We start from the raw sequence: 114,448 nt of genomic DNA on the forward strand, positions 1-114,448 counted from the left end.
ATCTGGTGACGGAAAATCGGGCCCATGTCTGGGTGGAGGCCCTGGATGAACAGGGTGTCTGGCAGCGCCTGGATCCCAGCCGACTGGCGGTCAATGCCGAGCAATCCTTTGCCCGGCAGCGTGGCCAGGGGCTGTCGAACTGGCAGATTTTTACCGACACCCTGGCGCTGCTCTGGACCAGAAGTGTGCTGAACTATGATCTGCAGGGGCAGCTGGCCTTGCTCAAAGCAGCTGTCGGCAAGGTTCAAAACGCTGGGACCGCTCAGTCCGAGCCAACTGCTTCGCAAGCGCCGTTCCTGGTCGGTTTGTCGTTGTTTCTGGTGCTGTCCTTAGCTGGTGGCTGGTTCCTGCGCCGCTTCAGTGTAGTGATTCTGGTGCGGGATTTTCGTCGCAAAGTTGCCCATCAGCAGGGACTTTCTGAATTAACTCCGTCGATCGGGTTGTATCAGGCTGCCGGGCAATTGAAGGATCCGTTGAGTGATGAATTTGCCGGTATTTTGGGGCGCAGTCTGTATACCGATCAACCTCTGACCTGGCAGCAGCGCTGGCGGCTGCGGCGGATCATTAAACTGATTAAATGGCTCTGACTTCGTATTGCTGTTGCATTGTTACTATCCCTTGAGGATAATAACCACTTGAAACTTATTGTTATCCGTCATTGTTTGAAAGGAATCGACTTATGCCGTATGTTGAAGTGAATATCACCAAGGGGGCGAGTAAGGAACAGAAAGCCGAGCTTGTCGACGGTATCACCGAATTGCTGGTGAAAGTCCTTAACAAGAATCCCGCCTCGACTCATGTCATCATCAAGGAGTTTGAAACCGACAGCTGGGGGATTTCCGGACGGTCGGTCAAAAAGTTGCGGGCTGAAGGAAAAACCAATAATATTTCCAAAAGTTGAGTAAAAGGAATTTTGCTTATGTCCAACCCCGGCGAGTTCCTGCAGGCTTGTGCCGACGGTAAGATCTGGGTCTATTGCCCGGTCTGCGAGGATGCGAAAAATATCAACGATGTTGAAAATATCGATTGCATCGGTCACCAATCCTATTGGGGGGATGAACCCTGGTGGCATGACATCCGGGTATTTAAGTGTCCGGAGTGCGAAACCGTGCAGCAATCGAAAATCGAATACCAGCCCTGAATCTGCTTTCCGGGTTGCCAGAAGGGAGCCGTCTGCGCTCCTTTTTTTGTTGGGCTGAGAGTGGTCGTGAAAAACCCTTTCCCATTTCGACACATTGAACCGATATTTTTTGCCGGTTTGCTGGATGACCCGATCCTGCTGGTCCGCATCCGGCCTTCAGGGCGCCTGCTCATGTTCGATTGTGGTCAGGTGCATCATCTCGCCAAGCGAAATTTTACCCATCTGGACGCAATCTTCATCAGCCATGGTCATATGGATCACTGGATGGGCATCGACAGCGTCATCCGCCATCTGATTGCCGCAAACCGCACCCTTGACCTGTTCGGTCCCATTGGACTCGCTGATAAAATGGCTCACAAGCTGGCCGGCTATGACTGGAATCTGGTTGAAGATTATTGGTGTAGTTTCAGGGTCCACGAGATCTCGCCGGCGCAGATCACGACCTATCTGTTCTCCGGTCCTGCCGGTTTCGAGCGCAGTCCGCTGGAGACCAGGACTCACGACAGCAGCCCCATTTACGAGACAACCCACTGCCGGGTCTATGCCGATTCCTGTAGCCACGGTATCGAGAGTCTCATCTACCGGCTTGATGAACGACCGTCCTTCAGAATCGATGCAGCCCGCCTCAAAGAATTAGGGTTGCGCCCTGGTTCCTGGCTTGGCGAACTCAAGGAGTATTTCTTCACCCGCCGGCCAGGGAATATCCGCTTGACGGTGCCCCTCGACAACGGCGTCGAAAAGCAGATCCATGAAATCGGCCAGTTGGATGAGCTGCTCAAGCAGATCGTGTCGCCGCAAACCGTGTCCTCTCTGGGCTATATCAGCGATATCGGCTTTCACGCAGAAAATATCAGGACCATTGCCGGGTTCATGGTCGGAGTCGAGTTACTGTTCTGCGAATGTACCTATTTAAGCGAAGACAAAGAAAAGGCCAGGGTTGCCGACCATCTTTGCAGCGAGGATGTCAATCAATTGCTCAGGATGCTGCGGCCCGCCTGGTTTGTGCCGATGCATTTATCCAAAACCTATCGAAGACGGACCGACCTGCTGTTTCGGCAGCAGGTCCCCCAGCCGCCGACGCGGCTTGTTGTCATGCCGCCATTCATGACTCCGCGGCCGCTGCGGGCTGATGAGGTTGTCTGGAGCGAAATTAGCGAATGACATTGTGAGTAAAAAAATATATTTTTCATCTCTTTTTAACCTTGGAATGACAGCTTGATATGGCTGTAACGGGAATGCGGGCGGCACTGTTGCTGTTTGCTCCTGTTTGCTAACGAAAAAAGGAACTGGATGACTATGGAAAAGACCAAGCGGATCGCCCTTGTGGCCCATGATAATAGAAAAAAGGACCTGATCGAATGGGTCGAGTGGAATTTTGCCGCTCTTAAACAGCATCAGCTGGTTTCGACCGGGACCACGGGCCGACTGGTCGAAGAGGCGATGAAAGACAAACTGACGGAAAAAGATGCCGATGCCTTTCACATCGTCAAATTGAAGTCGGGCCCGCTCGGAGGGGATCAGCAGTTAGGGGCGATGATCTGCGATGGTGAGATCGATATGGTTATCTTCCTCTGGGACCCCATGCAGCCGCAGCCCCACGATGTTGATGTCAAAGCCCTGTTAAGAATTTCGGCTTTATACAACATTCCGACGGCCTGCAACCGCTCCACCGCAGATTTCCTTATTTCATCGCCACTGCTCCATGAAGCGTACACGCCGACGGTCAAAGATTATTCGAGTTATATCACCCGCACGGTCCCCGGGGACCGCTGACCGGGAGTTATTTACCGTCAGCCAGGTATTCGGCGAGGAAGTCCTTTTTGAACGCCTTGAAATCGTTAGCCTCAATGGCCGCCCGGGCTCCGGCGACCATATTGAGATAGAAGCGGACATTGTGAATCGCCGCCAGGGTCGCGGAAAGGATTTCGTTGGCGTTATACAGGTGATGCAGGTACGCCCGAGTAAAGTTGCGACAGCAGTAGCAATCGCAGGACGGATCAACCGGGAAAAAATCCCGCCTGAAGTTACGATTGGTCAGACGGATTTTTCCCCGTCTGGTGAACAACGTGGCACTACGCGCATAACGGGTCGGGATGACGCAGTCGAACATATCCATGCCGCGTTCGATGGATTCGAGGATGTCTTCGGGCAGACCGACCCCCATCAGGTAGCGGGGTTTGTGCTTGGGCAGGAACGGTTCGGTATAGTCCACCACCTGCTTCAGCAGTTCGAGCCCTTCGCCGACGCTGACCCCGCCGATGGCATAACCGGGAAAATCCATAGCGGTCAGCTCTTCGGCGCAGATACGCCGTAAATCTTCGTAAACACTGCCCTGGACGATACCGAACAGGGCCTGATCCCGGCGCGCGTGATGTGTGAGACAGCTCTGCGCCCAGCGGATGGTCTTTTTGATCGATTTGGCAGCGTAATCATGGCTGGACGGATAGGGGATGCACTCGTCAAAGGCCATGATGATGTCAGCGCCCAGGTCGTTTTCGATCTGCATGGCTTCTTTCGGGCCGAGGAAAATCTCCTCCCCGCTGAACTCATGCCGAAAGTGTACGCCGTCCTCGCCGATTCTTTTTTTCGGCAGGGAAAACACCTGAAACCCGCCGCTGTCTGTCAAAATCGGCTTATCCCAGTTCATGAATTTATGCAGCCCGCCGGCTTTTTTGACCAGCCCTTCTCCAGGTTTCAGATGCAGGTGATAGGTATTGGAGAGAATAATCTGGGCTTCGGTTTCAAGAACCTGGGCCGGGGTCATGGCTTTCAGTGCGCCGTGGGTCCCCACCGGCATGAAAATCGGCGTCTCAATGGTTCCGTGCGGGGTTTCCAGCCGTCCGCGGCGGGCCCGGGTGCTGCTGTCTTCATTGATCAGGGTAAATTGAAACATCCGTTTTCTCTCCGTTTATATCTTTAAGTGACAAGCAATTTCTGAACGGTTAGACTGGCGCGTGCGGTGGCCATCCCGGCAAGGCGCGGTGGTCTTTTTGCAACGGTCACACCGTTGGCTCAGGTTGTAGCAAAAACTTGAGCCGGGCGCAATTAAATCGGAGTCAGCATGGGATATCTCCCGCCATTTCCTGCGCAATTGGAGCGTGTTGAATACATCAAGCTCTTTTTTTTCCTCGAATTCAAGGATTCTTTCGACCTGCCTCCTTCAGGTGCTCTGCAATTGCGGCGAGAGCTATCGCGCGCTCTCGTAAAAATGCAGGGACAGGCTGATGCGTCCGCACTGGCCCGGCTCTCCGCATTGTTACAACCGCCGCTCCCGGCCGACCCATTGCTGAGAAAACAGGTCCAGAAACCATCGCCCGCGCTGGTCCTTGCCCCTGACTGTACTGTTGCCGGTCCCATTGAGGCGGGGCGGACAATGGTGCTGCCGGTTCTCCTGCTGGGCTCTGGAATTCATGCCCTGCAACCGTTCATTGAGCTTATCAGGGAATTAGGCACGCTGGGCTTTTATTGCAACCGCGGCCGCTTCAAACTGGTCCGGCTTGAGGCTGAACAGGCCGCCGGATCAACCGTCCCGCTCCCTTTCGACAGCATTGACCAGGCACCCCTGGCCCCGCCCATCTGTGATCTGGGCTGGTGGCTGGAACGGCAGGTGCAAACCGGAGTTCCGCTACGGATTGATCTGAGCAGCCCGTTACGGCTGCTGCGTCAGGGGAAGCCTCTGTTCAAGGCCAGCTTCGGGGAGATATTCCCCTTTATTCTGCGCCGGGTGACCGGAATGCTCGCCAGTCATGCCGGGGTTGATAATATCTGTTCCCCGACGACGTTGATTGCGGCTGCCGGCCAGGTCAAAGAGCTTGAGAACAGCCTGCGCTGGTTTGATTTGCGCAGCTTGCAACGGGACCGGGGAGAGCAGAAGCTGGGGGGATTGATGGGGCATCTGCTCCTCGAGGGGGATGCCCTCTCCGAATTGCTGTGGGTGCTGCAGATTGGCAGTCTGTTGAATCTGGGGAAGGGGGCATCCTTCGGTCATGGTCAGTATGGCCTTTGTGTTTCTTGAACAGAGGCTTGTCGCAGGTTATCATAATATCTGGGTGCTTCTTCTACTGGTGTTGTTTTCTGTGCTGCGGAGGTGAAAATGTTCGGATTTCTGATTCTGTTACTGGTTCTTGGTGGTGGATTTTACTTCTACCAACGACTGAAAGCGCTTGAAGCCGAGATCAGGGCGGAACAGGCTACCGCGACGCCATCACCATCGCACAGCGATGATGCGTCCCCCAAAGCTGAACCAGCCCGCCCGGCAGGGCAGGTGCATCCTTTGGTTGTTGAACGCGCCGAGCAGACACCTGCGTCTGCGGAAGAGATTGTGCTGGCCGCGGTTCGAAAAAATCCCGGACTCAGGCAGACCGACCTGTACGGACAGGTGGCCACTTTGGGAAATCGGCAATTGCAGGTGTTGTTAAAAGAGATGGCTGAGCAGGGGCGTTTGCAGCGAAAAAAACAGGGCAGCAGCTATTTGCTGTTTCCGGAATAAAGACCAAACAAAAAGGGCGGAAATTGCTTTCCGCCCTTGCTTCGTATCTATTCAGGCTGCTTATTAACGCAGGTTGTAGAAAACGTTTTTGCCGTTGAAAACGGCGGTATCGTCGAGCTCGTCTTCAATACGTAGCAACTGGTTGTATTTGCAGACGCGGTCGGTCCGGCACAGCGAACCGGTTTTGATCTGCCCGGCGTTGGTGGCCACGGCCAGATCGGCAATGGTGGTGTCTTCGGTTTCGCCGCTACGGTGGGAAACCACCGCGGTGTAACCGGCCCGTTTGGCCATTTCAATGGCTTCGAGGGTTTCGGTCAGGGTGCCGATCTGATTGACTTTGATCAGAATGGAGTTGGCAATCCCTTTCTCAATCCCTTCCTTGAGGATCTTGGTGTTGGTGACGAACAGGTCGTCGCCGACGATCTGGATTTTGTCGCCCAGCTTGTCGGTCAGCAATTTCCAGCCCTCCCAGTCGTTCTCGGCCATGCCGTCTTCGATGGAGACGATGGGGTAACGGTCGACCAGGTCGGCATAGAAGGCGACCATGTCGGCAGCGCTTTTTACCGGCTGAGCTTCGTTGGCGAGGGTGTACTTGCCGTCTTCGTAAAGCTCGGAAGCTGCTGTATCAAGGGCCAGCAGGACATCGTCCCCGGCCTTGTAGCCGGCTGCCGCGATTGCTTCCATGATAACCTGCAGAGCCTCTTCATTGCTCTTCAAGTCCGGAGCAAAGCCCCCTTCGTCACCGACGGCGGTGTTGTAACCCTTGCTGGCCAGGACCTTTTTGAGGGCATGGAAGATCTCTGCGCCCATGCGCAACGCTTCTTTGAAGCTGGATGCGCCGGCCGGCATGATCATGAATTCCTGGATGTCGACGTTGTTGTCCGCATGCTCGCCACCGTTAAGGATATTCATCATCGGAACCGGCAGCTCTTTGGCATTGGCGCCGCCAATATACTGATAAAGGGGCAGACCGGCGTCTTCGGCCGCGGCTTTGGCGCAAGCCATGGAGACGCCGAGCAGGGCATTGGCACCCAGCTTGCTCTTGAAGTCGGTACCGTCGAGTTCCAGCAGCTTTTTATCAATGCCGATCTGATCACTGGCTTCCCAACCGATCAGTTCGACAGCGATGACTTCATTGACATGCTCGACTGCCTTGAGAACGCCTTTGCCGAGATAGCGTGCTTTATCGCCGTCACGCAGCTCAAGGGCTTCGCGTTCACCGGTCGATGCGCCGCTGGGGACGGCTGCCCGACCCATGACGCCTGATTCCAAAGATACTTCGACTTCTACCGTTGGATTGCCGCGCGAATCGAGTATCTCGCGAGCGTAGATGTCAATAATTTCACTCATCTCTTACTCCCTTGTGTTCTCTGGTGCAAAAAGTTAATGTCCCGGAATAGTTCCGGGACGGGTTGTGCAGAATTGCAGGGTTACTTATATCATAAGAAAAGCGAAATGAAAGTCAATTTTGTGTGGCAATGGCATGAACGACCAGAATAAGCAACCAGAAATCAGCATAGTTGTTCCAATTGTCAACGAGATCGAAGAACTGTTCGGTTTCCTTGAAAATCTGGCTACACAAAAGGATATTCACTTCCAACTGCTGGTGGTCGATGGCGGGTCGACGGATGGCAGTGTCGAATACCTCCAGCAGCAGCGGGTGATTCCGGATCTGCTGCTGATCCAGGGACTGGTCGGTCGCGGGCGGCAGTTGAACCAGGGAGCCCGGGCGGCTACAGGTGCCCATCTGTTGTTTCTGCATGTCGACAGCCGCTTTGCCGATCCTTTGGCGCTGAGAAAAAGCCTGCTTTATCTGCAGCGAACCGGCAGTTCTCGGGTTGCGGGGCATTTTGCCCTCAGTTTCCGTCGTGCCACCGGTGATCGGTCACTCGGCTACTATTTTTACGAATGGAAAGCACGGACCGGTCGATCGGAAACCATTCATGGCGATCAGGGGTTTCTGCTTTCCCGGCAGCTGTTTAACGGTCTGGGCGGGTTTCGTGAAGACCTTCCGGTCATGGAGGATACCGATCTGGCGGAGCGGCTACGGCAAGACGCTCAGTGGCAGTTGCTGCCGGCGGTGATCAGGACATCCGCGCGCCGTTTTGAGATGGAAGGCTTGTGGCAGCGGCAACTGCTCGGAGCTTTGCTGATGTGTTTTCGCAGCATCGGCTGGAGCGAATTTTTTGCGCAGGCACCTGGTATCTATCGGCAGCAGAGCATGTCCTCTCAGCTCCGGCTGTGCCCATTTTTCAGTTTGGTCCTGGATTTGCTGAATGATTTGCCGCGCCGGGAGCGATGGCGGATCTGGTTGGCCAGTGGCGGCTATGTGCGGGATCACGCCTGGCAAATATTTTTGTTTTTGGATGTGTGGCGAGCGTTCCGACAGGATTGCCCGGTGGGGGGCGGAGCCTTGCGGCAGCTGGCATTTTGGGAGCCGGTTTTTGATTTTTTGACCGCAAATTCCATTGGTCGATTTGCCGCGGCATTGATGTTGCGTGGTTGGTTTGCCGGTTGTTATCACTGGCTGCAACAGCGGGAAAATCGATAAACAGACCTGTCTTCCTGTTGCCGAGGCGGCACTGGCAGGATTTTCCCATCAATATTCAGTTAGTCGTTGTTCGCTCTGGGCCCTGCTTCTGGTGAGTCACCAACTTGTTTCCGGCGCTCGATTTATGGTACATGAATCAGGCGAACCTACACTACAGTCAATTAAATAAGGAGATAAATAATCGTGTCCACTTCCCGTGATTTTAAAGTAAAAGACCTGTCTCTGGCCGCCTGGGGGCGGAAGGAAATTCTGCTCGCTCAGGAAGAAATGCCCGGCCTGATGGCGTTGCGCCAGGAATACGACGGTCAACTTCCATTGCAGGGGGCTCGTATCACCGGGTCTTTACACATGACCATTCAGACCGCAGTGCTGATCGAAACTTTGGTCGCGCTGGGCGCCAAAGTGCGCTGGTGTTCCTGCAATATTTTTTCGACGCAGGATCATGCCGCTGCTGCGGTCGCGGTCGGTCCGAACGGGACTATCGAAGACCCTGCCGGCGTTCCGGTTTTTGCCTGGAAAGGGGAAAGTCTCGCTGAATACTGGTGGTGTACCGAGCAGGCTCTGGTCTGGCCCGACGGTGGCTATCCGAACATGATCCTCGATGACGGGGGGGATGCGACCATGTTCGTCCTGAAAGGGAATGAATGGCAGAAAAACAGTGTGCCCGCCATCAGTGACGATGATCCAGATGACTGGTGCGAACTGGTCAAAACCTTGGAAAAATCGATTGCCGCCAACCCGGGACGCTGGATTCAGACGGCAGAGTCGATCAAAGGGGTGACTGAAGAAACCACCACCGGTGTCCATCGTCTCTACCAGATGGAAAAAGAAGGCAGTCTGTTGTTCCCGGCCATGAACGTCAATGATGCGGTCACAAAGTCCAAATTTGATAATGTTTACGGCTGCCGCCATTCATTGGTCGACGGAATCATGCGGGCCACCGATGTCATGCTGTCCGGCAAGGTTGCCGTGGTTTGCGGCTACGGCGATGTGGGCAAGGGTTGCTGTCAGTCCCTGCGCGGGCAGGGAGCCCGAGTGATCGTGACCGAAATCGATCCGATCTGTGCCCTGCAGGCGCTGATGGAAGGCTATGAAGTGAAGCGGGTCGAAGATGTCCTGGACTACGCCGACCTGTATGTGACGACCACGGGGAATAAAAACGTCATTACCCTGGAACACATGCGGCAGATGAAAAATAATGCCATTGTCGGCAATATCGGCCATTTTGACAATGAAATCGAGATGAGCGCCATGGAGCGCGATCCCGAAGTCAGAAAAGAAAATATCAAGCCCCAGGTCGATCGTTGGGTGTTCGCCGATGGCCATGGCGTCATTATCCTGGCCGAAGGGCGACTGCTCAATTTGGGCTGTGCCACCGGACATCCCAGTTTTGTGATGTCAAACTCTTTTACCAACCAGGTTATGGCCCAGATCGAACTGTTCAAAAACAGCTCTCAGTATGAAAACAAAGTCTATGTCCTGCCCAAGGAACTGGACGAAAAGGTTGCCCGCTTGCATCTTGACAAGCTTGGCGCAAAATTGACGGTTTTGACCGAAGATCAGTCCAAGTACCTGGGGGTCCCCGTGACCGGTCCTTACAAGCCGGATACCTATCGTTATTGAGAATATGGACTGCTGTTGATGTCTGTAGAGCCCCGTGTGGTTGACCATGCGGGGTTTTTTATGATTCGGAGACAGGTTGCGTGGGAAGCGTTATTGCTTGACGTTGAGCAGCAGCCAGATCCCGAATAATAAAAAGATGACGTTTGCGGCCCAGGCGGCGACCAGTGGCGGAATCGCCCCCGCATAGCCAAAGGCGGTGACCAGGGACTGCAGGATGAAATAGCAGACCCCGGTGCCAAGGCTGATCCCTATCCCCAAGGCGATATTGCTTTTGCGGCCACGCTGAAGGGCAAACGGGATGCCGAGAAATCCCATAATCAGGCAGGTGAACGGTTTTGTCAGGCGGTTATGCATATCAACCCGCTGGCGTGTCGCATCATAACCTTCCCGCTCCAGCTTATGGGCGATGGAGCGCAACTTTACAAAGTTCTGCTCGCTGTTGGGGTTTTCCCGCTCAAGAAAATCCACCGGGCTGCGTCCCAGTGGCAAAGCCAACTGCTCCGGGGGCGAGGTCTGGAGCAGGTCGCCACTGGTTGCTGCAAAATTTCTGTCGACCGCCTGATCAGCCAACCAGCGTCCCTGCTCATATTCAACCTTTGGCGCATCGATCCGGCGAACCAGTTTGTGGTCTTTGGAAAAGAAAAAGACTGTCACCCCTTCGAGCCGCTTGTTGTGCGGGTGAGCAACCTTGATATTGATGATCCTGTCGCCGTGGCGGTACCAGATTTCGTTACGGGTCAGCTCGGTCTTCTGCTTCCCTTTCAGTTTGACTTCCAGCAAGTCGTTCAGCTGTTGGGTATTCCAGGGGACGACCATCTCATTGAGGACGAGCACGAGGAGAGACAAGCCCAGAATCAGGGTCATCAGGGGTTGAACGATATGCCAGATGCTGATCCCGCAGGCGCGCATGGCCGTGGTTTCATTGGTTCGGCCCAGGCCGCCGAGGGTCAGCACCATGGCGGTGAGAATGGCCAAGGGCAAAATCTGTACTAAAATAAACGGAATGCTGTTGCCAAGGTAGGACAGATAATCGCCCAGGGTCGCCTGATGGTCGATGAAATCATTGACCTTTTCAAAAAAATCGATGAGCAGGTAAATGCCGATAAAAGAGGCCGTGCATAACACTAAGATGCGGATGAAGTGACTGAGCAAAAAGCGATCGATAATTTTCATTGGCCTGCTCCGCTGCGCTTGAAGAGCCTCAGCAATTTATGCAGGAGCAAAAGCGGACTGGCAAAAAGCTGCAATGGCCTCTCAATCGCAGTGCGGTGCAGAAAGTAGAGTCCACCGACGAAGAAGCAGATGTTCGGCAACCAGAGGATCAGCGCTGCCGGAAGAACCCCTTTCTCTGCGATGGTACCGGCAAAACTGAGCAAAATGTAATAAACCAGAAATACGATCAGGGCCAGGGAAAAACCTGCTCCTTTGCCGGAACGCTGCGACTGCAGGCCTAAAGGAATCCCCACCAGAACCAGTACCAGGGGCGCAAAAGCGATGACCACCCGCTGGTGTTTTTCGACCTCCAGGCGGAGTCGGGTTTTTGGGTCTTGAGTGCTATTCAGGGTCGAGGACAGTTCACCCCAGGACAGTTCGCCGCGAGATCGCCGGCGTTCCTGGTCATTCAACTGGCCGGCGACGTCCAGGTTGATATCATAATTTGAAAAGCGGACGATTTGGTAGGTGGTATGCTGAGAATCACGGGGCTCGCGATGAATGGTGCCATCGGTCAGCCGTAAAGTCATGGCCATTTTTGCGGGGTTGCTGATCAGCCGACCCTGGCGGGCGATAATCGTGGCCGGGACTTCCCCTTCACGTTCATCGGAAATGAAAATATCCTGCATGATACCATTCTTTTCATCCATCCCATGGGTAAACAGGACGATGCCGTCAAAAGCATCGTTAAAAACCCCGGGAGTGATGGCCAGCCCAGCTGATCCGGAAGCGATCTGGAACAGCATGCCCTTAAACGCGGTCTTGCTGGCCGGCTCAATGTAGAGGGTCATCAGCCCGGTCAGCAGGGAAAAGAGCACCGCTAGCGCGACTACCGGCTTAACCAGGTTGTAAAGACTGACTCCGGACGCTTTCAGCGCGATGAACTCGCTGTCGGCCGAGAGCCGTCCGAAAGCAAGCAGGATCGCCAGCAGAAAGGATAGCGGAACGGTAATGCTTAAAAAAGTCGGCAGCAAAAATCCGAACAGCTTGACGATCTGGGTCAGGGGGACCCCTTTGTTGATGACCAGTTCGGTCAGGCGGGGGATCCGGCCCATCAGCAGCACAAAACTGAAAATCAACAGGCTTAACAGCGCTGGCGCCGAAATTTCTCGGAGTATATATCGATGAATTCGCATGGTTGACATAAGGGCGCATACTAATACAGAGGATCTGCGCTGTAAACAAACTATGCGACTCCCCGGAACAGATAAAGTGAGCGCCGCTTTTTGCTGGCTGCAAAGAGACGGACAAGAGGAGGGGGTGGCGACGGTTTGCGGAGCCCGGAAGAAGGGCCTGCCGAGCGGTTTTGATAAGCAGTTTTTCGCTTGCCTGCGGCAGTTAGAAATGGTATAGATCCGCAGTTAACCCATTTCACACGCTTCGGGATTTGCGCAGGATGGTTCCCGGCTGAGCCGGGTCCTGCCGAAACAGAACGAGGCGGAGGAATCAAACCAGACAACAGGAGATGTACAAAATGGCCCAGATTACCATGAAACAAATGCTCGAAGCCGGTGTTCACTTCGGACACCAGACCAAACGCTGGAATCCCAAAATGAAGCCCTATATCTTTGGCGCTCGGAACGGGATTTACATCGTTGACCTGCAGAAAACGGTCCGTTATTTCAAGACGGCTTACCAGTTCATCCAGGATACCGTTGCCAGCGGCGAAAAGGTTCTTTTTGTTGGCACCAAAAAACAGGCCCAGGATGCCATTCGGGAAGAGTCCCTGCGGGCAGATCAGTACTTTGTCAACAATCGTTGGCTGGGCGGGATGCTGACCAACTTTACCACGATCAAAGCCAGCATCGATCGGCTGAAAAAAATCGAAGCCATGGTCGCCGACGGCACCATCGATCAATACACCAAAAAAGAGGCTCTGCAGCTTGAGCGCGAACGTGAGAAGCTGGAGAAAAACCTTGGCGGGATCAAGAATATGGGAAAACTGCCGGGTGCAGTGTTCATTATCGATCCCAAAAAAGAGGCCATTGCCGTCCAGGAAGCCAATAAGCTGGGTATCCCGGTTGTCGCTGTTGTCGATACCAACTGTGACCCGGACAATATCGATTACGTGATCCCCGGCAATGATGATGCCATCCGGGCTATTCGCCTGTTTGCCGCCAAAATTTCCGAGGCATGTATGGAAGGGGCCCAGCAGCGCAAGGATGCCAAGCAGACCGAGGCCGAAGGCCGCGATGAAAAAATCGAAGAGCCGGCAATTGCGGCAGCGGTTGTGGCCGAAGCTCCGGTTGCTGAGGAAGTCAAAGCTGAAGAAGACTGATTTTTTGACGCCTGAAATGGTACACTGGATTTAAAAAGGCCTGCGGCCGGGCTTTTGGTCCGGCCGTTGGTTTAATATCAATAAATCGCGGACCGCGGTCCGTAGCATACAGATTATGGAGGAAATATCGTGAGTATAACTGCAGCAATGGTCTCCGAGTTGCGTAAGAAAACCGGAGCGGGGATGATGGATTGTAAGAAAGCATTGACTGAAACCGCCGGGAATATGGACGAGGCTGTCGATTTCCTGCGTAAAAAAGGCCTCTCCGCCGCCGCGAAAAAATCCGGTCGCGTGGCTGCCGAAGGTGCGGTCGCCGCAATTGCTGACGGAGCCGTCGGGGCGATTGTCGAAGTTAACGCTGAAACTGATTTTGTCGCCAAAAACGATGCCTTCCAATCCTTTGTCGCCAATGTCAGTGAGGTCATCCTGGCCAACGAAGTTGCTGATGTTGAAGCTCTGAAGGCCCTTCCTTACCCGGGCACCGAGCGTAATGTCGGGGATGAACTGACCCATCAGATTGCCACCATCGGCGAAAATATGAGCCTGCGCCGCCTGGCTCGCGTGGATGCCGGAGCCGGCGTTGTTGCCGCCTATGTCCATGGGGCCGGGAAAATCGGTGTTCTGGTTGAATTCAAGACTGATTCCGCTGATGACAAGCTGGCTGAACTTGGCAAACAGATTGCCATGCATGTCGCCGCGGCCGCTCCGCAGTACCTCGATCGGAACGCTGTTCCGGCGGAGGTTGTTGAAAAAGAAAAGGAAATTATGCGGGTTAAGGCACTGGAAAGCGGTAAGCCGGAAAATATCGTCGATAAAATCATTCTTGGCCAGATCAACAAGTTTTACGGTGAAGTCTGCCTGCTTGAGCAAGCTTTTGTGATCGATCCCGATCAGAAGGTCGGTAAGATTGTCGAAGCACTGGGGAAAGAACTCGGCACCACGATTACCCTGAACAGCTTTGTGCGGTTCCAGCTGGGTGAGGGGATCGAGAAAAGAGAAGATGATTTTGCGGCTGAAGTTGCTGCTTTAAGCAAGTAAGTAACCTTTCCCGGAAGGAGCTTTTGTGGCAACGGTCAAATATCGAAGAATATTGTTGAAGCTCAGCGGCGAGGCTCTCGCCGGTGAGCAGGGCTACGGCATTGATCCGCAGGTTATTACCGGAATCGCCACGGAAATCAAAGAAGTGGTTGCGCTCGGGGTCGAGGTTGCATTGGTCATCGGGGGGGGCAATATCTTCAGAGGGCTCGCCGCGTCGTCAAAAGGGATGGATCGGGCCAGCGCCGATTACATGGGGATGCTGGCCACCGTGATGAACAGCTTGGCGATGCAGGACGCGCTGGAAAAACAAGGGGTGAATACCCGGGTCCAGTCGGCTATCGAGATGCAGCAGATTGCCGAACCTTATATCCGTCGTCGAGCCGTCCGCCATCTTGAAAAAGGACGGGTGGTTATTTTCAGTGCCGGCACCGGAAATCCGTATTTCACGACAGATACCGCTGCCAGCTTGCGGGCCATGGAGATCAACGCCGAGGTTATCCTTAAAGCAACCAAGGTTGACGGGGTTTATTCATCCGATCCTAAGAAAAACAGTGATGCCGTCAAATTGCCGGTCCTGACGTACCTTGAGGTCTTGCAGCAAGGGCTGCAGGTTATGGATGCGACGGCAACTTCACTCTGTATGGACAATAATCTGCCGATGATTATTTTCGACATGACCAGCCGAGACAATATTAAAAAAGTCGTTTTGGGAGAAAAGATCGGAACGATTGTCAAGGGAGGCGACGAAAATGGTTGATGAAGTTCTTAACGAGACCCGTTTCGCCATGGATAAGGCGGTTAAATCCCTGAAACGGGATATGACCAAGGTACGTACCGGGCGAGCCAGTGTTTCTTTGCTTGATGATGTCAGGGTCGAGTATTACGGCGTGCCGACCCCACTCAGCCAAGTGGCGACGCTATCGGCACCTGAACCGCGTCTGATCACGGTCCAGCCTTGGGAAAAGAACCTGATCCCGGAAATCGAAAAGGCTCTTTTTAAGGCAGATCTGGGGCTGACCCCTTCTTCGGATGGGCAGTTGATTCGCCTCCCCGTTCCGGCGCTGACTGAAGAGCGGCGGCGGGAAATGGTGAAAATCATTAAGCGGATGGCCGAGGAAGCTAAAATCTCGGTGCGTAATGCACGACGGGATGCCAACGATAACCTTAAGATGCTCGAAAAGGAAAAAGAAATCACGGAAGATGATTTGAAACGCAGCGAAAAGGACGTGCAACAACTGACTGACCAATTCGTTGAACTCATCGACTCCGTGGTCCAGAAAAAAGAGCAGGAGGTTATGGAGGTCTGACGGTTGTTTGCCTATGAAGGAGTGATCAATGGCTCTTAAAATTAATGAAGAGTGCATCGGTTGTGGTACCTGCGTGGATAGCTGCCCGATTGGGGCGATCGTTGAAGCGGGAGAGCTTTATTCCATAACTGACGAATGTACTGAATGTCGGGCTTGTGTTGACAGCTGCCCGGTGAATGCTGTCATTGATTGACAGATTGGTAAAATCGCATAGCAAGGGCGTTGAAAAACGCCCTTTTTTTATTTGCTCAGCGCGCTGGCGGAAAAACAAAGATTTCCAGCTGTTTTGCTGAATTTAGAGGGGGGCTTGGGTTGACGGATCGAACCCTGTGCCGGTATTCGCCTTGCCGAAGCATGAGAAAGCGTGCTATTTTTCCCAGCCGGGAATGTTCCTGGTTCTCTGAACGGTGTAATTAATATAATGTCGGATTGTATAGAATTGATGCATACAGCGCCTCTAAGACACCTTGCTGTTATCATGGATGGTAACGGACGCTGGGCTAAACAACGAGGCCTGCCCAGGATAGCAGGGCATCGGCAAGGGGTGGAAGCGGTTACGGTCATTGTCGACGCCTGTTTGTTGCAGGGGATTGATGTTTTAAGTCTGTATGCTTTTAGCTCGGAAAACTGGGGGCGGCCCCAGGATGAAGTCGATGCGTTAATGGAGTTACTGCTGCAGTTCCTGGCATTGCAGCAAAACAAGATGCTTGCCAAGGGCATCAGTCTGCGGGTTATCGGCGATACCAGTCGGATGTCCCCATCACTCCAAACGGCTTTGAAAGAAGCCGAGGCCAAGACGGCCGGTGGCAAACGGATGACCTTGGTGCTGGCATTATCTTACGGCGGCAGGGATGAAATTCTGCGCGCGGTCAAAAAGGCTTCGCGACAGGTTTGTCAGGGGGAACTTGATCCGGATAAACTGGATTGCTGCACGTTTTCCGGTTTTCTCGACACGGCCGATATTCCGGATCCTGACCTGTTGATCCGTACCAGCGGCGAGATGAGGATCAGCAACTTCCTGCTTTGGCAGCTCGCCTATGCGGAACTCTATTTCACTGATGTGCTTTGGCCCGATTTCGGAGCGGATGACCTGCAGCATGCACTGGACGACTATCGCCAGCGCAAACGTCGCTTCGGGTTGACCGACGAACAGCTTCACGAACCTTGAAATTATGGGAGATTGACGATTAAACAGCGCATTCTGACAGCTCTTGTGCTTCTGCCTCTGCTGATCCTCCTGTTAGGTTTTGCCAGTCCCATGGTTTTCAGCGTTTTTCTGACCTTGGTCCTGTTTGTTAGTTTGTTGGAATATAACAAAATGGGATTGGCCGGGGAACATGGCCTCGAACAATGGCTCAGTGCTGCGGCTGGAGCTGCGGTTGTGCCGGTATTGGCCTTGAACCAGCCGGAGTTGCTGGTGCCGTTGTACACCGGCCTGTATCTGGTTCTGGCGTTGCTGTTCCTGTTTCGTCTGCCACCCATTGAAGAGACTCACCACCGCTTGGGCTGGCTCGTCTCCGGGACGGTTTACCTGCCATTGCTGATCGGTCATCTGGTGCCGCTACACCAGCTTGCTTATGGGAAACAATGGATCTTCTTGCTGCTTATCGCAGTGATGGCCTGTGATTCGATGGCTTATTTCATTGGTCGGAAGTTCGGTAAGCGCAAACTTTACCCGGCTGTAAGTCCAAATAAGAGCATTGAAGGAGCATACGGCGGGATTCTGGGCGCAGTCCTGGGGGTTTTGTTTGCAAAATTGTTTTTCCTGCAGGCCATCGGCTGGTTCGGCGTTCTCGGGATCGGCGTCGCCCTGGGCGTTTTCGGCCAACTGGGCGACCTCTTCGAATCTCTTCTCAAGCGGGCCTGCAGGGTCAAGGATTCCGGTACCATGATTCCGGGACACGGTGGACTGCTGGACCGCCTGGACAGTTTATTGTTTGTTTTTCCCCTCGTTTACTATATTGCCAAATATGGTTACGGAGGCTAGGGGCGTACGTTTGAAGAACATATCGTTGCTCGGATCCACCGGCTCTATCGGAGTCAGTACCCTCGAAATTATCAAGTCCTTTCCCCACCATTATCGGGTGGTCGCCTTGGCGGCCGGCAAAAATGTCGATCTGTTGCTGCAGCAGATCGAGGTCTTTCAACCTGAAGTTGTCGCCGTTGTTGCTGAAGAAGACGCGGATTATTTAGCCTCCAAACTACATGACCATGGGATTGAGGTCGGGTTTGGCGTGGCCGGGATGATTCGCTGTGCAACTCTGGCTGCTGCGGACATGGTGGTTGCGGCGATTGTCGGCGCGGCTGGACTGGAGCCCACTTTAGCCGCAATTCAGGCAGGTAAAGATGTTGCTCTGGCCAATAAGGAAACCCTGGTCATGGCCGGCGGGCTGATCATGGCCGAAGTCCGGCGCCAGGGGATTAAGCTGATCCCTGTCGACAGCGAACATTCGGCTATCTTTCAGTCGCTGAGCGGACAGCGTCACACTGATGTCCGACGCTTGATCCTGACCGCCTCCGGAGGTCCGTTCCGCGATTTGGAACGGGAGAAGTTTGGTGAAATTACCCCGAGCAGCGCTTTGGCCCATCCAAATTGGGCGATGGGGCGGAAAATATCCATCGATTCGGCTACAATGATGAATAAGGGGCTGGAGGTCATCGAGGCGCATTGGCTGTTCGGAATTCCTGCAGAGCAGATTGCCGTGCATATTCATCCGGAAAGTATCGTCCATTCCCTGGTTGAGTATCACGATGGTGCTTTGCTGGCTCAATTGGGAATTCCCGATATGAAGACCCCGATCGCTTATGCCCTGTCCTGGCCTGAGCGGCTGCCTCTGGAACAGCCCCCCCTTGACCTGTGTGCCATGAGCCGCTTAACATTTTCCCATCCGGATCGGGAGCGGTTTCCCTGCCTGAGGCTGGCCTATGAAGCTTTGGCCGAAGGAGGAACCCTGCCAGCGGTTATGAATGCCGCCAATGAGATTGCGGTCGAGGCTTTTCTTGCCAACCGCCTTGATTTTGTCGGCATCCCGGTGCTGATTGAACAGGTTATGAAGCGTCATCAGATTCAGGCGGCTTCCTCGGTCGACAGTGTGCTGCAGGCCGATGACTGGAGTCGTAACGAAGCTAAACGAATGTTAAGTGGAGGACAGGCATGACCACCGTTATTGCCGGAATCCTGATGCTAGGGGTGCTGGTTTTTGTTCATGAACTCGGACACTTTGTCGTTGCCAAACTGTGCGGAGTTAAAGTCCTGAAGTTTTCTCTGGGCTTCGGGCCCAGATTGGTGTCCCGGAAAAAGGGGGAGACGGAGTATCAAATCTGTATTATTCCGTTGGGCGGCTATGTGCAGATGCTTGGCGAAGGGGGCGGCGAGCAGGGTGAGGATGCCGAACTGACGCCAGCTGAGGCGGCCCGTTCCTTTGCCCATAAACCGGTTTCGAAGCGGTTGGCGATTGTTCTTGCCGGTCCGGCGATGAACTTGCTGCTGCCGCTGTTGATTCTGCCGGTGAGCTTTATGGTCGGGGTTCAGGTTCCCAGCTATTTTGATCAGCCCGCCTGTATCGGTTATGTTGTCCCGGATTCTAATGCTGCCACCGCCGGTTTTGTCGGCGGCGATTGTGTGGTGGGTCTGAATGGGCAGGCGATCCACAGCTGGAATGAAGCGAACAAGGCGTTTGTGAGCCAAGCCGGTGATTCTTTGCATTTCCGCATCGAGCGTAACGGCCAGACCCGGACCATTGAAATTCCCGCTGAAAATGACAGCCTGGAGGGAATGCAGGCGCTCGGGCTATTGCCGACTCAGGAAGCGCGGGTCGGAGCCATGGCTGCGGATATGCCTGCGGCACAGGCCGGGTTGCAGCGTGGTGACCTGATTCTGGCGATTGACGGACATAAGGTTTTTTCCTGGTACGATTTAAGAGGGATTATTCAGCAGGTCGGCAAGCAAAAGGTTCCGGTTTTGCTGGAGCGTGGAGGAAAACAGAGTGTTGTCGAGGTGACTCCGCAACAGCGGGCAGGGGAGGGGGAATACCTGCTCGGCATCGCTCCGTTGCAAAGTTTCCAATTGAAGCATTTCGGGTTTGCTGCCTCTATCAAAGAGGGGGCCAAGCGCACCTGGGAACTGATTGACCTGACAGTGGTTTTTGTGCAGAAGCTTTTCACCGGGAATGTCTCCGCCAAGAACATCGGCGGCCCGATCACCGTGGTTCAGATTGCCGGACAGGCTGCGCAGACCGACCTCGCGTCAATTCTGTCGGTGTTGGCTTTTATTTCCATTCAGCTCGGAATTCTTAACCTGTTGCCGATTCCGATTCTGGACGGCGGACATATCCTTTTTTACAGTATTGAGCTGATTTTACGTAGGCCTGTCTCCATCAGAGCACGCGAGATGGCGCAACAGGTCGGAATGGCCATGCTGCTGATGTTGATGGTCTTGGCATTTTATAATGACATTGTACGGCTTTGGGGATGAATAAAGATTTTTCACACACCAGAATCCTGGCTTTGGACACGGCTTCATTGACGGGCAGCGTGGCTTTGTGCCAGGGCGAAACCCTGGTCGCAGAATCCTTACTGAATGTACGCAGCACCCATAGTGAAAAACTGCTTGGGCAAATTGATTTGCTGCTGGGCGAAGCCGGTTGGGATCTTGCTGACCTCGATCTGCTCGCTGCAGTAACCGGACCCGGGTCCTTTACCGGGTTGCGTATCGGTTTGGCAACCCTCAAAGGGTTGGGGCAGGTTCTCGATAAATCGGTTGTTCCGGTTTCGGCATTGCAGGTCGCTGCGTTGGGTGCTCCTTTGGCCACAGTCCCGGTCTGTGCTTTTTTGGATGCCCGCAAAAAAGAAGTTTACACCCAGCTGTTCGATACCCTGACCGGCTCGCCGATTGCCATCGACCAGCCACGGGTCCTCCCGCCGCGCGTCCTGCTGGAAAAATTGCCGGGGCGGGTTGTTCTGGTCGGTGACGGGGTTTCCCTGTACCACGATCTGATTATTGATTGTCTGGGGGAAAGAGCGGTGCTGCCACCTGCTCCCGCTCATCAGCGGCATGCTTTTCAAGCGGCCTGGTTGGCCCTCCAGGCCTTCAAAGACGGCGCCGTAGGCAGTGCTGCCGAATTGCAGCCGACCTATATCCGTCCTTCCGATGCCGAATTAAACCTTCCCGCTAAGCCAGCTTCGGTTGTTTAATCTCCGTCGCCGGTCATGGAGAAGAGGGGGCAGCGGCCGGCACAATCGTGTTCCGTTTCTGGTTAGTAGTTGACAATCTTGAAGCGATTTGGTTATTTTGAGATAGCGATAACAAAGATGGTTTCGACTTAAGTTCTCTGGTCCGAACCACGGGGTTTCTGCTTTGGAGGCCTGCCTTTTTGCAACGTCATTGGGATTGAAAATTTGCACTCGGGGACGTAGCCGTATACGCCGCACCGGCAAACGGAAAGATCGTGAGACATTGTAAAAATCGGAGGGCTTTGAACAGGGACAGGTTTTAACCCAGCTACATGCGCGGAGGTGCCAATGGACATTGACCAAAACCTTTTGCAAGATCTTATCGAGAACAACCCCCGTTTCCGCATGCTTTACGAAGAACACGTCATCTTTGAAAAACAACTCACCGAATATGAAAAAAAAGCGTTTTTAACCCCTCAAGAAGAGCTTGAAAAAAATAAAGTCAAGAAAATGAAACTGGTTGGCAAAGACGAAATGGAAAAGATTGTCCAGTCCGTGACCGTCTGATTCCGTATCCCAGTTGTTGGGTGTTTTGATACAGCAAAGGGTTTAAGCATCGGCTTAAACCCTTTGCTGTATTTGAACCCCTGAGGACGGTGGAAAAGTATGAGTTCTTCGTTCCCGGGTGGCAGTGTTTGTACGTTATGTACATCATTTCCCCTTGACAACTGTGTCCCGGTCATGAAAAGTCTTCTGTTCCCGGGATATCAACGGCAAGACGATGGGGTTTTGGCCTGCCTGATCGGCAACTCGCGGAGAACGGGCGGGAGTAAGAGCTTTATTCGAGATCATAGTACGAGGTTTTTCAGGAGGCACAGATGGAGCTGACCGGGTCACAGATTTTACTTGAATGTTTGAAGCTGGAAGGAATCGATACCGTTTTCGGTTACCCCGGTGGCGCTGTCATCAATATTTACGATGATCTGTATGACTCCACAATCCGGCATATTTTGACCCGCCATGAACAGGCGGCGGTACATGCCGCAGACGGTTATGCACGCTGTACGGGCAAGGTTGGCGTTGTGATCGCCACCAGCGGGCCCGGGGCGACCAATACGGTGACCGGGATTGCCACTGCCTATATGGATTCGGTGCCCATGGTAATTATTACCGGGCAGGTGCCGACGCCGCTGATCGGCAATGACGCTTTTCAGGAAGCCGACATCTGCGGCATGACCAGAACCTGTACCAAGCACAATTTCCTGATCAAGGATATCCGTGATCTGGCCCGCACCATCAAAGAGGCTTTTTATATTGCCCGAACGGGTCGTCCCGGGCCGGTATTGATCGATTTCCCAAAAGACATTCAGGTCACCAAATACAAATTTTCCTATCCCGACCGGGTGAGTCTGCGTGGCTACAAGCCGACCTATAACGGGAACTTCCGGCAGATCGAGAAAGCGGCCAAGCTCATTCTGTCGGCCCGTAAACCGCTGCTCTATATTGGCGGTGGAATCAACCTTTCGGCCGCCAACGATGAGCTGCTCAAACTGGTCGAACAGACCAGGATTCCGGTGGCAACGACCTTGATGGCCATGTCGGCGTTTCCTCAGGGCCATCCGTCGGCTCTCGGTATGCTGGGAATGCATGGGACCTTCTATGCCAATATGTCGGTTGCCGAATGTGATCTGCTGATTGCCGTAGGCGCCAGGTTTGATGATCGCGTCACCGGCCGCATCGACTGTTTTGCCGAAAAAGCCAAAATTATCCATGTCGATATCGACCCGACCTCGATCCACAAGAATGTTGCGGTCGATCTGCCTATAGTCGGCGATCTGAAGGATGTTCTGGGAAAACTTTCCGGCAGTCTGAATCATAAGCAGGAATTGCTGGAAGATATGATCGAGGCGAGCAAGCCCTGGCGGGAGCAGATTGCCGGCTGGAAAGAGCGGCACCCGATGGAGTATCAGGGTTCCGATTCCATCATCAAGCCGCAGTTTGTCATCGAAAAAATCAGGGAGTTGACTGCGGACGATGCCATCATTGCCACCGAAGTTGGTCAGCACCAGATGTGGACAGCTCAGTTTTTTCAATTCAGCAGACCGCGCACCTTCCTGACCTCCGGTGGTCTCGGCACCATGGGCTTCGGGTTGCCGGCGGCTCTTGGCGCCCAAGTCGCTTTTCCCGACCGGCAGGTCATCGATATCTCGGGAGACGGTTCGTTTCAGATGAATTCCCAGGAACTGGCGTCGTTGGTGCAACATCAACTGCCGGTGAAAATTGCCATCTTGAATAACAATTATCTGGGCATGGTTCGGCAGTGGCAGCAGATGTTTTTTAATGAACGTTACAGCCAGACCCCCATGGAACTGCCCATCGATTTTGTCAAATTGGCTGAGGCATACGGTGCGACCGGGCTTGAGGCAAGTCGACCGGAAGAGGTGGCGCCGACCATTAAAAAGGCCCTCGCCACCGCCGGGCCGGTACTGATGAATTTCAAGGTTGCTCGTGACGAAAATGTCCTGCCCATGGTACCTGCGGGTAAGGCAATCCATGAAATGGTTCTGGCTTCCTAAAAAACTTGTTTTGAATTGCACGGTCGGAATGCGGCCGGGAGGATAACACTGATGAAACATACGATTTCAGTTCTGGTGGAAAATGAGTTCGGTGTGTTGTCACGGATTTCGAGCTTGTTTTCCGGGCGTGGCTTTAATATAGAAAGTCTGTCAGTTGCACCGACCCTGGATCCTGACACATCGCGTATGACCATCGTGACCCATGGTGATGACAGGATCATAGAACAGATCACCAAGCAGTTGAATAAGCTGATTTCAACGATTAAAGTGGTCAATTTTACCGGGGCCGATTTTATCGAGCGGGAGCTGGCCCTGATCAAGGTGGCGACCGAAGCGGAAACGCGGGCCGAGGCATTGCGCATCGTCGATATCTTTCGTGCAAAAGTCATTGACGTAACGCCTCGATCCTATACCATTGAAATTACCGGCTCGCCGAAAAAAATCGATGGTATACTGGAGCTGCTCAGGCCGATGGGGATCAAGGAAGTTGTCCGTTCCGGGCCCGTGGTTATCGGTCGTGGAGCCAAGGGTGTGGCGGGCTGAATTTCACTTTTCAAAAAGGTTGTTATCATATGCAAAACCAAAATCAGCCGATCGCGCGTGAAGGCTATCCCTTTATTGCCCTGTTCGGTTTCATTACCCTGATTTTTGCCTTGCTGGGGTGGACGTTCCTGACCCTGTTGCTGCTGGCGCTGACCCTGTTTGTGGTCTATTTTTTCCGAAATCCGGAACGGGTGGTGCCGAGCGGAGAGAAGATTGTCGTTGCTCCGGCCGACGGCAAGGTTATTTTTGTCGGCGAGGTTGATGAAGAGCGCTACTTCAAGGAGCGAGTCATCAAGGTCAGTATTTTCATGTCGGTGTTCAATGTGCATGTCAATCGCGTACCCTTTCCGGGGAAAGTGGTCGATATGTATTATCAAAAGGGTGATTTCATCAATGCCTCCTATGACAAGGCGAGTGATCACAATGAGCAGGCTGGGATTCTGTTGGAAGCCAACAACGGTCAGCGCTTGCTGTTTGTACAAATTGCCGGACTGGTTGCCCGCCGGATCGTGACCTATCCGGTTATCGGCGATCTTTTGCAACGTGGCGCTCGTTACGGTCTGATCCGATTCGGGTCGCGGGTCGATATCTATTTTCCTCAACATAGTGATGTGACCGTTACTTTGGGTGAACGGACCGTCGCCGGTGAGACAATTTTAGGGACTTTACCTTGAGCGAAGACGATACTTTACGGAGTGAAAAGCGCGAAAACTTGCGCAAGGGTGTGTATCTGCTGCCCAACCTGATTACCGCCGGGGGGATTTTTGCCGGTTTCTACGTTATCATTGCCTCCACCAGTGGGAATTATCAGCGTGCGGCTTGGTTTATCATGTTGGCCGCCATTTTTGACGGGCTCGATGGTAAAGTGGCTCGCCTGACCGGTACGGCCAGCAAATTCGGGGTCGAACTGGACTCTCTGGCGGATGTCATCTCCTTCGGGGTGGCTCCCGGGGTTTTGCTGTATGAATGGGCGCTGCGGCCGTTCGGCAAACTCGGCTGGCTGGCCGCGTTTCTGTACGTGATCTGCGGAGCGTTGCGGCTGGCGCGTTTCAATGTCCAGGTTTCCACGGTTGAGTCGCGGCGTTTTATCGGTCTGCCCATCCCGGCCGCAGCCTGCATTGTCGCGACCTGTGTGCTGCTGTTTTATGAGCTGGGAGGAACCGGCACCATTAAAATGGTTTCCATGGTTGTGTTGGTCTTTCTATTGGCGTTTTTAATGGTCAGCAACATCAAGTACCTGTCACTTAAAGACCCGGAGCTGTTCAAGCGTCAGCCCTTTATGATGCTGGTGCTGGCGATTATCCTGCTGATAGTGATTGTGGCCAAACCTGAAGTGATGCTGTTCCTCATCGGCATGGCTTATATGGTGTCCGGTCCCCTGATGCACTACTTCGGACGACGCAAGGGGGCGGTCAAAGAGGCCGTGGTGCCGTCCGACGATTGATCTTTGCTGGCCTGGACCACGAAAGTCCTTGGCCGCGGCGCTGCTGGAAAAGAAATTAGCTTGACTTGGACGTCTGTTTCAGGTTGAATCAGCGTTCAAGATAAAAAGCGATGAAAAGGAGTAGTAGGCTGTTGATCCGTCTAAGAGAGCCGGTGGTTGCTGCAAACCGGTACGGAGAACGCTGAACTCGCCTTGGAGCTGCTGGAGTGAAGCCGGTGGTTGTGGTTAGCTACAGTCGTGAGCCTGCGTAAAGGGATAAAGAAGGTTTGTCGCACCACTGGTGTTGATGAACGAACCAGGGTGGTACCGCGAAGCTGAAGCTCTCGCCCCTGTATTTTTCATACAGGAGCGGGAGCTTTTTTTATTTTTGCAACCGAAAGGGGGTGGTTCTGACGTGGAATCTGACCTGAGTGACCTGCTGACGCATACGCAAACGACACAGACAATCAAACTGAACTGCCCCGGAACAGTGTGACCGGGGAACCAGAACAAGGAGCCCGAAATGAAACAGGACAATATCATTATTTTTGACACCACCTTACGTGACGGTGAACAATCCCCCGGCGCCAGTATGAATATCGAAGAAAAGCTGCGGATTGCCACTCAGCTGGAACGTCTTAACGTCGACGTTATGGAAGCTGGCTTTCCCATCGCTTCGGAAGGTGACTTTGAGGCCGTTAAAAAGATCGCCCAGACGGTTAAAAACTGTCAGGTGGCCGGTTTGTCCCGGGCCAGCAATATGGATATCGATCGGGCTTGGGAAGCTTTGAAATACGCCGGCGAACGCGGGCGGATCCATACCTTCATCGCGACCAGCGATATCCATATGAAATACAAACTGAAGATGAGTGAGCAGGAGGTCCTCGACGCGGCGGTGGCCGCAGTCAAGCGGGCCAAAAGCTACACCCCGAATGTCGAATTTTCACCGGAAGACGCGACCCGCACCAGGTTGCCGTTTCTCGCTCAGGTCGTTCAGGCCGCTATCGAGGCTGGCGCCACGACAGTGAATATCCCGGATACGGTCGGTTATACCATTCCCACCGAATATGCCGAAATCATCCGTTACCTGAAAGCGAATGTCAGTAATATCGACCAGGCGATCATTTCCGTTCATTGCCATAACGACCTCGGGCTTGCCGTCGCCAATTCACTGGCCGCGGTTCAGGCTGGTGCCCGGCAGGTTGAGTGTACCATCAACGGGATCGGCGAGCGGGCCGGCAACTGTTCCCTTGAGGAAGTGGTGATGACCTTGCGGACTCGGCAGGATATCCTGCCTTATGCGACCAGGGCGGTTACGGAACAGATCACTCCGGCCAGCAAGCTGCTTTCAACCATTACTGGTCTGTTGATTCAGCCGAACAAGGCGATTGTCGGTGCCAACGCCTTTGCTCACGAAGCCGGCATCCATCAGCATGGGGTGTTGATGGATAAATCCACTTACGAAATCATGACTCCCGAGTCGGTCGGCCTGAACCAGAACAAGTTGGTTCTCGGTAAGCATTCCGGGCGGCATGCCTTCATCGACCGTCTCAAACATCTCGGTTATGATCTCTCCCGGGAAGAGGTGGATAAAGCATTTACCCGCTTCAAAGCGTTGGCAGACATGAAGAAAGAGATCTTCGATGAGGATCTCGATGCCATTATCGCCGATGAAGTGCTGCGGGTTCCGGAAACTTACAAGTTGCAGCAGATGAACGTCAGTTCCGGTTCTTTTGCCGCACCGACCGCGACGGTATCCATGGAGATCGAAGGGAAAAATAAAAAGACCGCGGTCATTGGCGATGGTCCGGTGGACGCAACCTTTAAAGCGATTAAGAAATTGACCAAAAGCAAGGCGCCGTTGCTGAACTTTTCGGTCGGGGCCATTACCGGCGGCACGGATGCCCAGGGCGAGTGTACCGTTCGCCTGCAATCCGAAGACGGTCGGGAAGTCCTTGGACAGGGGGCCCACCCGGATATCATCGTGGCCAGCGCCAAGGCCTATATCAATGCTTTGAATAAAATTGCCGGCAATCAGAAACGGATCAAGGCCGACCTTTGAACCGTTGCTTTTATGACAATCAACAGGAGCGTACATGGGCAAGACATTAGCAGAGAAGATATTTGACAGTCATTTACGGGATGAACCATTCCCCGGAACCCAGGTGCTCGACCTGGACCGGGTGCTTTGTCATGAAATTACCACCCCGGTCGCCATTGCGGACCTGGTCTGGCGTGGCAAGGACAGGGTTTTTGATAAAAACAAGCTGAAGGTGGTGATTGATCATGTGACCCCTTCCAAGGATTCCAAAACCGCGACCCAGGCCAAAATTCTGCGTGACTGGGCCCGGCGGCACGAGATCCCGGACTTTTTCGACGTTGGTCGCAATGGCGTCTGTCATGCGATTTTCCCTGAAAAGGGGTATATCCGTCCTGGGTTCACAGTGATCATGGGGGACAGCCACACCTGTACGCACGGTGCCTTCGGCGCCTTTGCCGCCGGGGTTGGTACCACCGACCTTGAGGTCGGGATCCTCAAGGGGGTCTGTGCGTTCCGCAAACCGGCCACCATCCGGGTCAACCTGGACGGGAAATTGCCGGTCGGGGTCTATTCCAAGGACGTGATTCTGTATGTCATCGGACAACTCGGGGTCAACGGAGCCACCGATCACGTCATCGAATTTCGTGGTCCGGTCGTTGAAGCAATGAGCATGGAAGCGCGGATGACTCTTTGCAATATGGCGATCGAGGCCGGCGGAACCTCCGGTGTTTGTATGCCTGATATGGTGACCGTCGATTACCTTTGGGAATTTATTCAGGATGAGTTTGCGGATAAGGCCGCAGCCCTGGCCGAGTACCGGCAGTGGGTATCCGATGATGATGCCGTGTATGCCAAAACTCTGGATATCGATGTCTCGGCGCTGGAGCCCCAGGTGACCTTCGACTACAAGCCTGATTGTGTCAAACCGGTCAAGGAATTGGCCGGGGCCGTGGTTGACCAGATTTATATCGGCACCTGTACCAACGGTCGTATCGAGGACCTGCGCCAAGCGGCAGAGGTTCTTAAAGGACGGAAAATTGCCGATTCGGTGCGGGCGATTGTGTCGCCGGCAACACCGAAGATTTTTAACGATGCCCTGGCCGAAGGGCTCATTCAGATCTTTATGGATGCCGGTTTCTGTGTGACCAATCCGACTTGCGGAGCCTGTCTTGGAATGAGTAACGGCGTTCTTGCCGAAGGTGAGGTCTGTGCCTCGACCAGCAACAGAAATTTTAACGGACGCATGGGCAAAGGCGGTATGGTTCATTTGATGAGTCCGGCCACGGCAGCGGCTACGGCTGTGGCCGGTGTCATTACCGATGCCCGCACCCTTGCCTAGAATCAGGAGCAGATGAATGCAGAAGAGCTTTGGGGGGGCGGCCATTTTTCTCGACCGCTCCGATATCAATACCGATGAGATCATCCCGGCGAAGTATCTGACCGAGGTGACCAAGGAAGCCCTGAAACCTTATATTCTTGAAGACCTGACACTGGATGGATTCGATCCGAAAGGTGCAGCTCTACAGAACGCGACGGTTATTGTGACCCGTGAGAATTTCGGTTGCGGTTCGTCACGCGAACATGCTCCCTGGGTTTTCGAGGTTAACGACGTGCATACCATTATCGCGGAAAGTTATGCCCGGATTTTCAGGCAGAACATGTTTAACTGTGGGATGTTGGCCATTGAACTGCCAAAGGCAAATGTCGATGAACTGATGGAATTGCGTCGCGGTGGACCGGTCAGCATCCGCGTTGATCTGGACCAACAACGGGTTATCGCTGAAGGTGGCTCCGGGGAAAAAGAATTTTCTTTTGAGATCAGTCCCTTTGACAAGGCCCTGGTCAATGCCGGCGGGTGGGTTGAATTTGCGGATGCCCGCTATTAATGAGGTTGTTCAGGTGAACTCCACAAAAAAACCGACGTTTCAAACCGTCGGTTTTTTTGTGGAGCCCTTTATGGTCAGCGGCCGGGCGGTTACTTGTCGGCCGGGGTGTTTTCTTTGATCAATGTCATCAGATCCGCCAGGGAGTGGTAGCCGGGAAAGATCAAGCCGTTCGGCATAATCAGGGACGGCGTGCCGCGGATCCCCAATTTTTGAGCCAGGGCCAGGTTTTTGTCTCCGGCATCGGTGTCACAATCCGGTTTGGGGAGGGCTTTTCCGGCAAAGGCCATTTCCAGCTGGTCAATTGATTTGTTGCAGATAATGGTCTTGGTTATTTCTTTGGAACTCTGCTTGAAGGGGACCAGTTTCAATTTGAAGGCCAGTTCCGGGTGTTCCTTAACCGCTTCCAGCAGCACCTGGTGCAGCTGGCTGCAGTACGGACAATGGGGATCGGTAAAGACCAGGATCGGATGCTTCGCGGCTGGGTTTCCAAGCAGCAGGGCATCGTCCAGCGGGATCTGCGACAGGTCGATGGGGTTCAACTGGCGAAATTCTTCTTCGGTCAGGTTGGCCCGGTCGGCAATGCGGATAATATTGCCGCTGAACAGGTAACGCCCTGAGGCGTCCAGGTAGAGAGGGTAGATTTTCCCCTGCATTTTCATGCCGACCCGATAGAGACCAGGAACTTCGGAGGGCGTTACCGAGACAACCTCCCCTTGAATCCCGTTTAAAATGGTGCTGGCGGATTCTATGGTTAATTGCGGCGGGGGGGGCTGAGGTGAAGAATCGGCCGCCAGGACCGGTTGCGCCGCAAAGAGGATCAACATGAGAAAGAAAAAAGCATAACGCATAGAGTTCTCCTGTAAGCCTGTAAGGAAAGTTAAAGATGTCCGGCACCATAGCATAATCTGTATCATTGTGGCCAGTCATTGGCTTAGCGGCGGGCATGGAGCTAAAAAGGGTTTGACAAAAAAATAGCCTCTTCCTATAGTTTTAGCCGTTTTTACCCGGTCTTTGCAGTGTTCCCGAGGCGCTGCTTTCGAGTTTATTCCACCTGCCCCCCCCGGTTGGGAGAGGACATTCTATTTTTATGGGAGTTAATCCAATCATGGTAAAAAGTTTTAAGATTGCAGTGTTACCCGGTGATGGTATTGGTCCGGAGGTTATGGCGGAGGCGTTGAAGGTCCTTGATGCCGTTGAATCGAAATATGCTGTCCGCTTTGAACGAACCTTCGGCAATGTCGGCGGTGCCGGTATCGACCAGGAGGGTAAAGCCTTACCCGATACCACGGTGGCGCTTTGCAAAGCGTCGGATGCGATTCTGTTCGGCAGTGTCGGTGGCCCCAAATGGGAAAAACTGCCCCCGAAAGAGCAGCCTGAACGCGGCGCTTTGCTGCCGTTGCGCAAGATCTTCGGGCTGTTCTGTAATTTGCGTCCGGCCATTGTTTTTCCGGCCCTGACCGGTGCCTCAAGCCTGAAACAGGAGGTCGTCGAAGGTGGGTTTGATCTGCTGGTCGTTCGTGAGTTGACCGGCGATATTTATTTTGCCGAACCCAAGGGGATTGAAGGCGAAGGGCAGGAGCGAACCGGTTTTGACACCATGAAGTATTCGGCCGCCGAAGTCGAACGGATTGCCCATATCGCTTTCCAGACTGCGCGCAAGCGGAGCTGCCGGGTTTGTTCCGTCGACAAAGCCAATGTCTTATCGACGTCGATTGTCTGGCGGGAAACGGTGGAGCGGGTCGCTACCGAATACCCGGATGTCTCCCTCACCCATATGTATGTTGATAATGCGGCCATGCAGCTGGTTCGCTGGCCCAAGCAGTTTGATGTCATGCTGTGCGGCAACATGTTCGGTGATATCATTTCCGATGAAGCTGCCATGCTGACCGGTTCTCTCGGCATGCTGCCGTCTGCTTCTCTTGCTGAAAGCAGTTTTGGCATGTACGAACCATCCGGTGGAAGCGCCCCCGATATCGCCGGCCAGGGCATTGCCAACCCCATTGCCCAGATCCTTTCCGCCGCCATGATGCTGCGCTATTCCTTTAACCTGACGGATGCCGCGGACGCTGTTGAAGCTGCGGTTGAAAAGGTCCTTAATGACGGTTACCGCACCGCGGATATTTATCAGGGTACGGCCGTCGAACAGAAAGTCGACACCGCCGCCATGGGTGATGCGATTGTTGCTAGACTGGGCTGATCCCGCCCGGCCGATTTTTGGAATGACCGCTGATAAAGGGGGGCTTGTGGCCCCCTTTTGTTGCCATGGAAAACGTATGACCCAAGGCATCTACCGCTCTGGAAACAGCTTTTTGCATCGTCTTGATGCGCGAGTCAAGCTGGTTCTGTTGTTTGTTGTTATCATCTGTTTGTTTACGAGTTTTGATCTGCACGTTCTGGGCGGTCTGATCGGATTGGCGGGCCTGGCTGCGGCTTTGGCTAAAGTGTCCCTCGGGGCGGTTTGGCGGCTGCTGAAAATGATGAAGTGGCTGTTGCTGTGCACGTTGCTGCTGCACCTGTTGTTGACCCCTGGACGGACCTTGTTCGGCACCGGTTGGTTGTCCTACGATGGGCTGATAAATGGCCTCTGCGTCGATAGTCAACTGCTTCTGGCGGTTCTTTTTTCTCTGCTGTTATCCTGGACGACACCGCCGCTAGAACTGGCCAGGGCGCTCGGCTGGTTGCTGGCACCACTGCGGCTGGTGCGGGTGCCGGTTGCAGAGATCACCGGGATGGTGTTGCTGGTCATGCAGTTTCTACCGCTGATCCGGCAGGAGATTGCCCAGGTCGATTCCATACAGAAAGGGCAGGGCAGAGGGCCATTAAGCAGGCTCAGATGCTGGGCCGAGCAGTTGGAACCGCTGCTGCTGAGATTGTTTGATCGGGCTGATGAGCTGGCCCGGGATATCGCAACCGCCCGGGTTGTGCCGGAACCTGCAGACACCAAGGAATGTCAGCCCCTGGGACTGTCGGTTTGGGCAACACTCTGTGCCGGAGTGCTCTGTGTTGTTCTCTTCTGGCGATGGTGACATGCGAAAAATCTGCCTGGTTATTGCTTATGAAGGAACTGACTATGTCGGCTGGCAATATCAGCCCAACGGTCTGTCGGTCCAGCAGTGTGTTGAAGAGGCCTTGCAGAAGTTGACCGGGCACAATTGTACGGTCTATTCGGCCGGGCGAACCGATGCCGGGGTCCATGCTCTGGGCATGGTCTGCCATTTTTCGACGGCACGAGACCTGCCCTTGTCGGCCTGGCGAGAGGGGATGAATTCTTTTCTTCCGGCGGCCATCGCCGTGCGCAGTGCCCGCGAGGTCGATGAATCATTTCATGCCCGTTTTTCGGCCACCGGCAAGCATTATCGTTATACGCTGCTTTGTGACCCGGTTCGCTCACCACTGGAGCGCAGGACCTCCTGGCAGCTCAAAAGTGATATCGATCTGATCCGGATGCGGGTTGCTGCCGCGGCTTTTATCGGCTGCCATGATTTTCGCGCCTTCCGAACGACCGGTTGCTCAGCCGAGACCACTGTCCGGGAAATTTTTTCGGTCACGCTGACGCAGCAGGGGGCGCTCGTGTATATTGATATAGAAGGCAGCGGTTTTCTGAAAAATATGATCCGGATGATGGTCGGAACCCTGGTTGATATCGGTCGCGGGAAAAGACCTGTTGACGATATCGTCAAGATGTTGCATTCTCCAGGCTCCGTCGGGCCGGCATTGACCGCTCCGGCACATGGTCTGTGTCTGATGCAGGTGTATTATTGAAGCAAATTGGTGAAGATGTAAGTCTGCTGGCAGAAAGCTGTTTTTCCTTGACGAATTCACTTGACAGCATGGTTTGAGTCGGATAGATTTACCGCTTTGTGAGCCCCACAACCCTTTTAGATAGATGTTTGGAGAGGAATGCGATGAGTACTCAGGTCGCTAAAGAACAAGACGTTAAAAGAGATTGGTTTGTTGTCGATCTGGAGGATGTTGTCCTGGGTCGTGCAGCGACTGAAATTGCCCGTGTGTTGCGTGGCAAGCATAAAGCGATTTTTACCCCGAGTGTGGACACCGGTGATTTCGTCATCGTGTTGAATGCCGATAAGATCAAGTTGACCGGAAACAAACTGGCCGACAAGAAGTATTATCGACACACTGGTTTCCCGGGTGGTATTCGCGAAATCAATGCTGAAAAGCTGCTTGCCCAAAAACCGGAAATGCTTGTCCAGGCGGCTGTCAAAGGCATGCTGCCGCGCAACAAGCTGGGGCGTAAAATGTTCCGTAAACTGAAGGTATATGCCGGTGGCGACCATCCTCATGCCGCCCAGCAACCTAAAGAATTGAAGATCTGATCCAGGGAGATAGCTAGATGGCTGAGCAGAAGTTTTATGCAACCGGCAAAAGAAAAACCTCAATCGCCCGTGTCTGGATGAAACCAGGGACCGGTGAAATCGTTGTCAATAAACGTCCTCTGGATGTTTTCTTCGGTCGTGAAACCTCCAAGATGGTTGTTCGTCAACCCTTGGAACTGACTGAAAATGCAGATAAATTTGACGTTTTTGTCAATGTCTGTGGCGGTGGTGCTTCGGGTCAGGCCGGTGCGATTAAGCATGGCATTACCAAAGCACTGCTGGAAGCCGATCCGGAATTGCGGGCTGTGCTGAAAAAAGCCGGGTTCATCACCCGTGACAGTCGCGTTAAAGAACGTAAGAAATACGGCCGTGCAGCTGCCCGCCGGAGTTTCCAGTTCTCCAAACGTTAATTGTTTCGGCAATTACTGTTGGCAAGCAAAATCGAAGAAGGGAAATCCGCAAGGGTTTCCCTTTTTTTGTCGAGCATGCCCGGTTATGATTTGGTTGCGATACGGCATTAGCCGGTTGTTGGAAAAGTCCATCCCTGGTCTTTTTCAAGCCCGGTGGAGAAAAGTGCGATTTCCTCCACCTTACAAAATCAATGAGTTGGAAAGGCATTATTGATTTTGATCGCCCGCTGATGGGCTCGGCAGGCTGTTATTCAACAGCTTGTTGGTGTTGGCAGATGTTTTTTTCGGATTTGTTTATGGAGAGTTCTATGTTGAATGTCGCCGTCATTGGAGCTAGTGGATATACCGGTGTTGAACTGTTACGGATCTTGGCCAGGCATCCCCGGGTCAATATCTGCTGTGTCACGTCCAGGCAGCATGAAGGAGTGCCGATCAATCAAGTTTTTCCTTCTTTAAGTGGTTCCTGCGAGCTGGTTTGTGAACCCCTTAACGTGGCCGCCATTGCCCCCCGGGTTGATCTGGTCTTTACCGCACTGCCGCACAAATCGGCCATGGAGGTCATTCCCGATTTTCTCGCAGCTGGCTGCAAGGTGGTGGACCTGTCGGCCGATTACCGGTTGAAAGATAAAGCTGTTTACGAATTCTGGTATCAACAGCACAGCAGTCCGGAGCTGTTGGCTGAGGCTGTTTATGGTCTGCCGGAGTTGTATCGCGATGAGATCAAGGCCGCACGGCTGGTCGCCAATCCGGGCTGCTATCCGACCAGTATTATTCTGGCTCTGGCACCGCTGCTGGAACAGCGGCTGATCGATCCGGCAACACTGATCCTCGACAGTAAATCCGGTACCAGCGGGGCCGGGCGGGGAACCAAACAGGGCAGCCTTTTCTGTGAGGTCAATGAGGGCTTTAAGGCTTATGGTGTTGCCCAGCACCGGCATACCCCCGAGATTGAGCAGGAGCTGAGCCGGGTTTGTGGACAAGAGCTTCAGGTCAGTTTTACTCCCCACCTGTTACCTTTGACTCGCGGCATGCTCTCGACCTGTTATGCAACAGCCACCGGCGTCAGTTCGGGTGGAGACCTGATCGATCTGTACCGGCAGCGCTATGCTCATGACCCCTGCGTGCGGGTGATGCCCGGCGGAGAGTTGCCCAATATCGCCTATGTGCGGGGAACAAATTTCTGCGATGTCGGGCTTGTGTATGATCCGCGGACCAACCGGGTCGTGGCTATCGGTGTGATCGACAACCTGGTCAAGGGGGCGTCCGGGCAGGCCGTACAGAATATGAATATAATGTGCGGCTTCGAGGAATTGCTCGGGTTGGATATCGTGCCGATTTTTCCCTAGCAATTGCGCGAGGCTCTTAGTATTTTTGTAAGCTAATGTTCTGCTAAGGATAACGCTCATGCCCGAACCAAATCAGACTTTTTTCGACTCTGAACTTATCGAAAAACGGGTCGAAAATGATTCTTTTATCACCTACCTGGCGGATAGCGCTGAGTTCGGCAAGGTTGAACTGCTGGTGGTTAAGGCTGAAGCACGCCTGAGCGGAAAGAAACATGCTGATTTTCTCCTCCGAGCCAATCAGCTGGCCGAAAAGGGGTATGCCAATATCGGTCTTCCCCTGAAGGCCGGCGAGTTTGGCGGACAGCTGGCCTGTCTTTACCCACTGCCGCAAGGGCGTCCCCTGGCCGCTTCACTGGCAGAGCCATCGACGGTACGCGAGGTTCTGAGGCTGATCAGCCAGCTTGCCGGTGCCATGGTGACTCCGCACGCTGAAGGGGAACACCATGGGCACCTTTCTCCGGGGACGGTTTTTATCCGTTCTGACGGAACCCCCTGGCTGAATGAATTTTCGCTGGGGCAGCTTCTTCTGCTCGATTTCCATAGCGGGATCGATCCTGCCTATTGCAGCCCTGAGCAGGTTCGCGGGGAGGGGACCGGACCCGAATCAGATATCTATAGCCTGGGTTGTCTGCTGTTCTGTCTTTTGACTGGCCAGCCGCCATTTTCAGGGGCCGATGACTTCGCTATCGCGACACAACATCTGGCAGGGGACTTCCCGGAGTTGCCGCCGGAGTTCTCCAGCTGCCAGCCTTTGCTTGCGGCATTGGTGCCGATTATTCCAGGACAACGGCTTAGCGCTGCGGAGGTTGTTGATAGTTGTTCGGCACTGCTGGCAGACCCCGGGACCGAAGCTCTCAAGTGCTTCAGGACGAAGAAAGACTCTGCCGTGCCGCCAGTCTCCCCCAGTGCTTCCGCTGTCGATCGGCAGGAGGTGGAGGTCAGTGACATTGCCGCACGGGTGGCTGCCAGGTTGCAAGAACATACGCTGGAAACTCGTGAGGCAGAGGAGTTGGCTGTTGATCCGCCGTTTGAGAATGCCGAGCCGCATCCTCAAAGCAAAGGGAGCTACAGCAAGTTGCGTATGGTTGGCGCGTTGATTATGGGTATCCTGCTTGGTTCGCTGTCGTTCCAGTTGCTTTCCGATCCGGTGCCCCAGCTGGAAGAACGTTCTGCGCAGCCGCACGCCCCGGTGTTGAACGATTCCCTGTTCAACGAACCCTTGTCGAAATGGCAAAAGAGCGATTTCAGTACTGCCCGCGAAGAACTTGATGCGTTGCTGCAAAGTTACCCCGATGATCCGCGGCCGTATAATAACCTGGCGGCCATGGCCGCATTCCTTGGCGATTATGATCAGGCTCGGCAATACCTTGAAAAGGCTCTGGCCACCAGCCCGGTCTATTTGACCGTGCACCGAAACCTGGCCGCAATTTACACAGAAATGGCTCGGGATTCTTACGGGAAAGCCCTGCAATTGAAAGAACAGAAGCGTCCCCTGCCATTGCAGGTTTTTTCCGGCCAGGGCATTATTTTCCTGAACACCGATCAAGCGGCCACGGCCCTTGTTGCGGAAAAATCCCAACCGGGGTCGGTGACTGAAGGCGCCGAAGGTCAGCAAGCGGCCGGGAATGATGTGGTTGCTGCCGCTCCTGCACCGGCTGAGCCCGGCCCGTCTGCACCGGCGCAAAGCAGCACTGCAGAAACTGCTGCCCCCACAACGGCCGAGGAACAGCCGGCCGAGGCGCCCTCTTTTCCGGTTGGCGCTGTTGCCGGGACTGCTGATATCAAGACAGCCCAGGCTGCAACAGCTCAGGAAGCAGAGCCAGGAACTGCAGCGCTAGCGGAATCGGCCGAGCAGTTTTTGCGGCGCTGGGCCGCGGCCTGGTCACAGCAGGATGTTGAGAGCTATCTCGCATTTTATTCAGCCGATTTCCAGCCGGCCGGTCATCGTACGCGGGAGGACTGGGAAAGGCAGCGTCGCAACCGATTGCGGAATCCCGAAACAATTCAGGTCGATCTGGACGCGTTCAAGGTTGTCAGGGAGCAGGGATCGATCATCGTCCTGGAGGCGGTACAGCATTATCAGAGTAATCGCTATTCCGACGTGAGTCGCAAGCAGTTTGAGCTGAAGCAAAACCCTTCCGGATGGAGCATTCTCCGGGAGCGCTCTGTGGAGAGGATTCGTTGACCTTCTTTCGTGTGCTGACAGTATTGGCCTTATTGGCCGCCATCGGTCTGACCGGGGCCAAGGTGAGTGCGTTGTGGACTCAGCAGGAGATGACTGCGCCTGCTTTCATCCCCAGCGTACCGGCTCCTCCGGCCGTGGCCGACGCTGTTGTGAAACAACCGCCAGCCGATCCGGTTCTTGAGCGGCTGAATCAGCGGCTGACCGACAATCCGAATGATTTCGAAGCCAACCTGCTGAAAGGACTGTTATTGTTCCAGGATGGGGAGTTGTCTGAAGCAATTGCCGTGTTGGAGGACCTGACCGCGCGAGCGCCAAAATTTCAACTTGCCCACCTGATCCTCGGCGATCTGTTGTCCGCGCGTTATGGACTGGTGACTCCTTTTGCTGCTGACGCCATTAATGGAGTGGGGGAACACCATCAGCAAGTCGCGCAGTTGAAAAATGAGGCCCGTGCCAGGCTGGAAGGGTATCTGTCCGCTTTGGATCAGGCGACTGTCCCCGCTGTCCTACTGACCCTGGGAGAGAGTATCGGGCATGCTCTGGTGGTCGATAAGAGCCGGCATCGCTTGTATGTTTTTCGCAATGCCGGGACCGGGCTGCCGCCGAAGCTGATTGACGATTTCTATATTGTGCTCGGGAAAGTGCCAGGGGATAAACGCCGTGAAGGGGATTTGAAAACGCCCGACGGAGTCTACTTCGTCACCAGCTACCTGCCTGATGAAAAATTACCGCCACTGTACGGACAAGGGGCTTTCCCCGTTAATTACCCGAATGAATACGACCGCCGATTGCACAAAACCGGCCAGGGTATTTGGCTGCATGGGACCGATAAATCTTTGTACAGCAGACCACCGCTGGATAGTGAAGGCTGCGTGGTCCTGACCAATGAAGAGTTTGCACGCATCGCAACTTATGTCGAAGTCGGGCGCACCCCGGTGGTTATCAGCGAGCAGGTGCAATGGTTGAGCACCAGGGAATGGCTTGATCGCAATATCGAGATCCAGGCCGCCCTTGAAAGCTGGCGACAGAGTTGGGAGAAAGCGGATCTGCAAAGCTATCTGGATTTCTATTCCGCTGATTTCTGGAGTAGCGGCTATGATGAACAGAGTTGGGGCGAATATAAGAAAAGGGTCTTTGCCGGAAAAACCTTTCAAAAGGTCGGCCTGGCGGATATTGCCCTGTTTGAATATCCGCGTTCTGCGCAACAGCCGCCGATGGTGGTGGCCAATTTCGAACAGCGCTACCGGTCCAACAATTTTAACGGTGATATGCGCAAACGGCTTTACCTGGTGAAGGAATCCCAGCGCTGGAAAATTCTTTATGAGGGCGGCCAGTAACCCGTCTTCAGGTGGCTGCCGCCAATGCGCGAAGGCGGGTGATCAGTTCGTTCCGATCCAGGTTGTATTTTTCAACAATCTCAGCCAGGGTTGCAAACAACATCTCACAACACAGGCAGACTCCCGCAGCCTCATCGTATTCTTTAATGATCCCTACTGCCGCCGGATATTCGGTCAGGATATCCAGCAATACGCTTTGGGCTGAGATGTTGGCCATTGGTTGATATTCTCCTTAGCGGACGCTGCTCTTTCATTTCAACGTAATTTTTCAATCGCACTGTTGCCGAATCCGGACGGCGGCCTGCCCCTCTCTTCGGGCCTTGAAAGAAAAGAGTAAATTCATACATACCAAGTGACCAGAAAATGTTCAATCCACTCTTTTAAAAAGATCATCAGCAAGGCTCTTTTCAAGGCTGATCTCTGTTTCTCCAAAAGAGCCCTGATAAAGCTCGGAGCCTGCTTGGTGAAGCCTTTTGCCCGAGCAAAAGCGATTGACATTGGCTGCTTACTGTGATCTTCTAGGGCGCTGTTCGAGACAAGGTAGGCATGGTTCAATGCAGTTAAATGATTTTGATTATTCGCTCCCGGAAGAGCTGATTGCGCAGGCTCCGGCGGAGCGGCGGGACGGGGCACGGCTGATGTGTCTGAACCGCCGGACCGGGCTCGTCGAAACCACCGATTTTGACCGGATTGCCCGCTATTTTAAACCGGGCGATGTGCTGGTTCTGAATGATACCAAGGTGATTCCGGCGCGGTTGCTGGGGCATAAAAAAACCGGCGGCAAGATTGAAATTCTGCTGGTGCGGCGGCATCCCGATCCGCTCGGCGAGGACTGGTTGTGCCTGACCAAAAGTTCCCATCCGCTCAAGCCGGGCGTTCTGGTTGAACTGGATGGCGGCCTGGTTGCTGAAATCCTGGAGGAGGCGCAGGCTCCTTACCGACGGGTGCGGTTTTCCTGTGCCGGCAACTTTCTGGATCTGGTGGACAGGGTCGGGCATCTGCCGTTGCCACCTTATATCAGAAGAGCCGACAGCGACGCGGACCGGGATCGCTATCAAACGGTTTTTGCCCGCGAACAGGGTGCGGTCGCTGCGCCGACCGCAGGCTTGCACTTTACCGCGGAAATCCTGGCAGAGCTGAAAAATATCGGCGTCGAGATTGCCCCGGTGACCCTGCATGTGGGGCTGGGAACTTTCCTGCCGGTGCGGGTTGACAATATTCGCGAGCATAAGATGCACTCCGAACAGTATTCGATACCGGAGAGCACCGCGGCGCTTGTCAATCGGGCCAAACAAGAGAAGCGAAGGGTTTTTGCCCTCGGAACAACCAGTGCCAGGGCCTTGGAAACTGCGACGACGGAGGATGGTCTGCTGCAGGCCGGGCGTGGGGACAGCGAGATTTTCATTTATCCGGGCTACCGGTTTAAATCGATTGATGCCCTGGTCACCAATTTTCACTTGCCGAAATCGACGTTACTGATGTTGATTTCGGCCTTTGCTGGACGGGAACAGGTCCTGTCCGCCTATCGTCAGGCCGTTGCCCAGCGGTTTCGCTTTTTTAGCTATGGCGATTGCATGTTGATTCTTTGATCAGGTAAGACCATTGTCTGGATTCAAATACGTTCTTTTGCACCAAGATCAATCGACTCAGGCGCGCCGCGGGCGGCTTGAGCTGTCCCGTGGCGTTGTTGAGACCCCGGCTTTTATGCCGGTTGGAACTCAGGGGACGGTTAAAGGGGTTTTACCCGAAGCGCTCAAGGAGATCGGTGCACAGATTATCCTGGCGAATACCTACCATCTTTACCTGCGTCCGGGACATGAGCTGGTGCGGCAGATGGGTGGCTTACACCGCTTTATCAACTGGGATCGGCCGATTCTGACCGACAGCGGCGGATTTCAGGTTTTCAGCCTTGGTGAGTTGCGTAAGATTTCCGAGCAGGGAGCCTCATTTCAATCCCATCTGGATGGCAGCTATCATCTGCTCACTCCGGAGCTGTCGATGGAAATCCAACTGGCCCTCGGTTCGGATATCGTGATGGTCTTTGATGAGTGTATCCCGCATCCAGCCGAACGTTCCTATATTGCCGATTCCACCAACCGTTCCATGCGCTGGGCACGGCGTTGTCGCGAGGTGATCCCACCGGGGTCTGCGGCGGCACTGTTCGGTATTGTTCAAGGCGGAATGGAACTGGACCTGCGCAAACAAAGCGCGGAGCAGCTTCAGGACATCGGTTTTGAAGGTTATGCTCTTGGCGGACTTTCCGTCGGCGAACAGACCGAATTGATGTACGACATCATGGAATACAGCCTGCCGCTGCTGCCTGCGGATCGGCCGCGTTATGTCATGGGGGTCGGCACACCCGAGAATCTGGTTGAAGGGGTCGCTCGAGGCTGTGATATGTTCGACTGTGTCATGCCCACCAGGAATGCTCGCAACGGGGTGTTGTTTACCAGCTTCGGCAAAATCAGTATCAAGCAGGCCCGTTATCGTGATGATCAGGAACCGATTGATCCCGAGTGTGATTGTTATGTCTGCCGTCATTACAGCAGAGCGTATTTGCGCCATTTATATGTCAGTGGAGAAATACTTGCTTCAGTACTTAACACGCAGCACAATCTCTATTACTATCAGCATTTGATGTCGATGATCAGGGCTTCACTGGAAGCCGGACAATTCGACAGGTTCAGAAAAGATTTTTATCGGAAGAGAAATATTCAGGTTTTTTGAAAAAACTTTTCATCATCAGTCCATAACCAAGGAGGATACGACATGGCAACGGAAGCATTTGCAATGGCAGGAACCGGCGCAGCCCAAGGGCAAGGGGGCTATGAAGGCATTATTATGCTGGTGGCGATGTTCGCCATTTTTTATTTTTTGCTGATCCGGCCGCAGCAGAAGCGAGCTAAGCAACATAAAGAACTGATCGGCAACCTCAAGCCTGGTGATAGCGTTGTTACTGCTGGTGGTATTCATGGCAAGATCGCCAGTGTCGACGAAGGGACCATCTCCCTGGAAGTAGCGACCGGGGTTAAAATGAAGATGAATCGGTCTTCGATCACCGAGGTCAAACAATAAAAGCTTTGTCTTGTTGGTTATTCGACCTGCCGATGTTGTTCATGCAAAAAGGGAGATACAACGCAGATGTCCAAGAGTCTTAAATTCAGGAGTGTACTGGTTCTACTGTGCCTGCTGCTGTCTGTTTTCGCCATTGCACCGACGCTGTTGCGGAACAGTTTGCCGCAGTGGTGGCTTGATGCCTTCGATCCGATCCATCTCGGTCTTGACCTTCAGGGAGGGATGCATCTGGTCCTGGGTGTCGATGTCGATAAAGCCGTAGAGAGCCGCGTCGATACCATCATCGATCAGGTCGAGGCCCAGTTACGCGAAAAAGATATCGTTTTCAAACGGGTTGAGCGCCGCCAAGGCGATCGCCTGGTGGTTGTGGTTTACGACAAGGCAGAAGGTGCCAAAGTCGATGCTTTGATGGCGGACGAGTTCCCGTCCATGGAAGGCGAAACCTTTACCGATAGCGGTGGCTACATCGAGAAGAATTATCGTTTGAGCGATAACGAAATCGAGAATATTAAGGATTACGCCGTTCGCCAGGCCCTGGAAACATTGCGTAACCGGGTTGACCAGTTCGGGGTCAGTGAACCGACTCTGCAGCGGCAAAGCGACAACCGTATTCTGATTCAATTGCCTGGGGTTGAAGATCCCGAACGGGCGATCTCCCTGCTTGGAAAGACGGCTCGCCTGGAATTCAAAATCGTTGATGAGAATGCCAACATCCAGGATGCCCTGGCCGGTAAACTGCCGCCCGGCACCCAACTTCTTTATGAACGAAACGTCAATCGGAAAACCGGTGCTGAAAGCGAAACGCCCCTGGTGGTCAAGGACAAGACCGTCTTGACCGGTGACCTGTTGGCCGACGCCAACGTCCGCATTGATACCCGTTTTAACGAGCCTTATGTCGCCATCGAATTCAATTCGGTCGGAGCCAAGCGTTTTGACCAGATTACCGCCGCTAATGTCGGCAAGCGGATGGCCATCGTGCTGGATGACACGGTCTATTCGGCGCCGGTTATCAGGGAGCGGATCTCCGGTGGCAGCGCCCAGATCTCTGGAGCCTTTACCTCCCAAGAAGCAACCGACCTGGCGATTGTGCTGCGGGCCGGATCTCTGCCTGCACCGGTCAAAATCCTTGAAAATCGGACTGTCGGACCCTCTTTGGGGCAGGACTCCATTGATCGCGGGATCCGCTCAATCTGGGTCGGCGCGGTGCTGGTTATTCTGGCCATGATCATCTATTATCAGATGTCGGGCGTTGTTGCCGTTATCGCCCTGAGCCTGAATCTGGTGTTTATCGCTGCAATGCTGGCTATGTTCGGCGCGACCCTGACTTTGCCCGGCCTGGCCGGGATTGTCCTGACTATCGGGATGGCGGTTGATGCCAACGTGCTGATTTTTGAACGGGTTCGTGAGGAAATCCGCCTTGGCCGGGCACCAAAACTGGCCCTTGATTCGGGTTACAGCAAGGCCTTTTTGACGATTATCGATGCTAACCTGACCACCCTGCTGGCGGCGCTGGTGCTGTTCCAGTTCGGAACCGGTCCGGTGCGTGGCTTTGCCGTCACTTTGTCGATCGGGATCATAGCCTCTCTGTTCACGGCCATCTTTGTGTCCAGATTAATTTTTGATTTCTACCTGAAAGGCCGCGATATCAAGCGGCTAAGTATATAAAGGAGGCTGGCGGCATGCAGCTGATCAAGCCGAATACGAATATTGATTTTGTTGGCAAGCGCAAACTGGCATTTTTTGTTTCCATTGCCCTGATTCTGATCGGGATAGTCTCCCTGATCGTTAAAGGCGGTCCCAACTACGGGATCGACTTTGCCGGCGGCACACTGGTTCAGGTCAAATTTACCGAACCGACCGACGCTGCGACCATTAAAGGGGCGCTGAAGGATCTTGATCTGGGGAACCCGGTGGTGCAGAGCTTTGGCGAGGATCAGAATGAGTTTCTGATTCGCGTTGAGCGGACAACTGGTGAACTGCAGGGGCTCTCGGCGCAGATTCAGAGTACTCTTGAAAAAACCTTCAAAAAGGGACAGGTTGACATCCGGCGGGTTGAAATGGTCGGGCCTCAGGTCGGGAAAGATCTGCGCAGCAAGGGCCTGAAAGCCATCTTTTACGCCATGCTCGGCATTCTGGTCTATGTCTCCTGGCGGTTTGAGTTCCGCTTTGCCGTCGGGGCGATCGTGGCCCTGATGCACGATGTGATTATCACCCTCGGGGCGTTCAGTGTCTTTAATAAAGAGATTGACCTGCCGATTATCGCCGCCTTCCTGGCCATTATCGGTTATTCGCTCAATGACACTATTATCGTTTATGACCGGATCAGGGAAAACCTTGGCAAACACAACAAAGAAGATTTTTCCTTTATTGTGAACCGCAGTGTCAATGAGACTCTTTCTCGGACTTTGCTGACCTCAGGTACCACCTTGCTGGTTATCCTGGCATTGTTTATCCTGGGGGGAGGGGTTATTCACAACTTTGCCTTTGCCATGCTGGTCGGGGTGGTCATCGGAACCTATTCGTCCATTTTCGTTGCCAGCCCGATCCTGATCCTCTGGCAGAAAAAGAGTAAGGTCCGGACCAGTTGAACAGCTGAAAAGGAGCGTCGAACATGAAAAAGCAATCGCTTGTTCTGGCAGTCATCGCTCTTGTGATCGGGATTTTAGTTGGAGTGATTTACTCGAACTGGAAAAAGGATACCGGCGGGGCTGCCCCGCCGACATCCTCGGCACCACCGGTGGTCAATCATCAGCAGCAGATTTCTATGCTGGAAGGGATCGTCGCCAAAGAGCCGAACAACCGTAATGCCTGGGTGCAGCTCGGTCATAATTTTTTCGACTCCGATCAGCCGATGAAGGCGATCGATGCTTATGGCAAAGCTCTGGAACTGGATGGCAATGATCCGGATACCTTGACCGACCAGGGCGTTATGTTTCGTCGGGTCGGTTGGTTTGACAAGGCCATTGCCAATTTTAAAAAAGCCAATGAGCTGAACCCCAACCATATTCAGAGTCTTTATAATCTGGGTATTGTTTATCGCTACGACTTGAAGGATCTCCCGAAAGCTGCACAGGCCTGGCAGCGGTTGCTGGAGATCAATCCGGCCGCCCCGGGGGCAGATCAGATTCGGGCAGAACTTGAATTTATCAAGAATCACCCACAGATCCCTCAACAGCCAAAATAAAATAACTGTCGTTTGTTCAGGCCGGGTTGTTCGTTAACCCGGCCTGCTCGTTTTAATCCCACAGTTTGAGAACCTATGAAACCAGTTACTTCCCGCTCTTGGCAGCTGCGTTCGCCGTTGCCGGAACTCTCGGTCATGTCTGACCTGGCGAGTCGGCTCGGTATCAATGTGTTGACGGCCCGGATTCTTTGCCTACGCGGCATCACCGACCCTGCCCAGGGGCTCAATTTCCTGAACGGGAAGTTGGCAAACCTGCCTGACCCTGACCTGTTGCCGGACATGGAGAGCGCCTGCACCCGTATTGCCCAAGCGTTGGTGCGCGGGGAAAAGATTTCTATCCATGGCGATTATGATGTCGACGGAATCAGCGGCTGCAGTTTGCTGGTTGAGGCGCTTACGGCCTTCGGCGGTGAGGTCGAATACCATATCCCGATGCGACTCAAAGACGGCTATGGCTTATCCGCTGAGGCGATCCGGCGCGCTGTTGCCGCCGGCAGTCGGTTGCTGATTTCGGTTGACTGTGGGGTCTCCGCCCACCAGGAAGCCCGCCTTGCAGAAGAACTTGGCATCGACCTGATCATTACCGACCATCACCAACCCTCGACGGAACTTCCGGTCTGTTATGCTTTGATCAATCCGCATCTGCCTGGGAATCGGTTCCCCTGGACCGACCTGGCCGGGGTTGGAGTGGCCTTTTTCTTGATGCTCGGTTTGCGTCGGAAGCTGCGCCAGGACAATTATTTTCAGGGGAGAACGGAGCCTGACCCGCGTTATCTTCTTGACCTGGTTGCGCTGGGAACGATTGCCGACATTGTTCCCCTTGGCGGGGTGAATCGGATTTTGGTCAAAAACGGTTTGCCTCTGCTTGAGCAGGGGCTGCGTTGCGGGGTTGCGGCATTGAAAGAAGTGGCGCAGGTTAAACAGGTGACCAGTGGAGTGGTCGGTTTTCGCCTGGCGCCCCGCCTCAATGCGGCCGGGCGCCTGGAAGATGCCGCATTGGGGGTTCAGTTGCTGCTGGGGAAAGATCCGCGTACTTGTCAGGAATTGGCGCGTCGACTGGACGGTTTTAACCGGGAGCGGCAGACCATTGAAGAGCAGACCCTGAACGAGGCTATCGCCATGGTTGAAGAAGACCACCGATCGGACCGGCACAGCATTGTCCTGGCCGCCGATCATTGGCACTCTGGGGTGATCGGTATTGTCGCCAGCCGATTGGTGGAGCGCTATCATCGGCCCACGGTGCTGCTTGCCCTGGACCAGGGAGCAGGCAAAGGTTCTGCCCGATCCATCAACGGTTTCCATCTCTACCAGGCCCTCTGCTCCTGTGCTGAACCACTGCTGGGGTTCGGTGGTCACGCCATGGCGGCCGGGCTATCGATTGAAGCCGCCAGAGTTGGCGAGTTTGCCGAGCTCTTTGAACAGGCGGCCCGCGCTGCCCTGACCCCTGAAACCCTGCAGCCGGTTGCCTGGCATGATGGCCGGATCACCCTGGCGGAGCTGACGTCTGAGCTGGTACGGGAACTGGAAGACCTCAATCCTTTCGGCGCGGGCAATCCACAGCCGGCGTTTGTCAGCAGCGGCTGCCGGGTGACCGGCTTGCGGGTGCTGGGGGAGAAACATTTGAAGTTTTACGTCGAGCAGGGCCCTTGCCAGCTCTCCGCCATCGCTTTCGGAATGGCGGACCGATATGATCAGCTAACGGGACCGGTCGATCTGCTCTTTCGTCCTGGAATCAACCGCTGGCGGGGGACTGAGTCCCTGCAACTGCAAGTCATCGACTTCAAAAGCCATAGTGAACATGCCGATGAATAACCTCGCTATTGCCATAGCCGAGCTGACGGTCGCCAACCTTGGATCGGTGCTTAAGAATGAGCCGTTGTCCAGACATAATACCTGGCGCATCGGCGGTCCGGCCGCGGTCTTTGTCGAACCGGTGAATGCCGCTCAGATCTGCCGAGTGGTGGAAATTGCCGGCGCTTACGCTGTTCCGCTGGTGGTGATCGGGCAGGGGAGCAACCTGTTATTCGACGATCAAGGGGTCGCTGGTATCGTCATGAAGATCGGCGCGAAAATGGCAGCGGTACAAGTCATCGGGGAACGGATTGTCGCCGAGGGGGGCGTCTGGGTGCCGCAGCTTGCGCTGGTTTCGATGCGGAGCGGATTAAGCGGTCTGGAACATTGCATCGGGATCCCCGGCACTCTGGGCGGGCTGGTGATGATGAACGGCGGCAGTCATCGGCGCGGGATCGGGGAAAATATTGTGACGGTAGATATTGTGACCAGCGCGGGGCAGCAGCAAACCTTATCACGAAAGGCCTGCGAATTCTCTTACCGGCACAGTGCCCTGCAGGGCAGCGGTTGCATTGTGACCGGGGCGGAACTGCTCTGTACACCAGCCCAACGGAGCAGCATTCGCCGGGAGATGCTGAACGATCTGAGGGAGCGACGGCGGAAGTTTCCGCGGAAGCAACCGAACTGTGGGTCGGTCTTTTTAAGTACCGCAGAGATGCATGCCAGTGTCGGTCCCCCGGGGAAGATTATCGAAGAGGCTAACCTGAAAAGCCGGCGTGTCGGCCAGGCCATGGTTTCGGCACAGCATGCCAATTTTATCGTCAATCTGGGCAGTGCCACTGCCGCAGATGTCCTTGCTCTGATTGCCCAAATCCGCACCGTCGTCCGGCACAGCATCGGTTTTGACCTGTGCTGCGAGGTTCGCTACGTCTCTCCGCAAGGCGAAATCCTGCCGGCCCATCTCCGGGCCGCTGAACTGGCCGGGTGAGCCTGGTCAGGAAAACAAGGCGTCCAGTTCGGCAAAATTAATCCGCAGTTCGGCCAACTCTCTGATCATGGCAATCTTTTCCTGATCCTCCGCCTGAATTTTATGCACATCGGCGGAAATAATCTGATACAGCTTGCCGGTGGTGTGGCAGGTGGTTCTTAAATAAGGAACGTCGCAGCGATCCAGGATCTGCTGGGTGATATCGCTGATGTTCTGGATTCCGGGGATGAGCAGGCCGGCGATTTTTTTTCGGTAGGCCGGGATCTGGTACATGTTGGCAGCCGTGACCAACAGTTCGTCACGGCTGCTGGTCACGATCAGCAGGGTATCGTCGCGCAGCAGCTCCATCACTCGTTGCGTCGAAGGGGCACCGATCTGGACATGGTGGATAATCCGGTTGCTCCCCTGAGGGTCGCCATTCATGCTCAGATCCAGAATTTTGGCGATCCGGCTGAGGGTCGGGTTGGCCAGGACCGGTTGATAATTGAATCCTCCCAGCACCTCAAAGGGTTCTTCGGCAAACGCTTTGCGCAGGTAGGCCAGAGTGCTGTCGCGTTTTTCCGGGAGCAGTTTGTTGGCGAGCAGGGCGCGGATTTCCACACCTTCTTTTTCAAACAGGACTTTGTTCATGGCAACGGCGTCGATCACACTACCGACGCCGCCGCCGGTGATCAGCAGGACTTTTGCGCCCAGCAGCCTGGCGACCCGGGCGTTTGACAGGTTGATGACCGAACCGACCCCCGGATGCCCGGACCCTTCGATAATCAAAAAATCACAGCGCTGGTCAAGCCAGGCAAAGGCCCGCAGCATGGTCTCTTTCATGGCGGCAGGATCGAGTTCGCCATTGAGAACCTTGCGGGTCGAATCCGGATGGATCACCACCGGCGACATGTAGGGAAGGTCTTCCTCCATGCCGAAAACCTGGCACATCAATGCGGCATCTTTGTCGACGACGATGCCGTTCAGGGAGGCAACTTTCGGCCCGAGGGGTTTCATAAATCCCACCCGGCGATATTTTTGCCTGGCCAGGTGGAGCAGGGAGAGGCTGACAGTGGTTTTACCGCAGTTCTGTTCGGTTGCCGCAATAAAGAGTTTCTTTGCCATCAACGCCCCTTTTATAAGGTTGTTAAAACGCTGTCTGCCGGCAATTTTTCGAGCAGGGTCGGGAGCCGGTCATGGTCCCGACCTTTGCCTATCGATGTTTGAAAAGAGCTTCTTTGCCTCTGCAGGCGCTGACCTGGTCCAGCCGGTCTATTTTGCGGTCATGCCGACTTCTGCCGCCAGTTTTTCCCAGTGAGGAAGGCTGCGTTCAATGACGTCATCGTCGATGCAATAGGCAATGCGGAAATAACCGGGGCCGCCGAAACCTGAACCGGGAACCAGCAGGATCTTGTATTCCTGGGCCTTGCGAATGAATTCCATTTCATCGGCCAGCGGGGATTTGGGAAACAGGTAAAAACCGCCTCCGGGTTTGACGACTTCGAAGCCGAGTTCGACCAGCTTGTTGTACAGAAGATCACGTTTATAGCGATATTTTTCAATATCCACACGGCAATGCTGCAGGTTGGTGACCAGCCGTTGCATCAAGGCCGGGGCATTGACAAAGCCGAGTACGCGGTTGGCAAAAATGGCTCCCTGCATGAACATTCCGACCGCGGTCAGGTTCGGACTTGCGGCCAGATAGCCGATGCGCTCGCCGGGTAACGCGAGGTCCTTGGAGTGAGAGGTGACGATCAGCGAATTTTTAATGCAGTCAAAGATGCAGGGCACCTCTTCACCAAAACTGATGTGAGCGTAGGGTTCGTCGGAAATGGCCAGAATCGTCGTACCGAGTTCCTGCTCCTTGCGGGCCAGCAATTCACCCAGTTGTTTCAGTAGCGCCGCGGGATAGATGACCCCGGTCGGATTGTTGGGCGAATTGATGATGATGGCTCTGGTCCGGTTGGTGATGGCCGAGGCGATGGCATCGAGGTCCGGTTGAAAGTGCGCATCGGTCATGACTTCGACCGGGACCCCGCCATGGTTGTCGATGTAAAAATTGTATTCGACAAAATAAGGGGCCAGGATGAGCACTTCATCACCGGGATTGAGGATCGTTTTCAGCACCACATTCAGGGCGGCCCCGGCGCCGCAGGTCATGACCAGGTGGTTGGCGGTGAGGGTCGCCGAGCAGCGCTCCATTATGGCTTCGGCAATGGCCGCCCTGGTCTCTTCATAGCCGGCGTTGTTCATGTAGCGATGCATGCCGGGAATCGGGTGCTCGGCGATTCTCCGCAGTTCGGTATGCAGTTCCTCGGGTGGTTCCATGGTGGGGTTGCCAAGGGTGAAATCGAAGACATTCTCGGCCCCATATTGTTGCTTGAGGAGCAGTCCCTCTTCAAACATTTTGCGGATCCATGAGGAGTGTTCTATAAAATCTTTAATTTTGTGGGCTATGGGCATTCCGGTTATCCTTTTGCTGGGTTGGGAAAATAAGTGGAAAATGAAGTTTAGCCTTGCTGAATTCAGCGGTCAAGCAGGTTTGTTGACAGGAAGAAAGCTCTCTGTCAAATTGATTTTTTACACCGATTAGGCTACATTCCTGCCTTTCAATTGCTTGGAGAAAGAAAGAGACCTATGGCAGAAGAACAACTGAAACAATTGCGGGAACGCATCGATCTGATTGACAATCAGATCCTTGACCTGTTGAATCAGCGCGCCGAGGTCGTTTTGGCGGTCGGCAAAGCAAAACAGGGTGACGAGCGGGGGTTTTACGTTCCCAGCCGGGAAAAAGCAATTTACGAACGTCTGACCGGGAATAATCCGGGTCCCTTCCCCAATGATGCGGTCTGTAAGGTTTTTCGGGAGATCATTTCCGCATCACTGAATATGGAACTGCCGCTGCAGGTCGCTTTCTTTGGCCCGCAAGCAACCTTTACCCATATGGCGGCAATGCAGCAGTTCGGTCTTTCGGCCCAGCTGGTCCCATTGAAAAGCATCCCCGCGGTTTTTGAGGAGGTGGAACGGGGCAGGGCGCATTACGGTGTCGTACCGGTGGAAAATTCCACCGAGGGGGTGGTGAATCACACCCTGGACATGTTTATCGGCTCGGAATTGAAGGTGATCGCCGAGATCATGCTGGAGATTTCCCATAACCTGTTATCTAAAACCGGCCGGGTTGAGATGATCAGCAAAATTGTCTCGCATCCCCAACCGCTTGCCCAGTGCCGACACTGGCTGGAAACCAATATGGCTGATACGCCGTTGCTTGACGTGGCCAGCACAGCTGCCGCGGCCCAGCTCGCGGCGGAGGACGAAACCGTTGCCGCGATTGCCAGCCAGGCCGCGGCCATCCAATACGGCCTGCAGGTGGTGAAAGCGAAGATCGAAGATAATCCGCATAATTTTACCCGCTTCCTGGTGATCGGCCGGAAGTCTCCCGAACAGAGCGGCGATGATAAAACGTCGATCATGTTCAGTATCAAAGACGAGCCCGGAATCCTCTATCGGATGCTTGAGCCGTTCAGCCGGCGCCAGATCAACCTGGCCAAGATTGAAAGCCGGCCGATGAAACAGAAAGCCTGGGAGTATATCTTCTTCCTGGATCTGATCGGCCATGTCGCTGACCGGGATATTGCCGACGCCATTGAAGAGTTGCGCACCCATTGCCATTTTTTGAAAGTGCTCGGTTCTTATCCGCTGGCGCGCAGCGGCAGTCAGAGCGGGGATCACCAAGCATGAGCGAGCAGGTCTTTATTCCCAGGCTGGCAATTATCGGCGTCGGCCTGATCGGGGGGTCCCTGGCGCTGGCCTTGAAAGAGCGGGGCGTGGTCGGTGAAGTGGTCGGTTGCGGGCGCGGCCGACCGAATCTGGAAAAGGCCCTGGAAATGGGGATTGTCGATCGTTACAGCCGCGACCCGGTGGCTGCGGTCAAAGACGCGGACGTGGTTTTTCTGGCCACCCCGGTCAAATCCTTTGCCGCAGTGACCCGGCAGTTGCTGCCCGGCCTGAAGCCCGGGGCGGTGTTGACAGATGGCGGTAGTGTCAAGGCAGCGGTCGTTGCCGAAGTTGAACCGCTGTTGCCTGACCAGATCCAGTTCGTCCCCGGTCATCCTATTGCCGGTACCGAAAAAAGTGGCGCCGAAGCGGCTTTTCCCACCCTGTATCAAGGCAAACGCTGCATTTTAACCCCGACCGCGAGAACTGCGGAAGGGGCCCTTGATCTGGTGCGACGGATGTGGCAAGCGGTCGGTAGCGATGTGGTCACCATGTCTTTGGAAAAGCATGACCGAGTCCTGGCCGCCATCAGCCATCTGCCACATATGGTGGCCTACTCGCTGGTGAATGCGGTCGGTTCCTATGATCATTATGAAGAGAATATTCTGGAATATTCGGCCGGCGGGTTTCGGGATTTTACCCGGATTGCGTCATCCGATCCGACCATGTGGCGGGATATCGCCGAAACCAACCGGGATGCCCTGCTGGAAATGATGGCTCAGTTTGAAATTTTTTTTGCCGAGCTCAAGGCGGATATCGAGGCTGGAAACGGCGATCGGATGTTTGAGTTTTTTCTTAAATCAAAGCAGCTTCGCGATGCGATTCTCTGATTGCGGGGCTGGGTTGGTCAGCGGACTGAATTGAAATGACAAACCTTGGCCGGGACACTTCTGTGGCGAAGGCGGAGGAGATAAAAAGGCGGATGGAATGAATCATATTGAAACCAGGATTGTTGGCCCGGGGAAGGTTCTGCGTGGCGAATTCGTTGTGCCGGGAGACAAATCGATCTCCCACAGGTCGATCATGTTTGCCTCTCTGGCCGAAGGCAAATCGCGGATATCAGGGCTGTTGCGCGGCGAAGACTGCCTGTCGACGCTGCAAGCTTTTCAGTCCCTGGGGATTGAGGTCGAAGACCGGGCCGCTGATGAGTTGATAATTCATGGCCGCGGCCTTGACGGGCTGTGCGAGGCCGGCGATGTCATCGACTGTGGGAACTCCGGGACGACCATGCGGCTGATGAGCGGAATTCTGGCCGGGCAGCCGTTGTTCTCCGTATTGACCGGTGACCGTTATTTGAGAAACCGGCCGATGGCCAGGGTGATCGAACCCCTGACCAGTATGGGTGCGACAATTCACGGGCGCAGCAATCACTCCAAGGCCCCCTTTGCAATTTGCGGCGGTGGCCTGCAGCCGATTCAGTATCATTCCCCCATTGCCAGTGCCCAGGTCAAATCCGCACTGCTGCTGGCCGGGATGCAGATCGAAGGGACGACCACGGTTTTTGAACCACACCTGTCCCGCGACCATAGCGAGCGGATGCTGCGCTACTTCGGTGCCGATATCAATTCCTTCAAAGGGGGCGCCAGCGTCACCGGGCGGGTACGCCTGACCGGACGGGACGTGGTGGTCCCGGGGGATATCTCCTCCGCGGCCTTTTTCCTGGTGGCCGGACTGATCGTACCCGGCTCCGAATTGTTGCTGCAGAATGTCGGGGTTAACCCGACCCGCAGCGGGGTGATCGATATCCTTCAACAGATGGGAGGTTCCATCAAACTGCTCAACGAGCGTGAAGTCTGCGGAGAACCGGTTGCCGATCTGCTGGTCAAAAGCAGCGATCTGCATGGTATTGCGATTGGTGGCGAGGTTATCCCCAGGGCCATCGATGAGTTTCCGGTCATCAGTGTTGCTGCGGCCTTTGCCGATGGGGAAACAACGATCAACGATGCCAAAGAGTTGCGGGTTAAGGAAACCGACCGGATTGCGGCGATCTGCGATTGCCTGGGCGGACTGGGGGCTGCCATTGAACCGCGTGCGGACGGGATGAAGATTGTCGGCGGGCGGCCACTGGCCGGCGGGCAGGTCAAGTCGTTCGGTGACCATCGGATTGCGATGAGTATGGCCGTTGCCGGGCTGGTTGCCCAAGAGAGTGTTGAGATCCTCGATACCTCCTGCACGGAAACCTCCTTCCCGGGATTCTGGGACCTCTTGAACATGATCCAGGCCGGGTGATCCGGGTCGAGTGAGAACTGCTATGAACAAATTGATTGTTGCCATCGATGGTCCGTCCGGAGCCGGTAAAAGCACTTTGAGTAAATTGCTGGCCAAGCATTTGGACTATCTCAATATCGACACCGGAGCCATGTATCGCTCCGTCGCCTGGGCGGCCCGCCAGCAAGGAGTTGATCCTGACGATGAAGAGGCGTTGGCCGCCTTGTGCAGTCAGTTGGAGATTGAATTTATCCGGATGGCCGATGGAGAGCGGGTGATGGTCAATGGTCATGACGTTTCCAGCGCAATCAGAACGCCGGAGATCAGCCTGCTAACGGCCCGCGTGTCGGCCTGCCCCGCAGTCCGTGCCGCTATGGTCGAACAGCAACGGCGGCTGGGACGTGCCGGAGGAGTGGTTCTCGAGGGGCGGGATATCGGCAGCGTGGTTTTTCCTCATGCCGAAGTTAAATTTTATCTTTCCGCAACGGCTGCCGCACGGGGGCGTCGACGTTTTGAAGAACTCCGTCAAAAAGGCGCCCAAGTCGATCTCGAACAGACCATTCGCGAAGTCGAAGCCAGGGACGCCGCCGATATGCAGCGGACCCATGCCCCTTTAGTCCAGACCGCGGACGCGATTGCCATCGATTCGACCAAAATGACCATCGACGAGGTTCTGGAGCAGATGCTGAGAACCATCAGGCAAAAAGAAGTGAACAATTAAAATATGATTAACTGCCTGAAAAATATTGATTTGTTTTTTCTCAAGGGCTGTGTTATCTTGCCCAGTCTCAATTTGAGTCCGTCGTCGCGAGGCGCCGGAAAATTCGTAAGGGGGTAACATCTCCAATGGTAGAAGAAAAAGACATGCAGGACGAAAACGAAATGGAAACAATGGACGGCGAAGAAAGTTTTGAAGAGCTGCTCAAAGACTATGAGCAGGGTGGCTTCGAGCTGAAACGGAACGACGTCGTTCAAGGCACAATTGTTCAGGTGAATCCTGATTCGGTTGTTGTCGATGTTGGTTACAAATCGGAAGGCGTCATCCCGATTCGTGAGTTTGCCGACGAAAAAGGTGAAATCAACGTCAATGTCGGGGATGTCTATGATGTCCTGTTCGGTGGCGGAGAGAGTGACAGCGGCCTGATCGTTCTGTCCAAGGAAAAAGCGGATCGGCAGAAGATCTGGAATTCCCTGGAAGAAGGTGCGGTTGTTGAAGGACGCATTGTCAGCCGGATTAAAGGCGGTCTCTCGGTCGATATCGGAGTCAACGCATTCTTGCCGGGCTCTCAGGTCGATCTCCGTCCGGTCCGTAACCTGGATAAGGTTATCGGACAATCTTATGAATTCAAGATCATCAAGCTGAACAAACGGCGTGGCAATATCGTTCTGTCACGGCGTGTTCTTCTCGAGTCCGAACGTGAGTCCCAGCGCGGTGAAACGCTCAAGACTCTTGAGGAGAACCAGGTTGTTGAAGGGATTGTTAAAAACCTGACCGATTACGGTGCGTTCATCGACCTCGGCGGGATTGACGGTCTTCTGCATATTACTGACATGTCCTGGGGTCGGGTCAAACATCCGTCCGATATCCTGGCTGTCGGCGACAAAATCAACGTTAAGGTGCTCAAGTTCGACAAAGACAAAGAGCGGGTTTCCCTTGGCCTCAAACAGATTGCCCCCGATCCGTGGCTCGATGTCGACAGCAAATACCCGATCGGTGCCAAAGTCACCGGCAAGGTTGTCAGCCTGACCGATTACGGCGCATTTGTCGAGCTTGAAGAAGGTGTTGAAGGCCTCATTCACGTGTCCGAAATGAGCTGGACCAAACGGGTCAAGCATCCGAACAAAGTTCTCAATATCGGTGACGATGTCGAGTCCGTTGTCCTGGCCCTTGATACGGATAATCGGCGTATTTCCCTTGGCCTGAAGCAGGTTGAACCGAACCCCTGGGATGTTATCGGTGAGAAATTCCCCATCGGTACCATTATTGAGGGACAGGTCAAGAATATTACCGATTTCGGCATCTTTGTCGGTGTTGATGAAGGGATTGACGGCCTGGTCCACATTTCCGACCTGTCTTGGACCAAACGCATCAAGCATCCTTCCGAAGCTTACAAAAAGGGCGATCTGGTCAAGGCGGTTGTGCTGAATATCGACCGTGAAAACGAGCGTTTCTCCCTCGGCCTCAAGCAATTGAGTTCCGATCCGTGGGAAACCGTTCCGACCCGCTACGCACGTGGCACCATCGTGAAGGGCAAAGTCACTTCGGTGACCGATTTCGGTATCTTCATTGAGCTTGAAGAAGGGATCGAGGGGTTGATTCATGTCTCCGAGCTGAGCAAAGAGAAGATCGACAGCCCGAAAGAATTCGCCCATGTCGGTGACGATCTCGAAGCTGCGGTACTCCAGGTCGATACCGTTGATCGCAAGATTGCCCTGTCCATCAAGAATCTTGACGAGCAAAAAGAAAAAGCTGAAGTCAACGAATTCATGGGTGCACAGAAAAATGCAACCTCGAATCTCGGAGCGTTGCTGCAAGGCGCTCTGGATCGTAAATCTGACGATTAACTCGTTAGCGAATCAGGATGAGGACTCCAGGCCTGCCTGGAGTCCTTTTTTGTTGGAAATATGAAAAAGCGTCCATTTTTATTGGCTACTCTCACTGTCGGAGGAATATTTTTATTTTTCCTGCTGGTCGTATTCACGGCCGGTTACTTCCATTCCGGGTCGATGGCGGTCTCTGTTGGCGATAAAATCGGTGTTCTTGAAGTTGAGGGGCCGATTGATGACGCCAAGCGTCTGATCGAACAGATCAGAGATTTTTGCGAGCGCGGTTCGATTAAAGCTGTCGTCTTGAGAATCAATTCTCCTGGCGGCGGGGTCGGCCCGTCCCAGGAAATTTATGCGGAATTGAAGAAATTGGCGGCGAAGAAGCCCCTGATTGTTTCCATGGGCTCTGTTGCTGCTTCCGGTGGCTACTATCTGGCCATTGCCGGGGAGAGAATTTTTGCCAATCCGGGAACCATTACCGGGAGTATCGGCGTCATTATGTCTTTTCCCAATTATCAGGAATTGATGGGCAAGGTCGGCGTGGCAACGGAAACCATTAAAAGTGGACAGTATAAGGATGTCGGTTCTGCGACCAAACCGTTTACGGATGCAGATCGCGATCTTCTGCAGAATTTGATTGATGATGTTTACCAACAGTTTATCGAGGCTGTCAGCAAGGGGAGAAATATCCCGGTCGATAGACTGCAACCCTATGCCGACGGACGCATCCTAAGCGGTCGTCAGGCAAAAGAAATCGGTTTGGTTGATGAACTCGGTACTTTCTACGATGCCATCGACTACGCAGCGGATCTTACCGGTCTCGGTGCCGATCCGGATCTCGTCTATCCGGAACCGATCCAAAAAAATTTGCTTGATCGTTACCTTGATACCATGATGAGTCGCTATCTTGGCGTGGATATGTTTCCCGTCAAAATGCATGGCCCGTTGTATCTCTGGAGCGGTTATTGACAGCTTGTGAAATTTTTATTGAGGCAGGAAGGTTAAAATGACTAAAAGTGAATTAATTGAGCGTCTTTCGGACGAACATGAACTATTGAACAAAAAGGATGCTGAAGCAGTTATCAATTTGATTTTCGGCGGTATCGGCGATGCTCTTGCTCAGGGTGATCGCGTTGAAATCCGCGGGTTTGGCTCCTTTTCGGTCAGGGAACGCGATGCTCGTGAAGCCAGAAATCCCAAAAGTGGGCAGCTGGTCAAAATCCCCTCACGTAAAACCCCCTTTTTTAAGACCGGTAAAGAACTGCGTGAAAGAGTTGACGAGTAAGACTGTACGCGATGTGTTAAAAAAGGCCCTGACATGATTCTCAGGGCCTTTTTTATTGAACTCTCCGGGATGCCGGTATCGCTCTGTACGAATGACCTGGGTATAAACTTTTGTCTTCGGAAAAGATTTCAGGCGTCCCGCTTGAGCGCGGGCTTGCTCACCATCTTTTCACGGATCGACAGGTCACAATCAACGTTGGTCAAAAGACCAGAACTCATGCCATGCACCCCAGAAATTCTGAGTCAAACTTTGTTTCGATATTATCAAAACAGTATTTTGTGTCAAGTGCTAAATAGCTTCGTGCCGCGGTTCTGTTGCCCGACGGCCGAGGGGATGGTTCTCTCATGAAGTGGCAGATTCACAAATTTGAAGCAGCCGCAGCATTGCTGCAAAAACGCCTTGATCAGGCGCTGGCTGAGGCGATACCGGATCTGTCCCGGTCGCGGGCCAAAAAGATTATTGATCTCGGCGGTGTGCATATTAACGGCAGGCGTGTGCGGAGTTGTTCAACGGAGCTTAAATCAGGCGATTCGGTTGAGCTTTACCTTGATCACCTGCCCCTTGACCCTTATCGTATTGCGTCCGAGGAGATTCTTTTTCAAGATCGTTATCTGATTGTTTTGAACAAGCCGGGACTGGTGGAAACCCAGCCGACTCATGCGCGCTTCAAGGGAACGGTCTATGAGGCGTTGCAATGGCATTTGCGCGATCCCTTTCACCCTCAACGTAACATTGAAATCGGCATGGTGCAGCGGCTCGACCGGGGGACTTCCGGGCTGATGGTGTTTTCTCTCCATCCCAGATCTCACAAGGAAATGACCCGGATCTTTCAGGAACATGAGGTGGAAAAAGACTATCTGGCATTGCTGCAGGGGCGGCCGGAACCTTTAAGCGGAGAAATTCGCAGTTTTCTGGCCCGCTCCCGACAGGCAAATCGGGTAAAATCCGTCGCCTGCGGTGGCAAAGAGGCGTTGACCTGCTATCGTGTTGTTGATGATTTCGGGGCCATGGTGCTTGCCTCGGTCAGGATCATGACCGGACGTTCCCACCAGATCCGGGTCCATATGTCTGAAATGGGTTGCCCACTGTTGGGCGATACCCTTTATGGTGGTCCCGAACGGGTTCTCGGCCGCGTTCTGGAGCGCCCTTTGCTGCATGCTGCCAGGCTGGCCTTTAAGCACCCGGTGACCAAGGAAGCCCTTGAATTCAACTGCCCGCCGCCGGCGGATATGCACAGCATCATTGCGCGACTGAAAGAGGCAGATAATGACCTATCCACAGATTGATCCGATTATTTTCCAGGTCGGCCCCTTGGCGGTTCGTTGGTATGGCATGATGTATTTGCTCGGTTTCCTCGGCGGTTTTCTGGTCATGTGTCATGTGGCCCGGCTACGCAATTATCCGCTGGATCGCGAACGAATTTCCGATCTGCTCTTCTATGCGGTGCTCGGGGTGGTCTTAGGAGGGCGGCTCGGTTATGTGCTGTTTTACAACCCCGCTTATTATCTGCGTCACCCTTTGGAAATTTTGTCGGTCTGGGAAGGGGGGATGAGTTTTCACGGCGGGGTGTTGGGGGTGTTGACTGCCACTTTACTGTTTTGTCGTCACAAGCAATTGCCATTTCTGGTGGTGACTGATCTGGCGGTTGCCGCTGTCCCGGTCGGCCTCGGTCTTGGCCGGATCGGAAATTTTATCAACGGCGAGCTGTGGGGCAGGGTTACTGATGTCCCCTGGGGGATGGTTTTCCCGGGGGCGGGCAGCAGCCCGCGACATCCGAGTCAGCTGTACGAAGCCGGCCTCGAGGGGGTGGTCCTGTTTGTGCTGATCTACTGTCTGCATCGCCTCAAGGTTCGTCGTGGCGTTCCTTCCTTCTGTTTCCTCCTTTTTTATGGCCTGTTTCGGTTTGCGGTGGAATTTTTTCGCCAGCCGGACCGGCAACTCGGTTTTCTTTGGGGTGGCGCCACCATGGGGCAATTGCTGTCGTTGCCCATGATCATTATCGGCGCGGGAGCATTACTGCTGATCTATCGTAGGCCTGCTGATGAAGAATCTTAAAGCGGTTATTTTTGATTGCGACGGCGTCATGTTTGAGAGCCGTTCGGCAAACCTGGCTTTTTACAATAAAATCCTGGCCCGGTTCGCGTATCCGCCAGTCACTTTAGATGATCAGGAGCGCGCTCATTTCTGTCATACGGCGAGTTCCCCAGTGGTGCTCAAGGGATTGTTGCATCCGGAGCACCTGGAGGGAGCACTCGCCTATGCTGCACAGTTGGACTACCGGGAGTTTATCCCCTGGATGACGCCGGAATCCGGTTTGAGGACGTTACTGGCCGGCCTGAAAGATGTTTATCCGCTGGCCGTGGCCACCAACCGGGGCGGGAGTATCGAGACTATCCTGAGTCATTTTCAGCTGTTGGAATACTTTTCCACAATTGTCACCAGTGCCGATGTCGCCCGTCCCAAACCGGCTCCGGATATGCTGTTGCTGGCGGCTGAAAAATTGGCTGTGGCACCTGAGGACTGTCTGTTTATCGGCGATTCGGAACTGGATATGGCAGCAGCGCACGCAGCAAATATGAACTTTGCGGGATACGGCCCCTTGGCCGGTGGCGAAGTGCGGATCGGCAGTCACCAGGAACTGCTCGAACTGCTGCTGACTAAGTCAGGTGTTTGATCATCTTCAGGACATTGCCTTTTTTTTCCTGAATGTAATCAACTTCGTCCATCAGGTTGAGAATGATCTGGATGCCGCGGCCGCCTTCCGCCCATTCTTCAACCCCGGCTTCGATCAGACTGTTGATATCAAAACCCTGCCCCTGATCATAGACCTTGATTTCAAGATCCTGATCAGAGGCGGATATGATGATTTTGACATCCTTCTCCGGATCGCAGTCATTGCCGTGGCAAATTGCATTCGCCAGGGCTTCCGTCAGAACCAGATTGAGATGATAGGCCAATTCACGGCGGTTGCCCTGATATCCCCGCAGGGAGTGGGCAACGCTTTCGCCGATTCGGCCGATCATCCCGAGATACTTGGTGTCGTTCGGGATGGTAATATTGACTTCAACCCTTTTTTCCATCAATTTCTTTCTGTGGTAACGGCTGGTTACGACGGATCAAAAACTTTCCTGGGCTTCTTCTACAGAGGCAAAAATTTCAAACACGCGGTGCAGACGAGTCAGCTCGAACATTGACCTGACCTGAGGTTGCAGGCAGCAAAGCTTCAGGCTTCCTTCCCGGGCACTGGCATTCTTAAACCCTGAGACAAGTGCGCCCAGGCCGGAAGAGTCAATAAATCTGACCGCTCCCAGATCGATGATCAGATTGCATTTTCCTTCATCGAAAAGCTGCAGCATCTGTTCCTTGAGGTCCCCGCTATTGTGGGCATCCATCCGTTCTTCCTCGACATTGATGCGGACGAGGTTACCCTGTTCGGTGATATTCAATTGCATGTTGGCTCCCTTCATTGTTGCACTTGACTAAATAGAGGCGATTCAAAGCTAGGCGATTATACCCTATTTTGGGGGCGACTGGGTTGTGAAAATACCCCCTAACATGGATTTGTTCGAACCACTCGGTCAGACTGAACCTGTTGTCCCGAAACGGCTTTCCTGTGGGCCCTTTTCCCAAATTTTACCGTTCATTATCCGCAGCCGGATTTAAACCTGCAAGGCCGGATGTTCGGCCAGTGCAAAATCTCAACTCAGGACCTTCATGACAAACATGGTGATGTCGTCGTTAAAATGACGCATGCCGGTAAACATACGGACCTGGTTCATGATCCGGTCAATAATTTCCTGGGGCTCCTGCCCTTCGGATTCGCGCAGGAGTTTTTCGAGCCGCTCCATGCCGAAAAATTCATGGTTGCTGTTTTCGGCTTCGACGATTCCGTCGGTATACAGCAAGAGCAGGTCGCCCGGCTCCAGCTGAGTCACCTTCTGTTCAAAAGAGACATCTTTTTTGATGCCGAAAATCAACCCTTCGGCATCAAGCTTGGTCATCTTCTGTTGATACTGCTTCCAAAGAATGGGGGAGTTATGACCGGCATTGCTGAAGGTCAAGGTTTGTCTGTCCGCATGATACTGAAGATAGAACATGGTGACAAACAATTCCGAACGATCAAGGTCTTTCAGGAAATAATCGTTCAAGGCCTGGAGCATTGCCGCCGGTTGTTTGATTCCATCCAGGCGGGCGTGAATAAAGGTTCGCGTTTCCGCCATGATCAGGGCCGAGCCGATATTGTGACCGGAAACATCGGCAATAACCAGATCGTAAATACAGCGCCCCCGCTTGATAAAGTCGTAGTAGTCCCCGCCGACCTGATGGGCCGGCACGCAGAGCCCGGCGACCTGGAAGTTTTCAGACTTTGGCAGGGTTGCGGGTAGCAGGCCGATTTGAATCTCTTTGGCGATCTGCATCTCCCGTTCCTGTTCGCGCACGTGCAGAACCTCCTGCAACTGCTGGTCGTTGCGCCAGGCAATGGCGACCTGCCGGGCCATGTTTTCGAACAAGGCAATAAATTCTTTGGTGAAAATTCCTTTTACGGTTCGAGAAAACGCGGACAGGACACCGATCGGCTGACCGTCGAGAACCACCGGGGTGTGAGCAAAGCAGGTGATATTCTCCCGTTTGATAATTCTGGCCGAAGTCGGTTTGTCCAGGTATTCAGTGTCGTTGATGACAATGGTCTGGTTGGAAAGAAAGGCCTGCCCGATATAGGTTTCCATATTCAGGTTGCGTTCGGACTCGCCGAAATGATCCGAGGACTGGCCGACCAGGCTTTTAACCAGCAGGGTTTCCGTTTCCGGCTCGAGCAGTCGAATGACGCAAAGATCAAAACGGAACTGCTGGGCGAGAAGCGCCAGAATATTGTCGAGGGTTTTCTGAAGATCTTCGCCTCGGGAAACGATCTGGGCGGCATCGTAAAGAACGCTGAGCTGTTCCCGGCTGGCGGCATGGCTGATGGTGACGGTGCCGAAGATATCGAACACATCCTCCATTTCACTGCCGCGCGCGGAGAGATAATTTTCCAGGATGATTCTGGCGGGCGCGGCACCGACGTGACCGGCGAGGGTGCGTTCGGTAAAGCTTTTCAGGTGGGGAATCTCAAGATCGGAAAGACTCCCGCGCGCATCGATTTCCTGCTGGTTGATAAATTCACTGATCGCGGCCTGGGCCGGTTTTTCACCGATGAATTTGGACATCAGCTCGACGAATTCGACCACTGTGGGGGCTTTGCTGATTCTTTTCAGTCGGCCCGGGAGAGCCTGAATTTCAGTGGTGGTGTCCACAAATTTATGGGCCTGCATGGTTTCGGATTCTTTTTGTTTGACAAAAAAGGAGATGGTCAGAAAAGCGCCAAGATTGAACAGCATGCTCCAGAACAGGCAATGCGTATAAATATCGAAACCTCGCAACCCGAAGAGCTCAAGAGGCTTGAGCAGACCGATGCCGAACAGGCCGTTCTGCAGGATATCGGAATCCAGCCAGCCAGAGCGGACGAAAGAGGGGACCAGCAAGGTATAAAACCAGATCAGGGCGCCGCAGGATATCCCGGCGATGGCCCCTTTGCAGTTGGCTCTTTTCCAATAAAGACCGCCAATCACTGCGGGGGCGAACTGGGTCGCCGCCATAAAGGAGATCAGGCCGATGTTAACCAGGGCATAAGAATCGCCAATGACCCGGAAATAAAAGTAGCCAAGGAAAATGACCCCGAGGATGTTGACCCGCTTCAAGTTAATCAGCAGGCCCGACATGTCCTGGACATGCATGTTCAATTTCAAAATGATCGGCATGACCAGGTGGTTGAGGATCATTGTCGCAATCGCGACAGCAGAGACCATCACCATGCCCGCTGAAGCAGAGAGGCCACCGACAAAGACCAGCAGCGCCAGCCAGGTATGTCCAGAGGCCAAGGGGAGGGTGAGGACAAAATAATCGGCCTGAGAGGTATCGCCGCCGTTCATGATCAAGCCGCCCAAGGCAATGGGCAGGACAAACAGATTGATCAGAAACATGTAGGCAGGGAAGCGCCACATCGCCTGTTTGATGTGCTGTGGATCGGAGTTTTCCGTGACCATGATGTGAAACTGGCGGGGCAGGAACATAACCGCCATCATGGACAGAACGATCAAACTGAACCACTTGGTGTAGGGAGTCTGTTCAGTGCCAAGGTTGAACAACCTGGCCCGGTCGGGAAATGTTTCAAAGAATTTTTGAAAAATATCTCCGAACCCATCAAATAAGCCGTAAGTCACAAAAATACCGACGGCCAGAAAAGCCACCAGCTTGATCAGGGACTCAAAGGCCACTGCCACGACCAGCCCTTCATGCCGTTCCGAGGTATCAAGATGACGGGCACCGAACAGAATTCCGAACAGAGCCAGCAGCAGGGTCACAAAAAAAGCGGTATCGGTTCCCGGGGGAAGGTTGCCGGCATAATCCTGAATGGCTGGATAGGCGGCGCCGATGGGCAATGACAGCAGACCGAGGGTATGGGCGACAGCCTTGAGCTGCAGGGCAATGTAGGGAGTGATTCCGAAAACCGTAAAGATGGTGACGATGGCTCCCAGAACGGCCGAGCGGTCGTAGCGGCTGGAGATAAAGTCGGCTATGCTGGTGATGTTCTGCTGCTTGCTGACATAAACCATTTTCCGAAGCAGAAACCACCAGGTAAAGGCGATCAGTGTCGGTCCCAGGTAAATGGGGAGGAATTCCAGACCACTGGTTGCCGCGCGGCCAACGCTGCCGTAAAAGGTCCAGCTGGTGCAATAGACGGCAATGGAAAGGGTGTAAATATGGGATTTCTGCAGCAGACTGCGGCCCTGCCTTTTTCGGTGATCTGCGTAATATGCAACCAGAAACAGCAGGACAAAATAACTGAGGGAGACCAGGAAAACCGTTTTTGGGGAAACCATGGCTGACAAAAGGTTGGAGTCCTCCGGAGTCATAACTCTTTCCTGTTCTCCGGGGTGGAGTGGTTACGGGGTTTTTTTTCCATTTGATGGACAAAGATCCAGATTACCAGAATCGATAGCGGCCAACCGATAAAAAAATACAGAACCAGCCCGGGGATTCCAAAGACAGGGGTCGTTGTATTAAAAATATGGATAAAGGGGAAGTTGATCATGATAAGGCCCAGGATCAGGCATAGAATCCAGGCTTCTTTGATTGGATTTTCTTGTGGTTCACGCATCCGTCACCCCTATGGAATGCCTTGGAATTGATCGCCGAGAACTTAAAGACAGGGTAAACTCGGACGGGTAGAATTTCAATGATAATCAGCCCTGTTGGGAATCTCGCGCTATCACCGCGGGTGTTATAACGGAAAGGTGGTTTTTTTCGCAAGGATAAAAGTTTCCGCTGGCTCAGGTCCGCCCCGGTTTATGAACAGGCAGGTACGCAACCGAAGGTTTTCTGTCCGGGCTCCGGCGTTTATTAAGATGGGTCGGCGAAGATCCTGAATTCTTAGCTTTACTGACGAGAAGCCGCGGAGTTCTTCTTGTCTTAAGGGTTTGACGCTTGGGAAATGAGTGTGCTACTTATCGCTATTAACAGGATGTTGAAAAAGGGGCTCCTGCAAATGTCCGCCACCTTGCGCCGGCCACATTTGTTGCGCATCTTTTTTCAGCACCGTCATGCTGGTAGGTCTCCGGTAAACATTGCTTTCACGGTGCTTTTCAGTGCCTGAGAATAGATAATTTGATGCGTCAGTTATGGATAATTTTTGTGCTTCCGGGACTGTTTGCAGTCAGCGGCTGTTCTACGGGGAACTGGGCCTGGCAGCAGACGTCACAAGAACAGGTTGCCCAGCCTTATGCCTCCGAGATTGCCGATCCTGCGGCAAAGGCCCTCTACGCTTTTGTTGAATTTCGCCTGAAAGCTGCCGAAAACCGCTGGGGCGAGGCCCTTCCTGCTTTGGAACGCGCGGTATTTTTTGATCCGCAGTCCGATTACCTGAAAGTCCTGCTGGCGAAAACCTATCTGCATACCCAAAAACAAGCTCAAGCCGTCACGGTGCTAACCGAGCTGATCGAGCGTTCCCCGGAAAATGTCGAGGCGCGTGAACTGCTGGGAGATATTTACAGCCTGGAGAAGAATTATCCGGCCGCGGTTGAACAATACCGGAAGGTTTTGGAACTGGCTGCGGATAACCAGAATGTCCGGCTGAGGCTGGCCATGGTCCTGTCGCGGCTGGATCGTCCCGAAGAGGCGATAGCGACCCTCGAGACTCTGCTCGAACAACAGCCCGATGCCAATATCGCTCGGCTGGCCCTGGCCCGCTTTTACCTGAACCAGGGGAAGGTTGAGCAGGCGCGGGAAACCTATCGGCAGGTTCTTGAATTAGATCCCGGTCAGCAGCAGGCCATCGTCGAGTACGGCAAACTGCTCGAGAAAGATGATCCCGCCGGAGCTCTCCAGCTGTATTTAGACGCAATAGCGACTAATCCTCGGGCCGCCGCTGTGCGCCAACAACTCTCTCAATATTATCTGGATCATGGTCAGATTGAAGAGGCCTTGGCTCAATTGCAGGAGTTGCGCTGGCAGTTTCCGGACAACCTGCAGCTCCTCGGGCAGATCGGCCTGCTGCAATTGGATCTGCAGAATTGGCAATCAGCAGAAAAAGAATTTCGCAATCTGCTGCAGAGCACCACGGATCAGGACCGTTATCGTTATTACCTGGCGATGGCCTTGATCGGGCAGAAGCGTATTGATGAGGCCAGCAAAGAGCTGCTTCAGGTTCCACGCCGGTCTGCTGTTTATGTTCAGGCCCGGCTTCAGTTGGCCTATCTCTATAATGATTCCGAGCGGCGGCAACAGGCGGTAGCGACATTGGAAGATTTGCTCGCAGGAGGAGCGGATGACCCCGAGGCCTATTATTACCTGGTCGCTTTTCTCGGTGAGGGGGAGGATTTCTCCAAGGCTGTCGATTACGCACGGCAGGGGATAACGAAACACCCCCATGATACCCGGCTGCTCTATCAACTGGGCGTCCTTTATGAAAAGCTCGATCGCCGGTCGGATGCCGTAAAAACCATGGAACAGATTCTTACCCTTGATGCGGAGCATCCCGACGCCCTGAATTTTCTGGCTTATGACCAGGCCGAAACGGGGACCGATTTGCCCCTGGCCCTTGAACGAGCCCAAAAGGCGTTTGCCAAAAAGCCCAGCGGCTATATCGTCGATACCCTTGGCTGGGTTTACTATAAAATGGGACGTTATGCCGAGAGCCGCAAACAGTTGGAGGAAGCCACCCGTCAGCATCCGGATGATCCGGTGATCAACGAACATCTCGGCGACCTGTATCGGGCCATGAAGTTATGGGAGCAGGCCGCTACGGTTTATCGCCGGGTTCTTGAACTCGACCCCTCAACGACCGGTGTGGCAGATAAACTCCGGGCGGTTGAACAGGAGGCCGGACAATGAGACTGGCCTGGCTGTTGCTGTTGCTGGTGCTGTCTGCTTGCACCAAGCCCCTGCCGCCGGTTTGGACTGAACAACCTCAAGCCGATCAGCTTTTGGCCCGGCTGGCTGAACAAACCAGTCGTTATCAGGCGTTTGACGCGACGGCGCGGGTCGGCTTGACCGTACAGGGAAAGTTTATGTCCTCCCAGCAGTTTTTGACCGTTGAGCGGCCGGCCAGATTAAGGGCGGACGTGTTGACCGGTTTCGGCCAGCTGATTCTCCAGCTGGCGACCGACGGCAATACCATGACGGTATTGCTGAATAATACCGTTCCCGGCCGTTACCTGTATGGCCCCGCAACTTACGAGAACCTGTCCCGGTTTGTCAGAATACCGCTGCGGCTGAGTGATCTGGTGTCCTTTCTGCTCTACTCTCCGCCGGTGAACTCGTTCAGCTCCGCTGTCGTCAAGGCAGAAGAGAATCAGTTGCTGCTGGTTTTGAGCAATGGCACGGGGAAGCAGGAAGTGATCTTTGATTCCCAGCTGCGGGTGACGGAGGTCCATTATTTCAAGGGCGAAACGCTGGAACTGACCGTCGCTTACCTGGAGTTCTCGGATGTTGATGATTTTCCGAGGCAGATGAAAATTGCTGTGCCGGGGCAGGAGACGACGGTTTCGGTGACCCTGAAGGAGGTCGCCTTGAACCCGGTTATCGAACCGAGTCGTTTTCAGCTGGAAAAACCGGCTAATATTCCGGCAGAGGAATTACGGTGAAGAACAGATATCGTCTTTTGATCATGCTCTGCGGCAAGTCGCCCCAACTGGTCGGTATTTTCCTGGTCACAGGGTTTTGTCTATTGCTCAGTGGTTGTCAGAAGGATCAGGGTGTCGAGCATCCAGGGCTTGATCAAAACGCGACCCCGGTCTATGGCGATACCTTTATCGAAGCTTCCATCGGCGATGCCAATACGCTGTTGCCTGTGCTTGCGTCTGACTCAGCTTCCAGCGAGATCAACGGCCTCCTTTATAACGGCCTGGTCCGATATGATAAAGACCTGAAGTTGGAAGGGGAGCTGGCGGAAAACTGGGAAATTTCGCCGGATAACCTGACCATTACTTTCCATCTGCGTAAAAATGTACTCTGGCACGATGGCGCACCGTTTACTTCGGCTGATGTTAAATTCAACTATGAGTTGTATGTGGATCCACACACCCCGACCGCCTATGCTGAATCTTTCCGCCAGGTCGAAAGTGTCGAAACCCCCGATCCCTATACTTTCATCGCACATTATTCGAAACCCTATGCTCCGGCACTGTTGAGCTGGGGCATGCCGATCCATCCGCAACATCTGCTGGCCGGTGAAGATGTCACCAAAAGCCCGCTGGCTCGGCGACCGGTCGGCACCGGACCTTATAAGTTCAATGAATGGCAGAGCGGGGAGAAGATCGTTCTGGACGCCAACCCCGATTATTTCGAGGGGCGCCCCTATATCAAGCGGGTGCTCTACAGGGTGATTCCTGATCTGTCCACCCAGTTTCTGGAACTGCAGACCGGCGGGCTCGATTTTATGGGCTTAACCCCGCTGCAATATGATCGCCAGACCGATACGCCCGCCTTCAGGCGCTTGTTTAACAAGTATCGTTACCTCAATTTCGGCTATGCCTATCTTGGCTACAATCTCCGCCGGCCCATGTTTCAGGATAAGCGGGTCCGCCAGGCTTTGTCTTACGCCATCAACAAGCAGGAAATCATCGACGGAGTGCTGCTCGGTTACGGCGCCATAGCCACCGGACCTTATAAGCCGGATACCTGGGTTTATAATCCACATGTCCACCGTTATCCGTATGACCCGCAGAAAGCTCGTGCCCTGCTGGCGGAGGCCGGCTGGACCGACAGTGACGGTGACGGAATCCTCGACCGTAAAGGGCAGAAGTTCGTCTTCACCATTGTGACCAATCAGGGGAACGACCTGCGGTCGAAAACCGGTGAGATCATTCAGCGGCGCTTTAAGGAGATTGGCATCGATGTCAAATTGCGCGTTATCGAGTGGGCAACGTTTTTGAAGGAATTCATCAATCCTGGGAATTTCGATGCGACGATCCTCGGCTGGAGCGGTGGTCCCGAACCGGATCAGTATAGTGTCTGGCACTCCAGCAAAACCGCACCCGGCCAGCTCAATTTTATCGGGTTTAAAAATGCTGAGGTCGATGAGCTGTTGGAAAAAGGGCGGCGGGTTTTCGATCAGGCCGAGCGAAAGGTCTATTATGACCGGTTTCAGGAGATTCTGGCAGAGGAACAGCCCTATACTTTTCTGTATGTTCCGGAAGCCTTGCCGGCAGTCTCTAAGCGTTTTCGCGGGATCAAACCTGCTCCGGCGGGAATTCGCTATAATTTTATCAAATGGTATGTTCCCAAATCGGAACAGAAATATACCAGGTAGCAGACTATGCTGAGTTTTATTGCCAAGCGCCTGTTGTTGCTGTTACCCCTGCTGGTGGGGATCACCTTGATCTCGTTTGCGGTGATTCACCTTGCGCCAGGGGAGCCCACCGATATTCAGACCCAGCTGAATCCGCAAGCCAGTACTGAACTCCAGGAGCGGCTGCGGGTGCAGTACGGTCTGGACCAGCCTTTGTATGTCCAGTACGGACGCTGGCTCGGTCGTCTGGTCCAACTCGATTTCGGCGATTCCTTCGCCAGTGATCGGCGGCCGGTGCTGGACAAAATCATCGAGCGGTTGCCGGTGACGATTATGCTTAACCTGCTCTCGATTTTTTTGATTTTGGCGGTCTCCATCCCCCTTGGGGTGGTGTCCGCTATTCGCAGGAATTCCGGGTTTGACCGGGCCACGACCATTTTCGTGTTTACCGGGTTTGCCATGCCCTCGTTCTGGCTGGCCCTGCTGCTGATGGACTGGCTGGGCGTCCGCGTCGGCTGGTTGCCGGTGTCGGGACTGAAATCCCTTGGTTATGAATACCTGAGTTGGGGTAATCAAATTCTCGATCGACTCAGTCACCTGATCCTGCCGGTCTTTATTTCCGCCATCGGCGGACTGGCCGGGTTCTCCCGCTACATGCGTTCGAATATGCTGGAAGTCATTCGCCAGGACTATATCCTGACCGCTCGTGCCAAAGGCCTGTCGGAGCGGACGGTTATTTATAAGCATGCCCTGCGCAACGCCTTGTTGCCGGTTATTACCATCCTCGGGTTGGCGGTTCCCGGACTGATCGGCGGGAGCGTTATTTTCGAGACCATTTTTGCCATCCCCGGCATGGGGAAGCTGTTTTATGATGGGGTCATGATGCGTGATTATCCTTTGATCATGGGGATTCTGGTCATGGGCGCGGTTCTGACCTTGCTTGGAAATCTGCTTGCGGATGTCTGCTATGCTTTGGCTGACCCACGGATTCGGCATGGTCAGCAGCAACGTGGGCCGTCCTGACCACAGCCGGTGCGGAAAAAGGGGAACAATATGGAATTGAATGCAAATCGTCTCGGTGAAATGTTACTGGAAGCAGGCCTGATCGATCAGTTCCAACTGGAATCTGCTTTGTCCATGCAGCGTAACCTGGGGGGGCGGATCGGCAGTGCGTTGGTGAAACTCGGCTATCTCCCGGAGGAAACGATCCTGGAGTTTCTGGAGACCCAGGCCAAATATGCGCGTATCTCCCTGCGCGATCTGGAATTGTCCGCGGAGTTAATGAGGATTCTTCCTCCGGAACGGATGTTGGAACGCGTGGTGGTCCCGGTGGAATTGCGAAAAATCGGCAATGAAAAGGCTTTGCGGGTGGCCATGACCGACCCGACCAATCTGCCATTGATTGAAGAACTCCAGTTCAGTACCGGCTGTCGTATCCTGCCGGTTGTGGCCGGCGAAGAAGAAATCATTGCGGCCATCAACAGCAATCTGCCTGCAGCTGACGAAGACCTGGCCGGACCCGTCACTGAGGATGATGATTTCGTAACCCATAATATGATCGATCTGGGCGATCTTTCAACCGATGACCCCAGGCTGGATCGGCTGCTCGATATTTTGCAGAAAAAGGGGATTCTGAGTGCGATCGACGTTGAAAGGGTGAAGTTCAATTGAGTCAAACTGTCGGGAAAAGTTCGTTTGTCAGGGATGTGGTCTGGCAGCGTTTGCGGCATAACCGGATGGCATTGTGCGGCGGGGGGATTGTCCTGCTGATGTTTGTAATGGCCGGGGCGGCTTCTTTGACCAGCAGTGACCCGGCGGCCATCAACATCAGCCAGAGTTTGTTGCCACCGAGTTTTGCACATCCATTGGGGACTGATGACCTGGGTCGGAGTGTGTTTGTGCGCATGCTTTACGGAGCGCGGATTTCGCTGCTGGTTGGTTTTGTGGCGGTCGGCATTTCAACCTTGATCGGGATCTTTTTCGGCGCCCTGGCTGGGTATTATGGCAGCTGGGTCGATACGGTCATCATGCGGTTTGTCGATATCATGCTCTGCTTTCCAACCTTTTTTCTGATTCTGGCGGTCATTGCGTTTCTCGATCCCTCAATCTGGAACATCATGATCGTTATCGGTCTGACCAGCTGGATGGGGGTGGCACGCCTGATTCGGGCGGAGTTTTTAAGCTTGCGGCAACGCGATTTCGTCCTTGCAGCGCGGGCCCTGGGCTGCTCTGATATGCGCTTGATCTTCCGGCATATTCTGCCTAATGCCATGTCGCCGGTGCTGGTCTCGGCGACCCTCGGCGTGGCGGGGGCTATTCTCACTGAAAGTGCATTATCGTTTCTTGGTATCGGTGTCCAGCCACCGACCCCGTCCTGGGGCAACATGCTGATTGTCGGCAAACAGACCCTGGGCAGTGCCTGGTGGCTGTCTGTTTTTCCAGGGCTGGCTATCCTGCTAACGGTCCTTGGCTATAATCTGCTCGGGGAGGGGATTCGCGATGCGCTGGACCCCCGGTTAAAAGAATGAAAATTGAAGATTTTTTGCACCAGCGTTTCCAGGCATTGATGACCGCAGATTATGCCGCCGTTTTTGCCAGTTACCATGAACAGGCCCCGTTTCGACAACAATTCGCCAGCTGCGAAGATTACCTGGATTTTGCCCGTCGTCAACTCGCCCAGGTCAAAGTGCTGAATTGGCAATTTTTAGGGCAGCGCGAGGCTGCGGTCGGGCAGGTGGAGTGTCTGCTCAGCATGGAACTGGAAGTTGGAACAGTGAGACAGCCCTACTATGAATTGGCGTTGCTGATCCAAGACCACTCCGGGTGGCACTATCATTCCGCTCAAAAACTGACGGCCGAAGATTTTAGCGGCTCTCCCGAGCAGATCGATTTCAGGCATTTCGATGACGCCAGCCCGAAGATAAGGTTTTAGCATGCCCGAATTACCCGAAGTCGAAACCACCCTGCGGGGGATTTCTCCGCATGTGACCGGAAAAACCATTCTTGAACTGATCCTCAGAACGTCTCGTTTACGCTTCCCGCTGGATCACAAGCTGCCGCTGCTGCTAACCGGGCAGCGGGTTTTGCGGGTTACGCGACGAGCGAAATACCTGTTGTTGCATTGTGATCTTGGCACGCTGATCATTCACCTCGGTATGTCCGGGTCGTTGCGCATTGTTCCGGCCGGGACAACGGAACGTAAACACGATCATGTCGATCTTATTTTCAGCGACGGTAACTGCCTGCGGTTCAGCGACCCGCGTAAATTCGGGGCGTTTCTGTTTACCACCGAACCACCCGAACAGCATCGCCTGTTGCAGGGCCTGGGTCCTGAACCGTTGGAGGCTCAGTTTGACGGGAACTATTTGTTCGACCAGTCCCGCCAACGTAAGCTGGCGATCAAACCGTTCATCATGGATCAGCATGTTGTCGTCGGAGTCGGGAATATCTATGCCAATGAAGCGCTGTTTCGCAGCGGTATCCATCCGGCGCGCAGTGCCGGGAAAATCAGCCGGCAACGTTTTCTGACCTTGGCCGAAGAGATCAAGCTGGTGTTGCAGCAATCGATAGCGGCAGGCGGCACAACCATCAGCGATTTTCAACAGAGTGATGGTAAACCCGGGTATTTCAAGCAGGAACTGACGATCTATGGTCGGGAAGGGGACGCCTGCATCCTTTGCGGTGGGCCCATAAAATGTACCCGCCTGGCCCAGCGCTCAACTTATTTCTGTCCACACTGTCAGAGATGATCGACCTATGCAGAATTTTCGCTTTCAATTTGCCCGGCAGGTCGGCGTTGCCGATGTCAATTACGGCGGGCATGTGTCCAATGCCGCGGTGCTCAACTTTTTCCAGGATGCGCGGATTGCTTACCTGACCAAGCTTGGACCGTTTTCCGAATTGGATTTGGGCGGCTGCGGAATCATCATGCCGGAAGCCCACGTTTATTATCATCGGGAGATGTTTCTTGGCGACCTGCTGACGGTTGCGCTTCGCGCCGAGCCGGTTAAGCGCACTCGCATACGGATGTTTTATCGGGTGACTCGACAGGAGCAGCTGACCGTCGAAGGCGAAACCCTGCTGGGCTGTTTTGACTACAACAAGCGTAAACCCTGTCCGATTCCAGCCGATTTTTTAGCGGCGCTGGTGAATTTCGAGCAGCTTTAACCTTGAGCGACGGTTGAACTTCTGGCCGAGCTGGCGGGCAGAGGCTGTTCTTGGCCTCGCAACGGCTTTCTGCCTTGACGAATGCGGCTGTCAGGGGTTATCGTGCCTCTCCAAATCAAGCGTAAGGATCAAGACCAATGGAAGAGCTTAACGAATTATTGCAACAGCGGCGCAGCAAGATCAAAAGTTTTGAAGAGGCCGGTGTTAACCCTTTTGCCAATGACTTCAAGATAACCGCCACGGCGGGGCAGGTTTTGGAACTGCACGCCGCAGATGATAAGGACGCCCTTGAGGACCTTGATAAGAGTTATCGCATCGGCGGACGGATCATGGCCCGCCGCGATTTCGGCAAGGCCGCTTTTTTACAGGTTCAGGATGGCAGTGGGCGGATCCAGGTTTATGTCGCTCGCAACCAGGTCGGTGACGACGTTTTTGAAAATTTCAAAAAATTCGATATCGGCGATATCATCGGCGTTGCCGGAGCCCCTTTCCGGACCAAGACCGATGAGCTTTCTCTGCGGGCCAGTGAAATTCGCCTGCTCACCAAATCTCTGTTGCCATTGCCGGAAAAATGGCATGGCCTGACCGATGTCGAAACGCGCTACCGGCAACGCTATCTGGACCTGATTGTCAACCCGGATGTGCGCGAGGTGTTCCGCAAGCGCGGCCGCATCGTGAATCTGATTCGTGATTATATGGTTGCGAATGATTTTCTTGAGGTGGAAACCCCGATGATGCATCCTGTTGCGGGGGGCGCGACGGCGAAACCTTTTGTTACCCATCACAATACGCTCAAGATGGACCTGTTCCTGCGGATTGCTCCTGAGCTTTACCTGAAAAGGCTGGTTGTCGGCGGGTTTGATCGGGTGTTCGAAATCAATCGCAATTTCCGCAATGAAGGGATCTCCATCCAGCACAACCCTGAATTCACCATGATGGAATTTTACCGGGCCTATGCCACCTACCATGATCTCATGGATTATACGGAGCAATTGATCTGTCATGTGGCCGAGCAGGTTTGCGGCGGTCTGGTGATCCCCTATGGCGACCGAGAAGTCGACCTGACTCCGCCCTGGGATCGACTGACCCTGAGAGAGGCGATCGTCAAATACGGTCGGGTCGAAATGGAGGTATTGAACGATCATGAACAGGCGCTCAACTATGCCAATTCCATCGGCCTTGAACTGGACAAACAGATCGGTCACGGTAAACTGTTGACGGAAATTTTCGATGAAGTGGTTGAGCCGCAACTCTGGCAGCCGACTTTTATCACCGAATACCCGACTGAAATATCGCCCCTCAGTCGTAAAAACGACCAGAACCCGGATGTTGTCGATCGGTTTGAGTTGTTTGTTGTCGGGCGCGAACTGGCCAATGCCTTTTCCGAGCTCAACAATCCCATTGATCAGAAAGAACGCTTCCTGAAACAGCTGGAAGAAAAAGCCAAAGGCGACGAAGAAGCGCATGAAATGGATGAAGACTACATTCGTGCTCTTGAGTATGGTTTGCCGCCGACGGCGGGTGAGGGGATCGGGATTGATCGTCTGGTCATGCTGCTGACCAATTCGGCCTCGATTCGTGATGTCATTCTGTTCCCGCAGATGCGTCCCGAATCTCTCTGATTATAAAATCAGTAAACTGAAACGGATAACGATGTCCTACGAGTGGTTTATCAGCCTCCGTTACCTGCGTGCCAAGCGGAAGCAAACCTTCATTTCGGTTATCTCCTTCATATCCATTGCCGGAGTGACTCTGGGGGTCGGCGCTCTGATTCTGGTCCTTGCCGTTATGACAGGGTTTACCGACGGGGTGCGGCAACAGATTCTCGGTAATGTTCCCCATGTTCTGGTGCAGCGCTATGGTGAGGGGATCTCCAACCCGGATCAGGTTGTTGCCGCCGCTCTGCAGGTCCCTCATGTTGTTTCCGCTGCGCCGTTCGTCTCTAAGGAGGCGATGCTGCTGTCCAAGGGAAATGTCGCAGCGGTCAATGTCAAGGGCGTTGGGGTTGAGCATAAAATTTTCAAGCAAAAGCTGCTGACCGCGGCCGGTCAATCCGCCGTTGAGGCTTTTTCCGCTGTTAATCCGTCTCAGCCGGGTATTGTTATCGGTCTGGACACTGCCTCAAATCTGGGGGTCAGTGTCGGAGATACCATCAATGTTATCCCCCCGCTATTTACTATCACTCCTTTTGGAATGATCCCCAAAATGAAGCCGTTCAAGGTGGTTGCTATTTTTGAAAAACAGAGCAGCCTGGTGGACAGCTTTTATGCTTATATTCCGCTGTCGATCGCCCAGAGTTTCTTCGATTCCGAAGGGCTGGTCAGTGGTATTGAGATTGAAGTAGATCTTTTCGCAAGAGCTCCGGAAGTGGCCCGGGTTTTAAGTAAGGAATTCGGTTTTCCATATATCATCAGACCCTGGCAGACCATGTACGGCTCCTTTCTTTCCGCTTTGAAGCTTGAAAAACTGGGCTTGTTTATCGTCCTGGGGATCATTGTTCTGGTCGCTGCCTTCAATATTGCCACTACTCTGATTATGGTGGTTATGGAGAAGAGCCGGGATATTGCAATCCTCCGGGCCATGGGGGCCAATGCCCGCAGTATTATGAAAATTTTCCTGCTCGAAGGTCTGATCATCGGCACCCTCGGCACCGGTCTGGGGACCATCCTTGGTGTCTTTCTTGCCGATAACGCGGACAGCATTATCAAATATCTTGAGCGTACCTTCGGCATCCGGATCTTTGATCAAGCGGTCTATGGCATGGATCATTTCCCGGCACAAATTATTTACAGTGATGTAATCGCGGTGATGAGCATGGCTATGATCATCTGTTTGCTGGCCACCGTTTACCCTGCCTGGCGAGCCTCCAGAATGGATCCGGCGGAGGCGTTGCGCTATGAATAATGTGCCGGTGCTGATTGAGACCCGCTGCCTGGAGAAGGAGTTCAAAACTCCGGTTCGTGATATCAAGGTGCTGCGAGGAATAAATCTGTCGATTCGCCAGGGCGAACGGGTGGCCATTGTTGGTACGTCCGGGGCTGGTAAGACGACCCTGATGCATATCCTGGGGGGGCTTGATCACCCCAGCGAAGGGGATGTGCTGTTCGAAGGCAGCGACATCTATGCTCTGCGCGGCGCAGCTCTGGATGGGTTTCGTAATAAGACGGTCGGTTTCGTTTTTCAGTTTCATCAGCTGTTGCCTGAATTCAGTGCCTTGGAAAATGTCATGATGCCGCTGCTGATTGGGGGTGTCAGGCGTTCTGTTGCCTTGAAACAGGCAGCAGAGGTGCTGAGTGAGGTCGGTCTGGAAGAGCGCCTGACCCATAAGCCCGGGGCTCTCTCCGGTGGAGAACAGCAGCGGGTGGCCATTGCCAGAGCATTGGTACGGCAGCCACGGTTGCTGCTCGCGGATGAGCCGACCGGCAACCTGGACAGTTTGACCTCTGATGAAATTCTGGCGCTGCTGAATCAGATCCATCGCTCGCGCGGGCTCACCATGATAATTGTAACTCATAATCAAGATTTGGCGACCAGCCTTGACCGGGTGTTACAGATTGAGGACGGAATCCTGGCCGGGGATATTTTAAATTGAAGTTAATAGGCTGATTTCCTATAATGCACAGTTCCGTTTATTGTTCCGTCGGCATTTCAACGCCAGTCATGGCAAACAGTCGGTTTGGGGGGCGGACCCGGTTTGTTGGGGCTCAGGCGGCGCTGGTCTGTCGCAAGGATATCGTCTCTCCAATTGAAGCAGACTGGTGGGCGATGAAGAAGCATTTTAACTTGATTGAATTTGCCAGCGTATTGAGGGCTGCCGATGCTTAAACGCTTTATATTGACATGTTTGTTCCTGATAATTGCAGTTGCGGCGATGGCCCAGTCCTTCAAGGTGTCCGAAATCCGGGTGGAAGGGAATAACCGGATTGCCACCGCAACCATTTTGGCGGTGTTGTCAATGGAAGCGGGTGACGAGGTCAGCCTGGAACAGGTTGATGAGGCGGTTCATAAAATTTTTGCGCTGGGCAGTTTTGCCGATATCTCTGCGGATTTGACCGAAGTGCAGGGTGCAAAGATTATCACTTTTGTGGTCAAGGAGCTGCCTCTGGTGAGGCGTTTTGAGCTCTCCGGCAACGACGAATTGTCCAAAGACACTCTCCGCCCTCTGATCAAGTTGAAAACCCCTTCCATATACAACCGGGATAAGGTCGATGAAAGCGTTGCCGAACTGAAAAAAAAGTATATTGAAGAGGGGTACCATGCGGTCAAAATTGAGCCTCAACTGCAAACCGATATCAACAATGAAGCAACTTTGATTTTTGATATCAAAGAAGGCGAAAAAGTCCTGATTAAAAATATCACCTTTATCGGTAATACGGTTTTTGACAAGGACCAACTCCTGAAGCATATCGAAACCCAGGAAAAGTGGTGGTTGTCCTGGTTAACCGGTCGTGGGGCCTATCAGGAAGACACCATGGATATGGATATTGAGCGGATCAAAGCTGCCTACCACGATGTCGGTTATCAGGACGTGAAGGTCAAACCCGCCCAGGTGAAGCTGGTTGATGACGACCATCTTGATATCCTCATCGAAATTGATGAGGGTCCGCTGTATCATGTTGGGAAAGTTCAGGTGAGCGGAGATATGATGCGCAGCCAGGACGAGCTGCTGGACCTGGTCAAACTGAAGCAGGGGGATGTTTTCAGCCGGGAGAAACTGCGTCAGAGTATTCTGGCCCTCACCGACCTGTATGCTGATAACGGCTATGCTTACGCCAATGTTGCGCCGCTGACCAACAAGGACACCGAGAAAAAAATAATCGATCTGAATCTGGAGATTGATCAGGGCACCCAGGTTTACATTGAAAAAATAAGAATTCGCGGGAATGATAAAACCCGGGACAAGGTTATTCGGCGGGAAATTCCCATTGTTGAAGGGGATCTGTACAACGCCAAACAAATTAAGGCGGCCAATCGTAACATCAGGAACCTCGGTTTCTTCGAGGAGGTCAATATTACCGACAAACCGGGTTCGGAAGCGGACAAGACCATTCTTGACGTTGACGTCACCGAACAGGCGACCGGAACGTTTTCTATCGGGGTGGGTTTTTCGTCTGTTGACAAGCTCATCATGCAAGGTTCGATAACCCAGGACAATCTTTTTGGGTATGGCGTGAAGCTCAGCCTGAGCGGATCACGGAGCAATTCTTCGTTCACTTATTCTCTTGGGGTAACCGATCCGCATTTTCTGGATACCGATTGGACTCTGGGGTTCGAAGTCTATAAGTCGGAGCGGGAGTATGATAGTTATGATGATCACCGGACTGGCGCGGCTATCAAAGCGGGACACCCGGTTTCTGAGAACTCCAAACTCTTTCTGACTTATCGCTACGAAATACAGGAAATTCTCAACGTCGATGATGATGTCACCAGTCCGATTATTCTTGATGCTGAGGGCAAAGAGACTTTATCTTCTATTACTGCGGAGTGGGTTCGCAACACCACTGATTACTATCAGGATCCGAGCCGTGGGGGGATCACCAAGCTCAGTGTGGAATTTGCAGGAATCGGTGGAACCCAGAATTTCATCAAACCGATTGCCGAACATCGTCACTTTTTTCCCATGTTCTGGAGTACTGTTTTCTCCGTACACGGAGCCGTCGGCTATATCGCATCGACTAATGGCGATGATGTACCGTTAGGGGAGAAATTCTTTCTTGGCGGGATTCGCACAATCCGAGGATTTAAGACGCGGGAAGTCGGTCCTGAGGATGGCGGGGAGTACATCGGCGGTGAAAAAATGGCCTATGCCAACTTTGAATACCTGTTCCCCATTGATAAAGACCTCGGATTGAAAGGGGTATTGTTTTACGACGTCGGCAATGCCTGGAGAGATAATGAAAGTTATTTTTCTGATTTACGCTCCAGTGTCGGTGCCGGAATTCGCTGGCTCAGCCCGCTGGGCCCATTGCGGTTTGAATGGGGTTACAACCTTGATCAGCGCGATGGCGAAAAACCTTCGGTTTTTGAATTCTCAATCGGAAAAGCTTTTTAAAAAGCGTAACTTCATAGGAGAGAAGAATGAAGAAATGTATTCTTGTTTTACTTGCTGTTTTGTGCCTGACCGGAACCGCGTTTGCCGATGCTAAAATTGGCTATGTCGATTTGCAGAAAGCTCTGAATCAATCCAAAGCAGGAGTGTCGGCAAAAAGTGAAATCAGTGGATTGGTCAAGAAATACGAAGACCAGTTCAAGCAGATGCAGGAGGATTTGAAAACGCAAAAGACCAACCTGGAAAAACAGGCTGGAATCCTCTCTGAAAGTGCACGCGCGGACAAGGAACGGGAATATCAGCAGAGCGTTAAGGAACTGCAGCGGTTTCAAAAAGACGTCAAAGACGAATTGCAGGCAAAGGATGCCGATCATACCAAGCGGATCATTAATGAGCTTTTCGATATTTTGAAAAAAATTGGCAAGGATGGTGGGTACACGGTTATTTTGGAGAAAAACGAGGGCGCTGTCATCTATGCCGATGAAAGTATTGATCTGACGGATCAACTCATCAAGCGCTATGACGCGGCTCAAAAATAAGCGAGATTTAACATGACTACGCTACAGCAGTTAGCGGATTTGGTTGGTGGCAAGGTTCAGGGTGATCCAGATCTGGAAATCAGGCGCGTCACCTCCATTGATGTTGCGGCAAAAGGGGATATTACTTTTGTTGCCAATCGCAAGTATTTTGCCAAGCTGAAAGATTGCCAGGCTTCTGCTGTCATTCTGCCGCCGGGAGTAGATGCTCCGGGGCGGGATCTGTTGATCTGTCCCAATCCGTATCTGGCATTTGCCAAAATCCTGACATTTCTGCAGGCTCCTCAGTTGCCGGTCAGGGGCGTTTTGCCAGGGACCTGGGTCGCCGAGACGGCTGACGTTGCTGATTCTGTGACCATCCACCCAGGTTGTGTGGTTGGAGAGAACGTGTGCATCGGGGCGGGGACAACTCTCTATCCAGGTGTGGTGGTGTATGATAACGCCGTCATCGGTGAGAACTGTGTTCTGCATGCCAATGCCGTGGTCCGCGAGGGATGTCAGCTCGGTAACCGGGTCATTCTTCAGCCTGCTGCAGTGATCGGTTCGGACGGGTTCGGGTTTGCCCCGGACGGCAGTAGCTACTATAAAATTCCCCAGGTCGGGATCGTTGTGCTGGAGAATGATGTCGAAATCGGCGCCTGCAGCTGCATTGATCGCGCTGCTCTCGGGGTGACCCGGGTTGGCCGTGGTACAAAACTGGATAACCTGGTCCAGATCGGTCATAATGTCGAACTTGGCGAAGACTGTATCATCGTTTCCCAAACCGGTATCGCCGGAAGTTCCAAGGTTGGTGATCACTGTACCTTTGGTGGTCAGTCAGCCGTTGCCGGACACCTTCAGATCGGCAATAACGTCATGATTGGAGCTCGCGGCGGGGCGACCAATAATGTCGCTTCGGATCAGCTTTTATCAGGTGTCCCATTGATGCCGCATAAGGAGTGGCTTAAAGCCACTATGACGCTGCCGAAACTGCCTGAAATGCGCAAGGAAATGGCGCACATGAAAAAGCGCCTGGAGAAACTTGAGGCGTTACTCAAGGAGGATTGATATGATCGTTTTGAATATTCAGAAAATAATGGAGATTCTGCCCCACCGTTACCCTTTCTTACTGGTTGACCGGATTGAAGAGCTGGAAGAAGGGAAAAAGGTGAACGGGTTCAAAAATGTTACCGTCAACGAACCTTTTTTTCAAGGGCATTTCCCAGGTCATCCGATTATGCCAGGAGTGTTGATCGTTGAAGCCATGGCACAGGTTGGCGGAGCCTATGTTTCAGTCATTGACGGTATTAAAGATGACAAGGTGACCTACTTTGTCGGTATCGACAAGGCACGTTTCCGTAAACCTGTGTTGCCGGGGGATGTGCTGCGCATGGAACTTGAACTGCTGTCCAAGCGGCGTGGCATTTACCAGTTTGCCGGTAAGGCTTATGTCGGTAGCACACTGGTTGCTGAAGCTGAATTAAAAGCGACCTTTGCGGATAAATAATTGATTGGAGAGAAGATGATTCATCCGACCGCAATTATAACACCTGGTGCAGATTTGGATTCCGGCGTAACTGTCGGTGCCTATGCCGTTATTGGTGAGCATGTCAAAATCGGCGCCGGGACCGTTGTCGGCCCGCATGCGGTTATTGAAGGGCGCACCGAAATCGGTCGAGATAACCAGATATTTCAGTTTGCCTCGGTCGGTGCAATCCCGCAGGATTTGAAATTTCACGGGGAAGAGACGACTCTGAAAATAGGAGATCGGAACCGGATCCGCGAGTTTGTCACCATTCATCTCGGGACCGAAGATGGTGGCGGAGAAACCATTGTCGGTAACGATAATTTGTTTATGGCTTACGCGCATGTCGCCCACGATTGCAAGGTGGGCAATCATGTCATTCTCGCCAATGCGGCTACGCTGGCAGGGCATGTCGAGATCCATGACTTTGCCATTATGGGGGGGCTGAGCGCTGTCCATCAATTTGCCCGCATCGGTTGTCACGTTATGGCCAGTGGCGGTTCCATGATAGCACAGGACATTGCTCCCTATTCCCTGGTACAGGGCGATCGGGCCAAAACGGTTGGGGTCAACCTGACCGGATTGAAGCGTCGTGGTTTCGATGAACAGGCGCTGAGCAATATAAAAAAGATGTATAAACTGGTATTTCGCTCCAATCTGAAACTTGAGGAAGCGGTGAGCAGAATCGAGACCGAATTTGACCCTTCTGCCGACGAAGTGAAAACCTATCTTGAATTTTTAAAAGGAAGCACGCGCGGATTGGCGCGGTAAATGGAAAAATTGTAAATATTCATACAAAAGCTGCGAGACCCAGCCCGGTCTCGCCTTTTGTGTTTTTAGAGCCTTGGCAAATGCGACCGGAAATATCAGAAAATAACAGCAAAAGGATTATGATTATTACCGGCGAGTCTTCGGGGGATTTGCACGGCAGTCATCTTATTCGGGCCGCCGCTGAACAATACCCGGAGATGAGTTTTTTTGGGGTTGGCGGAAAGCGTATGGCTGCAGCCGGGTGCCAGTTGATTTTTTCTTCCGATGAACTGGCGGTCATGGGTGTCTGGGAAGTGGCTGCCCAGTTTTACGGGATTTTTCGTCGTTTCAAACAACTGAAAAGAATCCTTCAGGGGCCGGCAGCTCCTGACGCTTTGGTCTTGATCGATTTCCCCGATTTTAATCTGCGGCTGGCTAAAATCGCCAAAAAACTAGGGATAGCGGTTCTTTATTACATAACGCCAAAAGTTTGGGCGTGGCGAAAAAAAAGAGCCAAAGTGATTGCCGAGAATACTGATCAACTCGCTTTGATTTTTCCTTTTGAACCCGATATTTTTCGACCCTTCGGCGTGGCTGCCGAATATGTTGGCAATCCGCTGCTTGATGAATATGTGAATAACCGGCCCAAAGGAGACTTGCGTGCGCGCTTGGGGATCGGTGGGGAAGAACAGGTCGTGGGAATTTTCCCCGGAAGTCGCAAGTCAGAGATAACCTATATCCTCGATTCGTTGGTTGAGACTGCTAAATTGATTCATCGGGACAAACCTGGGGCCAAGTTTCTATTGCCTGTTGCCCCCTCTCTGGATGCTGATATTTTTCACACCCGGTTAAATGGCTGCGGTATTCCTATTTTCATCTTAGAGGAAAACATTTATGAAGTAGCTCATGCCTGCAATGCCGTTTTGTGTGTTTCCGGAACTGTAACATTGCAGCTTGCATTAACCGGGACCCCGATGGCAATCCTCTATAAGATCGCCCCGCTCAGTTATGCTATCGGCAAGCACCTGGTAAAAGTCGAGCATGTTGGTTTGACGAATATCATCGCCGGCCGCGAGATAGTTCGGGAGTTTATTCAGGATGCCGCATCGCCTGATGCCATGCAGGATGAGATAATTCGGTTGCTCGATGATGATGTTTATACAAATCAAATGCGCAACAATTTGCAGGAGGTCAAGCTTTTGCTTGGAGAACCGGGGTGTTCCGGAAAAGTTGCCAAACTTGTTCATGAACTTGTAACCAAATAGACCAGAGCAGGTGTATTAAATTTTATGCTGTTAAGTATCGAAAAAAAAGAGGCCTACCTCCGGCTCATTCGCTATGCATATCCATTTAAATGGCTTTTGCTGATTTCTGTGGTGGCGTCTCTGGTCGTTTCGGGCAGCGATGTCCTGATTGCTTATCTGACCAAACCTTTTGTTGATAAGTTGATTAAAGAGGGCGACCAAGTTCTCATGCGTCTGCTGCCTCTTGGCGTGATCATTCTGTATACTGTTAAAGGTGCGGCGCGTTATGTCCAAGAGTTTTACATCAAAAATGCCGGGCAGTTAGCTATCCAGGATATTCGTAACGATGCGTTTGAACACACCATCAAATTATCGATGCGATATTTTTCAAAGCAGAAGACCGGCGTCCTGATGTCGCGAATTCTTAATGATATCAGTGTTGTTCAGTCGGCTATTTCCGATAATATCATCAGCCTGCTGCGGGAAGGGCTGACCATGGTTGGCCTGATTATTTATGCCTTTATCACCGACTGGAAAATGGCTCTGGTCACCTTTGTGGTGGTTCCCGCTGCCGTGGGTCCCGCCTCCGCCATTGGACGGAAAATCAAAAAGTATTCAAGACGCAGTCAGGCCGCGATGGGAACCTTGACCTCACGGCTTCAGCAGAGCTTTTCCGGGATAAAAGTCGTTAAGGCCTTTGGTACTGAAACCGATGAGGTTGATAAGTTTAAGGACGAAAACTGGTCCCTATACCTATTGTTCCGCAAATCCTTTCGCTACAGTGCCGCCACGTCTCCTTTAATGGAAGTTTTGACTTCGCTGGGCGTTGCCGGCGCTCTCTGGTTTGGTTTTAACAGGGTCATGGGCGGTGAGATCACCCAGGGTGAGCTGTTTTCCATTATGGTTGCCGCAGTATTGATGTATGGACCATTGAAAAAATTGGTTAAAGTTAATAACGGGTTTCAGAAGGCGCTGGGGGCAGCAGAGCGAATTTTTGAATTACTGGATACGCCCAATGACATACAGGACCGTGCCGGCGCTATCGAACTGTCTGGGGTTAAAGGAGAGGTCGTTTTTTCCGAGGTCAGTTTTGCTTATGACGACGATCCGGTTTTAAAAGATTTTTCCGTGCAGGCCAAACCAGGGGAAATTGTCGCTATAGTAGGGGCCAGCGGGGCTGGAAAGAGCACTTTTATCGGCCTGTTAAATCGGTTTTATGAACCACAAGCGGGCCGCATTCTGATTGATGGGCAAGATATCAATATGGTGACGCAGGCCAGCCTGCATGCCAATCTTGCTTTGGTTGACCAGGAAACTTTTCTATTTAATGACAGTATCACCAACAATATTCGTTACGGTTGTGACGATGCCGGAATGGAGGCTGTTACGGCTGCGGCCCGGCTGGCCTATGCTGACGATTTCATCTGCGCTATGCCCGAAGGGTACGACACGATCATTGGTGACCGAGGAGTCCGCCTGTCCGGCGGTCAGCGGCAGCGGATCTGTATCGCCCGCGCCATCCTGCGTGACGCACCGATACTCTTGTTGGATGAGGCGACCAGCGCGCTTGATACCGAAAGTGAAGCGATGGTGCAAAAAGCCCTCAGTAACTTGATGCAGAATCGGACGACGTTTATCATCGCCCATCGACTTTCAACCATCATGCATGCCGACCGGATTCTGGTCTTGGACAATGGGCAGATTGTTGAATCCGGCACTCATCAGCAATTGCTCGATGGTAACGGCGCTTATCGGCGTCTGTATGATGCTCAATTCAGTGAGTGACGGTCATGTCCTGGAAAGAGAAACTGCTGTTTGCCACGGTCCCATGGCTGGGAGCTCAGTTGATTCGTGGCCTCTATTATTCGATGCGGGTCGAATTCCTCGGTGAGGAGGGTGTCAGGGAGCTTTGGGAGCGAGGGGAAAATGTGATTCTGGCTTTCTGGCATGAACAGACTTTGATGATGGCCAAGAGTTACCGTGGGCCTGGTGCGAAGCTGTTGATCAGTCAGTCCAAAGATGGTGAGCTGTTAGCCAAGGCAATGACTCATTTCGGTTATGAAGCGATTCGTGGCTCTTCTTCCCGGGGCGGACGGAGTGCCTTCAAGGAGATGCTCAGTATCAGTAAAGAACCTTTTGATCTGGCCTTGACTCCGGATGGTCCCCGAGGGCCACGGCGGGAACTTAAAGATGGGGTTGTGCAACTGGCCAGACTTGGCGGTCGAGCGGTTGTGCCTCTGGCGTTCTGTTGCAATCGGGGGCATCGTTTTTCATCCTGGGATCGGTTTCTACTGCCTTACCCTTTCGCGCGTGCGGTTTATCGCTACGGAGAGCCGGTATATTTTGATAAGGACGCTGGAGTTGCCGATTTCCGTGACCGTCTGGCCAAGGCAATGATGACGAACTTACGCGCTGCTGAAAAGCATCTGGAAGCTTATGGTTTACCTGCTGTATAATTTCATTCTGCTGTTGTCCTCATTGTTTCTGGTCCCTTATTACCTGGTGCATGGCTTGCGTTACGGGAAAAGCCGGCGGGGTATTCGCGAACGACTGGGATATTTTACTGCGGAATTTCAGAGCAAGGTCCAAGGCCGGCGGATTATCTGGCTTCATGCGGTATCGGTTGGAGAAACCCGCGCAGCTATCCCCCTGATAAGAGAGCTGCGGAAGGATTATCCCGATTTTCTGATTCTGGTCAGCAATGTGACGGAGACCGGTCATTCCATAGCTTGTGAAGTGCCGGGGATTGATCATTGTATTTTTTTCCCGTTCGATTTCTCTTGGACTGTCCGCAAGGTTTTTCAGCTGATTGCTCCTGAGCTGGTTATCATTGTCGAGACGGAGATCTGGCCGAATTTTACCCGCCAGGCAAAAAGACTTGGTATCCCGCTGATCCTGGTTAACGGTCGGCTCTCAGATCGTTCTTATCCGCGCTATCGGTTTGCCCGCTTCCTGTTGAGACCGGTTCTTGATTGTTTTGCAGCATTCTGTATGCAGTCACAGACCGATGCGGAGCGAATTGTCTCCCTCGGGGTTGAGTGTGCAAAGGTCGAAAATACCGGGAATATGAAGTTTGATCACGAGCTGAAAAATCATTCAGACGATGTGGTTGCCCAAAGAAAGGATTCCTATCGGATTCCCGAGCAGGCGGCTGTTATCGTCGCCGGAAGTACGCATGACGGAGAAGAACAGCTTTTGCTGGAGTCCTTCCAGCGGATTTCTCAACGAGTCAGCAGAGAGCTTCGCCTGGTGATTATCCCTCGTCATCCCGAACGGAAAAAAGAGGTCTTGAATCTATTCCGCGGTACGGGGTTGCAAGGACGTCTACGGACTGAATTGAAGACCGATGATGCGTTGCTGAATGGCGACGAGGTCCTGGTGGTCGATACTCTTGGAGAGGTGCTCGATTTTTACAGCATTGCTGACATTGTCTTTGTCGGGGGCAGTTTCGTCCCTATCGGCGGGCATAATCTATTGGAAGCCTCGTTGCTGGCCAAGCCGGTTTTGTTTGGCCAGCATGTGCATAACTTTAAAGAAATCTCCAAAAAATTGGTGCGGGCCGGGGCCGGGGTCAAAGTTAACGGGCTGCAGGAATTTGAAGATCAGTGTGTCCTGATGCTGAATGACCCAGCTCGTTGCCAGGCGATGGGTGAGGCCGGTCGCGCGCTGATTGTTGAAAATTCAGGGGCGACTGCGAGGACCATGCGCCACATCCGTGCGGCAATAGGTTGAGCGTGTCCCGGTTGGCAGAGCTACACAAGCGCCTGGTCCTGAACGGACCGAAAACAACAGGAGAAGCCCTGTTGTTTTTTATGCTGATTCCGGTGTCTATCCTCTATGGCGGGGTCAGCCGGATTAGGAATATCTGTTATGATTGTGGTCTGCTTCCTGTTTATCGAGGGCGGATACCGGTCGTTTCAGTCGGTAATCTTGCAGCGGGAGGAACCGGCAAAACGCCGGCGGTCGACTGGCTGGTCAAACAGTTTGCAAAGCAAGGGAAAAAAGCTGCAATTCTCAGCCGGGGTTATGGCGGGTCGCTGACCGCAGCCGCAGGAATTGTTGCCCGCGGAGACGGACGGCTCGAACTGGATGCGGAGACTGCAGGGGATGAACCCTGCCTGTTGGCGAAGAGAAATCCACATAACCCGGTGGTGGTGGCCAGAAAACGGAAAAACGGTATCCGGTTGATCGAAAAATCATTCGATGTCGATGTCATCGTTCTTGACGACGGGTTTCAACATCGCGCTGTGGCGCGTGACTTTGATCTGGTCCTGCTTGATGATGCGAATCCCCTTGGGAACGGCTTCCCTTTGCCCGCTGGAAACCTGCGGGAATTCCCACGCGGACTCAAGCGGGCCGATTATCTTCTGCTGACTCGGTCTGCTGCAACGGGGAAGGCGAGTTTTTGTGGCATTCCAGCAGTTCGAGCCCGTTATCGGTTGGCTGAGAATGCTCTGACTTTAAACGGAGAATTTAAAAGCCTGACTGAACTGAGTGGCCTCAAGCTGGTTGCCTTTGCCGGCATCGCCCATCCGGAAAGTTTTTTCTCCGCTTTGGAATCAGTGAGCCAATTGTCCTTAGTGGGCAAGGTTGATTTGCCCGACCATGCCCACTATGACCAGAATTTTATACGGCGGATTCATGAAGCTGGCCGGGATGCCGATGCGTTCATCACCACTGAAAAGGATGCCGTCAAGCTGGCTCCGGACATGTTTGAACGTCCCTGTTATCAAGTTCCGCTGGTGTTGGACATGGAGCAGGAAAATGACTTGGTTGACCTGATATGCTCACGGATATGGAGATGACCTATGCCGATAAATGATGCTCTTCTGGAAATCCTTGCCTGTCCTAAATGCAAGGGATCGCTAACCCAAGATCTCAATAAGGTCGGGCTTGTTTGCGAGAACTGTCAATTACGCTACCCGATACGTGATGATATCCCGGTGATGTTGATTGATGAAGCAGAGCAGCTTTAACCCCGCTGAGTTAGCAGGGAGCAGGGTCCTGATCCTCAGCGACGGGAAACCTGGACATTTTAACCAGACGGTAGCTTTTGCCCGACATCTCGGCTGCAGCTATGATGTGGTTTCGGTGGCCTTGAGATCAAGGGCCTTGAAATGGCTGAGTTATCTTTTGGACAATTGTGGGATACATCGGTCCTGGCTGTTTTCTGCGACGGTGCCTGAACAGCAATATTCTGCCGTGGTGTCGGCTGGCTCCGGAACTTACTATGCCAACAAGACAATAGCCCGGCAGCTCGGCTGTCCGGCGGTTGCCATCATGTATCCACGGGGGTATCGGTTGGATTTTGATTTGATCGTTGCCCAGGAGCACGATCGGCCGCCAGAGAAAGCCAATATCTTGAGCATACCGGTCAATCTTTCCTACGCTGAGCCGAAAGGGGTGGTTACTCCTGCTCCGGGGGAACGCTATATTGCGTTTATCATCGGCGGCGACAGTTCCCGGGGACGGCTGGAGGCAAGGCCTCTCGAACAACAGATCAAATGTATTCTCGAGCTGTTCCCGGAACATAGGGTCTGGCTCACCACCTCAAGGCGAACGCCAGCGGCCGTCGATAAAATGTTGCGACAATTCGATTATACCAGAGCGGTGTTTTACTCGGAAGAGCAGGTGAATCCGATTGCCGATTTCCTGGCTTACAGTGAGTATGTGTTTTTAACCGCCGACTCCAGTTCAATGATCAGTGAGGCGGTTTGTTCTGGAGCGGCTGCGGTGGAAATTCTGCCTTTGCTGGCAGGACGTCGGGAAAGAGGGAAGTTGAGTTTTCTTATTGAAAGATTAGAGCAATTGGGAAGTCTGCATGTCTTTGATGGCCGGGTCGGTGCAGCTGATCGAAAAATTCACCAGGCGGATATCCTGAACGGCATTGCCAAATGAAAATAATGCAGTTGTTACCTGAACTCAACGAAGGCGGGGTCGAGCGCGGCGTGGTCGAGCTCAACCGCGAACTGGTCAAGCGGGGAATTGACAGCGTCGTCATGAGTGCAGGAGGAAAGCTGGCAGGAACAATTGAAAAAGATGGCGGTCGGCATATCATCTTTGATCTGTGCAGCAAAAATCCACTGACCGCAATGACTCGAGTGCGGCGACTGCGCGAAATCCTGAACTCTGTTCAGCCCGATATCCTCCATGCCCGCAGTCGCGTACCGGCCTGGCTAACGGTCTTTGCCAACCGCAAGCTGCAGATTCCTTTTGTTACGACAGTCCATGGTTACAACAGCGTCAATGCCTATAGCCGGGTCATGACTTACGGGGATATGGTAATCTGCGTCAGTACCGGAATAAAAGCCTATATTCAGCAACACTATTCAATTTCCGATGACAAAATGACAGTGATTCATCGCGGCGTTGATCCGGAGCTATTCAATCCTTCCAGGGTGAACATGTCGTGGTTGGAATTGTTTCAGAAAGAGCATTGTCTTAGCAACAAGTATATCGTAACCTCGGTCGGCCGAATCACGGAGCTAAAGGATTACGAAACCTTTATCCACGCGGTAAAAGATGCTGCTGAGGCAATCCCCAATATTTGCGGGTTGATTGTCGGTGGGGTTCGGCACGACAAACAAGCCTATTTCGAGCGGCTAAAGAAACTAGTTGCCGAGCTGGGTGCTGAGGAGCAGATTGTTTTTGCCGGCAGCCAGAGCGAGATAGCGGCTATTTATGCGCTGAGTAATGCGCTGGTTTCGTGCTCCAAAAAGCCAGAAAGCTTCGGGCGCACCCTGATTGAAGCCATGGCTATGAACACTCCGGTTATTGCTACCCGGCACGGCGGTGCGCTGGATATCATCGAAGAAGGAAAAAATGGTTTCCTGTTCGAACCGGGCAATGTGGCCGAGTTGGCCGAAGCGCTGAAGCGACAGAAAGAGTTGCCCAGCGATGGTTTACGGGAATATGTCCTCAGCCGTTTTTCGCTGGCACAGATGGTTGAGAAAACGGTCGCAGTCTATGTCCAGTTGTTAAAAAAAATATCTTCGGAGCGGTAAGCCCAGAAAGATTTATCAGGTATCAAATATGGCTGAGCAATCTGTCAAAAATGTCATCTGCATGAAATGGGGATCCCTGTATGGTGCGGATTACGTCAATCTTTTATATGCAATGGTGCGCAGGAACCTCGCTGGGCCACTGAGGTTTGTTTGCCTGACGGATAATTCAGCCGGTATTCGGCCCGAAGTTGAGTGCTTTTCCTGTCCTGAAGTCGATATCCCCGCCCCCTATAATTTGAAAGGATGGCGCAAACTGAGTACCTATGCGCCTTCGTCTGACCTGTTCGGTTTGGAAGGTGACTGGCTGTTTCTGGACCTTGATGTTGTGATCACCGGCCGCCTGGATGAGTTTTTCAGTTATCAGCCGGAGAAAACCTTTGTGGTTATGCAGAATTGGAGCCAGCCGGGTCGCGGCATAGGGAATACCTCAGTCTACCGTTTCCGGGTTGGAGAACATCATTACCTGCTTGACAACCTGATTCGGAATCATCAGGAGATCCTGACGTCTTATCCCAATTCCCAAACCTATATCAGTCGCTCGGTAAAAGAACTCAGTTTCTGGCCGGATGACTGGTGTGTACTGTTCAAGGTGCAATGTGTCCCTGCCTGGCCGCAACGGTTCTGGAAGGAGCCGGTACTGCCGCCCCATGCCCGCGTGGTTGCGTTTCCCGGTGTGCCCAATCCGCATCAAGCGGTCAATGGTGAATGGCCGGTCAAAAAGGCGTATAAGCGTCTTTATAAAACTATTCGGCCGGTGCGTTGGATTAAGCATTACCGGAAGGATACATAAATAAAATTTTTATGTTTTAGCTACAAAGAGTATCTTGCCTATGCCGCATGCAGGATAGGAATAGATAAGTCTGAATCCTCAACGAAATGATCGAAGAAGTCTCTGTCGTTGTGGAAAGTGGGTATATGAATGAACTCATCAAAAAAGAACACCCCCAAACTGAATATCCTCTGTTATCGCTGGGGAACAAAATATGGTGTTGAGTATGTGAATACGCTTTTTGCGATGGTGCGGAGGCATCTCTCTATAGAGCATACTTTTCATTGCATTACTGACTGTACTGAGGGGCTTCAGGATGGGATTGTCGCTCATCTTCTGCCTGTCACCGGAGTTACCGGAATATGGCAAAAGCTCATGACCTTTCAAGACAATTTTCTTGGTTTACAAGGTCAATGGGTTGTCAGTCTGGATCTAGATATTGTTGTTGTGGGGAGCCTGGATTTCCTTGTCGAGCAGCCAGAACACGATTTTTTGATAGCACGGAACTGGAGTAAAGATGCCAAAGCAGGAACCGGAGCCAGAGGGAGTGGCTCGGTATATCGATTAAAAGTCGGCTCACATGCCTTCATCTGGGAAAAACTGATCAAGAATTTTGACGGTGCGGTTAATCGTTATCACGGTAAAAATAGAGACGTTGGTGAACAGAATTGGTTGAATGCCCACATTGAAAAATTTCACTATTTTAGCGAAGGAAAGGTCGTTTCTTTTAAACGCCACTGCCACGCTAAAGGTCATAAGTTTTTGGGGATCAATACTGCTAAAATAGGCAAAGCGGTCCCTCCGGTTGAGGCTGCAGTGGTGTCGTTTCATGGAGATCCGTTGCCGCCAGATGTCATGTACTCACACTATGGGGTTTGGCGACATGCTCCATTTGTCAAACAGAACTGGCGCCCCTCCAGGAATGAGTTGTTGCATTTTGGCATTGTCATTCCAACATATAACCGTCCGGATGACCTCAGGGAGGCTCTGGAGTCATTGTTGGCACAAAGTTATCCTCATTGGGTTGCGGTCATTGTCAATGATGCATCAACGGCTGATTATTCTGGTATTGAAAAAAGCTATACAGATGACCGATTCATCTTTATCAGTAAAGATCACAATGGGGGAATTAATGCTGCCAGAAATGTCGGTATTGACTACCTGACGGGACGAGGAATCGATTTTGTATCTTTTTTGGATGACGATGATATCTTTGCTCCTGACTTTTTGGAAAATTCAATTTCGGTCATCAGGCAACATCCTGAATACGACTGGTTTATGTCCAATAATTACGGGGAGCGAAAGACATCACAACGCGACATTGAAAGTATAAAAGTGATCGATTGGATTGATGATTACATTTACGGGAAATTGCGAGGCGATAAGGCTCACTTGTTCGCTATGCCACTGCTAAGCGGCATTCGTCTGGATGAGCGTTTTCGCGCATCCAATAGATGGCGTTTTTTTATCGATTTGAATGAGAGAACTCCGATACTGGCATACCCCAATGCTTCTATTCGCAAGCGTTATCAGGACGGTGGAATTACCAAAGGAGTAAAGGGCAAGTACAAGGGCCCAAAAACAATGCTTGAAATTCGATCCCGCTTTGAGAAACATGCTTATGTTATTAGTCGTCGGCCATTTACTTTTTCCGCGTATAAATATCTCTTACTGGAGTTGCTGAAAACTCCTAAGCGCTTGGTGATGCTTTTTATGCAATAGAAAGGCCGTTATCTTTCTTCGGTAATAGCCGGTATTTTTGGGATGAATCATTATGAAAAATAAAATTAAAGTAGTGCAGGCTTTATTAACTTTAGGTGAGGGGGGAGCTCAAACTTATTTTGAAAAAATGGTTTACGCTTTCCAGGACGATCCCGAAATAGATCAGCGTGTAATAACTGTATCATTATCAAACCGTTTGAAACGATTTGATAATGCGGGAATCAACTATCTCGCGACAGGAAACTTCCGTTCAGATAAAGCGCCTCATCGTTTTGTCCAGTCACTGTTTGCCAAATATAATGATCGGCGGAGAATTAAACGCTATCTTGATGATTTCCAGCCAGAGGTTATTGTGAGTTATCACAATACTGCACCAGAAATTATTCACTATCCTTCAGCAGTCCATATCGCAAGGATGGGGCACGGAAACTCGAAGAGAACCTATGCGAATTGTGATTTTATTGTTGTGAATCAGCCAACACTGCGGCATCAGATTCTAGCCAAGGGCTGGTCCAAACAACGTATTGAGGTGATTTCAAATTTTGCGGAATTTCCGGAGGCATTACAATCTTCAGGGGATATGCCCGAGTTACCATCTGGAGCCAGAGTCTTGCTGACTCTTGGCCGTCTTCATCCCGCCAAAGCGCAGGATACTCTGATCGAGGCGATGGCGCTCTTACCGGAAAATACCTGCTTGTTGATTGCCGGGGCCGGGCGGTTGGAAAAACAACTTAAATTGTTGGTGGAATCTCTGAATCTGTCGCAAAGAGTATTTTTTCTCGGATTGCGGCGTGACGTACCTGCTTTGCTACAAATGGCCGATGTCGTATTACTACCTAGCCGTTACGAGCCCTTGGGCAATGTGATTTTAGAAGCATGGCAAGCCCGTAAACCGATAATCGCCGCCAATAGCGATGGTCCACGTTGGTTGATAGAGAATGGAAAAAACGGACTTTTATTCAATATAGATGAAGTGAAGTCCTGTGCAGATCAGATTAAGTATCTACTGGATATGCCTAACTCTCAGTTGCAGGAGATGCTGGACGCTGGTTCAGAAAAGTTGCAGGAGTATTTCTCTAAAGAAGTGATTGTTGGGCAATACAAAGCTCTTTTTAGAAAACTTATAAATTCTCGTCTTAAATAAAAAAATGATTGGAAAATTATGAATATTCTTCTATTGCGGCCTCTGATTACAATTCGTAATCACAATAGTTTTAAAGAACGCCTGAATGGAAAGAAGAAGCCTGAGAGTCTAAAAAAGATTTTTTTAAAGTCAATAAAAAATATTTCTCTTATAGAAATAAATACTAGAGCTGTAGTATTTTCTGGAAAGGGTAATGGTCCTGCGTTTAAACGAGAAAGAGAATATCTTCATTCAATCCTTCCCGAGGTAGTTTTTTGCTCTACTCAATCTAAGAAAAATTTTTTTAAACGAAGCCTGCTAACCCTATCATTACTTGTCTACATTCTTCCTCTCTTACCAAGATTACTTCGGTTGTTAAAATCTTTTCGTAATAATAAAAGGATAACTGATTTAGATCGAGGGAAGTTTTTTTTATTTCTTATCGATTTCCTTGCCTATCAGTATTTTTTTACGATAAAAGGGGTAAAGCCAAAAGGAGTTATAGCGCATGCCCTGCTTTCTCCTAGAGGGTTATCTCTTATTACTGCTGCCATAAAGGAGCGCATTCCCAGTATATTTATTCTTCATGGCGCATGTACTCCCTTTACCCCCGATATTTCCTATCCGACATTTCCTGTTGATCTGCATCTGTTGAAAAGCCAGGCTAGTTATGATCGTATCGGTATTGAAGCCGATTTAGCAAAACGCATTGTTTTTTATGGTTTGCCTGGGAATGAGGCCCCACTTCGCTCACCGCCTAAGACTATTAATAGATTTGGGATCTGTCTGCCCTATGCAGTTGTTTTGCGGGATTTGAATAGCCTGTTGGATCATGTCTGGGAGACATTCTCTCCAGGAAACATTGTGATCCGTTTTCATCCACGTGATCCACTCGGTAAAACATATCGGAGAGAGAATGTTCAGATCTCCCCAAAGGGTGAGACAATTCAGGGCTTTGCTGAGTCTTGTGATTTGATCATTGCTGGAAATACCTCTGCTATTCTCGATATTTTGAAGATAGGTTGTCCGGTTATTTATGTCGCAAATCTTGATTCCTTTGGCTGGGATGTCTATGGTTTTGTGAAGGTCGGGCTCGTTCCTGGCTTTTCTGCATTTGAAAATATAACTTTAAGAGAACTGGGCATAGTATATCTTGATAATGAATGGCAGAACAAAATGATTTATTTTGATTCGAGTTATGGGAAAAGTAGGCAGGCTATAAATGATGGAGTTAAATCTGAAATTCTTTCGCTAATTGCTAAACAACCTTGCGATTGATTTTTTGCCCTGTTTAGATTTTTTCTGAAAAATACCCTAGATACAAAAGTGATGCCCCTTGTTCTCTTCCAGCCAAGCTTTGACGAGCTTACTGTGATGAACCCACAGGTTGTCCAGAATCAGAAACACTTTGCGTTCAATGGCCTTGATCCTTGACCAGCCGGGATATAAATTTGATCAGCACCTTGGCGGTCATACAGCATGAGCCGTACCTTGCTACGATTGGTGGTTGACGAGATCATATTGATTCGGCTCTTGGCGGTCTTGGTTCGCAGCGCCGGGGTTTTCCTTTGGGAGCAAAGCCTCTGCATGGTAAGTATCGTTCTGGATTTCGATTTCCTAATCACCATGGTGGCGGCCGCACTGCCCTGGCTTGATGGCCTCAAGGCCTTCCCGTTCGTACTTTTTGCAGATGGTAGTGATATGGCTTTGGCTGAGATCGACGATTTCGGAAATGGACTTGCTGTCCAGACTTTATTCGCGTAAACGAACGACCTGCTTATGAAGTTTGTGCTGCGCCTGTTGGCTGAGTTTTCTGGCGTTGAAGTTATTCGACGTCTTAGTAACACATTATAAAGAAAAATCGATTATTCATTCAGCAGGGCAATCTGCTAGAAATCACAGGATATTCACGTAATCCAAATTTGTTATAGAGAAATAGCTCAAGGAATGGCTAAGGGAAATTTTCATATATGAAATTTTATAAAAAATTAAACAAGAAAGTCAAAAAGGTTTCTTGTCAGGTTTTCACTTTGAGGGGACAATTGATAGATTGTTTTTTTATAGAATTTCAAAAATTTTTAAATATTTTTAAAAAAAAGAGGCCAAATTATTTTATTGTTTGTGGGTTTTCAGAAAGAGATAAGCTTCATCTTGTAAAGATGATGAAAGAAATTTTTAAAGATGATAAAGATTATCTTTTTTTCTCTGGATCCTCTGCGTTAGAAACAAAGAGGATTTTAAATAAAAATATAATATCAAATTCTGAAATCGATATTATTGAGTTTGAAAAAATTTCAACTTTATTTGGTTCATCTCGTTGTCTTAAAATTATTTGTTTGGTCAGAGATCCTCGCGATTTAATATCCTCATTTCATCCATCAACACCTGGACAATTTTTCCAAGGATATGACTATCGGTTTTTTTTAAAGGATAATATTAAAAGCTATACTGATCCAGGGATATCGACTATTTATAATTGCATAAAATCAATTGAAAATAACAATGAAGCTATTATTAAAATTAAAAATGAAAATTTAAACGAATCCCTGGAAAAAGAAATAACGAAGTTAGCTAATTTTATAGATTTTGATTTTTCTGGTGGTAGGGAGAAATTTGATGAAATATTTTCTGGTTTAGATATCCCTGAAGAGAAGTTTAAAAAACAGAAAATAGTCTCTGATGCACCGTCATGGGTACAAGATGAAAGGCTTATTCGTGTTGTTAGACAAATTAAATTATGCGGTGCTATTGAAGCAATAGCTTGTTCTCTTGGTTATCTCTCTTTGGATGAGATTCTAGATGAATATGGGATAACTGTTCCTTCCTTAACTATTAACTATGGCACGATCGTTTTATTTTATACTGATGATGATTTATATAAAAATGAAGCAGAGCGATGTATAAAATATATAGAAAAACTAGGTTTGAAATATGATGCAACAGTGATTCCTAAGAAGAGTCAGTGGGTCGAAAATTGTGCTATGAAATCCAAGATCCTTTTAGATGCGAGAAAACGTTTAAGAGGGCCGATTCTCTACGTTGATGTAGATGCTGTGATCCATAAGGATCCGTGGCCGTATTTGTCCCAATATGAGGGTGATTTAGCTGTCTATTTTCATTCAAATGGGGAGCTGATGTCCGGAACGATTCTTATTAATGATACGCAAAAAGCAATGTGCCTGCTCGAAGAGTGGGTGGCCTCGCAGGATAGCAGTCCTTTGGAGTGGGACCAGAGAGTTTTGGAAGAATTAATATCTTCCTATGAAAAAAATGATAATTCAGGGACAAGGAAGATCAATATCCAAAGGCTTCCTCCTAGTTTTTGTTATGTTTTTGATAAATTGTACTCATCTTTTTATGGAGAAATATTTATTGAGCATCTTCAGGCAAGTAGACAGGTTAAACGTCCGCTAGGTTCCGGGTCTGTTCGTAGGGAAAACAGAATTTTGGAGATCCATGAGAATGCCGGTAGTGATGGGAGTTGATGCAAGAGGGGGGGCAATTTTCCTGAAATTACATCGTTCCTATTTAAGAGTTGATTTTATGGCTCCGGAAGGATCTGCTTATTAAAAGCACTTTTTTTAAACTTCATTTGGAGCTAGAGCTGGTGGCCGCGGAAATATTTGTTTAAAGGCCATTAGAGACGCTCCAAGGGAGCCTGCTTAATAATTGTTTGGAGATACTATTCAATTCGAGCTGGTCCAAAAGGGCATATTGATTCACGCCTAATTCTAACGCCCCCAAATTGTAAGATTGGGTCTGTGTAATTCGTTTATTTCTTTCAAGTCGTTCAAAATACATAACGGAGAAGTCCTCTGGCTGTGCATGAATCCGCTTTGGTTGAATCGCTACAACCGGTTTGCCTGATGAAACTGCTTCCGTTACCATTGTTACACTGTCCTGGGTTACAAAGAGCAACTCTGCGCGAGCCATAAAAATATAAAGTTCTCTGCGTGGTTGCTCTGCCCACCAGATGGCATCCTCGAGAATTTCCGGTTTGATGTGTTTTTTTAATAATTTTTCTGTTTCTGCACCAGTCCGGCGAGAAGTTGTCAGCAGCCAGCGGATATTTTTTTTAATTGCGAGCTCGTTCATGCCTTGCGCAATTGCGACCCAGTCATTTTCACTAAAACGCCGGCTGCGTGATGCCCCACCTATAATCATACACCAAAGCCCTTTTTCCGTGGTCCCCTTCTGGGCGATCAGGTCCGGTGTGACAGGAGTGGGGATAAGTTCTATCTCGATAGAATTATCGCAGGCTTCTTTTGGAGCGGGGCTTATAACAGTATGAAACCAACTAGCCGGATAGGGTTTACGCTCTCCAATAAAAATATACGGCACCTTATAGCGTTCTGCCAACGTCTTACCGACAAACACACTTTTACCACCACTTGACACGATTAAGTCTGGCAGCGGGGCATCTGAAGGGATTTTTATATCAGCAATTCGGTGTAGGAGAAAATCGTTAAGCGGCCGACCATGCGGTCCCATAAGCCAGCGTATGATCGGACGGACCCAGCCGCGTAGCGTAGCTCTGCCTGTTATGGTTATGGTTTGCAGTGGTACGAGGATATCAAGGGCACAAGCTAAACCAATGGATTGACTGACATGCCCAGGGCTACCTTCACTAACGATCCAGACTGTTTTCATAATGACAAATGCATATCCGTAAAGTCTCTCAGATAATATCTATGGGCGCCAATGTTTTTCCACCCATGAACAGCGCTGTAAATAGCGGTGTAAATGTTTGCTGCGTTGCTTCCTGGTCGGTTGCGAAAGCGCCCATTTGAAATGATCCAACGGTTGACGATGCTCTTCGCGTTCGCTCCAGCGGCCGGCAATGGCATCCGGTGGTTTAGGGCTGCCCGGGAAGGTGACTATTTTACAGCCCTTTGGTTTCCGAGGGGGGCGAAAATAGCGCACCGGCCAGGGGCCCATGCAATGGCGGCGAAAGTGTTTGGTCCAACCGGCTGGCCAAAATTTGACACCACCTTTAAGATGATGGGTGACATAATTCTGCTCAAATTGATATTTAACACAAAGTTCGGGGTTTTTTTGCAGGTCTTCCAGCATGTACGAGTGTGCCCCGATAGGAAAGCGGAACACTGAGGTTTGTGCTCCGCGCTGCCAGGGCTTGATCCAGTTTCTGGCGGTAATGACATCCTGAGGATTTCCGTATTCAAAATAACCATCAATGGAATCGACGATAACCGAGTCCAGGTCCAGAAACAGGGCTGTTCCGGTCAAGCCGAACAGGTCCTGGTTCCAAAGGGCCTGCTTCGGCCATTTTCCTGGAGCTCCAGGCGGAACTTCGAAACCCAATTGTGGCAAAGGAAGGCACTCAACAGTCGATCTGATTCCGCTGGAATCATCCGTCATGCAGAACAGTTTAAACGCACCGCTGGTATTGCGCTCAACCATTCCGTATAGACAATTGACATACTCAGGGCCATACATTTTGCCCCATTTTATGCATAAGATTTGTTTACAGCTGCCCATTGAGGTCTCGTTTTCGGGATTGACTAACCCGGCCAAGATTAAAATGTCTCGTCTTTTTCTAATTGATAAATTTTGCTCTGGGTTACTCCAAAATGCTGTGTATCTTAATCGTTCGTCTGCGCCCTGTCCAGAAGAAGAGCACTTTACCACAGGCTTTGCATGCGAATTGGATAATTTGCTAGGCTCCCTTGGAAAAAAAATGCTAAGTTACCGGCACAAATGAAGATTGGACTTTCCTAGGCAATCAAATGGTTCCGACAGCTGTCCCGCTAGCGATATTCTGCATTATTATTTCATGTTTTAAGCAATTTCTTATGCGATTTGTACAGTTGATGATCTGTTATTCTGATTGCCGTCTGTTTGGTGAACATGGTTTTTCGCGTAATCCATGCTGACCGGTTTCTTTTGTCTTTTGTCCGTTGCTCCGAACTGACCCAAAATGGCTGTCGGAGTTGATTGGGCTGAATTGGTTCGGAATATAAATGTCAGTATCTTTTAAATATTATTCTGAATATTTAGGACTGCGGATAGTCGCCGGAGTGGTTCGTTTTTTGCCGCGTTCTGCAGCGCTTGTTTTGGGGCGGTTGCTGGGACAGTTGGCGATGAAATTGCTGGCCGGCAGATATCGTCTGGCCTATGACAATATGAGCAAGGCCATGCCTGAGTTGACGGATCGGGAAATCAGACGAAATCTGCGCCAATGTTTTGTGCATTTTGGTATGAGCGGGATCGATCTGCTTCGCCTTGATCTGTTCAGCCCTGACGAGCTGGATCAATTCTTTAAGATTGAAGGGTTTGATCATCTCCGCCAGGCACTGGAGCTTGGTCGCGGGGTGATCCTGTTGACTGGCCATCTGGGTTTTTGGGAGGCGGGGGCATTTGTCCTGCCGGCCAGCGGAGTTGAGTGTGACATGGTCGGGCGACCGATGAAAAATCCTCTGACTGATGCTTATCTAACCGGGATTCGGACTCATTTTGGAGCGCGGTTATTGAATAGCCGGAAGGGCGGTCGAAGGATTTTTAAATCATTAGGAGCCGGGCATGCGGTTGCGGTGTTGCTTGACCAGCACATTTCACCTCCCGGATCAACGGAGACTGTTTTCTTTGGCCGTAAGGCCATGACATCGACGGTCATGACCCATATGGCGATGAAACATCAGATCCCGGTGGTGCCGATGTTCTGTTTGCGTAGCCCGGATCATCGTTATAAGGCATGGACGGAGCCGATGCTGCTTCTGCAAGGTGAAGGGGAGGCTGCCGTTGCTCAAAATACCCAGCTACTGACCGAGATTGTTGAGGCGGCTATCCGGAGGGATGTGACCCAGTGGTTCTGGATGCATAAACGCTGGCGGGTTAAAAAGGTCAGGAAGAGAAAATAAGATTGCAAAGCCGTACCGTCATGGAAAAAAGACTTTAATTCTTTTGATTGGATATGTTAGGATTTGTTATTGTTTATTGTCTGCTGTAGAGGGGGCCTGTCTCAAGAACTTTTCTCTGTACAAATCTACAAAGTGGAGGGGATCCATGCACATTTTCAGAAGAATGTTTGTCGGACTGCTGTTTGTTTTGCTGCTGAGCTTTGCCAGTCAGCCATCTTTTGCTCTTGAAAAAATCAATATCAACACCGCAACCATTGAGCAACTTGTAACCCTGAAAGGGGTTGGAGAAAAAACAGCACAGAGTATCATCGATTATCGTACGTCCAAGCCTTTCGCTTCGGTCGATGAACTGACCAATGTTAAAGGAATCGGGCCAAAAACTTTGGCAAAATTTCGTGATCAGTTGACGATTAGCGATTAGCATAATTAATTGTTGGCCTATGGGCCGCCTTTACAGATATATTGATAGGGAGAGGGAAGCCTCTCCCGTTTTTTTTGTTTTTTCAGGGCAAGCGAAAAAAGGAATCCTCTATGAAAGTACTTGTTACCGGAGCTGCCGGATTTATCGGTTTTCATCTCTCCCAGAAACTGCTTGGTCGCGGCGATCAGGTGATCGGCCTGGATAACCTGAATGACTATTATGATGTCACTTTGAAGCATGCTCGCTTGCAGCAGCTTGATGCAGATGTCAATTTTCGCTTTGTGCACATGGATCTTGCCGATCGTGATGCTATGGCCGATTTGTTTGTGCAGGAGAAGTTTGATCGTGTGGTGAATCTGGCAGCCCAGGCCGGAGTCCGTTATTCTCTGATTAACCCTTATGCCTACATTGATAGTAATATCCAAGGGTTTATGAATATTTTGGAGGGTTGCCGGCATAATGGTGTTGAGCATCTTGTGTATGCTTCATCTTCCTCGGTCTATGGTGCCAATACCGCAATGCCTTTCTCTGTCCATGATAACGTTGATCATCCGGTGTCCTTGTATGCGGCCAGCAAAAAATCGAATGAGCTGATGGCGCACACCTACAGTCATCTTTATGGACTACCAACGACCGGCTTGCGTTTCTTTACGGTGTATGGTCCCTGGGGGCGCCCGGATATGGCATTGTTTCTTTTTACCAAGGCGATTCTGGCGGATCAGCCTATCGATGTGTTTAATTTCGGTAAAATGAGACGTGACTTTACCTATATCGATGATATTGTCGAGGGGGTGGTCAGAACTCTTGATCGGGTGGCAACGGCCAACCCCGTCTGGGCTGGCGATCATCCTGATCCTGGCACCAGTGCGGCACCCTATCGGTTGTATAATATCGGCAACAACAATCCCGTTGAGCTGATGGATTTGATTCACGCGCTGGAATCCGAACTCGGCAAAGAGGCTCGTAAGAACATGCTGCCAATTCAGCCGGGGGATGTTCCCGCAACCTATGCTGATGTCGATGCGTTGATAGCGGATGTCGGCTTTAAGCCAAGCACATCCATAGAAGAGGGCATTGCCCGTTTTGTGCATTGGTACCGCGATTATTACGCGGTGTAACAATTGCCACCCCGGTCCGGTTTTCTTGTGCACCGATAAAGGTAAGGCTCCGGCTTTTCTGAGTTGACAGGAGCAAATGTTTTTCTTGTTTGTCTTTTGTAAAATCGCTAAGATGCAAAACTTTGTTGAAAATGCTTGGTGGAGAGCTGATTTGCACACAGATTTTTGATTATGCTGCAAATAGTGTCCGGACTGGGCCATAAATAAAGGTTGATTATGATAAAGAGTATGACCGGCTATGGCCGTGGTCAGGCCGAAGCGGAAGGATTGTCGTTTGCCGTTGAAATTAAGGCTGTAAACCATCGTTATGGTGATATTACGGTCAAGGCCCCTCGATTGCTGGCTCCCTATGAAAGCGAGATAAAAAAAAGGGTTGCCGCGGTTTTAAAGCGAGGGAAAGTTGACGTCTATATCAACCAGGAGAACAGCTCCCGGGTAACAATGACGCCGGTGATTGATGAACAGTTGGCGGCAGCCTATCTGGCCGCCTACAAGCATTTGAAATCGGTGACGGGCCTGGCCGGGGAGATCGGACTTGAATTTTTGGCTGCACAGAAAGATGTCCTGACCTTGAAAGAAACCGAATTGGTTGCTGACGACTTGCTGGATTGTCTCTATCAATCTTTGGATCTGGCATTGGCGGCCATGCTTGAAACGCGGCGCTGCGAAGGTGCTGCCACGGCGCAGGATATTTCCCAGCGGCTTGAGGTGCTGGCAACCATTCTCGGGAAAATTGAAGAATGTGCCCCTCTGGTCCCCATTGAGTGGCAGCAGAAGCTCAAGGAGCGCCTGACCCGTTTGCAGGATAACGGCGGGGATCCGCAGCGCATAGCCCAGGAAATTGCGATTTTTGCAGATCGTTGCGATATCAGCGAAGAAATCAGCCGCTTCAATAGTCATTTGGCACAGTTTCACGCTCTGATGGCGGAACAGGAGCCGGTCGGTCGGCAAATGGATTTTTTGGTTCAGGAGTTGAATCGCGAAGCAAACACCATGGGATCCAAGTCCAACGATGCCAACCTGACCAAGCATGTTGTTGCCTTAAAGTCTGAGCTTGAAAAAATCCGTGAACAGGTGCAGAACATTGAATAAGCAGGCGGATCCCAGCAGGAAAGGAATTCTTTTTGTGGTTTCAGCCCCTTCCGGCGCTGGGAAAACCTCGTTGTGTCGGGAATTGATTGACAGCGTTACTGATCTGGAGCAATCTATATCGTTTGCGACACGCCCCAGGCGGGACGGGGAACGGGACGGGGTCGATTATCATTTTGTTCCTTCCGACACCTTCAGGCAGATGATTGAGAGACATCAGCTTGCCGAGTGGGCCGAGGTGCACGGAAACCTTTATGGAACTTCCCTCGCGACTATTGAGGATGCTTCGCTGAAGGGGATCGACCTGCTGCTTGATATCGATTGTCAGGGCGCGGCGCAATTGCGGAAAAGTTATCGGCGCGGAGTGTTTATTTTTATTCTGCCACCGGATTATGATGAGTTGGAAAGACGGCTGCGTGAGCGCGGTACCGACAGTGAAGAGGTCATTCTGCGGCGGCTGAGAAATGCTCAGCAGGAGATTGCCCAGGCCGAGCAATATGACTACCTGGTTGTGAATGATGATTTTTCTGCCGCCAAAGCCAAGCTGATTTCGATTATTCATGCAGAAAGAAGCCGGGCGAATCGTTGCCGGTATTTATTACAAAAATTTACCTCATAAGGAGACAAAAATATGGCACGTGTTACAGTTGAAGATTGTTTGGATGTCATTCCCAATCGGTTTCTGCTTGCTATGGTTGCAGCAAAGCGGTCGAAGCAACTTTACAAAGGCGCTGAACCACTGATTGAAAACAAGTCCGGCAATAAGAAAGTCGTTGTTGCCTTACGTGAAATTGCTGCCAACGAAATCGACTTTGAAATACCGATGCGCAAGCGGTGAAGAAACAAGCCTGTTTTTTCCGGCCCTGAAACCGGATTCAGGGCCCTGAGTTGAATATACTATTGTAGTCATTCAGAGCGTTGAGCCGGATACTTCCCGGTGATAGCTATGATAACTATTGAAGACATTACCGAACAGCTGAGGACGTATTATCCTCAGGTGGATTCAGACCTCTTGGCCCGCGCCGGGGAATTCTGTGCGCGGGCTCATCAGGGGCAGAAAACACCTGATGGGCGTGCTTATCTTCAGCACCCTTTCGAAGTTGCATCCATTCTCGCTCGCTTGAAGGTCGATGTGACAACCATCGTTGTCGGGCTCCTTCATGACTCCCTTGGCACAGGTCAAATCAGCAAAGAAGAACTCTCTGCCGAATTCGGCGAAGAAGTTGTCTCCCTGATTGAAATCGGCAATAAAATCAGCAGCATTCCATATCGGCAAAGTAATCAGCAGCAGGTTGAGAGCTTCCGTAAGATGTTTATTGCCATGGCGCGGGATCTGCGGGTGGTGCTGGTCTATCTGGCGGATCGGCTCAGTGATATGCGGACGATCCTGTTTCGGGATGAACAAGCACAACTCGATTATTCGCGGGAAACCCTGGAAATTTATGCCCCCTTGGCCAATCGGCTGGGGATAAGCTGGTTGAAAGGGGAATTGGAAGATCTTGCGTTGCGGGTCCTTGAGCCTGAGATCTATGCTGACCTCAAACGCAGGATTTCTGCCCACAAAAAAGAGCGTAGCGGCTATGTTACGGAGGTCAAGCAAAAGATCTGTGACCTGCTGGCTGAAAACGGTTTGGCTGGCGAGGTCTCCGGACGTTCCAAGCATTTTTATTCTGTCTATCGGAAAATGGAGCGCACCGGGGTTGATCTTGATCAAATCTACGACTTGATCGCCTTCCGCGTTCTGGTTTCGAGCGTACGGGAATGCTACGAGGTCCTCGGGCTGATCCATTCGGCCTGGAAACCGATTGCCGGTCGGTTTAAAGACTACATCGCCATGCCCAAGTCCAATATGTACCAATCCTTGCATACGACGGTCATTGGTCCGTTTGGCGAACGGATGGAAGTGCAGATCCGGACCCATGAAATGCACCGGATTGCAGAAGAAGGGGTCGCTGCCCACTGGAAATACAAAGAAGGGGGTGTGGTTCCGGTCACCGGGCGGGATGATCATCGTTTTAACTGGCTGCGTCAGGTTTTGGAATGGCAGCGAGACGTCAGCTCCGGTTGGGACGGCAGTGGTCCGGCATCGATAAACCTGTTTCCTGAAGAGGTCTATGTGTTCACCCCGAACGGGGATGTCAAGGAGCTGCCGGCCGGGTCCTCGCCCATAGATTTTGCCTTTGCCGTACATACCGACGTGGGCAGGCGTTGTGTTGGCGCCCGCATCAACGGCAAACTGTGCCCGTTAAAAACAGAGTTGAAAAATGGCGATATCATAGAGGTTCTGACCTCCGCCAACCAGACTCCAAGCAAAGACTGGCTGTCCATTGCCAAAACCTCCAAGGCGCGCAATAAAATCCGCCAATGGATTAAGGAAGAACAACGCGAAAAAAGTATCGAAATGGGCAGGGACTTGCTCGAAAAGGAGCTGCGTAAGCATCAATATAGTTTGAAACGAGCCATGGCGCTGAAATCATTTGATGACACTGTGCGGGGGCTGGGTTTTAAGCTGTCTGTCGACCTGTTTGCGGCCGTTGGTTACGGCAAGCTCTCCGCCGGCCAGGTGTTGTCTCATGTTTTGCCGAAGGAAGAGCTGAAAAGTACTACAACCAAGCCCGGCCCGTTCGGGAAGGTGCTGGAAAAATTCAGCCGCCGGAAATCACAGAGCGCAATTCTGATCGGCGGTGTTGACAACGTGATGGTACGTTTTGCAAATTGCTGCAACCCGCTCCCCGGAGAACCGGTTGCCGGTTTTATCACCCGGGGCCGCGGTTTGACGGTTCACACCAAAGATTGTCCCCAGGTTCTGGCCAGTGATCCGGAAAGACGTATCGATGTCGAATGGGATATGCAGAAAAAAACTTCCCGGCCGGTTAAAATCAAGATTGTCTGTGCCGATCAAAAAGGCATGCTGGTAGGGATTTCCAGTGCCATTAGCGAAGCTGACGCCAATATTGTGAATGCCACAGTACACACCCGTGGTGATCATAAAGGTATGAACCTGTTTGAGATTGATGTTGAGAACCTGGAGCATTTGAACCGGGTCATTCGGGAGATCAAAAAAGTCAAGGGCGTGCAGCGGGTCGAACGGGTGCGCAACTGATGACTGATGGTTGATGGCGCAGCAAGTAGGTCGATGCTGCCCGCAAAAGAAGAGATACGAAGGAGTTCTTATGAATTTGATGAAAGTGCAGACTGATGAAGCGCCGGCGGCCATCGGGCCTTATTCTCAGGCGATCAGGGTTGGCGAATTCCTGTTTTGTTCCGGTCAGATTCCCCTGGATCCGATCAGCGGCGAAATCGTCCCGGGCGGAATCAAGGAACAGACCACCCAAGTCATGAACAACCTGGAAGGGGTATTGGCTGCTGCCGGGACCGGATTTCAGGCTGTTGTGAAAACGACTATTTTTATGGTCGATCTGGCTGATTTTGCGTTGGTTAATGAAGTCTATGGACGCTTTTTCAACGATCCGGCTCCAGCCAGGGCAACAGTTCAGGTCGCCGCATTGCCGAAAGGGGCCTTGGTTGAGATCGAGTTGGTAGCCTATCTGGACGGCCACTGAACGGGGTAGTAAAAAAATAAAGGGGCTGCTTGGAAAAGCAGTCCCTTTACCTGATAACTATCGATGGTCTGAAAATCTCAGACGATTTTTTGCACTTTCCCAGAACGAATACAACGGGTACAGGCCTTGATGGTCCGGATTGATCCATTGTGCTGGGCGCGAACTTTTTGGAGGTTCGGGCTCCAGACAGTCCGGGTTTTATTGTGGGCATGGCTGACATTATTTCCGGTAACGGGCTTTTTCCCGCAGATCTCACATTGTTTTGACATCTCTTCAATCCTCCTGAAAGTTTCGAACGCGCATTACTAGCATATTTTTTTTTGTGATGCAAATTTTTTCAGAAATTTTCTTCATCAAAATCTTCATCACTGCAAATAACCACATTGTGCTGTTTCAATAGGGCTGCGGTCACTCCTTGACCATCAACCTTTTCCTGGCCCAGATAGACCTGATGCGAGCCACAAGAAGGGCTGCGCTCCTTGAGGATGGCCCGGTTGGCCCTGACCAGTTGGGCGATTGTCAGGCATTGCCTGGCGCCGTCCAGAAAAAAACTGCTGACATCCTCACCATTTTCATTCTCGAGTCGGCCGGTTCCGGATAGCAGCGTGGCTCCGTCCCCGTTGGCAAACCAGCAGCGCGGCCGAGGGGTCGGCAGGCCAGCCAACTGTTCCGGGCAGACGGGAATCGCAATCGCCTGATTCCGGCGCAGATAGGCAAGCACCTTTTCGTTTGCTGCAGCTTTTCCGTCATAGCGGGTCGTTAACCCCAACAGGCAAGCACTGACCAAGATTGTTTCTGCCATCGGTCACTCTGCCATTTCCAGGGCCGGGCTGATTTGTGCACCGCTTGCTGGAACAATCCCCCGAACCTTGACCCTGCGCTCCTCGATACTGATTCGCCCTTCAGCAAACCACTGGATCGCCTGTGGATAGATTTTATGTTCCTGCTCAAGAATTCTGGCCGCCAGGGAGTCTTCCGTATCAGCTTCCAGAATCGGTACTGCGGCCTGGATGATGATGGGCCCGGTATCTACGCCGCCATCGACAAAATGTACCGTACAGCCGGAAAAACGTGCCCCGTAATCAAGCGCTTTACGATGGACGTGCAGCCCCGGAAAAGCCGGCAGCAAAGCCGGATGAATATTGATAATGCGGTCCGGGAAGGCTGCCAGAAAAATATCGGAAATAATCCGCATAAATCCGGCCAGAACAATAAGTTCCGCACCTGCGGCCTGTAATTCCGCAACGACGGCCCGGTCGAACTCGCTCCGCGAAGCGAACTGCCGATGATCGATGCACATCTGTCTGATGCCGGCCTGTTTCGCTCTGGTCAAGGCTCCCGCATCAGGATTATTGCTGATGACCAGAACGATTTCAGCGTCCAGTCCGCCTGCGACGGAACGGTCAATAATGGCTTGCAGGTTCGAGCCACTCCCGGAGGCAAGCACGGCGATACGAAGTTTAGGCATGTCGGCTTCCTTTTTTGGAGCGTCAGATAAGTTCGACAACCGGTTCTTCGGCAGGGACAATTTCGCCGATGACCTGGGCCTGATCGCCGAGACCGGCCAAGCGGCCGATGATATCTTCGCAATCCTTACCTGGAACCACCAGAATCATGCCGATGCCGTAGTTGAACGTCCGGTACATTTCATGCTCTGGAATATTGCCCCCTTCACGAAGCATCTCAAAAATGGCCGGTTTGCTCCAGCTGTCTTTCTCAATGACTGCTTTGCAATGTTTGGGAAGGATGCGGGGAATGTTTTCCAGTAAGCCACCGCCGGTTATATGGGCAATTCCTTTGATATTGAAATCGCGCAACAGATTCAGAATGCTTTTGACGTAAATCCTGGTCGGTTCCAGTAGGATGTCCCCGAGGGGTTTGTCCAGGCCTGCCGGGGTTGCCGTCAGGTCCAACTTGAGGGTTTCGAGGAAGATTTTACGGGCCAGGGAAAAGCCATTCGAATGCAGGCCGCTGGAGGCAATGCCAATAATCTGGTCGCCTTTGGTAATGGTCGATCCGTCGATGATTTTGTCGTTGTCGACAACACCGACCGAAAAGCCGGCCAGATCATATTCTTCGCCGGCGTACATGCCTGGCATTTCTGCAGTTTCGCCGCCAAGCAGGGCACAATTGGCTTGTTTGCAGCCTTCGGCGATGCCTTTCAGGATCTCAACCGCTTTTTCCGGTTCAAGCTTTGCCGTGGCCAGATAGTCCAGAAAAAATAAGGGTTCTGCCCCTTGCACGATGATATCGTTGACACACATGGCCACCAGGTCGATGCCGACGGTGTCATGTTTCTCCAGCAAAAAAGCCAGTTTGAGTTTGGTCCCGACTCCATCGGTAGCGGCAACCAGGACTGGCCGTTGGTATTTATTGCTGTTCAGCGAGAACAGGCCGCCGAACCCGCCGATGTCGGTCAATACTTCCGGGCGGGAGGTTTTTTTGACCAGCGGTTTGATCAGGTTGACGAAATGGTTGCCGGCGGCAATGTCGACCCCCGCATCCTTGTAAGTTATCGGATTTTTACTACTCACTTCTGACTCTCCTTGCCAAATAAAAATAGCCCGACATTAGATCATTGCCAGCCGCCCTTTGTCAATGCAAGATGATTAATCCATGCATCCAGTTCATCCCTTAACTGGGCAGGCAATTTACCTGAGCTGGGCAATGCTCGGTGTTATCCTTGAAGTAATCGTTTATATTGCGGGCCATTTGTTGCGGTCAATGGCTTGAATTCGATCATTGTTTGCGGGTTGTTGAAAACGATCCTCCCGGGTTTTTTAAGTAAGGGCGAAGGATTGGTTTTTTTGGACCCAACAAAAGTGATGACTTTACAATCTGTCAACGGCTTTTAGCTCCCGCCAAGGTTCCGCTGGCTGGTGACCCACAACCTGTCAGGGGCCGCTTGAGCGGGTTCGCCACATTGCCGTGCAGGGTTTCATTCGGTGTATCTCTATGCTGTTATTTATGATATTTTCCTGCAAGATTTCCAGCATCGTTCATTAACTGTATTATATAGCACGAAAACAAATAAAGTTGCGCAATCCATTACAGGAAAAAAACATACTCATTCGGGAGGCGACCACTGCTGATCTTGACGCTATCGTAGCTATCGAGCAAGATTGTTACGCTCAGCCCTGGACCGAGCAGATGCTGTATCAGGAGCTTCTCAATCCTGTTGCAACCTTTCTCTGTCTCGCGATCTGTGGTCGTATTTGTGCATATTTATGTTATTGGTTGGTTGCGGGTGAAGTGCAGATTCTCAATCTTGCGACCGCTACTGCCTGGCAGCGCCGCGGATTTGCCGGTCGCCTGTTGAGCGCGGCTTTCAAACGGTGTGCCGCGTCCGCGACAACCGCCTGGCTGGAAGTGAGGGCCGGCAATCAGCCGGCAATCAATCTCTATCAAGGTTGCGGATTCGCTTCTGCCGGGGTACGGCGCGGGTATTATCGTGACGGCGAGGATGCCGTCATCATGGTAAAAGAATTGTCGGTCCAAGAAAAAAATCTGGAGAAATGAATGAAAAACCATAAAACAATTATCCTCTCCAATCAGGAGATATCGCCGGGGTACTACCGGATGCGGATTCTGGCGCCGGATTATACCAAATTGGCCAGACCGGGGCAGTTTGTCATGTTTCGGGTTCAGCGTTCGCTGCCGCCGCTGCTGCGGCGCCCGTTCGGCATTTTCAGGACCGGATTCATGCCTGCTGACTGTGAAGCGATGCCGCCGAAAGAATTTATCGAGATTATTTACAAGGTCGTCGGCGGTGGAACCGAAATCATGCAGGGTTTGCATCAGGGAGATGCCGTTGAACTGCTGGGACCCCTGGGTAAAGGGTTTGATCCCGGACCGCCGGAAGAAGAAAAGATACTGGTCGGTGGCGGTATCGGCCTGGTCCCTCTTTATATGCTCGCCGAGGAACTGGTTGCCAAGTCCAAAGTCCGCTTATTGATGGGCGGGCGAACCCGGGATGACATCATTACTGTCACTGAGTTTGAACGGCTCGGCGTTGAAACCTATGTTTCCACTGAAGACGGCAGTCTTGGTGAGCGTGGCCTGGTGACTCAGGTTCTGGAAAGTAAATTGGCCGGGGCGGGCAAGAATTCGGTGTTTGCCTGTGGTCCGATGCCCATGATCAAGGCGGTGCAGAAAATTTGTCAGCAATATGAAACCTCACTGCAGGTTTCACTGGAGGCCCTTATGGCCTGCGGGGTCGGAGCTTGTTTGGGGTGCGTCGTCAAAGGAGCCGGACACAGCGAAGAGACCCCCAGTTATTTGTGTACCTGCAAAACCGGGCCGGTTTTCAAATCTGCTCAGCTTGACTGGAGCGAGGACGCTGAAGTTGAGGAGGGTCACCATGATCAAGCGTAAAGAGCGGCTTGAGCGGCCGAACCTGGCGGTTGATGTTGCCGGAATCCGGTTGAAGAACCCGATCATGCCTGCGTCCGGGACTTTCGGGTATGGCGAGGAATATGCTCCCTATCTCGATTTGAACGAACTGGGGGCGATCGTGACCAAAGGGCTGTCTCTGCAGCCCAAGGCCGGCAACAAGACTCCCCGTATCTGTGAGACGGTCAGCGGCATGCTTAACGCCATCGGTTTGCAGAATGTCGGTGTCGATGTCTTTATCAAACATAAAATGCCCTTCCTGGAGCAATTCAATACGCCGGTGATCGTCAATTTCTTCGGCAACACCCAGGAAGAATACGGCGAAGTGGCTGCCCGTCTTGATGATCTGCCGGGTGTGGCCGGGTTGGAAATGAATATTTCCTGTCCCAATGTCAAACACGGCGGAATCGTCTTCGGGACCGAAGCGCAGGCCGCTTATGATGTTATTTCGGTGGTACGGAAACGGACCAGCAAGCCGCTGATTGTAAAGCTGACGCCGAACGTGACGGATATCCGGGTTACGGCCAAAGCCGCCGAAGATGCCGGCGCCGATGCCTTGAGCCTGATCAATACCCTGACCGGCATGGCTGTGGATGTCAAAAAACGCCGGCCGGCCCTGGCCAATACGATCGGTGGGCTCTCCGGGCCAGCTATCCGGCCGATTGCAGTGCGGTTGGTTCATCAGGTGGTGCAGGCCGTCGACCTGCCGGTCATCGGGGTTGGGGGGGTTTCCCGGGCGGTCGATGCCCTGGAGTTTTTGATTGTTGGTGCCACGGCGGTGCAGGTCGGGACCGCGAATTTTGTGGATCCGAATGTGATGGCGACCATCATCCGGGACCTTGAGGATTTTTGTCTGCAGGAAGGGGTTGAGGATATCAATGAACTTATCGGGACATTACAGGTCGAATAGGAGTCATTTGCCGGGCAACACGGTCACTGTCAGCCTTCTGCTGCGGGTTTTTTAAGCGAACTCATGGACGTTATAGCGACTCATGTCAATGCTGATTTTGATTGCCTCGGTTCCATGATTGCCGCCAAAAGACTCTATCCTGATGCGGTGCTGGTGTTTCCCGGTGGGCAGGAGCAGGGGCTGCGCAATTTTTTGCTGCAGAGTACACTCTATGCCTACAATATTAAGCGGAGCAAGGATATCGACCTGGCGGAGGTGACCCGGCTGATTTTGGTTGACGTCCGCAGTACGACTCGGATCGGCCTGTTTGCAGATATCGTTGATAGACCCGGTCTTGACATTCACATCTACGATCACCATCCGGTTGACAAACACGCTCTGCGCGGTTCACTGGAAGAGATTCATGATGTCGGCGCCACGACCACTATCCTCACCCGCATATTTAAAGAACGCGGGATCGTCCCCGATTCTGATGAAGCAACCATGATGATGCTCGGTATTTTTGAGGATACCGGGCATCTATTGTTTTCCGGAACCACGCCGGCCGATTTTGAGGCGGCCGCTTTTCTGCTTGAGCACGGTGCAAATCTGAACACTGTCGCTGATTTCCTGGTCCGGGAAATGACCCCGGAACAGGTCGCGTTACTGAACGAACTCTTGAATTCCTGTCGAACGGTGATTGTCAACGGTGTTGAAATTGCGATTTCTCATGCCTCAGTCGATTATTATGTCGGCGATATTTCCAGCCTGGTTCATAAACTGAAAGATATTGAAAACCTGGATGTGCTGATCGTGGCGGTGCGCATGGAAGACAGGATCTTTACGGTCGGCCGGTCGCGTTTGCCCGAAGTGCACGTCGGCGAGGTTTTTCAGGAGCTTGGCGGTGGTGGCCATGCTTTTGCCGCTTCGGCGACGGTACGGGATATGCCGCTGGCGCAGCTGTTGGATCACCTGCAGGCGTTATTGCAAAAGCATGTCCAGCCATCCGGAACTGCCGGGGAGCTGATGTCGAGCCCGGTCAAGACCTTGCCGGAAGTTGCCAGTATCGACAAGGCCCGGCAGTTGATGGCGCGCTTTAATTTTAATGCTGTGCCGATTGTTGATGACCGGCACCATGTTGTCGGCATTATCACCAGGCAGATTGTTGAAAAAGCGGCTCATCACAAATTGGCCAGAATGACTGTTGGCGATGTCATGAACAGCGACTTTAAAGCCGTCAGTTCTTCAGCCTCTCTGGCCGAATTGCAGCAGGGGATCATTGAGCACAATCAGCGCTGTGTCCCGGTGGTGGATGGCGAAATGTTGGTCGGTGTGGTGACTCGAACGGATCTGTTGCGCCATATGTTGGGGGACCAGCAGGAGCGACTGGAGGGTCCGACCGGAATCCTGACTCAGCGCAGCCTGCAGTTGAAACGGAAAAACCTGAAACGCCTTCTTGAGGCACAGCTGCCGAATTATATTAAGAACATCCTTCACCAGCTCGGAGAGGTTGCCGATCGGCAGCAGGTTAAGGTGTTTTTGGTCGGCGGCTGTGTGCGGGATCTGCTGCTGCGGCAGGAAAATCTGGATATCGATGTCGTTGTCGAGGGCAACGGGATCGGTTTTGCCCGCCAGTTTGCCGCAACGGTCGGCTGTCGGATCCGGGAACATGAAAAATTC

114 protein-coding genes, 1 other RNA gene and 1 other annotated feature (2 of these 116 only partly in view) are annotated in these 114,448 nt (G+C 52.2%); of the genes, 96 read left to right on the top strand and 19 right to left on the bottom strand.

Translation table 11 applies throughout. The features are described 5' to 3' along the window. The 5 genes from N909_RS0118475 to N909_RS0118495 form a co-directional block, all read left to right on the top strand. A protein-coding gene (locus tag N909_RS0118475; RefSeq protein WP_029917617.1) for a transglutaminase TgpA family protein crosses the window boundary here: on the top strand, window positions 1-587 show its 3' end. The gene continues 1,321 nt to the left of window position 1, outside the view; the window shows 587 of its 1,908 coding nt (coding positions 1,322-1,908); the start codon falls outside the window, past its left edge; its stop codon occupies window positions 585-587. A 92-nt stretch (window positions 588-679) separates the two neighbouring features. Beyond that, window positions 680-901: a tautomerase family protein gene (locus N909_RS0118480; protein ID WP_029917618.1), complete on the top strand. Its 222-nt coding sequence runs from the start codon at window positions 680-682 to the stop codon at window positions 899-901. Window positions 902-919: 18 nt separating this feature from the next. Beyond that, the gene (locus N909_RS0118485; protein WP_029917619.1) at window positions 920-1,141 is read left to right on the top strand and encodes a hypothetical protein; all 222 of its coding nucleotides are present in this window, start codon (window positions 920-922) and stop codon (window positions 1,139-1,141) included. 66 nt (window positions 1,142-1,207) lie between these two features. Continuing rightward, the gene (locus N909_RS0118490; protein WP_029917620.1) at window positions 1,208-2,302 is read left to right on the top strand and encodes a ribonuclease Z; all 1,095 of its coding nucleotides are present in this window, start codon (window positions 1,208-1,210) and stop codon (window positions 2,300-2,302) included. A 135-nt stretch (window positions 2,303-2,437) separates the two neighbouring features. Next, entirely contained in the window at window positions 2,438-2,914 is a 477-nt protein-coding gene (locus N909_RS0118495) for a methylglyoxal synthase (protein ID WP_029917621.1), read from the top strand. Window positions 2,915-2,921: 7 nt separating this feature from the next. Here the strand turns inward: N909_RS0118495 and tgt (N909_RS0118500) are convergent, their stop codons facing one another. Beyond that, entirely contained in the window at window positions 2,922-4,034 is a 1,113-nt protein-coding gene (gene tgt / locus N909_RS0118500; RefSeq protein ID WP_029917622.1) for a tRNA guanosine(34) transglycosylase Tgt, read from the bottom strand. Window positions 4,035-4,202: 168 nt separating this feature from the next. Between tgt (N909_RS0118500) and cas6 the strand changes: the two genes are divergently transcribed. Both cas6 and N909_RS0118510 read left to right on the top strand, forming a co-directional pair. Then, complete coding sequence (gene cas6 / locus N909_RS0118505) at window positions 4,203-5,156, top strand: CRISPR system precrRNA processing endoribonuclease RAMP protein Cas6 (protein ID WP_029917623.1); 954 nt, start codon at window positions 4,203-4,205, stop codon at window positions 5,154-5,156. Window positions 5,157-5,234: 78 nt separating this feature from the next. Then, window positions 5,235-5,630 carry a hypothetical protein gene (locus N909_RS0118510; protein WP_029917624.1) on the top strand — a complete coding sequence of 132 codons (396 nt, stop codon included), beginning with the start codon at window positions 5,235-5,237 and terminating at the stop codon, window positions 5,628-5,630. Between the two features lie 63 nt (window positions 5,631-5,693). Here the strand turns inward: N909_RS0118510 and eno are convergent, their stop codons facing one another. After that, complete coding sequence (gene eno, locus N909_RS0118515; protein ID WP_029917625.1) at window positions 5,694-6,980, bottom strand: phosphopyruvate hydratase; 1,287 nt, start codon at window positions 6,978-6,980, stop codon at window positions 5,694-5,696. Between the two features lie 133 nt (window positions 6,981-7,113). On the opposite strand from eno, the gene N909_RS0118520 reads away from it, so the two are divergent. Next, window positions 7,114-8,181: a TIGR04283 family arsenosugar biosynthesis glycosyltransferase gene (locus tag N909_RS0118520; RefSeq protein WP_029917626.1), complete on the top strand. Its 1,068-nt coding sequence runs from the start codon at window positions 7,114-7,116 to the stop codon at window positions 8,179-8,181. Window positions 8,182-8,364: 183 nt separating this feature from the next. Then, window positions 8,365-9,804 (top strand): adenosylhomocysteinase, encoded by a 1,440-nt coding sequence (ahcY, locus tag N909_RS0118525; protein WP_029917627.1) that lies wholly within the window; start codon window positions 8,365-8,367, stop codon window positions 9,802-9,804. A 90-nt stretch (window positions 9,805-9,894) separates the two neighbouring features. On the opposite strand, the gene lptG is transcribed toward ahcY, so the two are convergent. Both lptG and lptF read right to left on the bottom strand, forming a co-directional pair. Beyond that, a complete protein-coding gene (gene lptG / locus N909_RS0118530; RefSeq protein WP_029917628.1) occupies window positions 9,895-10,977 on the bottom strand; it encodes an LPS export ABC transporter permease LptG in 1,083 nt (360 codons plus the stop codon). Continuing rightward, complete coding sequence (gene lptF, locus N909_RS0118535) at window positions 10,974-12,161, bottom strand: LPS export ABC transporter permease LptF (RefSeq protein ID WP_084167817.1); 1,188 nt, start codon at window positions 12,159-12,161, stop codon at window positions 10,974-10,976. The genes lptG and lptF overlap by 4 nt, the downstream gene beginning before the upstream one ends. 329 nt (window positions 12,162-12,490) lie before the next feature. Between lptF and rpsB the strand changes: the two genes are divergently transcribed. The 18 genes from rpsB (at window position 12,491) to N909_RS0118625 (ending at window position 29,280) form a co-directional block, all read left to right on the top strand. Then, window positions 12,491-13,294 (top strand): 30S ribosomal protein S2, encoded by an 804-nt coding sequence (gene rpsB, locus N909_RS0118545; protein WP_029917631.1) that lies wholly within the window; start codon window positions 12,491-12,493, stop codon window positions 13,292-13,294. Between the two features lie 126 nt (window positions 13,295-13,420). Next, window positions 13,421-14,332: a translation elongation factor Ts gene (gene tsf, locus N909_RS0118550; RefSeq protein ID WP_155006010.1), complete on the top strand. Its 912-nt coding sequence runs from the start codon at window positions 13,421-13,423 to the stop codon at window positions 14,330-14,332. A gap of 25 nt (window positions 14,333-14,357) precedes the next feature. Then, window positions 14,358-15,089: a UMP kinase gene (pyrH, locus tag N909_RS0118555; protein ID WP_029917633.1), complete on the top strand. Its 732-nt coding sequence runs from the start codon at window positions 14,358-14,360 to the stop codon at window positions 15,087-15,089. Next, window positions 15,082-15,639 (top strand): ribosome recycling factor, encoded by a 558-nt coding sequence (gene frr / locus N909_RS0118560; RefSeq protein ID WP_029917634.1) that lies wholly within the window; start codon window positions 15,082-15,084, stop codon window positions 15,637-15,639. The genes pyrH and frr overlap by 8 nt, the downstream gene beginning before the upstream one ends. Window positions 15,640-15,667: 28 nt before the next feature. After that, entirely contained in the window at window positions 15,668-15,832 is a 165-nt protein-coding gene (locus N909_RS25380; RefSeq protein WP_084167819.1) for a 4Fe-4S binding protein, read from the top strand. Between the two features lie 228 nt (window positions 15,833-16,060). After that, window positions 16,061-16,807, top strand: a complete 747-nt coding sequence (locus tag N909_RS0118565; protein ID WP_245613636.1) for an undecaprenyl pyrophosphate synthase — start codon at window positions 16,061-16,063, stop codon at window positions 16,805-16,807. Window positions 16,808-16,819: 12 nt separating this feature from the next. Continuing rightward, on the top strand, window positions 16,820-17,626 hold the full coding sequence (locus tag N909_RS0118570; RefSeq protein WP_051689957.1) for a phosphatidate cytidylyltransferase: 807 nt from the start codon (window positions 16,820-16,822) through the stop codon (window positions 17,624-17,626). Between the two features lie 10 nt (window positions 17,627-17,636). Next, entirely contained in the window at window positions 17,637-18,797 is a 1,161-nt protein-coding gene (locus tag N909_RS0118575; RefSeq protein ID WP_029917637.1) for a 1-deoxy-D-xylulose-5-phosphate reductoisomerase, read from the top strand. Then, window positions 18,794-20,113 (top strand): RIP metalloprotease RseP, encoded by a 1,320-nt coding sequence (gene rseP, locus N909_RS0118580; RefSeq protein ID WP_029917638.1) that lies wholly within the window; start codon window positions 18,794-18,796, stop codon window positions 20,111-20,113. The genes N909_RS0118575 and rseP overlap by 4 nt, the downstream gene beginning before the upstream one ends. Then, window positions 20,110-20,832, top strand: a complete 723-nt coding sequence (gene tsaB / locus N909_RS0118585; RefSeq protein ID WP_029917639.1) for a tRNA (adenosine(37)-N6)-threonylcarbamoyltransferase complex dimerization subunit type 1 TsaB — start codon at window positions 20,110-20,112, stop codon at window positions 20,830-20,832. Before rseP ends, tsaB begins: the two co-directional genes overlap by 4 nt. A gap of 327 nt (window positions 20,833-21,159) precedes the next feature. Beyond that, entirely contained in the window at window positions 21,160-21,378 is a 219-nt protein-coding gene (locus N909_RS0118590; RefSeq protein WP_029917640.1) for a hypothetical protein, read from the top strand. A 311-nt stretch (window positions 21,379-21,689) separates the two neighbouring features. Further along, complete coding sequence (gene ilvB / locus N909_RS0118595) at window positions 21,690-23,387, top strand: biosynthetic-type acetolactate synthase large subunit (protein WP_029917641.1); 1,698 nt, start codon at window positions 21,690-21,692, stop codon at window positions 23,385-23,387. A 51-nt stretch (window positions 23,388-23,438) separates the two neighbouring features. After that, window positions 23,439-23,930 carry an acetolactate synthase small subunit gene (gene ilvN / locus N909_RS0118600; RefSeq protein ID WP_029917642.1) on the top strand — a complete coding sequence of 164 codons (492 nt, stop codon included), beginning with the start codon at window positions 23,439-23,441 and terminating at the stop codon, window positions 23,928-23,930. Between the two features lie 29 nt (window positions 23,931-23,959). Next, a complete protein-coding gene (locus N909_RS0118605) occupies window positions 23,960-24,604 on the top strand; it encodes a phosphatidylserine decarboxylase family protein (protein WP_029917643.1) in 645 nt (214 codons plus the stop codon). Then, on the top strand, window positions 24,601-25,374 hold the full coding sequence (pssA, locus tag N909_RS0118610; RefSeq protein ID WP_245613637.1) for a CDP-diacylglycerol--serine O-phosphatidyltransferase: 774 nt from the start codon (window positions 24,601-24,603) through the stop codon (window positions 25,372-25,374). The genes N909_RS0118605 and pssA overlap by 4 nt, the downstream gene beginning before the upstream one ends. 101 nt (window positions 25,375-25,475) lie before the next feature. After that, window positions 25,476-25,708 (top strand) — a binding site (T-box leader). 168 nt (window positions 25,709-25,876) lie between these two features. Further along, entirely contained in the window at window positions 25,877-27,415 is a 1,539-nt protein-coding gene (locus tag N909_RS0118615; protein WP_029917645.1) for a 2-isopropylmalate synthase, read from the top strand. A gap of 34 nt (window positions 27,416-27,449) precedes the next feature. After that, the gene (locus N909_RS0118620; protein ID WP_029917646.1) at window positions 27,450-28,733 is read left to right on the top strand and encodes a 3-isopropylmalate dehydratase large subunit; all 1,284 of its coding nucleotides are present in this window, start codon (window positions 27,450-27,452) and stop codon (window positions 28,731-28,733) included. Between the two features lie 16 nt (window positions 28,734-28,749). Next, entirely contained in the window at window positions 28,750-29,280 is a 531-nt protein-coding gene (locus N909_RS0118625) for a 3-isopropylmalate dehydratase small subunit (protein ID WP_029917647.1), read from the top strand. A gap of 89 nt (window positions 29,281-29,369) precedes the next feature. Here N909_RS0118625 and N909_RS0118630 read toward each other — a convergent pair whose 3' ends face one another. After that, window positions 29,370-30,128, bottom strand: coding sequence for a DsbC family protein (locus N909_RS0118630; protein WP_029917648.1), 759 nt, complete (start codon window positions 30,126-30,128; stop codon window positions 29,370-29,372). Between the two features lie 257 nt (window positions 30,129-30,385). On the opposite strand from N909_RS0118630, the gene leuB reads away from it, so the two are divergent. From leuB to N909_RS0118670, 8 genes are all read left to right on the top strand, one after another. Beyond that, window positions 30,386-31,477: a 3-isopropylmalate dehydrogenase gene (gene leuB, locus N909_RS0118635; RefSeq protein WP_029917649.1), complete on the top strand. Its 1,092-nt coding sequence runs from the start codon at window positions 30,386-30,388 to the stop codon at window positions 31,475-31,477. Window positions 31,478-31,553: 76 nt separating this feature from the next. Further along, window positions 31,554-32,306, top strand: coding sequence for an energy-coupling factor transporter transmembrane component T family protein (locus N909_RS0118640; RefSeq protein ID WP_029917650.1), 753 nt, complete (start codon window positions 31,554-31,556; stop codon window positions 32,304-32,306). 1 nt (window position 32,307) lies between these two features. Further along, window positions 32,308-33,042 (top strand): tRNA pseudouridine(38-40) synthase TruA, encoded by a 735-nt coding sequence (gene truA, locus N909_RS0118645; protein ID WP_029917651.1) that lies wholly within the window; start codon window positions 32,308-32,310, stop codon window positions 33,040-33,042. Window positions 33,043-33,185: 143 nt separating this feature from the next. Then, the gene (rplM, locus tag N909_RS0118650; protein ID WP_029917652.1) at window positions 33,186-33,614 is read left to right on the top strand and encodes a 50S ribosomal protein L13; all 429 of its coding nucleotides are present in this window, start codon (window positions 33,186-33,188) and stop codon (window positions 33,612-33,614) included. Between the two features lie 17 nt (window positions 33,615-33,631). Next, window positions 33,632-34,024: a 30S ribosomal protein S9 gene (gene rpsI / locus N909_RS0118655; protein ID WP_029917653.1), complete on the top strand. Its 393-nt coding sequence runs from the start codon at window positions 33,632-33,634 to the stop codon at window positions 34,022-34,024. 308 nt (window positions 34,025-34,332) lie between these two features. Beyond that, window positions 34,333-35,370: an N-acetyl-gamma-glutamyl-phosphate reductase gene (gene argC / locus N909_RS0118660; RefSeq protein WP_029917654.1), complete on the top strand. Its 1,038-nt coding sequence runs from the start codon at window positions 34,333-34,335 to the stop codon at window positions 35,368-35,370. A gap of 58 nt (window positions 35,371-35,428) precedes the next feature. Then, a complete protein-coding gene (locus N909_RS0118665; protein WP_029917655.1) occupies window positions 35,429-37,555 on the top strand; it encodes a L,D-transpeptidase Cds6 family protein in 2,127 nt (708 codons plus the stop codon). Next, window positions 37,552-38,892 (top strand): L,D-transpeptidase Cds6 family protein, encoded by a 1,341-nt coding sequence (locus tag N909_RS0118670; protein WP_051689958.1) that lies wholly within the window; start codon window positions 37,552-37,554, stop codon window positions 38,890-38,892. Before N909_RS0118665 ends, N909_RS0118670 begins: the two co-directional genes overlap by 4 nt. 7 nt (window positions 38,893-38,899) lie before the next feature. On the opposite strand, the gene N909_RS0118675 is transcribed toward N909_RS0118670, so the two are convergent. Next, complete coding sequence (locus N909_RS0118675; RefSeq protein ID WP_029917657.1) at window positions 38,900-39,109, bottom strand: hypothetical protein; 210 nt, start codon at window positions 39,107-39,109, stop codon at window positions 38,900-38,902. A 337-nt stretch (window positions 39,110-39,446) separates the two neighbouring features. Here N909_RS0118675 and queA point away from each other — a divergent pair, with 337 nt between their 5' ends. The 8 genes from queA (at window position 39,447) to murB (ending at window position 47,930) form a co-directional block, all read left to right on the top strand. Next, window positions 39,447-40,481 (top strand): tRNA preQ1(34) S-adenosylmethionine ribosyltransferase-isomerase QueA, encoded by a 1,035-nt coding sequence (queA, locus tag N909_RS0118685; RefSeq protein ID WP_029917659.1) that lies wholly within the window; start codon window positions 39,447-39,449, stop codon window positions 40,479-40,481. A 13-nt stretch (window positions 40,482-40,494) separates the two neighbouring features. Beyond that, window positions 40,495-41,619, top strand: coding sequence for a tRNA guanosine(34) transglycosylase Tgt (gene tgt / locus N909_RS0118690; RefSeq protein ID WP_029917660.1), 1,125 nt, complete (start codon window positions 40,495-40,497; stop codon window positions 41,617-41,619). A gap of 42 nt (window positions 41,620-41,661) precedes the next feature. Then, complete coding sequence (yajC, locus tag N909_RS0118695) at window positions 41,662-41,967, top strand: preprotein translocase subunit YajC (protein WP_029917661.1); 306 nt, start codon at window positions 41,662-41,664, stop codon at window positions 41,965-41,967. Window positions 41,968-42,033: 66 nt separating this feature from the next. Next, window positions 42,034-43,632: a protein translocase subunit SecD gene (secD, locus tag N909_RS0118700; RefSeq protein WP_029917662.1), complete on the top strand. Its 1,599-nt coding sequence runs from the start codon at window positions 42,034-42,036 to the stop codon at window positions 43,630-43,632. Between the two features lie 14 nt (window positions 43,633-43,646). Continuing rightward, complete coding sequence (secF, locus tag N909_RS0118705; protein ID WP_029917663.1) at window positions 43,647-44,555, top strand: protein translocase subunit SecF; 909 nt, start codon at window positions 43,647-43,649, stop codon at window positions 44,553-44,555. Between the two features lie 23 nt (window positions 44,556-44,578). Beyond that, on the top strand, window positions 44,579-45,151 hold the full coding sequence (locus N909_RS0118710; protein ID WP_029917664.1) for a tetratricopeptide repeat protein: 573 nt from the start codon (window positions 44,579-44,581) through the stop codon (window positions 45,149-45,151). A 75-nt stretch (window positions 45,152-45,226) separates the two neighbouring features. Further along, window positions 45,227-46,963 (top strand): single-stranded-DNA-specific exonuclease RecJ, encoded by a 1,737-nt coding sequence (gene recJ, locus N909_RS0118715; protein ID WP_029917665.1) that lies wholly within the window; start codon window positions 45,227-45,229, stop codon window positions 46,961-46,963. Continuing rightward, window positions 46,956-47,930, top strand: coding sequence for a UDP-N-acetylmuramate dehydrogenase (gene murB, locus N909_RS0118720; RefSeq protein WP_051689959.1), 975 nt, complete (start codon window positions 46,956-46,958; stop codon window positions 47,928-47,930). Before recJ ends, murB begins: the two co-directional genes overlap by 8 nt. A 6-nt stretch (window positions 47,931-47,936) precedes the next feature. On the opposite strand, the gene N909_RS0118725 is transcribed toward murB, so the two are convergent. Together N909_RS0118725 and N909_RS0118730 are read right to left on the bottom strand one after the other, a co-directional pair. Further along, the gene (locus tag N909_RS0118725; RefSeq protein ID WP_029917667.1) at window positions 47,937-49,034 is read right to left on the bottom strand and encodes a phosphotransacetylase family protein; all 1,098 of its coding nucleotides are present in this window, start codon (window positions 49,032-49,034) and stop codon (window positions 47,937-47,939) included. 147 nt (window positions 49,035-49,181) lie between these two features. Next, complete coding sequence (locus N909_RS0118730) at window positions 49,182-50,372, bottom strand: pyridoxal phosphate-dependent aminotransferase (protein WP_029917668.1); 1,191 nt, start codon at window positions 50,370-50,372, stop codon at window positions 49,182-49,184. Window positions 50,373-50,546: 174 nt separating this feature from the next. On the opposite strand from N909_RS0118730, the gene pheA reads away from it, so the two are divergent. From pheA to N909_RS0118770, 7 genes are all read left to right on the top strand, one after another. Then, the gene (gene pheA, locus N909_RS0118740; protein ID WP_029917669.1) at window positions 50,547-51,650 is read left to right on the top strand and encodes a prephenate dehydratase; all 1,104 of its coding nucleotides are present in this window, start codon (window positions 50,547-50,549) and stop codon (window positions 51,648-51,650) included. Further along, entirely contained in the window at window positions 51,647-52,516 is an 870-nt protein-coding gene (locus N909_RS0118745; RefSeq protein ID WP_029917670.1) for a prephenate dehydrogenase, read from the top strand. The genes pheA and N909_RS0118745 overlap by 4 nt, the downstream gene beginning before the upstream one ends. A gap of 97 nt (window positions 52,517-52,613) precedes the next feature. Then, window positions 52,614-53,915 carry a 3-phosphoshikimate 1-carboxyvinyltransferase gene (gene aroA / locus N909_RS0118750; RefSeq protein ID WP_029917671.1) on the top strand — a complete coding sequence of 434 codons (1,302 nt, stop codon included), beginning with the start codon at window positions 52,614-52,616 and terminating at the stop codon, window positions 53,913-53,915. 22 nt (window positions 53,916-53,937) lie between these two features. Further along, window positions 53,938-54,615: a (d)CMP kinase gene (cmk, locus tag N909_RS0118755; protein ID WP_029917672.1), complete on the top strand. Its 678-nt coding sequence runs from the start codon at window positions 53,938-53,940 to the stop codon at window positions 54,613-54,615. Window positions 54,616-54,740: 125 nt separating this feature from the next. Further along, window positions 54,741-56,459, top strand: coding sequence for a 30S ribosomal protein S1 (locus N909_RS0118760; protein WP_029917673.1), 1,719 nt, complete (start codon window positions 54,741-54,743; stop codon window positions 56,457-56,459). A gap of 60 nt (window positions 56,460-56,519) precedes the next feature. Beyond that, the gene (gene sppA / locus N909_RS0118765) at window positions 56,520-57,410 is read left to right on the top strand and encodes a signal peptide peptidase SppA (RefSeq protein ID WP_029917674.1); all 891 of its coding nucleotides are present in this window, start codon (window positions 56,520-56,522) and stop codon (window positions 57,408-57,410) included. A 37-nt stretch (window positions 57,411-57,447) separates the two neighbouring features. Further along, window positions 57,448-57,726, top strand: a complete 279-nt coding sequence (locus N909_RS0118770; RefSeq protein WP_029917675.1) for an integration host factor subunit beta — start codon at window positions 57,448-57,450, stop codon at window positions 57,724-57,726. A gap of 57 nt (window positions 57,727-57,783) precedes the next feature. Here the strand turns inward: N909_RS0118770 and ssrS are convergent. Next, window positions 57,784-57,964: non-coding RNA, 6S RNA (gene ssrS, locus N909_RS25095), on the bottom strand. A gap of 106 nt (window positions 57,965-58,070) precedes the next feature. Between ssrS and N909_RS0118775 the strand changes: the two genes are divergently transcribed. From N909_RS0118775 to N909_RS0118785, 3 genes are read left to right on the top strand one after another with little or no spacing between them, the layout of a single operon-like run. Beyond that, a complete protein-coding gene (locus N909_RS0118775) occupies window positions 58,071-59,012 on the top strand; it encodes an RluA family pseudouridine synthase (RefSeq protein WP_029917676.1) in 942 nt (313 codons plus the stop codon). Beyond that, window positions 58,993-59,781, top strand: a complete 789-nt coding sequence (gene lgt, locus N909_RS0118780) for a prolipoprotein diacylglyceryl transferase (protein WP_029917677.1) — start codon at window positions 58,993-58,995, stop codon at window positions 59,779-59,781. The genes N909_RS0118775 and lgt overlap by 20 nt, the downstream gene beginning before the upstream one ends. Further along, window positions 59,768-60,400 carry an HAD family hydrolase gene (locus N909_RS0118785; RefSeq protein ID WP_029917678.1) on the top strand — a complete coding sequence of 211 codons (633 nt, stop codon included), beginning with the start codon at window positions 59,768-59,770 and terminating at the stop codon, window positions 60,398-60,400. Before lgt ends, N909_RS0118785 begins: the two co-directional genes overlap by 14 nt. Here the strand turns inward: N909_RS0118785 and N909_RS0118790 are convergent. From N909_RS0118790 to N909_RS0118805, 4 genes are all read right to left on the bottom strand, one after another. Continuing rightward, window positions 60,384-60,806 carry an ATP-binding protein gene (locus N909_RS0118790; protein ID WP_029917679.1) on the bottom strand — a complete coding sequence of 141 codons (423 nt, stop codon included), beginning with the start codon at window positions 60,804-60,806 and terminating at the stop codon, window positions 60,384-60,386. The genes N909_RS0118785 and N909_RS0118790 overlap by 17 nt on opposite strands. Before the next feature lie 36 nt (window positions 60,807-60,842). Then, window positions 60,843-61,178 carry an STAS domain-containing protein gene (locus tag N909_RS0118795; RefSeq protein WP_029917680.1) on the bottom strand — a complete coding sequence of 112 codons (336 nt, stop codon included), beginning with the start codon at window positions 61,176-61,178 and terminating at the stop codon, window positions 60,843-60,845. A 246-nt stretch (window positions 61,179-61,424) separates the two neighbouring features. Continuing rightward, window positions 61,425-64,676 carry a SpoIIE family protein phosphatase gene (locus N909_RS0118800; protein ID WP_245613638.1) on the bottom strand — a complete coding sequence of 1,084 codons (3,252 nt, stop codon included), beginning with the start codon at window positions 64,674-64,676 and terminating at the stop codon, window positions 61,425-61,427. After that, window positions 64,673-64,921 (bottom strand): hypothetical protein, encoded by a 249-nt coding sequence (locus N909_RS0118805; protein WP_029917682.1) that lies wholly within the window; start codon window positions 64,919-64,921, stop codon window positions 64,673-64,675. The genes N909_RS0118800 and N909_RS0118805 overlap by 4 nt, the downstream gene beginning before the upstream one ends. Window positions 64,922-65,430: 509 nt before the next feature. Between N909_RS0118805 and N909_RS0118815 the strand changes: the two genes are divergently transcribed. From N909_RS0118815 to N909_RS25390, 31 genes are all read left to right on the top strand, one after another. Beyond that, the gene (locus N909_RS0118815) at window positions 65,431-67,152 is read left to right on the top strand and encodes a tetratricopeptide repeat protein (RefSeq protein WP_084167823.1); all 1,722 of its coding nucleotides are present in this window, start codon (window positions 65,431-65,433) and stop codon (window positions 67,150-67,152) included. Continuing rightward, window positions 67,149-67,904, top strand: coding sequence for a LolA family protein (locus N909_RS0118820; RefSeq protein WP_029917684.1), 756 nt, complete (start codon window positions 67,149-67,151; stop codon window positions 67,902-67,904). Before N909_RS0118815 ends, N909_RS0118820 begins: the two co-directional genes overlap by 4 nt. 23 nt (window positions 67,905-67,927) lie before the next feature. Continuing rightward, the gene (locus tag N909_RS0118825; RefSeq protein ID WP_029917685.1) at window positions 67,928-69,571 is read left to right on the top strand and encodes an ABC transporter substrate-binding protein; all 1,644 of its coding nucleotides are present in this window, start codon (window positions 67,928-67,930) and stop codon (window positions 69,569-69,571) included. A gap of 6 nt (window positions 69,572-69,577) precedes the next feature. Continuing rightward, entirely contained in the window at window positions 69,578-70,573 is a 996-nt protein-coding gene (locus N909_RS0118830) for an ABC transporter permease (RefSeq protein ID WP_029917686.1), read from the top strand. 30 nt (window positions 70,574-70,603) lie between these two features. Beyond that, window positions 70,604-71,221: a cyclic di-GMP-binding domain-containing protein, MshE-related gene (locus tag N909_RS0118835; RefSeq protein WP_029917687.1), complete on the top strand. Its 618-nt coding sequence runs from the start codon at window positions 70,604-70,606 to the stop codon at window positions 71,219-71,221. Then, entirely contained in the window at window positions 71,218-72,078 is an 861-nt protein-coding gene (locus N909_RS0118840) for an ABC transporter permease (RefSeq protein ID WP_029917688.1), read from the top strand. Before N909_RS0118835 ends, N909_RS0118840 begins: the two co-directional genes overlap by 4 nt. Next, window positions 72,075-72,482 carry a hypothetical protein gene (locus N909_RS0118845; protein ID WP_029917689.1) on the top strand — a complete coding sequence of 136 codons (408 nt, stop codon included), beginning with the start codon at window positions 72,075-72,077 and terminating at the stop codon, window positions 72,480-72,482. The genes N909_RS0118840 and N909_RS0118845 overlap by 4 nt, the downstream gene beginning before the upstream one ends. Window position 72,483: 1 nt before the next feature. Then, window positions 72,484-73,299, top strand: a complete 816-nt coding sequence (gene mutM, locus N909_RS0118850) for a bifunctional DNA-formamidopyrimidine glycosylase/DNA-(apurinic or apyrimidinic site) lyase (RefSeq protein ID WP_029917690.1) — start codon at window positions 72,484-72,486, stop codon at window positions 73,297-73,299. Between the two features lie 7 nt (window positions 73,300-73,306). Continuing rightward, window positions 73,307-73,717, top strand: coding sequence for an acyl-CoA thioesterase (locus N909_RS0118855; RefSeq protein ID WP_051689960.1), 411 nt, complete (start codon window positions 73,307-73,309; stop codon window positions 73,715-73,717). Window positions 73,718-73,854: 137 nt separating this feature from the next. Further along, the gene (gene lysS, locus N909_RS0118860; protein ID WP_029917692.1) at window positions 73,855-75,339 is read left to right on the top strand and encodes a lysine--tRNA ligase; all 1,485 of its coding nucleotides are present in this window, start codon (window positions 73,855-73,857) and stop codon (window positions 75,337-75,339) included. A 31-nt stretch (window positions 75,340-75,370) separates the two neighbouring features. Next, entirely contained in the window at window positions 75,371-76,621 is a 1,251-nt protein-coding gene (locus N909_RS0118865; RefSeq protein ID WP_029917693.1) for a lipoprotein-releasing ABC transporter permease subunit, read from the top strand. 1 nt (window position 76,622) lies between these two features. Then, window positions 76,623-77,309, top strand: a complete 687-nt coding sequence (locus N909_RS0118870; protein WP_425415859.1) for an ABC transporter ATP-binding protein — start codon at window positions 76,623-76,625, stop codon at window positions 77,307-77,309. Window positions 77,310-77,588: 279 nt separating this feature from the next. Then, window positions 77,589-79,769 (top strand): outer membrane protein assembly factor BamA, encoded by a 2,181-nt coding sequence (gene bamA, locus N909_RS0118875; protein WP_162179140.1) that lies wholly within the window; start codon window positions 77,589-77,591, stop codon window positions 79,767-79,769. A gap of 26 nt (window positions 79,770-79,795) precedes the next feature. Further along, window positions 79,796-80,305, top strand: a complete 510-nt coding sequence (locus tag N909_RS0118880) for an OmpH/Skp family outer membrane protein (RefSeq protein WP_029917696.1) — start codon at window positions 79,796-79,798, stop codon at window positions 80,303-80,305. 12 nt (window positions 80,306-80,317) lie between these two features. Next, on the top strand, window positions 80,318-81,349 hold the full coding sequence (lpxD, locus tag N909_RS0118885; RefSeq protein WP_029917697.1) for a UDP-3-O-(3-hydroxymyristoyl)glucosamine N-acyltransferase: 1,032 nt from the start codon (window positions 80,318-80,320) through the stop codon (window positions 81,347-81,349). A gap of 1 nt (window position 81,350) precedes the next feature. Further along, complete coding sequence (fabZ, locus tag N909_RS0118890) at window positions 81,351-81,788, top strand: 3-hydroxyacyl-ACP dehydratase FabZ (RefSeq protein WP_029917698.1); 438 nt, start codon at window positions 81,351-81,353, stop codon at window positions 81,786-81,788. A gap of 15 nt (window positions 81,789-81,803) precedes the next feature. Then, window positions 81,804-82,577, top strand: coding sequence for an acyl-ACP--UDP-N-acetylglucosamine O-acyltransferase (gene lpxA / locus N909_RS0118895; RefSeq protein ID WP_029917699.1), 774 nt, complete (start codon window positions 81,804-81,806; stop codon window positions 82,575-82,577). 80 nt (window positions 82,578-82,657) lie between these two features. Beyond that, window positions 82,658-83,821, top strand: a complete 1,164-nt coding sequence (gene lpxB, locus N909_RS0118900; protein WP_029917700.1) for a lipid-A-disaccharide synthase — start codon at window positions 82,658-82,660, stop codon at window positions 83,819-83,821. A 24-nt stretch (window positions 83,822-83,845) separates the two neighbouring features. Then, window positions 83,846-85,585: an ABC transporter ATP-binding protein gene (locus N909_RS0118905; protein ID WP_029917701.1), complete on the top strand. Its 1,740-nt coding sequence runs from the start codon at window positions 83,846-83,848 to the stop codon at window positions 85,583-85,585. 5 nt (window positions 85,586-85,590) lie between these two features. Continuing rightward, window positions 85,591-86,256: a lysophospholipid acyltransferase family protein gene (locus N909_RS0118910; RefSeq protein WP_029917702.1), complete on the top strand. Its 666-nt coding sequence runs from the start codon at window positions 85,591-85,593 to the stop codon at window positions 86,254-86,256. Continuing rightward, the gene (locus N909_RS0118915; RefSeq protein WP_029917703.1) at window positions 86,237-87,532 is read left to right on the top strand and encodes a 3-deoxy-D-manno-octulosonic acid transferase; all 1,296 of its coding nucleotides are present in this window, start codon (window positions 86,237-86,239) and stop codon (window positions 87,530-87,532) included. The genes N909_RS0118910 and N909_RS0118915 overlap by 20 nt, the downstream gene beginning before the upstream one ends. Window positions 87,533-87,543: 11 nt before the next feature. Next, entirely contained in the window at window positions 87,544-88,605 is a 1,062-nt protein-coding gene (gene lpxK / locus N909_RS0118920) for a tetraacyldisaccharide 4'-kinase (protein ID WP_155006011.1), read from the top strand. 3 nt (window positions 88,606-88,608) lie between these two features. Beyond that, complete coding sequence (locus N909_RS25385) at window positions 88,609-88,776, top strand: Trm112 family protein (protein WP_084167824.1); 168 nt, start codon at window positions 88,609-88,611, stop codon at window positions 88,774-88,776. Beyond that, on the top strand, window positions 88,757-89,698 hold the full coding sequence (locus tag N909_RS0118930; protein ID WP_029917705.1) for an ELM1/GtrOC1 family putative glycosyltransferase: 942 nt from the start codon (window positions 88,757-88,759) through the stop codon (window positions 89,696-89,698). Before N909_RS25385 ends, N909_RS0118930 begins: the two co-directional genes overlap by 20 nt. A gap of 5 nt (window positions 89,699-89,703) precedes the next feature. Further along, window positions 89,704-90,804, top strand: coding sequence for a glycosyltransferase family 4 protein (locus N909_RS0118935; protein WP_211253997.1), 1,101 nt, complete (start codon window positions 89,704-89,706; stop codon window positions 90,802-90,804). A gap of 28 nt (window positions 90,805-90,832) precedes the next feature. Then, window positions 90,833-91,594, top strand: coding sequence for a hypothetical protein (locus N909_RS24060; RefSeq protein WP_029917707.1), 762 nt, complete (start codon window positions 90,833-90,835; stop codon window positions 91,592-91,594). Between the two features lie 129 nt (window positions 91,595-91,723). After that, entirely contained in the window at window positions 91,724-93,295 is a 1,572-nt protein-coding gene (locus N909_RS24900; protein ID WP_051689962.1) for a glycosyltransferase family 2 protein, read from the top strand. A 52-nt stretch (window positions 93,296-93,347) separates the two neighbouring features. Beyond that, the gene (locus tag N909_RS0118950; RefSeq protein ID WP_051689963.1) at window positions 93,348-94,439 is read left to right on the top strand and encodes a glycosyltransferase; all 1,092 of its coding nucleotides are present in this window, start codon (window positions 93,348-93,350) and stop codon (window positions 94,437-94,439) included. Between the two features lie 18 nt (window positions 94,440-94,457). Continuing rightward, the gene (locus tag N909_RS0118955; protein WP_029917710.1) at window positions 94,458-95,696 is read left to right on the top strand and encodes a hypothetical protein; all 1,239 of its coding nucleotides are present in this window, start codon (window positions 94,458-94,460) and stop codon (window positions 95,694-95,696) included. Between the two features lie 201 nt (window positions 95,697-95,897). Next, a complete protein-coding gene (locus N909_RS0118960) occupies window positions 95,898-96,182 on the top strand; it encodes a hypothetical protein (protein ID WP_155006012.1) in 285 nt (94 codons plus the stop codon). A 206-nt stretch (window positions 96,183-96,388) separates the two neighbouring features. Continuing rightward, the gene (locus N909_RS25390; RefSeq protein WP_051689964.1) at window positions 96,389-97,903 is read left to right on the top strand and encodes a putative nucleotide-diphospho-sugar transferase; all 1,515 of its coding nucleotides are present in this window, start codon (window positions 96,389-96,391) and stop codon (window positions 97,901-97,903) included. A gap of 142 nt (window positions 97,904-98,045) precedes the next feature. On the opposite strand, the gene N909_RS0118970 is transcribed toward N909_RS25390, so the two are convergent. Then, window positions 98,046-99,068 (bottom strand): ELM1/GtrOC1 family putative glycosyltransferase, encoded by a 1,023-nt coding sequence (locus N909_RS0118970; RefSeq protein ID WP_029917713.1) that lies wholly within the window; start codon window positions 99,066-99,068, stop codon window positions 98,046-98,048. Window positions 99,069-99,107: 39 nt separating this feature from the next. Next, entirely contained in the window at window positions 99,108-100,067 is a 960-nt protein-coding gene (locus N909_RS0118975; RefSeq protein ID WP_211253998.1) for a hypothetical protein, read from the bottom strand. Between the two features lie 332 nt (window positions 100,068-100,399). On the opposite strand from N909_RS0118975, the gene N909_RS0118980 reads away from it, so the two are divergent. From N909_RS0118980 to N909_RS0119020, 8 genes are all read left to right on the top strand, one after another. Next, on the top strand, window positions 100,400-101,296 hold the full coding sequence (locus N909_RS0118980) for a lysophospholipid acyltransferase family protein (RefSeq protein WP_084167825.1): 897 nt from the start codon (window positions 100,400-100,402) through the stop codon (window positions 101,294-101,296). Between the two features lie 145 nt (window positions 101,297-101,441). Further along, window positions 101,442-101,717, top strand: coding sequence for a ComEA family DNA-binding protein (locus tag N909_RS0118985; protein ID WP_211253999.1), 276 nt, complete (start codon window positions 101,442-101,444; stop codon window positions 101,715-101,717). A gap of 110 nt (window positions 101,718-101,827) precedes the next feature. Further along, window positions 101,828-102,835 (top strand): NAD-dependent epimerase, encoded by a 1,008-nt coding sequence (locus N909_RS0118990; protein ID WP_029917717.1) that lies wholly within the window; start codon window positions 101,828-101,830, stop codon window positions 102,833-102,835. 216 nt (window positions 102,836-103,051) lie between these two features. Then, a complete protein-coding gene (locus tag N909_RS0119000; RefSeq protein ID WP_029917718.1) occupies window positions 103,052-103,927 on the top strand; it encodes a YicC/YloC family endoribonuclease in 876 nt (291 codons plus the stop codon). Then, entirely contained in the window at window positions 103,920-104,543 is a 624-nt protein-coding gene (gene gmk / locus N909_RS0119005) for a guanylate kinase (RefSeq protein WP_029917719.1), read from the top strand. Before N909_RS0119000 ends, gmk begins: the two co-directional genes overlap by 8 nt. Before the next feature lie 12 nt (window positions 104,544-104,555). Next, complete coding sequence (rpoZ, locus tag N909_RS0119010) at window positions 104,556-104,762, top strand: DNA-directed RNA polymerase subunit omega (RefSeq protein ID WP_029917720.1); 207 nt, start codon at window positions 104,556-104,558, stop codon at window positions 104,760-104,762. A gap of 108 nt (window positions 104,763-104,870) precedes the next feature. After that, window positions 104,871-107,027 (top strand): RelA/SpoT family protein, encoded by a 2,157-nt coding sequence (locus N909_RS0119015; protein WP_029917721.1) that lies wholly within the window; start codon window positions 104,871-104,873, stop codon window positions 107,025-107,027. A gap of 70 nt (window positions 107,028-107,097) precedes the next feature. Then, a complete protein-coding gene (locus N909_RS0119020; protein WP_029917722.1) occupies window positions 107,098-107,487 on the top strand; it encodes a RidA family protein in 390 nt (129 codons plus the stop codon). 77 nt (window positions 107,488-107,564) lie between these two features. Here the strand turns inward: N909_RS0119020 and rpmB are convergent, their stop codons facing one another. The 4 genes from rpmB to purM form a co-directional block, all read right to left on the bottom strand. After that, window positions 107,565-107,756, bottom strand: a complete 192-nt coding sequence (gene rpmB / locus N909_RS0119025) for a 50S ribosomal protein L28 (protein ID WP_029917723.1) — start codon at window positions 107,754-107,756, stop codon at window positions 107,565-107,567. Between the two features lie 68 nt (window positions 107,757-107,824). Beyond that, window positions 107,825-108,289 carry a 2-thiouracil desulfurase family protein gene (locus tag N909_RS0119030; protein WP_029917724.1) on the bottom strand — a complete coding sequence of 155 codons (465 nt, stop codon included), beginning with the start codon at window positions 108,287-108,289 and terminating at the stop codon, window positions 107,825-107,827. Between the two features lie 3 nt (window positions 108,290-108,292). Next, window positions 108,293-108,955 carry a phosphoribosylglycinamide formyltransferase gene (gene purN / locus N909_RS0119035; RefSeq protein ID WP_029917725.1) on the bottom strand — a complete coding sequence of 221 codons (663 nt, stop codon included), beginning with the start codon at window positions 108,953-108,955 and terminating at the stop codon, window positions 108,293-108,295. A gap of 22 nt (window positions 108,956-108,977) precedes the next feature. Beyond that, the gene (purM, locus tag N909_RS0119040; protein WP_029917726.1) at window positions 108,978-110,021 is read right to left on the bottom strand and encodes a phosphoribosylformylglycinamidine cyclo-ligase; all 1,044 of its coding nucleotides are present in this window, start codon (window positions 110,019-110,021) and stop codon (window positions 108,978-108,980) included. A gap of 502 nt (window positions 110,022-110,523) precedes the next feature. Here purM and rimI point away from each other — a divergent pair. From rimI to N909_RS0119060, 4 genes are all read left to right on the top strand, one after another. Further along, window positions 110,524-111,006 (top strand): ribosomal protein S18-alanine N-acetyltransferase, encoded by a 483-nt coding sequence (gene rimI, locus N909_RS0119045; RefSeq protein WP_162179141.1) that lies wholly within the window; start codon window positions 110,524-110,526, stop codon window positions 111,004-111,006. After that, window positions 111,007-111,861: a dihydroorotate dehydrogenase electron transfer subunit gene (locus N909_RS0119050; RefSeq protein ID WP_029917728.1), complete on the top strand. Its 855-nt coding sequence runs from the start codon at window positions 111,007-111,009 to the stop codon at window positions 111,859-111,861. Then, window positions 111,848-112,789 carry a dihydroorotate dehydrogenase gene (locus N909_RS0119055; protein WP_029917729.1) on the top strand — a complete coding sequence of 314 codons (942 nt, stop codon included), beginning with the start codon at window positions 111,848-111,850 and terminating at the stop codon, window positions 112,787-112,789. The genes N909_RS0119050 and N909_RS0119055 overlap by 14 nt, the downstream gene beginning before the upstream one ends. Before the next feature lie 63 nt (window positions 112,790-112,852). After that, window positions 112,853-114,448, top strand: the 5' portion of a protein-coding gene (locus N909_RS0119060; protein WP_029917730.1) for a CBS domain-containing protein. 1,050 nt of this gene lie beyond the right edge of the window; 1,596 of the gene's 2,646 nt are visible here — the first part of the coding sequence; its start codon is at window positions 112,853-112,855; its stop codon lies off the right edge, out of view.

This window comes from Pelobacter seleniigenes DSM 18267, from assembly GCF_000711225.1.
Taxonomy (GTDB): Bacteria; Desulfobacterota; Desulfuromonadia; order Desulfuromonadales; family Geopsychrobacteraceae; genus Seleniibacterium; species Seleniibacterium seleniigenes.

What these genes read in the sequence shown, in the direction of transcription:
- N909_RS0119030 (WP_029917724.1), bottom strand. Translation starts at nt 108,289, where the DNA reads ATGGCAGAAACAATCTTGGTCAGTGCTTGCCTGTTGGGGTTAACGACC.
- rplM (WP_029917652.1), top strand. Translation starts at nt 33,186, where the DNA reads ATGAGTACTCAGGTCGCTAAAGAACAAGACGTTAAAAGAGATTGGTTT.
- N909_RS0118990 (WP_029917717.1), top strand. Translation starts at nt 101,828, where the DNA reads ATGAAAGTACTTGTTACCGGAGCTGCCGGATTTATCGGTTTTCATCTC.
- N909_RS25385 (WP_084167824.1), top strand. Translation starts at nt 88,609, where the DNA reads ATGCCGATAAATGATGCTCTTCTGGAAATCCTTGCCTGTCCTAAATGC.
- lpxB (WP_029917700.1), top strand. Translation starts at nt 82,658, where the DNA reads ATGCGACCGGAAATATCAGAAAATAACAGCAAAAGGATTATGATTATT.
- N909_RS0118805 (WP_029917682.1), bottom strand. Translation starts at nt 64,921, where the DNA reads ATGCGTGAACCACAAGAAAATCCAATCAAAGAAGCCTGGATTCTATGC.
- N909_RS0119015 (WP_029917721.1), top strand. Translation starts at nt 104,871, where the DNA reads ATGATAACTATTGAAGACATTACCGAACAGCTGAGGACGTATTATCCT.
- leuB (WP_029917649.1), top strand. Translation starts at nt 30,386, where the DNA reads ATGGTAAAAAGTTTTAAGATTGCAGTGTTACCCGGTGATGGTATTGGT.
- N909_RS0118665 (WP_029917655.1), top strand. Translation starts at nt 35,429, where the DNA reads ATGCCCGAACCAAATCAGACTTTTTTCGACTCTGAACTTATCGAAAAA.
- lptF (WP_084167817.1), bottom strand. Translation starts at nt 12,161, where the DNA reads ATGTCAACCATGCGAATTCATCGATATATACTCCGAGAAATTTCGGCG.
- secD (WP_029917662.1), top strand. Translation starts at nt 42,034, where the DNA reads ATGTCCAAGAGTCTTAAATTCAGGAGTGTACTGGTTCTACTGTGCCTG.
- lpxD (WP_029917697.1), top strand. Translation starts at nt 80,318, where the DNA reads ATGACTACGCTACAGCAGTTAGCGGATTTGGTTGGTGGCAAGGTTCAG.
- N909_RS0118625 (WP_029917647.1), top strand. Translation starts at nt 28,750, where the DNA reads ATGCAGAAGAGCTTTGGGGGGGCGGCCATTTTTCTCGACCGCTCCGAT.
- N909_RS0118480 (WP_029917618.1), top strand. Translation starts at nt 680, where the DNA reads ATGCCGTATGTTGAAGTGAATATCACCAAGGGGGCGAGTAAGGAACAG.
- N909_RS0118640 (WP_029917650.1), top strand. Translation starts at nt 31,554, where the DNA reads ATGACCCAAGGCATCTACCGCTCTGGAAACAGCTTTTTGCATCGTCTT.
- N909_RS0118880 (WP_029917696.1), top strand. Translation starts at nt 79,796, where the DNA reads ATGAAGAAATGTATTCTTGTTTTACTTGCTGTTTTGTGCCTGACCGGA.
- N909_RS0118980 (WP_084167825.1), top strand. Translation starts at nt 100,400, where the DNA reads ATGTCAGTATCTTTTAAATATTATTCTGAATATTTAGGACTGCGGATA.
- N909_RS0118905 (WP_029917701.1), top strand. Translation starts at nt 83,846, where the DNA reads ATGCTGTTAAGTATCGAAAAAAAAGAGGCCTACCTCCGGCTCATTCGC.
- N909_RS0118770 (WP_029917675.1), top strand. Translation starts at nt 57,448, where the DNA reads ATGACTAAAAGTGAATTAATTGAGCGTCTTTCGGACGAACATGAACTA.
- N909_RS0119055 (WP_029917729.1), top strand. Translation starts at nt 111,848, where the DNA reads ATGATCAAGCGTAAAGAGCGGCTTGAGCGGCCGAACCTGGCGGTTGAT.
- rpsB (WP_029917631.1), top strand. Translation starts at nt 12,491, where the DNA reads ATGGCCCAGATTACCATGAAACAAATGCTCGAAGCCGGTGTTCACTTC.
- N909_RS25390 (WP_051689964.1), top strand. Translation starts at nt 96,389, where the DNA reads ATGAAATTTTATAAAAAATTAAACAAGAAAGTCAAAAAGGTTTCTTGT.
- argC (WP_029917654.1), top strand. Translation starts at nt 34,333, where the DNA reads ATGTTGAATGTCGCCGTCATTGGAGCTAGTGGATATACCGGTGTTGAA.
- bamA (WP_162179140.1), top strand. Translation starts at nt 77,589, where the DNA reads ATGGCCCAGTCCTTCAAGGTGTCCGAAATCCGGGTGGAAGGGAATAAC.
- N909_RS0118760 (WP_029917673.1), top strand. Translation starts at nt 54,741, where the DNA reads ATGGTAGAAGAAAAAGACATGCAGGACGAAAACGAAATGGAAACAATG.
- recJ (WP_029917665.1), top strand. Translation starts at nt 45,227, where the DNA reads ATGAAACCAGTTACTTCCCGCTCTTGGCAGCTGCGTTCGCCGTTGCCG.
- N909_RS0119000 (WP_029917718.1), top strand. Translation starts at nt 103,052, where the DNA reads ATGATAAAGAGTATGACCGGCTATGGCCGTGGTCAGGCCGAAGCGGAA.
- N909_RS0118630 (WP_029917648.1), bottom strand. Translation starts at nt 30,128, where the DNA reads ATGCGTTATGCTTTTTTCTTTCTCATGTTGATCCTCTTTGCGGCGCAA.
- cas6 (WP_029917623.1), top strand. Translation starts at nt 4,203, where the DNA reads ATGGGATATCTCCCGCCATTTCCTGCGCAATTGGAGCGTGTTGAATAC.
- ilvN (WP_029917642.1), top strand. Translation starts at nt 23,439, where the DNA reads ATGAAACATACGATTTCAGTTCTGGTGGAAAATGAGTTCGGTGTGTTG.
- lptG (WP_029917628.1), bottom strand. Translation starts at nt 10,977, where the DNA reads ATGAAAATTATCGATCGCTTTTTGCTCAGTCACTTCATCCGCATCTTA.
- N909_RS0118985 (WP_211253999.1), top strand. Translation starts at nt 101,442, where the DNA reads ATGCACATTTTCAGAAGAATGTTTGTCGGACTGCTGTTTGTTTTGCTG.
- N909_RS24900 (WP_051689962.1), top strand. Translation starts at nt 91,724, where the DNA reads ATGAACTCATCAAAAAAGAACACCCCCAAACTGAATATCCTCTGTTAT.
- rpsI (WP_029917653.1), top strand. Translation starts at nt 33,632, where the DNA reads ATGGCTGAGCAGAAGTTTTATGCAACCGGCAAAAGAAAAACCTCAATC.
- ilvB (WP_029917641.1), top strand. Translation starts at nt 21,690, where the DNA reads ATGGAGCTGACCGGGTCACAGATTTTACTTGAATGTTTGAAGCTGGAA.
- pheA (WP_029917669.1), top strand. Translation starts at nt 50,547, where the DNA reads ATGGCAGAAGAACAACTGAAACAATTGCGGGAACGCATCGATCTGATT.
- lysS (WP_029917692.1), top strand. Translation starts at nt 73,855, where the DNA reads ATGGAAGAGCTTAACGAATTATTGCAACAGCGGCGCAGCAAGATCAAA.
- N909_RS0118485 (WP_029917619.1), top strand. Translation starts at nt 920, where the DNA reads ATGTCCAACCCCGGCGAGTTCCTGCAGGCTTGTGCCGACGGTAAGATC.
- N909_RS0119020 (WP_029917722.1), top strand. Translation starts at nt 107,098, where the DNA reads ATGAATTTGATGAAAGTGCAGACTGATGAAGCGCCGGCGGCCATCGGG.
- N909_RS0118795 (WP_029917680.1), bottom strand. Translation starts at nt 61,178, where the DNA reads ATGCAATTGAATATCACCGAACAGGGTAACCTCGTCCGCATCAATGTC.
- N909_RS0118520 (WP_029917626.1), top strand. Translation starts at nt 7,114, where the DNA reads ATGAACGACCAGAATAAGCAACCAGAAATCAGCATAGTTGTTCCAATT.
- tgt (WP_029917622.1), bottom strand. Translation starts at nt 4,034, where the DNA reads ATGTTTCAATTTACCCTGATCAATGAAGACAGCAGCACCCGGGCCCGC.
- N909_RS0118495 (WP_029917621.1), top strand. Translation starts at nt 2,438, where the DNA reads ATGGAAAAGACCAAGCGGATCGCCCTTGTGGCCCATGATAATAGAAAA.
- N909_RS0118745 (WP_029917670.1), top strand. Translation starts at nt 51,647, where the DNA reads ATGAGCGAGCAGGTCTTTATTCCCAGGCTGGCAATTATCGGCGTCGGC.
- N909_RS0118865 (WP_029917693.1), top strand. Translation starts at nt 75,371, where the DNA reads ATGTCCTACGAGTGGTTTATCAGCCTCCGTTACCTGCGTGCCAAGCGG.
- N909_RS0118790 (WP_029917679.1), bottom strand. Translation starts at nt 60,806, where the DNA reads ATGGAAAAAAGGGTTGAAGTCAATATTACCATCCCGAACGACACCAAG.
- fabZ (WP_029917698.1), top strand. Translation starts at nt 81,351, where the DNA reads ATGATCGTTTTGAATATTCAGAAAATAATGGAGATTCTGCCCCACCGT.
- N909_RS0118785 (WP_029917678.1), top strand. Translation starts at nt 59,768, where the DNA reads ATGAAGAATCTTAAAGCGGTTATTTTTGATTGCGACGGCGTCATGTTT.
- tsaB (WP_029917639.1), top strand. Translation starts at nt 20,110, where the DNA reads ATGAATAAAGATTTTTCACACACCAGAATCCTGGCTTTGGACACGGCT.
- secF (WP_029917663.1), top strand. Translation starts at nt 43,647, where the DNA reads ATGCAGCTGATCAAGCCGAATACGAATATTGATTTTGTTGGCAAGCGC.
- frr (WP_029917634.1), top strand. Translation starts at nt 15,082, where the DNA reads ATGGTTGATGAAGTTCTTAACGAGACCCGTTTCGCCATGGATAAGGCG.
- N909_RS0118845 (WP_029917689.1), top strand. Translation starts at nt 72,075, where the DNA reads ATGAAAATTGAAGATTTTTTGCACCAGCGTTTCCAGGCATTGATGACC.
- cmk (WP_029917672.1), top strand. Translation starts at nt 53,938, where the DNA reads ATGAACAAATTGATTGTTGCCATCGATGGTCCGTCCGGAGCCGGTAAA.
- eno (WP_029917625.1), bottom strand. Translation starts at nt 6,980, where the DNA reads ATGAGTGAAATTATTGACATCTACGCTCGCGAGATACTCGATTCGCGC.
- N909_RS0118910 (WP_029917702.1), top strand. Translation starts at nt 85,591, where the DNA reads ATGTCCTGGAAAGAGAAACTGCTGTTTGCCACGGTCCCATGGCTGGGA.
- N909_RS0118820 (WP_029917684.1), top strand. Translation starts at nt 67,149, where the DNA reads ATGAGACTGGCCTGGCTGTTGCTGTTGCTGGTGCTGTCTGCTTGCACC.
- N909_RS24060 (WP_029917707.1), top strand. Translation starts at nt 90,833, where the DNA reads ATGGCTGAGCAATCTGTCAAAAATGTCATCTGCATGAAATGGGGATCC.
- N909_RS0118565 (WP_245613636.1), top strand. Translation starts at nt 16,061, where the DNA reads ATGTCGGATTGTATAGAATTGATGCATACAGCGCCTCTAAGACACCTT.
- aroA (WP_029917671.1), top strand. Translation starts at nt 52,614, where the DNA reads ATGAATCATATTGAAACCAGGATTGTTGGCCCGGGGAAGGTTCTGCGT.
- N909_RS0118605 (WP_029917643.1), top strand. Translation starts at nt 23,960, where the DNA reads ATGCAAAACCAAAATCAGCCGATCGCGCGTGAAGGCTATCCCTTTATT.
- N909_RS0118830 (WP_029917686.1), top strand. Translation starts at nt 69,578, where the DNA reads ATGCTGAGTTTTATTGCCAAGCGCCTGTTGTTGCTGTTACCCCTGCTG.
- N909_RS0118725 (WP_029917667.1), bottom strand. Translation starts at nt 49,034, where the DNA reads ATGGCAAAGAAACTCTTTATTGCGGCAACCGAACAGAACTGCGGTAAA.
- queA (WP_029917659.1), top strand. Translation starts at nt 39,447, where the DNA reads ATGCAGTTAAATGATTTTGATTATTCGCTCCCGGAAGAGCTGATTGCG.
- rseP (WP_029917638.1), top strand. Translation starts at nt 18,794, where the DNA reads ATGACCACCGTTATTGCCGGAATCCTGATGCTAGGGGTGCTGGTTTTT.
- N909_RS0118615 (WP_029917645.1), top strand. Translation starts at nt 25,877, where the DNA reads ATGAAACAGGACAATATCATTATTTTTGACACCACCTTACGTGACGGT.
- murB (WP_051689959.1), top strand. Translation starts at nt 46,956, where the DNA reads ATGAATAACCTCGCTATTGCCATAGCCGAGCTGACGGTCGCCAACCTT.
- lpxA (WP_029917699.1), top strand. Translation starts at nt 81,804, where the DNA reads ATGATTCATCCGACCGCAATTATAACACCTGGTGCAGATTTGGATTCC.
- N909_RS0118950 (WP_051689963.1), top strand. Translation starts at nt 93,348, where the DNA reads ATGAAAAATAAAATTAAAGTAGTGCAGGCTTTATTAACTTTAGGTGAG.
- N909_RS0118955 (WP_029917710.1), top strand. Translation starts at nt 94,458, where the DNA reads ATGAATATTCTTCTATTGCGGCCTCTGATTACAATTCGTAATCACAAT.
- N909_RS0118960 (WP_155006012.1), top strand. Translation starts at nt 95,898, where the DNA reads ATGAGCCGTACCTTGCTACGATTGGTGGTTGACGAGATCATATTGATT.
- N909_RS0118675 (WP_029917657.1), bottom strand. Translation starts at nt 39,109, where the DNA reads ATGGCCAACATCTCAGCCCAAAGCGTATTGCTGGATATCCTGACCGAA.
- N909_RS0118590 (WP_029917640.1), top strand. Translation starts at nt 21,160, where the DNA reads ATGGACATTGACCAAAACCTTTTGCAAGATCTTATCGAGAACAACCCC.
- N909_RS0118620 (WP_029917646.1), top strand. Translation starts at nt 27,450, where the DNA reads ATGGGCAAGACATTAGCAGAGAAGATATTTGACAGTCATTTACGGGAT.
- truA (WP_029917651.1), top strand. Translation starts at nt 32,308, where the DNA reads ATGCGAAAAATCTGCCTGGTTATTGCTTATGAAGGAACTGACTATGTC.
- sppA (WP_029917674.1), top strand. Translation starts at nt 56,520, where the DNA reads ATGAAAAAGCGTCCATTTTTATTGGCTACTCTCACTGTCGGAGGAATA.
- yajC (WP_029917661.1), top strand. Translation starts at nt 41,662, where the DNA reads ATGGCAACGGAAGCATTTGCAATGGCAGGAACCGGCGCAGCCCAAGGG.
- rpmB (WP_029917723.1), bottom strand. Translation starts at nt 107,756, where the DNA reads ATGTCAAAACAATGTGAGATCTGCGGGAAAAAGCCCGTTACCGGAAAT.
- N909_RS0119050 (WP_029917728.1), top strand. Translation starts at nt 111,007, where the DNA reads ATGAAAAACCATAAAACAATTATCCTCTCCAATCAGGAGATATCGCCG.
- N909_RS0118855 (WP_051689960.1), top strand. Translation starts at nt 73,307, where the DNA reads ATGCAGAATTTTCGCTTTCAATTTGCCCGGCAGGTCGGCGTTGCCGAT.
- lgt (WP_029917677.1), top strand. Translation starts at nt 58,993, where the DNA reads ATGACCTATCCACAGATTGATCCGATTATTTTCCAGGTCGGCCCCTTG.
- N909_RS0118970 (WP_029917713.1), bottom strand. Translation starts at nt 99,068, where the DNA reads ATGAAAACAGTCTGGATCGTTAGTGAAGGTAGCCCTGGGCATGTCAGT.
- N909_RS0118800 (WP_245613638.1), bottom strand. Translation starts at nt 64,676, where the DNA reads ATGACTCCGGAGGACTCCAACCTTTTGTCAGCCATGGTTTCCCCAAAA.
- N909_RS25380 (WP_084167819.1), top strand. Translation starts at nt 15,668, where the DNA reads ATGGCTCTTAAAATTAATGAAGAGTGCATCGGTTGTGGTACCTGCGTG.
- mutM (WP_029917690.1), top strand. Translation starts at nt 72,484, where the DNA reads ATGCCCGAATTACCCGAAGTCGAAACCACCCTGCGGGGGATTTCTCCG.
- N909_RS0118815 (WP_084167823.1), top strand. Translation starts at nt 65,431, where the DNA reads ATGCGTCAGTTATGGATAATTTTTGTGCTTCCGGGACTGTTTGCAGTC.
- rpoZ (WP_029917720.1), top strand. Translation starts at nt 104,556, where the DNA reads ATGGCACGTGTTACAGTTGAAGATTGTTTGGATGTCATTCCCAATCGG.
- N909_RS0118775 (WP_029917676.1), top strand. Translation starts at nt 58,071, where the DNA reads ATGAAGTGGCAGATTCACAAATTTGAAGCAGCCGCAGCATTGCTGCAA.
- N909_RS0118730 (WP_029917668.1), bottom strand. Translation starts at nt 50,372, where the DNA reads ATGCCCATAGCCCACAAAATTAAAGATTTTATAGAACACTCCTCATGG.
- N909_RS0118710 (WP_029917664.1), top strand. Translation starts at nt 44,579, where the DNA reads ATGAAAAAGCAATCGCTTGTTCTGGCAGTCATCGCTCTTGTGATCGGG.
- N909_RS0118935 (WP_211253997.1), top strand. Translation starts at nt 89,704, where the DNA reads ATGCAGTTGTTACCTGAACTCAACGAAGGCGGGGTCGAGCGCGGCGTG.
- N909_RS0118915 (WP_029917703.1), top strand. Translation starts at nt 86,237, where the DNA reads ATGGTTTACCTGCTGTATAATTTCATTCTGCTGTTGTCCTCATTGTTT.
- N909_RS0118930 (WP_029917705.1), top strand. Translation starts at nt 88,757, where the DNA reads ATGAAGCAGAGCAGCTTTAACCCCGCTGAGTTAGCAGGGAGCAGGGTC.
- N909_RS0118835 (WP_029917687.1), top strand. Translation starts at nt 70,604, where the DNA reads ATGGAATTGAATGCAAATCGTCTCGGTGAAATGTTACTGGAAGCAGGC.
- purN (WP_029917725.1), bottom strand. Translation starts at nt 108,955, where the DNA reads ATGCCTAAACTTCGTATCGCCGTGCTTGCCTCCGGGAGTGGCTCGAAC.
- N909_RS0118510 (WP_029917624.1), top strand. Translation starts at nt 5,235, where the DNA reads ATGTTCGGATTTCTGATTCTGTTACTGGTTCTTGGTGGTGGATTTTAC.
- N909_RS0118825 (WP_029917685.1), top strand. Translation starts at nt 67,928, where the DNA reads ATGCTCTGCGGCAAGTCGCCCCAACTGGTCGGTATTTTCCTGGTCACA.